This is a genomic window from Paraburkholderia nemoris, from assembly GCF_905221015.1.
GTDB lineage: Bacteria > Pseudomonadota > Gammaproteobacteria > Burkholderiales > Burkholderiaceae > Paraburkholderia > Paraburkholderia nemoris.
The window spans coordinates 57,672-171,099 of sequence record NZ_CAJNBO010000016.1; the positions used below are offsets into that span (position 1 = coordinate 57,672).

General features: G+C 62.0%; 110 protein-coding genes, 1 tRNA gene and 2 pseudogenes (2 of these 113 only partly in view). 50 read left to right on the forward strand and 63 right to left on the reverse strand.

Annotated elements, in window-relative coordinates; translation table 11 throughout:
* From aspS to KHO33_RS24195, 11 genes are all read right to left on the reverse strand, one after another.
* A protein-coding gene (gene aspS / locus KHO33_RS24145) for an aspartate--tRNA ligase (protein ID WP_093646480.1) crosses the window boundary here: on the reverse strand, positions 1-212 show its 5' end (the start). Its footprint begins 1,588 nt before the window's first position; the window shows 212 of its 1,800 coding nt (coding positions 1-212); the start codon lies at positions 210-212; the stop codon falls past the left edge of the window.
* A 63-nt stretch (positions 213-275) separates the two neighbouring features.
* Positions 276-929 carry a DUF502 domain-containing protein gene (locus tag KHO33_RS24150; protein ID WP_054037685.1) on the reverse strand — a complete coding sequence of 218 codons (654 nt, stop codon included), beginning with the start codon at positions 927-929 and terminating at the stop codon, positions 276-278.
* Between the two features lie 75 nt (positions 930-1,004).
* Entirely contained in the window at positions 1,005-1,409 is a 405-nt protein-coding gene (locus tag KHO33_RS24155; protein WP_093646475.1) for an FmdB family zinc ribbon protein, read from the reverse strand.
* 178 nt (positions 1,410-1,587) lie between these two features.
* Positions 1,588-2,211 (reverse strand): methyltransferase domain-containing protein, encoded by a 624-nt coding sequence (locus KHO33_RS24160; RefSeq protein WP_200563883.1) that lies wholly within the window; start codon positions 2,209-2,211, stop codon positions 1,588-1,590.
* A gap of 34 nt (positions 2,212-2,245) precedes the next feature.
* Positions 2,246-3,823, reverse strand: a complete 1,578-nt coding sequence (ubiB, locus tag KHO33_RS24165) for a ubiquinone biosynthesis regulatory protein kinase UbiB (RefSeq protein ID WP_054037682.1) — start codon at positions 3,821-3,823, stop codon at positions 2,246-2,248.
* Positions 3,824-3,838: 15 nt separating this feature from the next.
* Positions 3,839-4,483 carry a ubiquinone biosynthesis accessory factor UbiJ gene (locus KHO33_RS24170; protein ID WP_054037680.1) on the reverse strand — a complete coding sequence of 215 codons (645 nt, stop codon included), beginning with the start codon at positions 4,481-4,483 and terminating at the stop codon, positions 3,839-3,841.
* Positions 4,484-4,614: 131 nt separating this feature from the next.
* Positions 4,615-5,607 (reverse strand): Tim44 domain-containing protein, encoded by a 993-nt coding sequence (locus tag KHO33_RS24175; RefSeq protein ID WP_200563884.1) that lies wholly within the window; start codon positions 5,605-5,607, stop codon positions 4,615-4,617.
* A gap of 38 nt (positions 5,608-5,645) precedes the next feature.
* Complete coding sequence (gene ubiE / locus KHO33_RS24180) at positions 5,646-6,377, reverse strand: bifunctional demethylmenaquinone methyltransferase/2-methoxy-6-polyprenyl-1,4-benzoquinol methylase UbiE (RefSeq protein ID WP_093646467.1); 732 nt, start codon at positions 6,375-6,377, stop codon at positions 5,646-5,648.
* Positions 6,378-6,444: 67 nt separating this feature from the next.
* Positions 6,445-6,858: a gamma-butyrobetaine hydroxylase-like domain-containing protein gene (locus KHO33_RS24185; protein WP_097391278.1), complete on the reverse strand. Its 414-nt coding sequence runs from the start codon at positions 6,856-6,858 to the stop codon at positions 6,445-6,447.
* Between the two features lie 59 nt (positions 6,859-6,917).
* Complete coding sequence (locus KHO33_RS24190; RefSeq protein ID WP_200563886.1) at positions 6,918-7,346, reverse strand: HIT family protein; 429 nt, start codon at positions 7,344-7,346, stop codon at positions 6,918-6,920.
* A 34-nt stretch (positions 7,347-7,380) separates the two neighbouring features.
* On the reverse strand, positions 7,381-11,475 hold the full coding sequence (locus tag KHO33_RS24195; RefSeq protein WP_200563888.1) for a DUF3683 domain-containing protein: 4,095 nt from the start codon (positions 11,473-11,475) through the stop codon (positions 7,381-7,383).
* Positions 11,476-11,948: 473 nt separating this feature from the next.
* Here KHO33_RS24195 and ilvA point away from each other — a divergent pair, with 473 nt between their 5' ends.
* Genes ilvA through queF form a run of 3 tightly spaced genes read left to right on the forward strand, consistent with a single transcriptional unit; the run spans position 11,949 to position 15,261 of the window.
* Positions 11,949-13,514, forward strand: a complete 1,566-nt coding sequence (ilvA, locus tag KHO33_RS24200; RefSeq protein ID WP_268963351.1) for a threonine ammonia-lyase, biosynthetic — start codon at positions 11,949-11,951, stop codon at positions 13,512-13,514.
* 23 nt (positions 13,515-13,537) lie between these two features.
* Positions 13,538-14,440, forward strand: coding sequence for a 5'-nucleotidase (locus KHO33_RS24205; protein WP_200563891.1), 903 nt, complete (start codon positions 13,538-13,540; stop codon positions 14,438-14,440).
* A complete protein-coding gene (gene queF / locus KHO33_RS24210) occupies positions 14,437-15,261 on the forward strand; it encodes an NADPH-dependent 7-cyano-7-deazaguanine reductase QueF (RefSeq protein WP_054037665.1) in 825 nt (274 codons plus the stop codon). Before KHO33_RS24205 ends, queF begins: the two co-directional genes overlap by 4 nt.
* 705 nt (positions 15,262-15,966) lie before the next feature.
* Here queF and KHO33_RS24215 read toward each other — a convergent pair.
* The 3 genes from KHO33_RS24215 to KHO33_RS24225 all read right to left on the reverse strand — a co-directional run bounded on the left by KHO33_RS24215 (position 15,967) and on the right by KHO33_RS24225 (position 18,821).
* A complete protein-coding gene (locus tag KHO33_RS24215) occupies positions 15,967-16,353 on the reverse strand; it encodes a RidA family protein (protein ID WP_028200605.1) in 387 nt (128 codons plus the stop codon).
* A gap of 92 nt (positions 16,354-16,445) precedes the next feature.
* A complete protein-coding gene (locus tag KHO33_RS24220) occupies positions 16,446-17,927 on the reverse strand; it encodes an N-acyl-D-amino-acid deacylase family protein (protein WP_200563893.1) in 1,482 nt (493 codons plus the stop codon).
* Between the two features lie 3 nt (positions 17,928-17,930).
* Complete coding sequence (locus KHO33_RS24225) at positions 17,931-18,821, reverse strand: MurR/RpiR family transcriptional regulator (RefSeq protein ID WP_200563895.1); 891 nt, start codon at positions 18,819-18,821, stop codon at positions 17,931-17,933.
* 146 nt (positions 18,822-18,967) lie between these two features.
* Here KHO33_RS24225 and KHO33_RS24230 point away from each other — a divergent pair, with 146 nt between their 5' ends.
* Positions 18,968-20,245, forward strand: coding sequence for an amino acid deaminase (locus tag KHO33_RS24230; RefSeq protein WP_200563897.1), 1,278 nt, complete (start codon positions 18,968-18,970; stop codon positions 20,243-20,245).
* An 89-nt stretch (positions 20,246-20,334) separates the two neighbouring features.
* Here KHO33_RS24230 and KHO33_RS24235 read toward each other — a convergent pair whose 3' ends face one another.
* Complete coding sequence (locus tag KHO33_RS24235) at positions 20,335-20,820, reverse strand: MarR family winged helix-turn-helix transcriptional regulator (RefSeq protein ID WP_054037662.1); 486 nt, start codon at positions 20,818-20,820, stop codon at positions 20,335-20,337.
* A gap of 31 nt (positions 20,821-20,851) precedes the next feature.
* Positions 20,852-22,447: an MDR family MFS transporter gene (locus tag KHO33_RS24240; protein WP_200563899.1), complete on the reverse strand. Its 1,596-nt coding sequence runs from the start codon at positions 22,445-22,447 to the stop codon at positions 20,852-20,854.
* Positions 22,448-22,587: 140 nt separating this feature from the next.
* On the opposite strand from KHO33_RS24240, the gene KHO33_RS24245 reads away from it, so the two are divergent.
* The gene (locus KHO33_RS24245; RefSeq protein WP_054037790.1) at positions 22,588-23,430 is read left to right on the forward strand and encodes an EcsC family protein; all 843 of its coding nucleotides are present in this window, start codon (positions 22,588-22,590) and stop codon (positions 23,428-23,430) included.
* Here KHO33_RS24245 and KHO33_RS24250 read toward each other — a convergent pair.
* From KHO33_RS24250 to KHO33_RS24270, 5 genes and pseudogenes are all read right to left on the reverse strand, one after another.
* On the reverse strand, positions 23,400-24,377 hold the full coding sequence (locus KHO33_RS24250; protein ID WP_054037660.1) for an alpha/beta hydrolase: 978 nt from the start codon (positions 24,375-24,377) through the stop codon (positions 23,400-23,402). The genes KHO33_RS24245 and KHO33_RS24250 overlap by 31 nt on opposite strands.
* 128 nt (positions 24,378-24,505) lie before the next feature.
* On the reverse strand, positions 24,506-24,940 hold the full coding sequence (locus tag KHO33_RS24255; protein WP_200563901.1) for a CHRD domain-containing protein: 435 nt from the start codon (positions 24,938-24,940) through the stop codon (positions 24,506-24,508).
* Positions 24,941-25,316: 376 nt separating this feature from the next.
* A pseudogene (locus KHO33_RS24260) lies at positions 25,317-26,477 on the reverse strand (response regulator); the annotation flags it as partial.
* A gap of 121 nt (positions 26,478-26,598) precedes the next feature.
* Positions 26,599-27,255, reverse strand: a complete 657-nt coding sequence (locus tag KHO33_RS24265; protein WP_200563903.1) for a response regulator transcription factor — start codon at positions 27,253-27,255, stop codon at positions 26,599-26,601.
* A gap of 358 nt (positions 27,256-27,613) precedes the next feature.
* Entirely contained in the window at positions 27,614-28,942 is a 1,329-nt protein-coding gene (locus KHO33_RS24270; RefSeq protein WP_200563904.1) for an MFS transporter, read from the reverse strand.
* Between the two features lie 98 nt (positions 28,943-29,040).
* Between KHO33_RS24270 and KHO33_RS24275 the strand changes: the two genes are divergently transcribed.
* The 7 genes from KHO33_RS24275 (at position 29,041) to KHO33_RS24305 (ending at position 35,700) form a co-directional block, all read left to right on the forward strand.
* Complete coding sequence (locus tag KHO33_RS24275; protein ID WP_200563905.1) at positions 29,041-29,928, forward strand: LysR family transcriptional regulator; 888 nt, start codon at positions 29,041-29,043, stop codon at positions 29,926-29,928.
* 476 nt (positions 29,929-30,404) lie between these two features.
* Positions 30,405-31,121 (forward strand): c-type cytochrome, encoded by a 717-nt coding sequence (locus KHO33_RS24280; protein WP_200563906.1) that lies wholly within the window; start codon positions 30,405-30,407, stop codon positions 31,119-31,121.
* On the forward strand, positions 31,118-32,500 hold the full coding sequence (locus KHO33_RS24285) for a c-type cytochrome (RefSeq protein ID WP_200563907.1): 1,383 nt from the start codon (positions 31,118-31,120) through the stop codon (positions 32,498-32,500). The genes KHO33_RS24280 and KHO33_RS24285 overlap by 4 nt, the downstream gene beginning before the upstream one ends.
* Positions 32,501-32,530: 30 nt before the next feature.
* The gene (locus KHO33_RS24290) at positions 32,531-32,707 is read left to right on the forward strand and encodes a hypothetical protein (RefSeq protein ID WP_167378501.1); all 177 of its coding nucleotides are present in this window, start codon (positions 32,531-32,533) and stop codon (positions 32,705-32,707) included.
* 2 nt (positions 32,708-32,709) lie between these two features.
* Positions 32,710-33,282 carry a cupredoxin domain-containing protein gene (locus tag KHO33_RS24295; RefSeq protein ID WP_200563908.1) on the forward strand — a complete coding sequence of 191 codons (573 nt, stop codon included), beginning with the start codon at positions 32,710-32,712 and terminating at the stop codon, positions 33,280-33,282.
* Positions 33,269-34,894: a b(o/a)3-type cytochrome-c oxidase subunit 1 gene (locus tag KHO33_RS24300; RefSeq protein WP_200563909.1), complete on the forward strand. Its 1,626-nt coding sequence runs from the start codon at positions 33,269-33,271 to the stop codon at positions 34,892-34,894. Before KHO33_RS24295 ends, KHO33_RS24300 begins: the two co-directional genes overlap by 14 nt.
* Positions 34,891-35,700: a c-type cytochrome gene (locus KHO33_RS24305; RefSeq protein ID WP_200563910.1), complete on the forward strand. Its 810-nt coding sequence runs from the start codon at positions 34,891-34,893 to the stop codon at positions 35,698-35,700. The genes KHO33_RS24300 and KHO33_RS24305 overlap by 4 nt, the downstream gene beginning before the upstream one ends.
* A 147-nt stretch (positions 35,701-35,847) precedes the next feature.
* Here KHO33_RS24305 and KHO33_RS24310 read toward each other — a convergent pair whose 3' ends face one another.
* Complete coding sequence (locus KHO33_RS24310; RefSeq protein ID WP_200563911.1) at positions 35,848-36,318, reverse strand: hypothetical protein; 471 nt, start codon at positions 36,316-36,318, stop codon at positions 35,848-35,850.
* Between the two features lie 399 nt (positions 36,319-36,717).
* Positions 36,718-38,358, reverse strand: a complete 1,641-nt coding sequence (locus KHO33_RS24315) for a methyl-accepting chemotaxis protein (RefSeq protein WP_200563912.1) — start codon at positions 38,356-38,358, stop codon at positions 36,718-36,720.
* A gap of 305 nt (positions 38,359-38,663) precedes the next feature.
* On the opposite strand from KHO33_RS24315, the gene KHO33_RS24320 reads away from it, so the two are divergent.
* Positions 38,664-39,464: a bestrophin-like domain gene (locus tag KHO33_RS24320; protein WP_200563913.1), complete on the forward strand. Its 801-nt coding sequence runs from the start codon at positions 38,664-38,666 to the stop codon at positions 39,462-39,464.
* A 143-nt stretch (positions 39,465-39,607) separates the two neighbouring features.
* On the opposite strand, the gene KHO33_RS24325 is transcribed toward KHO33_RS24320, so the two are convergent.
* Positions 39,608-40,141, reverse strand: coding sequence for a single-stranded DNA-binding protein (locus tag KHO33_RS24325; RefSeq protein ID WP_200563914.1), 534 nt, complete (start codon positions 40,139-40,141; stop codon positions 39,608-39,610).
* A 190-nt stretch (positions 40,142-40,331) separates the two neighbouring features.
* A complete protein-coding gene (locus KHO33_RS24330; protein WP_171925184.1) occupies positions 40,332-41,522 on the reverse strand; it encodes an MFS transporter in 1,191 nt (396 codons plus the stop codon).
* A gap of 283 nt (positions 41,523-41,805) precedes the next feature.
* On the opposite strand from KHO33_RS24330, the gene uvrA reads away from it, so the two are divergent.
* From uvrA to KHO33_RS24345, 3 genes are all read left to right on the forward strand, one after another.
* Positions 41,806-44,679: an excinuclease ABC subunit UvrA gene (gene uvrA / locus KHO33_RS24335; protein ID WP_200563915.1), complete on the forward strand. Its 2,874-nt coding sequence runs from the start codon at positions 41,806-41,808 to the stop codon at positions 44,677-44,679.
* 34 nt (positions 44,680-44,713) lie between these two features.
* On the forward strand, positions 44,714-45,799 hold the full coding sequence (locus KHO33_RS24340) for an AI-2E family transporter (protein ID WP_054035836.1): 1,086 nt from the start codon (positions 44,714-44,716) through the stop codon (positions 45,797-45,799).
* Between the two features lie 228 nt (positions 45,800-46,027).
* A complete protein-coding gene (locus tag KHO33_RS24345; protein WP_200563917.1) occupies positions 46,028-47,263 on the forward strand; it encodes a PepSY-associated TM helix domain-containing protein in 1,236 nt (411 codons plus the stop codon).
* Positions 47,264-47,358: 95 nt separating this feature from the next.
* Here the strand turns inward: KHO33_RS24345 and purU are convergent, their stop codons facing one another.
* The 5 genes from purU to KHO33_RS24370 all read right to left on the reverse strand — a co-directional run bounded on the left by purU (position 47,359) and on the right by KHO33_RS24370 (position 52,638).
* Positions 47,359-48,228: a formyltetrahydrofolate deformylase gene (gene purU / locus KHO33_RS24350; RefSeq protein WP_054035832.1), complete on the reverse strand. Its 870-nt coding sequence runs from the start codon at positions 48,226-48,228 to the stop codon at positions 47,359-47,361.
* Between the two features lie 118 nt (positions 48,229-48,346).
* Positions 48,347-49,195, reverse strand: coding sequence for an NUDIX hydrolase (locus KHO33_RS24355; RefSeq protein ID WP_200563919.1), 849 nt, complete (start codon positions 49,193-49,195; stop codon positions 48,347-48,349).
* Positions 49,196-49,262: 67 nt separating this feature from the next.
* Positions 49,263-49,877, reverse strand: a complete 615-nt coding sequence (locus KHO33_RS24360; RefSeq protein ID WP_200563921.1) for a LysE family translocator — start codon at positions 49,875-49,877, stop codon at positions 49,263-49,265.
* A 46-nt stretch (positions 49,878-49,923) separates the two neighbouring features.
* A complete protein-coding gene (locus KHO33_RS24365; protein ID WP_093643671.1) occupies positions 49,924-50,490 on the reverse strand; it encodes an adenine phosphoribosyltransferase in 567 nt (188 codons plus the stop codon).
* Between the two features lie 144 nt (positions 50,491-50,634).
* The gene (locus tag KHO33_RS24370; RefSeq protein ID WP_054035830.1) at positions 50,635-52,638 is read right to left on the reverse strand and encodes a cation:proton antiporter domain-containing protein; all 2,004 of its coding nucleotides are present in this window, start codon (positions 52,636-52,638) and stop codon (positions 50,635-50,637) included.
* Positions 52,639-52,799: 161 nt separating this feature from the next.
* On the opposite strand from KHO33_RS24370, the gene kdsD reads away from it, so the two are divergent.
* The 11 genes from kdsD (at position 52,800) to KHO33_RS24425 (ending at position 62,266) form a co-directional block, all read left to right on the forward strand.
* A complete protein-coding gene (gene kdsD / locus KHO33_RS24375) occupies positions 52,800-53,783 on the forward strand; it encodes an arabinose 5-phosphate isomerase KdsD (RefSeq protein ID WP_054035827.1) in 984 nt (327 codons plus the stop codon).
* The gene (locus KHO33_RS24380; protein ID WP_200563923.1) at positions 53,783-54,343 is read left to right on the forward strand and encodes a KdsC family phosphatase; all 561 of its coding nucleotides are present in this window, start codon (positions 53,783-53,785) and stop codon (positions 54,341-54,343) included. The genes kdsD and KHO33_RS24380 overlap by 1 nt, the downstream gene beginning before the upstream one ends.
* The gene (gene lptC, locus KHO33_RS24385) at positions 54,340-54,948 is read left to right on the forward strand and encodes an LPS export ABC transporter periplasmic protein LptC (protein WP_054035824.1); all 609 of its coding nucleotides are present in this window, start codon (positions 54,340-54,342) and stop codon (positions 54,946-54,948) included. The genes KHO33_RS24380 and lptC overlap by 4 nt, the downstream gene beginning before the upstream one ends.
* Positions 54,949-54,968: 20 nt before the next feature.
* Entirely contained in the window at positions 54,969-55,640 is a 672-nt protein-coding gene (gene lptA / locus KHO33_RS24390; RefSeq protein WP_093643679.1) for a lipopolysaccharide transport periplasmic protein LptA, read from the forward strand.
* A complete protein-coding gene (lptB, locus tag KHO33_RS24395) occupies positions 55,637-56,422 on the forward strand; it encodes an LPS export ABC transporter ATP-binding protein (protein WP_120344344.1) in 786 nt (261 codons plus the stop codon). The genes lptA and lptB overlap by 4 nt, the downstream gene beginning before the upstream one ends.
* A 185-nt stretch (positions 56,423-56,607) precedes the next feature.
* A complete protein-coding gene (locus KHO33_RS24400; protein ID WP_200563925.1) occupies positions 56,608-58,125 on the forward strand; it encodes an RNA polymerase factor sigma-54 in 1,518 nt (505 codons plus the stop codon).
* Between the two features lie 170 nt (positions 58,126-58,295).
* Complete coding sequence (gene hpf, locus KHO33_RS24405) at positions 58,296-58,652, forward strand: ribosome hibernation-promoting factor, HPF/YfiA family (protein WP_054035819.1); 357 nt, start codon at positions 58,296-58,298, stop codon at positions 58,650-58,652.
* Between the two features lie 316 nt (positions 58,653-58,968).
* Positions 58,969-59,484 carry a PTS sugar transporter subunit IIA gene (locus KHO33_RS24410; RefSeq protein WP_074285509.1) on the forward strand — a complete coding sequence of 172 codons (516 nt, stop codon included), beginning with the start codon at positions 58,969-58,971 and terminating at the stop codon, positions 59,482-59,484.
* A 140-nt stretch (positions 59,485-59,624) separates the two neighbouring features.
* Positions 59,625-60,593, forward strand: a complete 969-nt coding sequence (gene hprK, locus KHO33_RS24415) for an HPr(Ser) kinase/phosphatase (protein WP_012431656.1) — start codon at positions 59,625-59,627, stop codon at positions 60,591-60,593.
* A 107-nt stretch (positions 60,594-60,700) separates the two neighbouring features.
* On the forward strand, positions 60,701-61,594 hold the full coding sequence (rapZ, locus tag KHO33_RS24420) for an RNase adapter RapZ (RefSeq protein ID WP_054035818.1): 894 nt from the start codon (positions 60,701-60,703) through the stop codon (positions 61,592-61,594).
* Between the two features lie 39 nt (positions 61,595-61,633).
* Positions 61,634-62,266, forward strand: a complete 633-nt coding sequence (locus KHO33_RS24425; RefSeq protein WP_054035816.1) for an LON peptidase substrate-binding domain-containing protein — start codon at positions 61,634-61,636, stop codon at positions 62,264-62,266.
* A gap of 27 nt (positions 62,267-62,293) precedes the next feature.
* Here KHO33_RS24425 and mutY read toward each other — a convergent pair whose 3' ends face one another.
* Positions 62,294-63,409 (reverse strand): A/G-specific adenine glycosylase, encoded by a 1,116-nt coding sequence (gene mutY, locus KHO33_RS24430; protein ID WP_200563927.1) that lies wholly within the window; start codon positions 63,407-63,409, stop codon positions 62,294-62,296.
* 7 nt (positions 63,410-63,416) lie between these two features.
* Entirely contained in the window at positions 63,417-64,247 is an 831-nt protein-coding gene (gene mutM, locus KHO33_RS24435; RefSeq protein WP_054035812.1) for a bifunctional DNA-formamidopyrimidine glycosylase/DNA-(apurinic or apyrimidinic site) lyase, read from the reverse strand.
* 87 nt (positions 64,248-64,334) lie between these two features.
* On the opposite strand from mutM, the gene KHO33_RS24440 reads away from it, so the two are divergent.
* The 8 genes from KHO33_RS24440 (at position 64,335) to hisC (ending at position 71,567) form a co-directional block, all read left to right on the forward strand.
* A complete protein-coding gene (locus KHO33_RS24440; protein WP_200563929.1) occupies positions 64,335-66,176 on the forward strand; it encodes a tetratricopeptide repeat protein in 1,842 nt (613 codons plus the stop codon).
* The gene (gene lolB, locus KHO33_RS24445; protein ID WP_200563932.1) at positions 66,176-66,808 is read left to right on the forward strand and encodes a lipoprotein insertase outer membrane protein LolB; all 633 of its coding nucleotides are present in this window, start codon (positions 66,176-66,178) and stop codon (positions 66,806-66,808) included. The genes KHO33_RS24440 and lolB overlap by 1 nt, the downstream gene beginning before the upstream one ends.
* 73 nt (positions 66,809-66,881) lie before the next feature.
* Positions 66,882-67,763, forward strand: coding sequence for a 4-(cytidine 5'-diphospho)-2-C-methyl-D-erythritol kinase (gene ispE, locus KHO33_RS24450; RefSeq protein WP_200563934.1), 882 nt, complete (start codon positions 66,882-66,884; stop codon positions 67,761-67,763).
* A gap of 50 nt (positions 67,764-67,813) precedes the next feature.
* Positions 67,814-67,890 (forward strand) — tRNA-Gln (locus tag KHO33_RS24455).
* Between the two features lie 45 nt (positions 67,891-67,935).
* Complete coding sequence (locus tag KHO33_RS24460; RefSeq protein WP_006048037.1) at positions 67,936-68,892, forward strand: ribose-phosphate pyrophosphokinase; 957 nt, start codon at positions 67,936-67,938, stop codon at positions 68,890-68,892.
* A 164-nt stretch (positions 68,893-69,056) separates the two neighbouring features.
* On the forward strand, positions 69,057-69,680 hold the full coding sequence (locus KHO33_RS24465; protein WP_054035805.1) for a 50S ribosomal protein L25/general stress protein Ctc: 624 nt from the start codon (positions 69,057-69,059) through the stop codon (positions 69,678-69,680).
* A 150-nt stretch (positions 69,681-69,830) separates the two neighbouring features.
* Positions 69,831-70,433: an aminoacyl-tRNA hydrolase gene (gene pth, locus KHO33_RS24470; RefSeq protein ID WP_054035803.1), complete on the forward strand. Its 603-nt coding sequence runs from the start codon at positions 69,831-69,833 to the stop codon at positions 70,431-70,433.
* A 54-nt stretch (positions 70,434-70,487) separates the two neighbouring features.
* Positions 70,488-71,567: a histidinol-phosphate transaminase gene (gene hisC / locus KHO33_RS24475; protein ID WP_200563936.1), complete on the forward strand. Its 1,080-nt coding sequence runs from the start codon at positions 70,488-70,490 to the stop codon at positions 71,565-71,567.
* A gap of 108 nt (positions 71,568-71,675) precedes the next feature.
* Here hisC and KHO33_RS24480 read toward each other — a convergent pair whose 3' ends face one another.
* The 3 genes from KHO33_RS24480 to rsmD form a co-directional block, all read right to left on the reverse strand.
* Positions 71,676-71,933, reverse strand: a complete 258-nt coding sequence (locus KHO33_RS24480) for a YfhL family 4Fe-4S dicluster ferredoxin (RefSeq protein WP_054035799.1) — start codon at positions 71,931-71,933, stop codon at positions 71,676-71,678.
* Between the two features lie 63 nt (positions 71,934-71,996).
* On the reverse strand, positions 71,997-72,512 hold the full coding sequence (gene coaD, locus KHO33_RS24485) for a pantetheine-phosphate adenylyltransferase (RefSeq protein ID WP_054035797.1): 516 nt from the start codon (positions 72,510-72,512) through the stop codon (positions 71,997-71,999).
* A gap of 111 nt (positions 72,513-72,623) precedes the next feature.
* Positions 72,624-73,238 (reverse strand): 16S rRNA (guanine(966)-N(2))-methyltransferase RsmD, encoded by a 615-nt coding sequence (gene rsmD / locus KHO33_RS24490; RefSeq protein ID WP_054035796.1) that lies wholly within the window; start codon positions 73,236-73,238, stop codon positions 72,624-72,626.
* A 240-nt stretch (positions 73,239-73,478) separates the two neighbouring features.
* Here rsmD and ftsY point away from each other — a divergent pair, with 240 nt between their 5' ends.
* A complete protein-coding gene (gene ftsY / locus KHO33_RS24495) occupies positions 73,479-74,645 on the forward strand; it encodes a signal recognition particle-docking protein FtsY (RefSeq protein ID WP_200563939.1) in 1,167 nt (388 codons plus the stop codon).
* 75 nt (positions 74,646-74,720) lie between these two features.
* Here the strand turns inward: ftsY and maiA are convergent, their stop codons facing one another.
* Positions 74,721-75,365 (reverse strand): maleylacetoacetate isomerase, encoded by a 645-nt coding sequence (gene maiA / locus KHO33_RS24500; protein WP_200563942.1) that lies wholly within the window; start codon positions 75,363-75,365, stop codon positions 74,721-74,723.
* A gap of 25 nt (positions 75,366-75,390) precedes the next feature.
* Entirely contained in the window at positions 75,391-76,089 is a 699-nt protein-coding gene (locus tag KHO33_RS24505) for a fumarylacetoacetate hydrolase family protein (protein ID WP_200563945.1), read from the reverse strand.
* Between the two features lie 250 nt (positions 76,090-76,339).
* Between KHO33_RS24505 and ybiB the strand changes: the two genes are divergently transcribed.
* Together ybiB and KHO33_RS24515 are read left to right on the forward strand one after the other, a co-directional pair.
* The gene (gene ybiB / locus KHO33_RS24510) at positions 76,340-77,311 is read left to right on the forward strand and encodes a DNA-binding protein YbiB (protein WP_200563948.1); all 972 of its coding nucleotides are present in this window, start codon (positions 76,340-76,342) and stop codon (positions 77,309-77,311) included.
* Positions 77,312-77,663: 352 nt separating this feature from the next.
* Positions 77,664-78,647: pseudogene (locus tag KHO33_RS24515) on the forward strand (2-isopropylmalate synthase); the annotation flags it as partial.
* 253 nt (positions 78,648-78,900) lie between these two features.
* Here the strand turns inward: KHO33_RS24515 and KHO33_RS24520 are convergent.
* Both KHO33_RS24520 and KHO33_RS24525 read right to left on the reverse strand, forming a co-directional pair.
* Positions 78,901-79,284, reverse strand: a complete 384-nt coding sequence (locus KHO33_RS24520) for a nuclear transport factor 2 family protein (RefSeq protein WP_200563952.1) — start codon at positions 79,282-79,284, stop codon at positions 78,901-78,903.
* Between the two features lie 43 nt (positions 79,285-79,327).
* A complete protein-coding gene (locus KHO33_RS24525; protein ID WP_054035789.1) occupies positions 79,328-79,903 on the reverse strand; it encodes an acyloxyacyl hydrolase in 576 nt (191 codons plus the stop codon).
* A gap of 364 nt (positions 79,904-80,267) precedes the next feature.
* Here KHO33_RS24525 and rpoH point away from each other — a divergent pair, with 364 nt between their 5' ends.
* From rpoH to cydX, 5 genes are all read left to right on the forward strand, one after another.
* The gene (rpoH, locus tag KHO33_RS24530; RefSeq protein WP_093643716.1) at positions 80,268-81,203 is read left to right on the forward strand and encodes an RNA polymerase sigma factor RpoH; all 936 of its coding nucleotides are present in this window, start codon (positions 80,268-80,270) and stop codon (positions 81,201-81,203) included.
* A gap of 363 nt (positions 81,204-81,566) precedes the next feature.
* Positions 81,567-81,827: a cytochrome oxidase putative small subunit CydP gene (gene cydP / locus KHO33_RS24535; protein ID WP_054035787.1), complete on the forward strand. Its 261-nt coding sequence runs from the start codon at positions 81,567-81,569 to the stop codon at positions 81,825-81,827.
* Positions 81,817-83,412, forward strand: coding sequence for a cytochrome ubiquinol oxidase subunit I (locus KHO33_RS24540; RefSeq protein WP_054035785.1), 1,596 nt, complete (start codon positions 81,817-81,819; stop codon positions 83,410-83,412). Before cydP ends, KHO33_RS24540 begins: the two co-directional genes overlap by 11 nt.
* Positions 83,413-83,446: 34 nt before the next feature.
* The gene (gene cydB / locus KHO33_RS24545; RefSeq protein WP_200563955.1) at positions 83,447-84,583 is read left to right on the forward strand and encodes a cytochrome d ubiquinol oxidase subunit II; all 1,137 of its coding nucleotides are present in this window, start codon (positions 83,447-83,449) and stop codon (positions 84,581-84,583) included.
* Positions 84,584-84,611: 28 nt separating this feature from the next.
* A complete protein-coding gene (cydX, locus tag KHO33_RS24550; RefSeq protein ID WP_054035780.1) occupies positions 84,612-84,728 on the forward strand; it encodes a cytochrome bd-I oxidase subunit CydX in 117 nt (38 codons plus the stop codon).
* Positions 84,729-84,886: 158 nt separating this feature from the next.
* On the opposite strand, the gene nagE is transcribed toward cydX, so the two are convergent.
* From nagE to KHO33_RS24575, 5 genes are all read right to left on the reverse strand, one after another.
* On the reverse strand, positions 84,887-86,665 hold the full coding sequence (gene nagE / locus KHO33_RS24555; protein ID WP_054035777.1) for an N-acetylglucosamine-specific PTS transporter subunit IIBC: 1,779 nt from the start codon (positions 86,663-86,665) through the stop codon (positions 84,887-84,889).
* 95 nt (positions 86,666-86,760) lie between these two features.
* The gene (ptsP, locus tag KHO33_RS24560) at positions 86,761-89,325 is read right to left on the reverse strand and encodes a phosphoenolpyruvate--protein phosphotransferase (protein WP_200563958.1); all 2,565 of its coding nucleotides are present in this window, start codon (positions 89,323-89,325) and stop codon (positions 86,761-86,763) included.
* 38 nt (positions 89,326-89,363) lie between these two features.
* Positions 89,364-90,371 carry an SIS domain-containing protein gene (locus tag KHO33_RS24565; protein WP_200564238.1) on the reverse strand — a complete coding sequence of 336 codons (1,008 nt, stop codon included), beginning with the start codon at positions 90,369-90,371 and terminating at the stop codon, positions 89,364-89,366.
* Complete coding sequence (gene nagA / locus KHO33_RS24570; RefSeq protein ID WP_054035775.1) at positions 90,364-91,467, reverse strand: N-acetylglucosamine-6-phosphate deacetylase; 1,104 nt, start codon at positions 91,465-91,467, stop codon at positions 90,364-90,366. Before nagA ends, KHO33_RS24565 begins: the two co-directional genes overlap by 8 nt.
* An 88-nt stretch (positions 91,468-91,555) precedes the next feature.
* Positions 91,556-92,290 carry a GntR family transcriptional regulator gene (locus KHO33_RS24575; protein WP_054035773.1) on the reverse strand — a complete coding sequence of 245 codons (735 nt, stop codon included), beginning with the start codon at positions 92,288-92,290 and terminating at the stop codon, positions 91,556-91,558.
* A gap of 374 nt (positions 92,291-92,664) precedes the next feature.
* On the opposite strand from KHO33_RS24575, the gene KHO33_RS24580 reads away from it, so the two are divergent.
* Positions 92,665-93,591, forward strand: coding sequence for a bifunctional helix-turn-helix transcriptional regulator/GNAT family N-acetyltransferase (locus KHO33_RS24580; protein ID WP_200563961.1), 927 nt, complete (start codon positions 92,665-92,667; stop codon positions 93,589-93,591).
* A 93-nt stretch (positions 93,592-93,684) separates the two neighbouring features.
* Here the strand turns inward: KHO33_RS24580 and KHO33_RS24585 are convergent, their stop codons facing one another.
* On the reverse strand, positions 93,685-94,497 hold the full coding sequence (locus KHO33_RS24585; RefSeq protein ID WP_200563963.1) for a MetQ/NlpA family ABC transporter substrate-binding protein: 813 nt from the start codon (positions 94,495-94,497) through the stop codon (positions 93,685-93,687).
* A 298-nt stretch (positions 94,498-94,795) separates the two neighbouring features.
* On the opposite strand from KHO33_RS24585, the gene KHO33_RS24590 reads away from it, so the two are divergent.
* Positions 94,796-95,086: a YciI family protein gene (locus KHO33_RS24590; protein WP_154564579.1), complete on the forward strand. Its 291-nt coding sequence runs from the start codon at positions 94,796-94,798 to the stop codon at positions 95,084-95,086.
* A gap of 64 nt (positions 95,087-95,150) precedes the next feature.
* Here the strand turns inward: KHO33_RS24590 and KHO33_RS24595 are convergent, their stop codons facing one another.
* The 5 genes from KHO33_RS24595 to KHO33_RS24615 form a co-directional block, all read right to left on the reverse strand.
* Positions 95,151-95,780, reverse strand: a complete 630-nt coding sequence (locus KHO33_RS24595) for an SCO family protein (RefSeq protein ID WP_054035769.1) — start codon at positions 95,778-95,780, stop codon at positions 95,151-95,153.
* A gap of 5 nt (positions 95,781-95,785) precedes the next feature.
* A complete protein-coding gene (gene cyoE, locus KHO33_RS24600; protein ID WP_054035767.1) occupies positions 95,786-96,691 on the reverse strand; it encodes a heme o synthase in 906 nt (301 codons plus the stop codon).
* A gap of 6 nt (positions 96,692-96,697) precedes the next feature.
* Positions 96,698-97,807, reverse strand: coding sequence for a COX15/CtaA family protein (locus tag KHO33_RS24605; RefSeq protein WP_200563966.1), 1,110 nt, complete (start codon positions 97,805-97,807; stop codon positions 96,698-96,700).
* A 22-nt stretch (positions 97,808-97,829) separates the two neighbouring features.
* Positions 97,830-98,492 (reverse strand): SCO family protein, encoded by a 663-nt coding sequence (locus tag KHO33_RS24610; RefSeq protein ID WP_200563969.1) that lies wholly within the window; start codon positions 98,490-98,492, stop codon positions 97,830-97,832.
* A gap of 76 nt (positions 98,493-98,568) precedes the next feature.
* Positions 98,569-99,285 (reverse strand): SURF1 family protein, encoded by a 717-nt coding sequence (locus KHO33_RS24615; protein WP_200563972.1) that lies wholly within the window; start codon positions 99,283-99,285, stop codon positions 98,569-98,571.
* Positions 99,286-99,399: 114 nt separating this feature from the next.
* On the opposite strand from KHO33_RS24615, the gene KHO33_RS24620 reads away from it, so the two are divergent.
* Positions 99,400-99,609, forward strand: a complete 210-nt coding sequence (locus KHO33_RS24620) for a twin transmembrane helix small protein (protein ID WP_007179452.1) — start codon at positions 99,400-99,402, stop codon at positions 99,607-99,609.
* A gap of 185 nt (positions 99,610-99,794) precedes the next feature.
* On the opposite strand, the gene KHO33_RS24625 is transcribed toward KHO33_RS24620, so the two are convergent.
* From KHO33_RS24625 to KHO33_RS24660, 8 genes are all read right to left on the reverse strand, one after another.
* On the reverse strand, positions 99,795-100,652 hold the full coding sequence (locus KHO33_RS24625; protein ID WP_054035761.1) for a cytochrome c oxidase subunit 3: 858 nt from the start codon (positions 100,650-100,652) through the stop codon (positions 99,795-99,797).
* 131 nt (positions 100,653-100,783) lie between these two features.
* Positions 100,784-100,993, reverse strand: a complete 210-nt coding sequence (locus tag KHO33_RS24630) for a DUF2970 domain-containing protein (protein WP_054035759.1) — start codon at positions 100,991-100,993, stop codon at positions 100,784-100,786.
* 34 nt (positions 100,994-101,027) lie between these two features.
* Entirely contained in the window at positions 101,028-101,642 is a 615-nt protein-coding gene (locus KHO33_RS24635; protein ID WP_054035757.1) for a cytochrome c oxidase assembly protein, read from the reverse strand.
* 49 nt (positions 101,643-101,691) lie between these two features.
* Entirely contained in the window at positions 101,692-101,826 is a 135-nt protein-coding gene (locus KHO33_RS24640; RefSeq protein ID WP_211607278.1) for a cytochrome oxidase small assembly protein, read from the reverse strand.
* Between the two features lie 117 nt (positions 101,827-101,943).
* Positions 101,944-103,557 (reverse strand): cytochrome c oxidase subunit I, encoded by a 1,614-nt coding sequence (ctaD, locus tag KHO33_RS24645; protein ID WP_054035755.1) that lies wholly within the window; start codon positions 103,555-103,557, stop codon positions 101,944-101,946.
* Positions 103,558-103,601: 44 nt separating this feature from the next.
* Positions 103,602-105,218 carry a cytochrome c oxidase subunit II gene (coxB, locus tag KHO33_RS24650; protein ID WP_054035753.1) on the reverse strand — a complete coding sequence of 539 codons (1,617 nt, stop codon included), beginning with the start codon at positions 105,216-105,218 and terminating at the stop codon, positions 103,602-103,604.
* A gap of 66 nt (positions 105,219-105,284) precedes the next feature.
* Positions 105,285-105,758, reverse strand: coding sequence for a DUF2244 domain-containing protein (locus tag KHO33_RS24655; protein ID WP_063494650.1), 474 nt, complete (start codon positions 105,756-105,758; stop codon positions 105,285-105,287).
* Between the two features lie 314 nt (positions 105,759-106,072).
* On the reverse strand, positions 106,073-107,038 hold the full coding sequence (locus KHO33_RS24660) for a methyltransferase domain-containing protein (RefSeq protein ID WP_200564240.1): 966 nt from the start codon (positions 107,036-107,038) through the stop codon (positions 106,073-106,075).
* An 84-nt stretch (positions 107,039-107,122) separates the two neighbouring features.
* On the opposite strand from KHO33_RS24660, the gene KHO33_RS24665 reads away from it, so the two are divergent.
* Both KHO33_RS24665 and trmL read left to right on the forward strand, forming a co-directional pair.
* Positions 107,123-107,917, forward strand: a complete 795-nt coding sequence (locus KHO33_RS24665; RefSeq protein WP_407946195.1) for a ComF family protein — start codon at positions 107,123-107,125, stop codon at positions 107,915-107,917.
* 18 nt (positions 107,918-107,935) lie between these two features.
* A complete protein-coding gene (gene trmL / locus KHO33_RS24670) occupies positions 107,936-108,406 on the forward strand; it encodes a tRNA (uridine(34)/cytosine(34)/5-carboxymethylaminomethyluridine(34)-2'-O)-methyltransferase TrmL (RefSeq protein WP_054035748.1) in 471 nt (156 codons plus the stop codon).
* On the opposite strand, the gene KHO33_RS24675 is transcribed toward trmL, so the two are convergent.
* The 5 genes from KHO33_RS24675 to KHO33_RS24695 all read right to left on the reverse strand — a co-directional run bounded on the left by KHO33_RS24675 (position 108,379) and on the right by KHO33_RS24695 (position 111,372).
* A complete protein-coding gene (locus KHO33_RS24675) occupies positions 108,379-108,927 on the reverse strand; it encodes an O-acetyl-ADP-ribose deacetylase (RefSeq protein ID WP_200563975.1) in 549 nt (182 codons plus the stop codon). The two genes, trmL and KHO33_RS24675, sit on opposite strands and share 28 nt — an antisense overlap.
* A 95-nt stretch (positions 108,928-109,022) precedes the next feature.
* Positions 109,023-110,021, reverse strand: coding sequence for an NAD(P)H-dependent glycerol-3-phosphate dehydrogenase (locus tag KHO33_RS24680; RefSeq protein WP_200563977.1), 999 nt, complete (start codon positions 110,019-110,021; stop codon positions 109,023-109,025).
* A gap of 22 nt (positions 110,022-110,043) precedes the next feature.
* Entirely contained in the window at positions 110,044-110,514 is a 471-nt protein-coding gene (gene secB, locus KHO33_RS24685; RefSeq protein WP_054035743.1) for a protein-export chaperone SecB, read from the reverse strand.
* Between the two features lie 175 nt (positions 110,515-110,689).
* Positions 110,690-110,950: a glutaredoxin 3 gene (gene grxC / locus KHO33_RS24690; RefSeq protein ID WP_054035740.1), complete on the reverse strand. Its 261-nt coding sequence runs from the start codon at positions 110,948-110,950 to the stop codon at positions 110,690-110,692.
* Positions 110,947-111,372 carry a rhodanese-like domain-containing protein gene (locus tag KHO33_RS24695; RefSeq protein ID WP_054035864.1) on the reverse strand — a complete coding sequence of 142 codons (426 nt, stop codon included), beginning with the start codon at positions 111,370-111,372 and terminating at the stop codon, positions 110,947-110,949. Before KHO33_RS24695 ends, grxC begins: the two co-directional genes overlap by 4 nt.
* A 137-nt stretch (positions 111,373-111,509) precedes the next feature.
* On the opposite strand from KHO33_RS24695, the gene gpmA reads away from it, so the two are divergent.
* Together gpmA and KHO33_RS24705 are read left to right on the forward strand one after the other, a co-directional pair.
* Entirely contained in the window at positions 111,510-112,256 is a 747-nt protein-coding gene (gene gpmA, locus KHO33_RS24700; RefSeq protein WP_054035739.1) for a 2,3-diphosphoglycerate-dependent phosphoglycerate mutase, read from the forward strand.
* A 313-nt stretch (positions 112,257-112,569) separates the two neighbouring features.
* Positions 112,570-113,428, forward strand: partial view of a S41 family peptidase gene (locus tag KHO33_RS24705; protein ID WP_200563980.1) — the 5' portion only. 722 nt of this gene lie beyond the right edge of the window; 859 of the gene's 1,581 nt are visible here — the first part of the coding sequence; the start codon lies at positions 112,570-112,572; its stop codon lies beyond the right edge, outside the window.

The following is a 113,428-nucleotide window of genomic DNA, read 5'->3' on the forward strand; positions in this document are numbered from 1 at the left end:
AGGCAGAACTCGTTCCGGACGCCTTCGGCAGTCTTGAACATTTCCGCGCGATCCGGATCGCAGACGACCTGAACGAGGCCTTCGCGGTCGCGCAGGTCGATGAAGATAACGCCGCCATGGTCACGGCGGCGGCTTACCCAACCGCACAGCGAGACGGGTTGGCCCAGCAGTTCTTCGGTCACCAGACCGCAGTATTCAGATCTCATCGACATGATGTTTGTCTTTCGTTATGCATTGGTTGGACGGCGCGCGGCGATAAACGCTGCGCACCGGCATTACAGCGGAGGCTCGACTGTCGTGCGGCGCACCGGCGCCGGCGGCGCGGACGGCGCCACGACGCCCATCGAGACGATGTACTTGAGCGCAGCGTCGACCGTCATGTCGAGTTCGATCACTTCGCTCTTGGGCACCATCAGGAAGAAGCCGGACGTTGGGTTCGGCGTAGTCGGCACATACACGCTGACGTAGTCTTCTTTCAGGTGATTGACCACGTCGCCGCCCGGAATGCCGGTCAGAAACGCAATCGTATAGGAACCGCGGCGCGGGTACTCGATCAGGAGCGCCTTGCGAAACGCATTGCCGCTGCTCGACAACAAGGTGTCCGACACCTGCTTGACGCTGGTGTAGATCGGGCCGACCACCGGAATGTGAGCAACCACGACTTCCCACCACTTCACGAGCTTCTGCCCGATGAAGTTTTGCGTCAACAGCCCGACGACAAAGATGAACGCCAGCGTCAGCACCGCGCCGAGGCCCGGCAAACGGAAGCCGAGCGCGCGCTCCGGCTGCCATGAGGTCGGCAGCAGCAACAGCGTCTGGTCCATCGTGCCGATGATCAGGCCGAGCACCCACAGTGTGATAGCCAGAGGCACCAGCACCAGCAGGCCAGTCAGGAACACCGATTTGAGCGTCGTTTTTTTCGTCGTCATGTGTACCGCCAGAAAGCCGCGCGAGCCGATACCCGACGCGCGGCGTGTGCGCCGCCCATAAGGGCGGCCGTGCAACTAGGCGCTGCCGGAGCCGCTCGAATTCGACGATGCGGCGGGTGCGGCAGCAGGCGTGGCAGGCGTTGCGGCGGCGCCCGACGAAGCGGCGGCGGCCGTGCCGTTGGCCGAAGCCGTGTCGGAATTGGCGGCGCCGTTATTCCCGGCTGCAGCGTTTTCGCCCGAATTCGCATTCGAGCCGCCATTCGCGTCGGGCTTGGCCGGCGCGCTTGCGCCGCCATTACCGCCGCGGAAATCGGTCACATACCAGCCGGAGCCCTTCAACTGGAAACCGGCTGCTGTCACCTGCTTGCGAAAGGTGTCTTTCCCGCACTCGGGACACTGCGTCAACTGGGGGTCGCTCATCTTCTGAAGCACGTCCTTCCCGAAGCCGCATGACTCGCAACGATAAGCGTAGATCGGCATGAACTTTTCCCTACTGAAATCTTGTAAACGCTTGCAAAGCCTTGAATTATAGCCGCATATGGCTAGTCACCCGTGAATTTCCGGGACAAACGCCAGGCGCAGCCGCCGTCCCCGTAAATGGGGGCCGCCGCTATCGAATCAAGTGCGGCCCGCGCTGTCGTCAAACGCGGCGGCCCGCTCAGCCACGACGGCGCCACGTCATCCAGCGCTCGCGGCCGGCAAAAACGGCAATCGAGTCGGTCACGGCCTCGTCTTCGATCAGGTCGAAGGACGGCGAGAGCAACGCGTCGAGTTCGGCGCGCTCGATGCCGAACGGCGGCCCTTTCGGCGTCGCGCCGATGAAATAGAAACCCGCCAGCAGTGCGCCCTCCGGCAACAACGCGGCCATTCGTTGCGCGTAGTCTGCACGGCGCGCCAACGGCAGCGCGCACAGAAACGCGCGCTCGTAAATCCAGGCCGGCGTGAACGGCGGCTCGTAAGCGAAGAAGTCAGCCTGCTCGACCAGTTGAGCATGCTGCGCGCCCAATTGCTCGCGCGCTGCCGCTACGGCGGCCGGCGAGAAATCGATCGCCCGGACCGGATTGCCCTGCCCAGCCAGCCAGAGCGCCTCGTAGGCACTGCCGCAGCCGGGAATCAGTACGGCCGCGCCGGCGTGCCGGCTAGCGAACGACTGGAACGCCGACGGCACGCCCGCCTGATCCCACGGCATGAAATGGCGTTCGAAGCGCTCGTCCCAGAACTCGGGCGAGTTGGGATCGCGGGTCGCGAAGTCGGGCGCGGAAGGCTGGGTCGGATCGCTCATGAGATGCCTCGCAGGGTTCAGGATCGGGTCGGGATCACCCGCCGTAGGCGAACGCCAGAAACGCCCGCGCCAGCACCGCGCCGACGCCCACTGCCACGCCGAACAACAGCAGCCCTTGCAGCAGCCGGTTGGTGCGCTTCTGCTCGAGCAGGATCTGGCGAATCATGTCGTCGTTCGCGCCGCGCGTGTGGTCGTGACGCTGAGCCAGCACATGATGGATCAGGCGCGGCAACTGCGGCAGCGTCTTGCTCCACTGCGGCGCTTCGATCTTCAGCCGCTCGTACCAGCCGCGCAGACCAATCTGCTCGTTCATCCAGCGTTCGAGATAGGGCTTGGCGGTCTTCCACAAATCCAGTTCAGGATCGAGCGAACGGCCTAGCCCTTCCACGTTCAGCATGGTTTTTTGCAGCAGCACCAGTTGCGGCTGGATTTCCACGTTGAAGCGGCGCGACGTCGAGAACAGGCGCATCAGCACCTGGCCAAGCGAAATATCCTTCAACGCGCGGTCGAAATAGGGCTCGCAAACCGCGCGGATCGCGCTTTCCAGTTCCTCGACCCGGGTCGTAGGCGGCACCCAGCCGGACTCCAGATGCAGCGTGGCGACGCGGTGGTAGTCGCGCTTGAAGAAAGCGAGGAAGTTCTGCGCGAGGTAGTTCTTATCGAAGTCCGACAGCGCGCCGATGATGCCGAAGTCGAGCGCGATATAGCGGCCGAAGTGCGCCGGATCGAGGCTCACCTGAATGTTGCCCGGATGCATGTCGGCGTGGAAAAAGCCATCGCGGAACACCTGGGTGAAGAAAATTTCGACGCCTTCGCGCGCCAGCTTCGGAATATCGACGCCGGCCGCGCGCAGCGTCTCCACCTGGCTGATCGGCACGCCGACCATGCGCTCCATCACCAGCACGGTGGGCGTGCAGAACTCCCAGTACATCTCCGGCACCAGCAGCAGATCAAGCCCGGCGAAGTTACGGCGCAGCTGGCTGCCGTTCGCCGCTTCGCGCATCAGATCGAGTTCGTCGTGCAGATACTTGTCGAATTCGGCGACCACCTCGCGCGGCTTCAGGCGCTTGCCGTCAGCCCACAGACGCTCGGCCCAGACGGCGATGTCGCGCAGCAAGGCCAGGTCGGAGTCGATCACCGGCAACATGTTCGGCCGCAGCACCTTCACGGCGACTGCCTTGCCCGCGTGCTGCCCTGCTTTCACCTTCGCAAAGTGAACCTGCGCGATCGACGCGCTCGCCACCGGTACCCGCTCGAAATCGTCGAACAGCACGTCGACCGGTGCGCCAAGCGACTTCTCGACCAGCCCGATCGCCACCGCCGAATCGAACGGCGGCACCTGATCCTGCAGCTTGGCCAGTTCATTGGCGATATCAACCGGCAGCAGATCGCGCCGCGTGGACAGCACCTGGCCGAACTTGACGAAGATCGGCCCGAGGCTTTCGAGCGCGAGCCGCAAACGCACACCCGGAGGCGCGTCGAACTTGCGGCCGATGGTGGTGATACGCAGCAGCAGACGCACACGCCGGTCATTGACGCGGCTGAGCATCATCTCATCGAGACCGAAGCGGATGACCGTGAAGAAAATCTTGAGGAAACGCAGAAAACGCATAGTTGTGCCCGATGACTAGCGCGTGCCGCGCGACGTGGCGGCGCCGCCCGGCGCATCTGCGCCGCGGGCTTCGACCTTCTGTTCAAGACGCTCGATGCGCTTTTCTACGCGCGCCAAAGCGTCGCGGGCGCGGGCCAGTTCGACGTTGAAGTCTTCCAGCGCGGCGCGGCGCACCAGTTGCGGGTTTTCGTCGAGCAGATACTCGGCGGCGGTGTCGAGCAGATTGCGCCCGGTACGCCGCGCATGTTCGCCGACCGTGCGCACGACCGAAGCCACCCGCCACGCCGGACCGTCGCCGATCAGCTTCGCCAGATCTTCTTCGGGCTCCCAGCGCAGATGCTCGGCGAGCTTGGCGATCACAGTCGCAAACTCGGCGTCGCCTTCGATCTTCACGTGCTTCATCACGGCGGCCTGGCCGCCTTGCATGAAGGCCGGCAACGCGTCGGACGGCACCGAGATGGTCACATCGAATTGTTGCGCATCGGTTTCGTCGAGCGCGCCGAGGTAGCCGTCGGGTTGCACCAGCAGCATCAGCACGACTGGCGGACAGGACAGTCTGGCGGTCTTGCCCGCGTACGGGGCGAGGCGCTCTCGAGCCCACAATTCGCGGGCGAGCAGATGATTGACAGCAGCAGCGAAGGGCTTGGCGGCGAGGGTCATTGAAAGTGGCAAGAAAAAACCCGCGCGGGCGAGGTGCCCGCGCGGGTTCCTATTGTAACGTCCGTTCGCTTCGCGGCTTGCTATGCCGAACGGCCAATGCTGTGTGCAAAGTCAGGGCAAGCAGCGCTGGCTCAGTGCTGTGACACCTGCTGAATGCCGGCCAGCAGCCAGCCTTCGCCGGGGCGGTTCGCCTTCGTCAGGTTCCAGACTTCGACGAACGGCTCAGCCGCCGCACCCGCCGATTCGCGGATCAAACCGGAGAAGCGCACGCTGGCGAAGTATTCGGACGCACGTTCTTCGACGCCCAGCAGCTCCGCATTCAGTTGCACCACGTCCGTCTGATTGGACTCGGCACCACGCGAGTTCAGATCCACCTTCACTTCCGCGAACATTTCCGGCGTGGTGAATTCGCGGATGTCTTCCGTGTTGCCGACGTCCCATGCAGCTTGCAGGCGCACGAAGTACACCTTCGCGTTGCGCAGGAAGGCTTCCGAATCGAAGCCGGCCGGCACGGCCGGGGCAGCGTTGATGGACGGCGTGGTCAGCGGGTTGCCTTGCGGTTCGAGGTACGAACCGGTGGGCGGAGCGGAGTAACGCGGCTCCTGCGTATAGCCGGTGCCGCCCGCATTCAGCGAAGGTGCGCCGCCCGCGTACGCCGGTTGCGACGTATTGCGCTTACGACCCATGAAGCGGCGGATCAGCCAGATGCCGATCATCGCGATGAGCGCGATCACGATGATGTTGGCCATAGCGCCAGCGAACGCGCCGCCCAGACCGAAGTGCGACAACAACGCCGCGATACCGAGACCGGCGGCAAGACCGGCGATCGGGCCAAGCCAGCGCGAGCGGTTAGGCGCTGCGGCGGGAGTCGGCGCGGGCGCCGGTGCCGGCTGCGCGCGCTGCTGCATGGCCTGATTGCTTTGGGAAGGTTGCGACGGAGCGGACTGTTGCTGAACCGTGTTCGACTGACGGCCAATGCTACGGCCGCCGCCCATGCGGCGGGCTTCCGCATCGAGCGAGGCGAGAGAGCCGGCCATGATCAGACCGACCATCGCGATCAGTCCGATTCTTCTCACCAATGACCTCGTAACCTTACGGGGAGATAACACACCTGAATCGGACATTTTCGTACTTTCCTTTAAAAATCGATGGGTTAGGAACCCTAGTATTTGGTCCCCACATGTAAAGCTACCACGCCAGCTGACAAATTGTAATATTTGACGCCGTCCAGGCCCGCTTGTTCCATCATTGTTTTTAAAGTTTCCTGATCCGGGTGCATCCGGATCGATTCCGCCAGGTAGCGGTAGCTCTCGGCGTCCTTCGCAAAGCGGTCGCCGAGCCACGGCAAGACCTTGAACGAATAGACGTCGTAGACCTTTTTCAGCGGATCCCACACCTTCGAGAACTCCAGCACCAGCAGACGGCCTGCCGGCTTCAGCACGCGGCGCATCTCGGCGAGCGCCACATCCTTGTGCGTCATATTGCGCAAGCCGAATGCCACGGTCACCACATCGAAGTAATTGTCCGGAAAGGGGATCTTTTCGGCGTCGCAGAGCAGCGCCGGGGTGATGACGCCCTTATCCAACAGGCGGTCGCGGCCCACGCGCAGCATCGATTCGTTGATGTCGGTGTGCCAGACTTCGCCGGTGTCGCCCGCCTGTTTGGCGAACGCCTTCGACAGATCGCCCGTGCCGCCCGCGATATCGAGCACCTTGAAGCCCGGCCGGACGTTGGCCTGGGCGATCGTGAACATCTTCCACGCCCGGTGCAACCCGCCCGACATCAGGTCGTTCATCAAGTCGTAGTTGGAGGCGACCGAGTGGAACACGCCCGCCACCTTCTGCGCTTTTTCCTGTTCGTCGACCGATTGAAAGCCGAAGTGGGTTTTGCTCATCGCGCTCGTCCTTTCGCGTATTCTGAAATGTTGCGCCGCATCAGTGCGGCGACCAGGGCGAATCGTATCAGTGACAGTGCCCGTGCGCAGCACCGGCTGGCGCCATGGGAGCATCGCGGTCGACGCCGGCCGCTGCCAGTTTGGCGAGATAGTCGCGCCAGAGTTCATCCTGACGGATAGCCATATCGTGCAGCAGGTCCCAGGAATAGATGCCGGTGGCGTGTCCGTCGGAGAAAGTCGGCTGCAGCGCATAGTTGCCGACGCCCTCGATCATGGTGATCGTGACGTCGCGCTTACCGGTTTGCAAAGTTTCCTGGCCGGGCCCGTGGCCCATCACTTCTGCCGACGGCGAATACACGCGCAGCAGTTCGAACGGCAGGCGATACGTTTCGCCATTTGCGTACTGCAATTCGAGTACGCGCGATTTGGAATGCACGACCACGCCGGTCGGCACCGGGGTATCGCGAGTCAAGCCACTCATATTGACCTCATTAGAAAGCGCCGGGCCGCCTCTGGCGCTGAACGCCAGGTTTGGAGCGTTCAGCCAAACGCCTGTTCGATTTCTTGCCGCACGGCTTCGCGCAGCAGGGTAGCTTGCGCGCGGCGCGACGACAGCATGGCTTCGGACACCGTGCGTTGGCGCGGCGCCCAGATCGGCAGCGGGAAATGAGCGTCGTTCGAAAAACGCGGAATCACATGCCAATGCACGTGCGGCACCTGGTTGCCGAGGCTCGCCAGGTTGACCTTCACCGGCTGGAGAATGCGCCGGATCGCACGCTCGACCGCATACACGGCCCGCATCACGCGATCGCGGTCGGTCTCGGCGAGATCGGAAAACTCAGCGACATGCTTGTTCCAGATCACCCGGCAAAAGCCCGGGTAGTCATGTTCGTCGGCGAGGACGACACGCAGGGTGTCGTCCTGCCACAGCACATCGCCGCCATCTTCACGGCAAAAAACGCATTCCATCGTCGTCCTCAGGCAAAAATCGTCAGTCGTGCCATTAAACCAGCACGCGCTCGATTCCGCCATTGTTCGCCCGCTGGACGTAATCCGCCATCCAGTCTTCGCCCAGCACGTGACGCGCCATTTCGACGACGATGTAGTCCGCCTCGGTGCCCGCGTCCTCGTTATAGCGCGACAGGCCTTGCAGGCAGGACGGGCAGCTCGTGAGGATCTTCACCTCAGTGGCGCCGTTCGGTTGCGGCCCGTCGCCCGCCTTGAGCACAGAACCATCCGGCGCACCCGCCGCGCCGGCCGACGCGTTGGCCGTATTGATCCCATTCGCACCCGCCTCCGCCACCAGCGGAATGCCACGCAGCTTCGCGGCGCCCTTGCGCATTTCCTCTTCCTTGCGGAAACGGACTTGCGTCGAAATGTCCGGGCGCGTCACCGCGAGTGTGCCGGATTCGCCACAGCAGCGATCGTTCTTCTCGATCTTGTAGCCGTCCTTTTCCGATCCCATCAGCTGATTGACGAGCTTGACCGGGTCCATCGTCTTGATCGGGGAGTGGCACGGGTCGTGATACATGTAGCGCACACCGTTGACGCCTTCGAGCTTGATCCCCTTCTCGAGCAGGAACTCGTGGATGTCGATGATCCGGCAGCCCGGGAAAATCTTCTCGAATTCGTAACCGGCGAGCTGGTCGTAACACGTACCGCACGACACCACCACCGTCTTGATGTCGAGATAGTTCAGCGTATTCGCGACGCGGTGGAACAGCACACGGTTATCCGTGACGATCTGCTCGGCCTTGTCAAACTGGCCCGAGCCGCGCTGTGGATAGCCGCAGCACAGGTAGCCCGGCGGCAGCACGGTTTGCACGCCCGCCTCCCACAGCATCGCTTGCGTGGCCAGACCCACTTGCGAGAACAGCCGCTCGGAGCCACAGCCCGGGAAGTAGAACACCGCTTCCGTGTCGGCTGTGGTCGTCTTCGGATTGCGGATGATCGGGACGATCTTGTTGTCCTCGATATCGAGCAACGCGCGCGCGGTTTTCTTCGGCAGGTTGCCCGGCATCTTCTTGTTCATGAAGTGAATCACCTGCTGCGTGACCTTCGGCTTGCCGACGGTTGCCGGCGGGTGCGCCGTCTGCTTCTTCGCGAACTTCTTCAGCACGTCGTTGCCGAGACGCTGCGCCTTGTAGCCGATGCCCATCATCGCGGTACGCGCGAGGTTGATGGTCTGCGGGTTGGTGGCGTTCAGGAAGAACATGCCGGCTGCGTTGCCCGGATTGAACTTCTTCTTGCCCATCTTGCGCAGCAGGTTGCGCATGTTCATCGTCACATCGCCGAAGTCGATCTTCACCGGGCACGGCGTCACGCATTTGTGACAGACGGTGCAGTGATCGGCGACGTCGTTGAACTCGTCCCAGTGTTTGATCGACACGCCGCGGCGGGTCTGCTCTTCATACAGGAACGCCTCGACCAGCAAGGAGGTGGCGAGAATCTTGTTGCGCGGGCTGTACAGCAGGTTCGCGCGCGGCACGTGAGTCGCGCACACCGGCTTGCACTTGCCGCAACGCAAACAATCCTTGATCGACTCGGAAATCGCACCGATGTCGGACTGCTGCATGATCAGCGATTCATAGCCCATCAGGCCGAAGCTCGGCGTGTAGGCGTTGCGCAGGTCAGCGCCTTCGAGCAGCTTGCCCGCGTTGAAGCGGCCATGCGGATCGACGCGCTGCTTGTACGCGCGGAATTCGCCGATCTCTTCCTCGGTCAGGAATTCGAGCTTGGTAATACCGATGCCGTGCTCGCCGGAAATCACGCCGTCGAGCGAACGCGCCAGCTTCATGATGCGCGCAACCGCCGTGTGGGCGTCCTGCAGCATCTCGTAGTTGTCGGAGTTGACCGGCAGGTTCGTGTGGACGTTGCCGTCGCCCGCGTGCATATGCAGCGCGACGAACACACGGCCGCGCAGGACCTGCTTGTGAATCGCCTGAGCTTCTTCGAGGATCGGTTTGAACTCACCGCCGTTGAAGATCTGACGCAATTCAGCCCGGATCTCCGCCTTCCACGACACGCGCACCGTACGGTCTTGCGTGATATGGAACACGGTCGCATCCGGCTGCGCGTCGACGCGATCGGCAAACTTCTCTGCCAGCCCTTCGTAGCCAAGGCCGACCAGATAATGCTGCGCTTCACGCAAGGACAGATCGAGCTTGTCGCGCAGGAATTCCCAGCGCGTACGCACCTTTTTCAGAACGTCGAGCGCCTGTTGCACGCGATCTTCGAGCAACTCCGCGCTCGGGATTTCGTTGGCGTCGTCGCTCTTGCCGAGCGGCAGCTTGCCACCCTTGAAGAACGTTTCGAGCGCGTCGACGAGTTGCAGCTTGTTCTTGATCGACAGTTCGATATTGATGCGTTCGATGCCGTCGGTGTACTCGCCCATCCGGTTGAGCGGGATCACCACGTCTTCGTTGATCTTGAACGCGTTGGTGTGCTTGGCAATCGCGGCGGTGCGGCTGCGGTCAAGCCAGAAACGCTTGCGCGCTTCGGCGTTGACGGCGACAAAACCTTCGCCGCTCTTACCGTTGGCCATACGCACCACTTCCGAGGTCGCTTGCGCGACCGCATCCGCATCGTCGCCGACGATGTCGCCGATCAGCACCATCTTCGGAAACGCGTTGCGCTTGCTCTTGGTCGCATAGCCGACCGCGCGCAGGTAGCGTTCGTCCAGATGCTCGAGGCCGGCGAGAATCGCGCCGCCCTGCTTCGACGTTTCAAACAGATAGTCCTTGATCTCGACGATGCTCGGGATCGCTTCACGGGCCTGACCGAAGAACTCGAGGCAGACCGTGCGCGTATGCGCCGGCATCTTGTGCAGCACCCAGCGCGCGGACGTGATCAAGCCGTCGCAGCCTTCTTTCTGCACGCCTGGCAGACCGGCCAGGAATTTGTCGGTCACGTCCTTGCCGAGACCTTCCTTGCGGAATACGCGGCCCTTGATGTTGAGCGATTCCGTGCGCAGCAGCTTTTCGCCTGGCGCGTGGTTGCCGTCGAACCACTTCAGCTCGAAACGCGCGACTTCGATGTCGTGGATCTTGCCGAGGTTGTGGTCCAGACGCGTGACTTCGAGCCAGTTCCCTTCCGGGTCGACCATGCGCCACCAGGCGAGGTTGTCGAGCGCCGTGCCCCACAACACCGCCTTCTTGCCGCCCGCGTTCATCGCGACGTTGCCGCCGACGCAGGATGCATCCAGCGAAGTCGGGTCGACCGCGAACACGAAGCCGGCCTGCTCGGCCGCTTCGGTCACGCGGCGTGTGACCACGCCCGCGCCGGAGAAAATCGTCGCCACCTTGCGCTCGACGCCCGGCAGTTCGGTCATCTCGACCGCGCCCAGCTGTTCGAGCTTTTCGGTGTTGATGACGGCCGAAAACGGCGTGAGCGGCACCGCGCCACCCGTGTAGCCCGTGCCGCCTCCGCGCGGAATCACGGTCAGACCGAGTTCGAAACACGCCTTGATCATGCCGGCGATCTCAGCCTCGGTATCCGGCGTCAGCACGACGAACGGGTACTCGACGCGCCAGTCGGTCGCGTCCGTCACGTGCGAGACGCGGGACAAGCCGTCGAACTTGATGTTGTCTTTTTCCGTGACCTTGCCCAGCACCTTGTTCGCGCGACGGCGCAAATCGAAGGTCTTCTGGAATTCGCTCTCGAAATCGTCGACGGCGCGGCGAGCAGCCGCCACCAGCGTTTCGACGCGAGCGGCCCGATCGACGCCCGCTTCATCGCCGTGCTCGACCAGATCGGCGCGACGGCGCTTCTCGATCTCGCTCAGACGGTGATGCAGCGCCTCGATCAGCAGCGCGCGGCGCTTCGGATTGTCGAGCAGGTCATCCTGCAGGTAAGGATTGCGGCGCACGACCCAGATATCGCCGAGCACTTCGTACAGCATCCGTGCCGAGCGGCCGGTGCGGCGTTCCGCGCGCAGTTCGGCCAGGGCCGCCCAGGCTTCGTCGCCGAGCAGACGGATAACGATTTCGCGGTCGGAAAACGACGTGTAGTTATAGGGAATTTCGCGCAGACGCGCTTCAGGATCGGCGGCCACCGCAGTGGCGGCCCCGTGCGGATCGAAAACTTGAGGTGCGTTCATGTTCGGACGACTCGGTGGGTCAACCGGGCGCGCTCATCTCTGTGAGGCGTCGGCGGACGGTGCGCGTGGGGCGCAATGCTGGAAATCTTCTAGGGGAGCGAAGCGCAACCGACGGCCTACCCACATCAGTCGCTTCACGGCGCTCAGAGACAGCTACACGATCGCGCGTGGCGGACGTGACGCTCCGCCGCGGGACAAGACTCACGCGGGACGGGCATCAAGTGGGCGATCTGAGGCTGCCAGTGCATCTTCCGATCCTTATTCCAAAATGGAATTCTACCCCATGATCCCGCCACGCGTTGACGCCTCAAATCTGGGTTGTGGCAGTACTTTTGGCGTTTTTGTGCTGAACGGCGCTCGTCAACGCATACGAACGATTCTCCGACCGGACGGTCGGGTTGGACTTTGCTTGCGGTGCGCCGGCATACGCCGAAGGTTCACAGAAGGCCAGCGTGCGCACCGTTGGCGCTATCATTGACCCTTTCCCGTCTCGCAAAGCGCACCGCGCCACCCGCATGGCTTCCCACGACTACCTGAAGAAAACCCTGACCGCGCGCGTCTACGACGTGGCCCGCGAGACCGAACTCGAACGCGCGCCGAATCTGTCGGCACGGCTGCGTAATCCGGTTTATCTGAAGCGCGAGGACAACCAGCCGGTGTTCTCGTTCAAGGTGCGCGGCGCGTACAACAAGATGGCGCATATTCCGGCGGATGCGCTGGAGCGGGGTGTCATTACCGCGTCGGCGGGCAATCACGCGCAGGGCGTGGCGTTGTCGGCGGCCCGGATGGGCGTGAAGGCGATCATCGTGGTGCCCGTGACGACCCCGCAGGTGAAAGTCGATGCGGTGCGCGCGCATGGCGGGGCGACCGTCGAAGTCGTGCAGTTCGGCGAGTCGTACAGCGACGCCTACGGACATGCCGTGAAGCTGCAGGAAGAACGCGGCCTGACGTTTGTTCACCCGTTCGACGATCCGTACGTGATCGCCGGCCAGGGCACGGTCGCGATGGAGATTCTCAGCCAGCATCAGGGCCCGATCCATGCGATCTTCGTGCCGATCGGCGGCGGAGGACTCGCGGCAGGCGTGGCCGCGTACGTGAAATCGGTGCGCCCGGAGATCAGGGTGATCGGGGTACAGACCGACGACTCGTGCGCGATGGCGGCATCCTTGAAAGCAGGCGAACGGGTCACATTGAACGAAGTCGGGCTGTTCTCGGATGGCACGGCAGTGAAGCTGGTCGGTGAAGAAACCTTCCGCCTGTGCCGCGAATATCTCGACGACGTGCTGCTCGTGAACACCGATGCGCTGTGCGCCGCGATCAAGGACGTGTTCCAGGACACCCGCAGTGTGCTGGAGCCGGCCGGCGCACTGGCCGTGGCTGGCGCCAAACAGTATGCCGAGCGTGAAGGCATCGAGGACCAGACGCTGATCGCGATCACGTCCGGCGCGAACATGAACTTCGATCGCATGCGTTTCGTGGCGGAGCGTGCTGAGGTGGGTGAAGCACGTGAAGCGGTGTTCGCCGTGACGATTCCGGAAGAGCGCGGCAGTTTCCGCCGCTTCTGCGAGTTGGTGGGCACACGCAGCGTCACCGAGTTCAACTACCGTATTGCGGACGCGAATTCAGCCCATATCTTCGTCGGCGTGCAGATCCGCAATCGCAGTGAATCCGCGCAGATCGCGGGCGCATTTGAAGCGCACGGCTTCGCCACCGTCGATCTGACTCTCGACGAACTGTCGAAGCAGCACATCCGCTACATGGTCGGCGGCCGCTCGCCGCTGGCGCATGACGAACGTCTGTTCCGTTTCGAGTTTCCGGAGCGTCCGGGCGCGCTGATGAAGTTCTTGTCGTCGATGGCGCCGAACTGGAATATCAGTCTGTTCCACTATCGCAACCAGGGTGCGGACTACAGTTCGATTCTGGTCGGCATTCAGGTGCCGGAAAGCGAGAACAGCGAGTTCGAACGCTTTATCACGACGCTGGGTTACCCGTGCTGGGAAGAGACGCAGAATCCGGTGTACCGATTGTTTCTCGCTTGATCTTATTGGACTAAAACGCGCAGATGGCTCTTTCGCTTGCCGACAAACTGGTGGTGGCAATCTCGTCGCGCGCGCTGTTCGACTTCGAGGAAGAGAACTGCGTGTACGAGAAGGGCAACCTGCAGGCGTATGAAGCGTTGCAGCGCGAGCGGCTGGCCGTGCCCGCCAAACCGGGCGTCGCGTTTCCGCTGATCCGCAAGCTGCTGGCCTTGAATGCCGGTGGCCATCGGGTCGAGGTGGTGATCCTGTCACGCAGCGATCCGATCAGTGGATTGCGCGCATTTCATTCGTGCAGGGAGTATGGGCTGGCGATCGAGCGTGGCGTGTTCACACGTGGGCGCGCGCCATTTGGCTACCTGAAGCCGTTGAACGCCTCGCTGTTTTTGTCCGCGAATCAGGACGACGTGCGCGACGCATTGGCTGCCGGATTTCCGGCCGCGCGCGTCTTGCCCGAATCGGCGAAAATGGCGAGCAAGTACCCGGACGAAATCCGGATTGCCTTCGACGGCGACGCCGTGCTGTTTTCCGACGAAGCCGAGCGCATCTTTCAGAAGGATGGCTTGCGGGCGTTCGTCGGCCATGAGATTCACAACAAGGATTTGCCGCTTGCGGATGGGCCTTTGAAGCCGTTGCTCGAAGCGCTGCACCGCCTGCAGAAACTCGCGGACGAAGCCGCACCGATGCATATTCGTACGGCATTGGTGACGGCGCGCTCGGCGCCGGCGCATGAGCGCGCGATCCGCACATTGATGGCGTGGAACATCGAAATCGACGAAGCGATGTTCCTCGGCGGCCTCGACAAGAGCGCGTTTTTGCGCGAGTTCGAGCCGGACTTTTTCTTCGACGACCAAATTGGCCATTGCGAATCGGCCCGCGTCGTGACGGCGACGGGGCACGTGCTGAGTGGCATCGTGAACGCATCATGACACCCGAACAATCACCGCTGGGTAAGGCATCCACTTACACCGAACAATATGACGCTTCGCTGCTCTTTCCGATTGCCCGGAAGAATGCACGCGAGGCGATTGGGATTGGCGCGCAGTTGCCGTTTTTCGGCACGGACATCTGGAATGCTTACGAGCTTTCCTGGCTGAACGCGCGCGGCAAGCCGCAGATTGCGGTGGCGACTTTCTTTGTGCCGGCTGACTCGCCGAACATTGTCGAGTCGAAGTCGTTCAAGCTTTATCTGGGGTCGTTTGCGCAGACGGCTTTTGAATCAATGGAAGTTGTGCGCGACACGATCAAGCGGGATGTTTCCGCTTCATGCGGCGCGACGGTGTCGGTTCATCTGGCGGCGCCGTATGAGTTCGGCAAGTTGCAGATGGAAGAGTTTGACGGCTTGTCGCTGGATCGGCTCGATCTCGATACCGATGTTTATCACCCTGATGCTTCGTTGCTGAAGGCTGCGTTCGACGAGTCGCCTGTTGAGGAGACGTTGGTTTCCAACTTGCTAAAGTCGAATTGTCCTGTGACGGGGCAGCCTGATTGGGGCAGTGTGCAGATTCACTATGTTGGGCCGCAGATCGATCATGCGGGCTTGCTGAGGTACATCATTTCCTATCGGAATCACACTGGGTTTCATGAGCAGTGCGTCGAGAGGATTTTTATCGATGTGCTTAAGGCCTGCCGGCCGGTGAAGCTAGCTGTTTACGCGCGGTATACCCGCCGCGGGGGGCTGGATATTAATCCGTTCCGGACGAATTTTAATTTACCTATGCCGGATAATTTGCGGCTGGCGCGGCAATAAGGGTAGGTGGTTTTTTTGCCTTTTGCGGCGGCATTGTCAGTGTTCTTAGGGCTTTGGCCTTTCCTTGATTTGTTAGTGGTCTATTAGCGTCGCCCCTGTGCGGGGCAGGCACTTACTTTCTTTGCCACCACCGCAAAGAAAGCGGCTAGAAGCCCCTGCTAAGCGGGTCGCGCAGCTCGCTCATGGTAGTGGTGCATCTGGAATCTGTGTTCGTGCCCCTGCATGCGTCAGTGACAAGGGCGTCATACTTCCGGCGGCGCTTCGCGCGCCAAAGAGTACTTCATAAGACCGATCGCTATGTTTTCGTGTGCGCCGCTCATTCGGCCCGTCGCCGAGGCGAAACCGATGGCCCCGACTTGAACCGAAGCCCCTGGTTTCCCTGGCATACCCGTCCGCGACGCACGTAGTGCGGAGTGGGAGCTGATGACACCTTTGTCACTACCGCGTGAAGGTGCGAGAGCCCGGATTCCACGGAGCCACTACCACTTGCGGGCTACGGTTCCCGCTTAGCAGGGGCTTCTAACGCCGCTTTCTTTGCTTACTTTCTTTGCGACGGCGGCAAAGAAAGTAAGTGCCTGCCCCGCACAGGGGCAACGCTAATAGACCACTAACAAATCAAGGAAAGGCCAAAGCCCTAGGAACACTGACAAACAAGCGCCGAGCAGGCAAAAAAACCTAACCAGCGCCCACGGCGACCAAAAAACCTTAAGCCGAAGGCTTCTTATAAGCGACGCAGTCAACCTCAACCCGACAATCAATCACCATCGAAGAAACCACACACGCCCGCGCCGGTGGATTCTCCCCAAAATACTCCCGAAACACCTTATTAAATGAAGCAAAATCCCGCGGATCATCCAGCCAAACACCGCAGCGGACAACATGCTCCGCCCCATACCCAGCTTCCTTCAGAATAGCGAAAACATTCTGAATCGCCTTGTGCGATTGCTCAACGATCCCACCATTGATCACCTCGCCATTTTCCATCGGCGTCTGCCCGGAAACGAACAACCAGCCATCCGCTTCGACCGCCCGAGCAAAGGGCATATGTTGACCACCCGTACCCTTGCCACCTTCAACGCCATATCGCTTCATCATCCAACTCCTTAAAAAGTCCGGCACGCAGCGCGAGCAATGCCACAACCCCGTGCCACATCAGCCAAATCAGCCACATCAATCAGAAAAAATCAGAACGCGCCGTGCGCATCACCCTTCGACGCCGCACCACGCGCCACAAAGTGCCCTGCCCGTTCGCCAGTCACCGCGCCATCGCGGTAAGCCAACACGCCATTCACCCACACCGCGTCGATTCCATCGGCCGCCTGTTGCGGCTTCTCGAACGTCGCCGCGTCGCGCACTTTCGCCGGATCAAATAACACCAGATCCGCGTGATAACCGATGTGCACCTCGCCGCGCTGCGCCAAGCCAAACCGGCGCGCCGACAAACTGGTCATCTTGCGCACCGCCTCTTCAAGCGGCAGCAAACCGGCGTCACGTACGTAGTGCCCAAGCACGCGCGGAAACGCGCCCCACAACCGCGGATGCGGCAACGGATCGTTCGGCAATCCGTCCGAGCCAACCATCGTCGCGGGATGCGACAGAATGCGCCGCACGTCGTCCTCGGACATGTTGTGATACACCGCGCCCGCCGGCTGCAATCGCTTGCCGGCCTCCTGCTGCGTGACGCCCCACTCGGCGGCAATCTCCCTGATCAGCTTGCCCGCCATCTCGGGATGCGGCTCCGACCATGTAATCGTGATGTCGATGTCGCCCGTCACCTGCTTCACGTCGAGCGTCGACGAACTGCGGTTGTACGGATAGCAATCGCAACCGATCGGCTGCAAACGACGCGCGCCCTCCAGCGACTTAAGCACCTCTTCGCTGCGCCCCCAGTTCGACGGCCCTGCGCACTTCAGATGCGAAATCACCACCGGCACATGCGCGTGACGGCCCACCCGATACGCTTCGTCCATCGCGTCGAGAATCGCGTCGAACTCGGTACGCATGTGCGTGGTGTAAAGCGCGCCTGCGGCGGCGAGCGGCTCGGCGAGCGCCATCACTTCTTCGGTCGGCGCGGAGAAGGCTGAGCCATAGGCGAGCCCGGAGCTCAAACCCAACGCCCCGTTCGACAACGCCTCTTCGAGTTGCGCGCGCATGCCGTCGATTTCCGCCGCAGTCGCCGCACGATCGAGCCGGTCCATCTGATTGCTGCGCAACGCCGTGTGCCCAATCAGCGCGCCGACATTCACTGCCGGGCGCGCGGCGTTTACCGCTTCGACGTACGCAGCGAAAGTCGGGTACTGGAACGCATCGCGCTCGCCAAGCAGATTCATCGGATCGGGCGGATCGCCCTTCAGCGACACCGGCGACGCGCTGATCCCGCAATTGCCGACAATCACCGTCGTCACGCCCTGCGTGATCTTCGGCAGCATTTGCGGCGAACGGATCACGTGCGTGTCGTCATGCGTATGAACGTCGATGAAGCCCGGCGCCAGCGCGCGACCGTTGGCCTCGACCACCTCTTCGGCGAGCCAGTTCGACAGATTGCCGATCGCGGCGATGCGGCCGTCGCGGATCGCAACGTCGCGTTCGACCGGCGGCGCGCCCGTGCCGTCGTACAGTTGCGCGCCGACGATCAGCGTATCGGCGGCTTCGGGATGCGAATGCATGGATCAGTCTCCTAACGGTTGTCGGTCGCCGCCGCCACGGTGCGCGTCGAGCGCGTGCTTCATGCGGCGCAGCAATTCGCGGCTCTCGTCACCCTGACTCACGGCAAGTTCAGTGACGAGTACATCGAGCGCCATCATCATCGAGTAACGCGACGACGACGGTTTGTAAATAAAATCGGTTTCGAAGGCGACGATCGGGATCACCCAATCGGCCAGTTTGGCCAACGGCGAAGCCGGCGCGGTCAGAGCGATCACGGTCGCCCCGTAGCTGCGGGCGATCTTGCAGTTCTCGACCATCTCGGGCACGCGCCCGGTGGTGGACAACGCGATCACCACGCACTCGCGCGACACGGTGCTCGCCACCATGCGCTGCAACAGGCCGTCCTGATAGGTCGCAACCGGCCGGCCGAGGCGCACGAGCCTGAAGCGCATTTCGTCGGCAAGCGCGGTCGAGCCGCCGCCCATGCCGAACACGTAGATCATCCGAGCGGCGCGCAACGCGGCTGCGGCTTCGGCTAAAGGCGCCTGCCGCAACAATTGATGGTTATGGGCAAGCGCAGTCTGCAGTTCGTCGAATACGCGGGTGGCAATCGGCTCGGGCGCGTCGGTGGGTTCGCCCGCCTGCAGGAAGCGCTGCCCGACAGCGGCCGCCTGCGCGAGCCGCAGCTTCAACTCCCGCACGTCGCGACAACCCACCGCCTTGGCAAAGCGCGTCACGGTCGCGACGCTCACCTCTGCCTGCTGGGCGAGCGCGCCTATGCTGGCGCGCGATGCGCCGGTCAGGTCATCGAGAATCAGCGCGGCGACCTTCCGTTCGGCCGAACGCAGTTCCGGCGCGCATTCGGCGATGCGCGCGACGATATCGAAGGCCAGCGGTTCGGTGGTCAGGTTCATTGCAGGCTGTGAGGTGTCTCGCGAACGCTTACAAAGCGCTTCCGGAAAACCGTGGTACTAAATAACATTCCTCCAGGCATCGTACTTTCGGTAACATGGTAAAGTCAACTTTGATTCGATTTAACTGGACGATGGAGCAGGGAGACATGAAAGTTACAAACTATCAGGGCGCAACGATTGATCCTTATAGCAAGGGCTTGGGCATGGTTCCGGGCACCAGCATCCAACTCACGGATGCCGCGCGCCTCGAGTGGAACCTGCTGAACGAAGACGTGAGTCTGCCTGCCGCCGTGCTGTACGCGGATCGTGTGGAACACAACCTGAAGTGGATGCAGGCGTTCGTCGCGGAATACGGCGTCAAGCTCGCGCCGCACGGCAAAACCACCATGGCACCGCAGCTGTTTCGCCGTCAGCTCGAAACCGGCGCATGGGGCATCACGCTCGCCACCGCGCATCAGGTGCGCGCCGCGTATCACGGCGGTGTGTCGCGGATTCTGATGGCCAACCAGCTGGTCGGCCGCCGCAACATGATGATGATCGCCGAGTTGCTGAGCGACCCTGATTTCGAGTTCTTCTGCCTCGTCGATTCGGTCGAAGGCGTCGAGCAACTGGGTCAGTTTTTCACGTCGGTACGCAAGCCGCTGCAGGTGTTGCTCGAGCTCGGCGTGCCGGGCGGCCGCACCGGCGTGCGCGACGAAGCGCAGCGCAATGCGGTGCTCGAGGCAATCGCGCGCTATCCGGATGTGCTGAAGCTGGCGGGCGTCGAATTGTATGAAGGCGTGCTGAAAGAAGAACACGAAGTGCGCGAGTTCCTGCAGAGCGCCGTCGCTGTAACGCGCGCGCTTGTCGACGAAGGGAGTTTTGCCCGCACGCCAGCCGTTCTGTCAGGCGCCGGCTCGGCCTGGTACGACGTGGTCGCGGAAGAATTCGTGAAGGCCTCGGAGACCGGCAAGGTCGAAGTCGTGCTGCGGCCCGGCTGCTATCTGACGCATGACGTCGGCGTCTACCGCAAGGCGCAGACGGACATCTTCGCGCGCAATCCGGTCGCGAAGAAAATGGGCGAAGGCTTGCTGCCGGCGCTGCAATTGTGGGCGTATGTGCAGTCGATTCCGGAACCGGATCGCGCGATCATCGGCCTCGGCAAGCGTGACTCCGCTTTCGACGCAGGCATGCCGGAGCCGTCGCGCCACTATCGTCCGGGCACCGAAGCGCCACGCGATATCGCGGCGAGCGAAGGCTGGGAGATTTTCGGTTTGATGGATCAGCACGCGTATCTGCGGATTCCAGCGGGCGCCGATCTGAAGGTAGGCGACATGATCGCGTTCGACATCTCGCATCCGTGCCTGACGTTCGACAAGTGGCGCCAGGTGTTGGTGGTCGATCCGTCGTATCGCGTCACGGAAGTGATCGAAACGTTCTTCTGATCGTGATAGACCCGGCGCGTTTCACCGCAAGGTGGCGCGCCGTTTGTTGCAGGCTTGCCGCTCAATCGGCAGGTTTGATCCTCGCTGGCTTAGCGAGCCGGGTCGGCCTCCGCCGTGTCGGGCACCTGGCCAGCCGACGCAGTCGCAGCCGCCACTTCGCCAATCCGCACTTCCAGCATCTTCAACGCCCCCGACAACGCGCTCAGCGCTTCGTCCGGCAACGCCGCCATCGTGTCGTGCAAAAAAGCATTGCGACGCGGCAAGCTGGCTTCGGTCGCCGACCGTCCCGCTTCGGTCAAACGCACATTGGTCACGCGGTTATCGCGCGTATCCATGCTGCGAGCAATCCAGCCTAAACCTTCCAGCGTTTTCAACTGCCGCGTCAGCGCGCCCGGATCGACGCGCAAGCGCTCGACCAGCCGCTTCTGCGACGACTCGCCGGCCTGTTCGTGCAGCGCGAGCAGAATGCGCCAGCGCGGCAACGGATGACCCACGTGGGCCTCGAACGCCGACATGAACGCCCGATAAGTGCGGCCGAATTGCTGCATGACGGCGACGCGGTCCTGTTCTTCCATGATCTGTCAGTAAAACGGTAAGGCTAAAAAATCAATCCGCGTGAATCACCGGCTCGAGCTTGCGCTGAAGCTTGACTGGCGGCACACGGCGGCTTTGCCACACGGACACCACGGCGATGATCGCCGCCAGCGCGAGACCCAGATGAATTGCTGAAACGAGCGCCTCGCGTGCACTCTCGAGCAACATCGCACCGTTGTGGCCAGCATGCGTCAGCTGGCCGAGCAAGGTGGTTTGCGCATCGCGATTGATGAGGATTTGCGGGTCGCCGAGATCGGCAAACCACTGCGACGCGTGATCGTTTTCCAGCGCGCTACGCACGCCGCTCGCGTACATATGGCTGATCAGCGTACCGGTCAGCGCCGTGCCGATCATCCCGCCGATCATTCGCAGCGACTGCAGCAGCGCGGTGGCAATACCGAGGTGTTCGCGGCCCGCAGTCTGCTGCGCGAAGATCGTCAGATTCGGCATCACGAAACCGAGACCGAGTCCGCCGAGCACCATGAACGACATCAGCAGCCATTGCGGCATGGCACGCGTCGCAACGACCACGCCGAGGCACGACAGCGCCACCAGCGCGAAGCCGACGTACAGCATCAGATTCGGATTGCGTACACGCGAGACGATGCGGCCGTTGGCGATACTGCCGATCGTGATGAACACGACGAGCGGCGTAATGACGAGCCCCGCCTCCTTCGGCGACATCCCGAAACCGCCCTGAAATAGCAACGGCGCGTAGAACAGCAACGAGAACATCGTGAAGCCGCCCAGCACCGCGAGCGTGAACAGCGCGGCCAGACTGCGATTGCGAAACATATCCACCGGCAGAATCGCCGTCGGGCAGCGTTTTTCCCACTGCCACAAGCCGTATGCCGAGGCGACGCTCAATGCAAGCAGCGCGAAGGCGCCCAAGGTGACGCCGTGCTTCGGCAACAACTCGACGAACAATTGCAGCGAGCCGAGCGCCACCGCGATCAACAACGCACCCGGCCAATCGAGCCGCATCTTGCCTTCGTGCTCGATGTGCCGCAGATGCGGCAGAAAGCGCCAGACGAAAAATAGCGACAGCAAGCCGACCGGCAGATTCACGTAAAACACCGAGCGCCAGCCGTAGTACTGCGTGAGAAAACCGCCGAGCGACGGCCCCACCGCGTTCGCAATCCCGAATGCCGAACTCATCAGCACCTGCCAGCGCAGTCGCACGACCGAGTCGGGAAAGAGATCAGGAATGCACGCGAAGGCGGTGCCGACCAGCATGCCGCCGCCGATGCCCTGCAAGCCGCGCGCAAGCACGAGGAACAGCATGTTGTTGGCAGCGCCGCAGAGCACCGAAGCGGCAGTGAACACGACGATCGATGCGATCACAAATGGCTTGCGCCCGTAGTAATCGCCAAGGCGGCCGAAGATCGGCACGGTGATCACCGAGGTCAGCAAATACAACGTGCCGACCCACGCGTAGAGCTCGAAACCCTTCAGTTCCGCGACGATCGTGGGCAACGCGGTGCCGACCACGGTCTGGTCCAATGCGACCAGCATCGAAACGAAGGAAACGCCGAGCATCGCCAGTAGCGACTCACGGAACGGTAAAACTTGCCCACTCGAGTGGTGGGCCGCGGTATGGACAGCCATTTTTGATGGGGCAAAAGTTGACTCGTCAAACAATTGGGAATCATACCATGAGGTGATGCTCTAAGCTGGAACGCGCCGGTGCCGCTCACCGCATTGGCAATCGACTGAAGAATGGACAATACATGACGCCAGGGAGGCACATGGAGCCGAGTTTGCTCGCAGCACAATCCTTATCGGACGACGACCTGGGCGCGTTGCGACGCGCGAAACACGAACTGGAGAGCCCCGCGCTGGCGATGAAACTGGCAAGCATCGTCGGCGCGCCGCTCGAGAAGCTGCTCGCGCGCATGCCGGCTTTTGCCAACGAAAAGGTCACGGATGCGACGGAACTGGCGTTGCGCAAGTGCCTCTCGATCGCGCTGCGCACGCTGGGGCGGCAGGCCGGCGCCTCGCCCCTAGTGGTGCCCGACAAGCCGAGCAACCTGCTGCACAAGTTCGCCGTGGCCACCACCGGCGCGGCCGGCGGCGCGTTCGGTCTGTTCGCGCTGCCCGTCGAGTTGCCCGTCACGACCACGCTGATGTTTCGCTCGATCTGCGACATCGCGCGCAGCGAGGGCGAGGATCTGTCTTCGATCGACACGCAGCTGCAATGCCTGACGGTGCTCGGCATGGGCGGCACCTCGAAAGCCGACGACGACGCCGACTTCGGCTACTTCATCATGCGCGGCGCGCTGGCGCAGGCGGTATCGAAGGCTTCATCCGAAATCGCGACGAAAGGCTTCACCGCGCATGGTTCGGCGGCCTTGCTACGCCTGCTCAACACCATTGCTGCGCGCTTTTCGGTGCAGGTGAGCGAGCAGATCGCCGCCAAGTCGATTCCGGCGATCGGCGCGGTGCTTGGCGCGATGGTCAATACGGTGTTCATCGACCACTTCCAGCAGGTCGCGCACGGTCACTTCACCGTGCGGCGGCTGGAGCGGCAATACGGCCAGGAAACCGTCGAAGCCGCCTATCAGGCAATCGACGTCACCCTGGACGGCTGAGCGGCCGTGCCGCGCCCGCTCGTTGTCGCACTCGTCACGCGCCGCACGAAGGCCGCGGCGCAGTCGAGCGCGCGACCGCCTTCCGGGATGAACGGCGTGAACAAGGGCCAGACGTGCGGCATTTTCTTCCACACTTCGAGTTCGCAGTCCACGCCCGCCGCGCGCGCCTTGTCGGCAACCCGTTGCGAGTCGTCGAGCAATACCTCGGTGCTGCCCGCCATGATGAAGAGCGGCGGTAGGCCGTGCATGTCGGCATAGACCGGCGAAGCGTAGGGATGCGTGGCAGGCGTGTCGCCGAGATAGACCTGCGCGGCCCGCGCGATCGCGGGACCGCTGAACATCGGATCTAGGCCGTCGTTGGTGCGAATGGTGGCGCCGGCAGCAGCCAGATCGGTCCACGGTGAGAACAGCAGGCAGCCTGCCGGCAGTGGATCGCCGGCGTCGCGCAAGGCGACTACCGTAGCGAGCGCAAGGCCGCCGCCCGCTGAATCCCCCGCGATCACGATCGACTCGGGCGGCGTGCCGTTCGCAATCAGCTGACGGTAGGCCGCGGTTGCATCGTCGAGCGCCGCTGGAAAGCGATGTTCGGGCGCAAGATGGTAGTCGAGGGAAAAGATCGGTGCGTTCGCTCGTGTGGCGAGGCCGAATACGAGCGAGCGATGCGTACGCGGTGAACAGAAGTAGTAGCCACCACCGTGGCAATACAACACGGTCGGGGCATTCCCAGAAGTGGACGCGCCGTCAGCACGCTCGATCCACTCACCCTGCAGCGGCCAATCGTTCGGCCCGTACGACTCACGCAGACGCCAGCCGCCCGGCACGCGCGGCGACCAGGCGCGCTTGGCTGTCAGCGCACGCGCCTTCTCCACGTTGATAGTCGGCTTGAGGGTTTGCGGTCGAAACTGCTTACGCAGATACCAGCACGCGAGTGCACTTTGCCAACTCATCGGGACACGCTCCTTCGATAGTGTCCCAACATGGTACGTGCGTTCGCCGCCGCGCCGGTGGACGGCGGCTTCTAATCCCGAAAAAGCGCCCGCGCCACCAGGCAAGGTTTTTTTCGTATTCCTCTCGCCTAGTTCGCCGGCAAAACCTGCCCGCGAATCTCTCCCGTCGGATTCTGGTCGGTATGGACGTTGAAGTACCACTGCCCCGCCATCAGGTCCGTCACCTGCTGTTCGGTAAGCGCCGCCGATCCTTTGATCGGGCTCGCCAACGCGTCCTTGCCGATCGGCACCTGGACCTTGGCGTTCTGCCCGACGGGCGCCGGACCGTGGAAGTGCGCGGCGGTTGCCGGACCGCTCAGCCCTTCATAGGTGATCGTCCATTGCAGGGATTTGGTCGACGTATCGAATGTGGCGTTCAACATACCGTGCCCGTGACTCACGCGCGGCGGCACTTCGCTCGATGGTTCGAGGTCAGCCTTCAACGCCACCGTATCCGCAAAGGCGACGCCCGACGCCAACGCCCACAACACCACAGCAAGATTCAGTTTTCGAAGCGCAATCATGGTCTTCTCCGGACTTTGATGCACCGCCGCACCGACATTTCGGTCACGCGCAGAGCCACCACATACTAGTGCAAATCCGTTGTGGGTGTTTGCGTCGGGGTCAAATGACATCGCGGCGATCTGCGCGACGCCTTCATCGACATTTACAAACAGTTAATTGCGCAATTCGTACTGAATCTTTTGCGCCATCCCGATTATGCTTCCGACTGCGAGAAGTGACTCCTTCATCGAGGGATGTCTCCAAATCTTTAACGCGGCTTCGGCCGCGTTTTTTTTCGTCCTCTCGATTCACCGCGTGGATTCAGTCACGAGCGCGCGTCAATGCGATCGCCCTAGCGAGCCGCTACGGGCTGTCTCGGTGCGGAGCGAAGCAGCGTCATGCAAGTAACGCAGCCTGCTCCTCGATTCCATCCAGCATCGCATTGCACTTGCGCATCAATGCCAGCCCGTCGCTACGCAAGCGTTCCGGCGTCTTGACGGTGATATCCCGGCGGTAGTCTTCCAACGCGTTGAGCAGCGGCGGGTACTGCAAAACGCTCGCCGCGCCTGCCACGCGATGATGCCACTCGCGCAGACGCTCAACCTCGACGTGTTCGAGTAACGGAGACAATGCCTGCACGTCTTCGCGCACCGATGAAACGAATGAATCGAGCAAGGCCTTAACGGTCGACTCACTCCCCCACAACTGCGTCATATGACTCAGGTCGACCGGGACAAATGGCTCGGCACCACCATGCGCATCCGGCCCGGAAGCCGGTGGTGCGCTGACCGTTTCACCGGGAGCCGCTTGCCATGCGCTGTCAGTGCCGAACCAACGGCTCAGGTACTCGCGTAGCGTCGCAAGCCGCGTCGGCTTGACGAGGCAGTCGTCCATACCAGCGTCACGACATAGCTTCAGGTCTTCCGGCGCGGTGTTCGCGGTAATCCCGAGGATCGGCAAATGATGCATGCCACCCTGCTCCCGCTCCCGAATGCGTCGCGCCAATTCGTCGCCGGACAGGTTCGGCATGTGGCAGTCCGTGATCAGACATCCATAGCTGGTTTGGTCGAGCGCGGCCAGTGCCTCGACGCCGTCGTTCGCCACGTCGCAGGCAAAACCGAGCAAGGCCAGTTGATGACGGATCAGCTCCTGATTGACCGGATGGTCTTCCGCAACCAGGATCAGCCGTCCGCTGGCGATTGCCTGTTCGCGGTCCGGCGGGACCGCGGCGCCTTCGGCCTTGCGCGGCATGCCGGTGGAACGCGGCGCCACGGAAGGCAGTCCCGTCATCGCCGCGGCGCACGCGGCGCCGAGACCGCGCCACGAGATTGGGTTGATACTGACGCGCACGTTGTTGTCGAGGATGCGATAGCCAGTCGGCTTCGGCTTCTCGGTCAGGCAGATGATCCGCGATCCGGACCTGACGCTTTCGGGCAGCACCAAGTCTTCACTCACGAAAATCATCTCCACGCCTTCAAGACAAGCTGGATCGCACAGTTCGGCCGCATGCGGCGACACGCGACTCAACTCGAGTCCGAGCGCCTGGCCAAAATGCATCTGTCGCTCTCTCCGGAGCAACTGGCCGTGCCGCGATCATTAATCATATTCTGGCCGATAGACATAAGATCGCTCTTAAATGATCAATTGTTCCATTCCTACAATTGATTAGATATGCGATCTAACTTCCACAAACTCCATGTGCGCGGATATAAGCAAAAAGGCCCGGATCATTGGCGACGCCGAGTTTAGCCATTGCCTCACGTTTCTGACGACTGATAGTGCGACGATGGCATCCGAGCGCCGCGGCGATCTCGGAGACCGATTGGCCACGCACAAACATTTTTATAACTTCTGCCTGCCTGGAGGACAGTCGCGATACAGAGGGCAGCTCGCTCGCGTCATCTCGAGGCTGAGCAAGCGCTTCAATGATGGAGCGGCCGACGTATACCTGCCCCTTCCTGCCCGCCTCAATCGCTTGCCAAAGCTCGTCGAGTGTTTCCATTTTGCTGAGCACGCTGAATACGCCGTCTGACACGATCGCGCGCAGAATCTCCGTGTTCGTCAGAGCCGTCATCACGACGATGCGCAACAATGGCCACGTGGATCGGACTCGCCTGACAAGATCCAGCCCATCTTCGACCGTACCGGATGCCTCCGGCATCGTCAGGTCGGTAACGAGCACATCGCATGGCGTGCTCTCCAACAGCGTGATCAATGAAGTGGGTGTATTCGCTTCGCCGACAATGGCAACATCGGCGTGCATTTCCAGCGCGGCCCGAACGCCAAGCAGAACGAAAGGATGATCGTCCGCAAGAATGACTCGAAGGTTCGTCATGATTTGTCTCTGTTGTTGTAGGCATACTCAGCGAACGCATAAGGAAATACCGCTCGCTTCATGCGTGCTCTAATGGCCCAGTGGCGTAGGACGCCACACCAAGGGTGGCCATAAAACCACTGCTACAAACCGGAGAAAATCGGAGTGCTCTGAAACCCGCCAACAATTTGATAGTCCATTGCGAAACTATCAAAGCAGGCACGCGCAATTATGCAAATCGAATATGCGAGAGTCTTTCTCTTGCTGTTTGATTCCGTCTGAAAAGCAACACAGCGACGAGAGCGCGCGCCGCCGCTCCCATCGCGTGGAAAACTACGATGTGACCGGCAGCATGCCGCCACCGGCCACCACTACATCCTCATGTGGCATCACAAGCGCGTGCCGCCGTCAGTTTGCTAACGCGAGCCGTGCGCGGAAATACCGGTAGCGCGATCAAGGCGCACACGCTGGCTACCGCCCACACCATCGGCCACGAACCCACCGACAGCAGCAGCGGAATCGCGAGCGGTGTCAGGAACAGCGTGAGAAAGACGCAGGTATTGCCGATCGCGAGTGCGGTGCCTGCACGGCTCGTCCCTGCGAGGGTCGCCAGTTCCGTGAAGGCAACGCCGTGCCAGGCGGATGCACTTATGCCGCCCAACACGATCATCAGCGCGACCACCGCCGTCATCGCTGTATGGTGCATGCCGGCCAGCCCCGTCACCAGGGCGAGCAATGCGAACAGCACCGCGGTCAGAACACTGCAGGCGCGCATGTAAGCGCGTCGATTGCCGCGCCGGTCGGTCCACGCACCGCTCCAGACCCGCGCAATCGCGGCGCCGGTTTGCACGGCCGCCATCGTCAAACTGATCGCCAGCACACCGGCGCGGCCGAAGTCGTGAAGGAAGACGGTCCCGAATGTCACGATGGCAATCTGCGGCACGCACAACGTGCCGGCGCCGAGCGCCACACGCCAGATGCCGATGTCGCGTAACGGCGAAACCTTCGCCGGCGCCGCACCTGCTCCTGCTCCGGCAACCGCAGCGTTGCGAGCCGTACCTGCACCGTTCCCCTCGACGTGCGAAGGCTCATGCAGCCACCACCATGCGAACGCCGCAGTAATCGCACACGCAAGGGCCAGCACGGTGTACGCGCTGGCAAAGCCGAACTTCGAGGCGAGCGCCGGCAAGATCAGCGCACCCAGGCCCCCGCCGGCCGGCACCGCGGTCTGCCGAATGCTCATCGCGAGGCCGCGCTCACCTTCACGAAACCAGGCCATCACCGCACGGCCACTCGACCCGTTGACGCTACCGCCGAGCAGGCCGACGAGCAGCAGGCCGAGCGCGAGCGTCGCCACGCTCGGCACATGCGCACCGGACGGCACCACGAACAATGCCAGCCCGGCTAGCGCCGCGGCAGTCGAAAGAAGTCCGAGCAACAGCACGCGGCGGTCGCCCCAACGGTCGGTCAACAGACCCCACGGCAACTCGCTGACCGCGATGCCCAAACCGAGCATGCCGAGCACCAACCCGAGCCCATCGTTGCCGAGGTGATAACCCGAACGCAAAAACACGGCCGTGGTCGGAATCCCTGAGAAAGCGGCCGAGAAACTCGCGTTCGCCGCAAAGCCGACACCCAGCACCTTCCACCGATGGCTCGCCGTACGCGCTCCAGGTACCGGCACGGCGGCAATCGAATCGTTTCCCATGACAGCCTCTGCAATGAATGAATTGGAGGTATCCTACGGCTGGGCAAACCATCGGAAAAGCCGGAAAATCAGATGACTTTCATCGGATATACCGAATCATGAGCCAACGCGGATTTGACCTGACTCAACTGCGCACCTTCGTCGCCGTCGCGGAATCGGGCAGCGTCTCGGCGGGCGCGGAACGCGTGTTCCTGTCGCAGTCGTCGGTGAGCGAGCAGTTGAAGAAACTCGAGGAGCGCGCCGGCCAGCCGCTCTTCGTGCGCAGCAAGCAGGGTGTGACCGCCACGCCGGCCGGCAGCCGCCTGCTCGATCACGCGCGCCGCATCATCGCCATGAGCGAGGCGGCGTTCGAAGACCTGCAAGGCCGCTCGCTCGACGGCGAACTGCGCATCGCCATCACGGACTACTACCGTCCGCTCGACATCGCGCGCATTCTCAAGACGTTCTCGGAACAGCATCCGCGCCTGAAACTGCACGTTACCGTGCAGCCGAGCGCCGTGATCGATAGCAGCGCCGGCGACGATGCGTCATACGACATCGGCCTCTCGTTGCGGCTCGTCACCGGGAGAACACGCTCCACCAACCGCCGCGACAGCGCGCAAAGCACCGTGGTGCGGCGCGAGAAACTGCTCTGGGTCTGCGCGGCCGATGCCAGTCCGCGACCGGTCACGCCGTATTCATTGGTCTTGCTACCGTCGAGTTGTCAGTTGCAGCGCTTCGTCGTGAAACTCCTCGATGAACACAAGGTGCCATATCTGGTGTCGCATTCCGCCTCCGGGGTGGCCGGCTTGCAACTGGCGCTGAAGGCCGGGCTGGGCATTTCCTGCCTGAACGAATCGTCGATCGGCGGGGGCCTGGTCGCCTGTCCGCCGAGCATCGGGTTGCCCGCATTGCCCGCCGTCGAGTTTCATCTGTTGCCGGGGCGAATCGGCGAAAGCGAACGCGTCAGCAATGCACGCACAGCGTTGATGCATCTCTTCAGTTGACGCGTAGCGCGTCGATGCACGCGCTGAGACTCAAGGAACACGACAGAAACGCAGTGCATCAATCGCATTCGGCGATGCAGTCCGCACTCGAACCAGACAAAGAATAAATATTGAAGGCGCTCTAATCGACGACTATGCTGATCAAATACGCCACCGATTGCCCCCTCAATTGTCATTGACGCATCGGATAAATTCCTGCAACCTGCTACACGTCTGCTAAACGCATCAAGACGTTATTACCGCAGCCCGAAAGCCGCCGCGCGTTGGCGCACCTAGGCAGATCATTGTTTTGTAAAGCAATTGTATTGCCGTATCTCCTCAACACTCTGCCTCCTTAATAAGTCAGTTTCGATTTGCTGTTCATGCAGTCGTTATAAAAGAACAGTTGGCAGGCTTGTCATGCGTCGTTCATCGAATTCGTGAGCGAACGCGTGAAAATAAATGGCGAAAATAACCGTTCCCCGGCGAGGCCAGGCGTGCATCGTAGAACTATCGGATTTTCGGTCCTGTTGGCGTTTTACGTCGTGTGGCGCGGCGTGGCGTTCGCAGCCGCTGATGCCCCCGCAGCGATGCCCTCAGCCATGGACGAGCGCGTGCGCGCCTGCACCTCGTGTCATGGCGTGCAAGGCCAGGGCCTGAACAACGATTACTTCCCGCGCATCGCCGGCAAACCGGCCGACTATCTGTTCAATCAGTTGAGCGCGTTTCGTGACGGCGGTCGTACTTATCCGCCAATGGGCTATCTGCTCGCCTTCCTGCCCGACGATTATCTGCGCAAGATCAGCCAGTACTTCGCGGACCTGCAACCGCCCTACCCGAATGCCGATCACACCGACGTCGCACCGGCCGTGCTCGCAGCCGGACAACGACTCGTCACCCAAGGCGATCCGGCACGCAAGATCCCGGCGTGCATCGCGTGTCATGGAGCACGCATGACGGGCACGCAGCCTGGCATCCCGGGCCTGCTCGGCCTGCATGCGAGCTACATCGCCGGACAGATGGGCACGTGGCGCTCGGGCACACGTCACGCGCTTGCGCCGGACTGCATGCATTCGATCGCCGTCAAGCTGACCGACAAGGACATCACCGCGGTTTCGAGCTGGCTCGCGCGCCAGCCGCGCCCTGCCGATCCACGGCCCGTGCCGGCGTCCGCTGAGCGGTTGCCTCTCGCATGCGGGAGCCAACCGCAATGAAGACGACCTTCCGCTCGATCCGTGCTGTTTCGTACGCCATGATGAAGCGCCGTCGCACCGCTACATTCAGCTTGCTGGTTGCCGGCTTGATCTGCGCTGGCGGCACCGCGCTTTTCAGCGCACCGCGGGCGCTGTTGATCGCTGAAGCGAGCGCGGCTGAAGCCGTGCCTGCCGCTACAACCACAACAACCGCAACGGCCGCTGCCAACAAAGCCGACACCCGTCCCGACATCGTCAAACGCGGCGAGTATCTGGCGCGTGCCGGCGACTGCGTCGCCTGCCATACCGCGCCGCGCGGCAAGCTGTTCGCCGGCGGTCTCGCCATGGATACGCCGTTCGGCACGCTGTATTCGCCGAACATCACACCGGACGCGCAGTACGGCATCGGCGCATGGAGCGAGGACGCATTCTTCAAGATGATGCGCACCGGCCTGGCACCGGACGGCACCATGATCTACCCCGCGATGCCAATCGCTCAGTACACCAAGGTCAAACGTGAAGACTCGGACGCGATCTTCGCCTATCTGAAGTCGGTCACACCGGTACGTGAGCCGAACCACAAGCACGCGCTGAGTTTCCCGTTCAACCAGCGCAAGCTGCTGTACGGCTGGCGCACGCTGTATTTCCGCGAAGGCGAGTTCCAGCCGGACCCGACCAAGTCGGTGGAGTGGAATCGCGGTGCGTATCTGGTCGAAGGACTCGGGCACTGCACCATGTGCCACACCAAGATCAACATGCTCGGCGGCTCGTCGCAAAGCGAGCAGTTCGCGGGCGGCCTGATTCCGGTGCAGAACTGGTACGCGCCCTCACTCACCTCCGATAAAGACGGTGGTCTCGGCGACTGGAGCATCAAGGACATCGTCGATCTGCTGCAAGCGGGCATTTCCAATCGCGGCGCCGTGTACGGGCCGATGGCCGAAGTCACCTATCACAGCCTTCAGTACATGACAGAAGATGACGTCAAGGCGATGGCCGTCTATCTCAAGACCTTACCGGACAATCCCGGCCGCAAGTCAGGCCCGACCGCACCGACCAATACCAACGTGTTCGCGCTCGGCGAAAAGATCTACGCCGACAAATGCGCGCTATGCCACGGCGCGAACGGCGAGGGTCAGTTGCAGCACTACCCGCCGCTCGCACGCAACCAATCGATTGAAATGGACTCCGCGGTGAACCCGATCCGCATCGTGCTCAATGGCGGTTTCCCGCCCGGCACCGCGCGCAATCCCGAGCCGTACGGCATGCCGCCGTTCGGTCAGGAGCTGAACGACACCGACGCCGCCGCCGTCGTCACGTATATCCGCACTGCGTGGGGCAACCACGGCCAGCCGGTGACGTCCCGCGAGGTCAACGAATTGCGCAAAGCGCCGCTGCACTGAACCTGAACCGCTGCACCGGAGAATCTCCAGATGGAAGCGAACGATACCCGCAGCGCGGCCCCACCTACGGATGAAGAAGTGGAACGCGTCGTCGCGGCCGGCCCGCATGGCGCGATCGCCGTGGCCGGCGTTGCCACGCTGATCGTCATGGCGATCTGGTTCGGCTTCTACTTTCTTGTCTTTCTGCCGCGCGGCGTCATCCACTGACTATGTCGACTGATTCCAATCACCAACCGGGCAGCGGTCACGAAGTCGCCTTACGCGCCGAGCGCCGCTGGGCGATTTTCGCCACGGCGCTGATCGTTCTGATGCTCGTCGTCATCGTGTACTCGGGGCTGCATTGGGCGATGATGCCGCCGTCGCGGGTCGAGACGATCGATCCCTCGCGCCTGCAACTGTCGGGCGAATTCGTCGAAAACAACCTCGGCAGCGCCGTCGAGCCGGATGGTTCGGTAGTCGTGCGTTTTGTCGCGCAGCAGTATTCGTTCACGCCTCAGTGTCTGCTGGTGCCTGCCGACACGCCAATCACAATCCGCACCACCAGCGCCGATGTCGTGCACGGCTTGCTCGTGACCGACACCAACATCAACACGATGGTCGTGCCCGGCTACGTCGCTACGCTGAACACGCGCTTCGACAAACCCGCCGATCACACCATGCCGTGCCACGAGTTCTGCGGCTTCGGCCACCAGACCATGTGGGCGCACGTCAAGGTCATCGACAAAGCCACGTTCTTCGAGCAAGCCCGACAATCACGGAGGCTCAGCTGTGTTTCACGCTAAGCGACTCGTTCTCGCGCATTTCTGGCTGGCCTTCGTCGCGTTTCTGATCGCGCTGCTGCTCGGCGCGTGGCAGATGCTGGTACGCAGCCCGCTGCTGCCATGGGTCGGCGACCCCGAGCTCTACTATCGATCGGTGACCGCACATGGCTCGGTGATGGCTTACGTGTTGCCCACGCTGGTTTCGATGGGCTTTGGCTACGCGATTGTCGAACTCGCGCTGGCGCAGCGGCTTGTCGGCCTCAAGTGGGCGTGGGCCGCATTCATCATGCTGGCAGTTGGCGCGGTGATGGCGATGGTGCCAGTCGCGCTCGGCAAAGCTTCAGTGCTCTACACCTTCTATCCGCCGATGATCGGCAGTCCGTTCTATTACCTCGGCGTGGTGCTGGTGGTGGTCGGTTCGTGGATCTGGGTCGCACTGATGCACGTGAATCTGCGCATCTGGAAGCGTGCGAATCCCGGCAAGCCCATTCCGCTCGCGATGTTCGCCAATGTCGCAGGAGCGTATCTTTGGGCCTGGACCGCGATCGGCGCGGCGCTCGAAATCCTGTTCCAGATCTTGCCAGTCGCTTTCGGTCTCACCAACACGATCGATGCCGGCCTCTCGCGTATCCTGTTCTCGTGGACGCTGCATGCAATCGTCTACTTCTGGCTGATCCCGGCTTACATTGCGTACTACACCCTGGTGCCGCGCGCGATCGGCGGGCGGCTCTATAGCGATTCGATGGCGCGCGTGTCGTTCATTCTGTTCCTCGTGTTCGCGATGCCGATCGGCATTCACCACCTGTTCGCCGATCCGCAGGTCGGCTCAGGCTTCAAGTTCCTGCATGCGGTGTTCACCGGCATGGTGTCAGTGCCGACGTTGCTGACGGTGTTCACCATCTGCGCATCGGTGGAAATCGCCGGGAGGCTGCGCGGTGGCAAGGGCGCGTTCGGCTGGTTGACCGCGTTGCCGTGGCAGAACCCGATGATGCTGGTGATCGCGTTTTCGTTCGTGATGCTGGGCCTTGGCGGTGCGGGCGGCCTGATCAACATGAGCTACCAGTTGAACTCGTCGGTGCATAACACGCAGTGGGTGACCGGGCACTTCCACCTGATTTTCGGTGGAGCGATCGTCATCATGTACTTTGCGATCGCGTACGAACTGTGGCCGCAACTGACCGGCCGTGCGATTGCGTCGGTGAAGCTGGTGCGTATGCAACTGTGGCTGTGGTTCATCGGCATGATGGTGGTGACGCTGCCGTGGCACTACGTCGGCTTGCTCGGTGCGCCGCGCCGCATGGCGTATTACGACTACAACATGCCAGGGATGGAATCGCAGGCGTTCTGGGTGGGGATGTCGGCGGTGGGCGGACTGATCCTAGTGGTGTCCGGCGTGCTGTTCATCTACATCCTCGCGAAGTCGCAATTCGGGCCGGAGGTACAGCAACAGAGTTTCCGTTTTGCGAGCGCGGTGCAACCGGTGGAGCATGTGCCTGCCGCGCTCAATAGCTTCGGCTTGTGGGTGGCGTTGATGATCGGGCTGACGGTCGTCAACTACAGTGTGCCGATCCTTCAGTTGCTCAGATTGCCGCAAACGTCGGTGCCGGCAGTTGTTGTTGGAGCGCAGCGATGAGTCAGGAACGCATCTTCAGCTTGCGCAATCCGTGGTTCACGGTGAGCCTGGGCGGCACGATTGCGATTGCCGTGGTGGCGATATTGATCGGCTTCATCTGGTTGCCATCGGCCAATAGCGGATTCAGCAAGCGCGGCTTATGGGCGACGATTTGCAGCGCCGCGGGCGCGCCGTCGAGTTGGTACGGCGGCACCAATATTGCCGGCCCAGCGCCGAGCGAGGTGGTGGTCTTACCGCCTTTGCGACGGGTGCGCGCCGACGCGAATTCGATTGGCCGCGGTGCGACGATTGCGACGCAGAATTGCTCAATGTGTCATGGCGTGCTGGGCACGGTGCAGGTGACTGCGCCCGCGTTGGCTGGGCAGTATGCCGACGTGGTCTACAAAGAATTGCGCGACTATCAGAACGGTGTGCGGCAGAACGCGGTGATGCAGCCGATTATCGCGGCTCGCAGTGATCAGGATCTGCATGATCTGGCGGCTTACTATGCTTCGCTGTCTCGCGCGCCGGCGGCCGAGGTTTTGCCAGCAGGCGTTGGACCGGATGCGAATGCCGTGAAGCTTGCGATGCAAGGTGATCCGCAGCGGAATATTGCGCCTTGTGCGGCCTGTCATGGACAACTGGATCGTAAGGGGGCGGCGCCTTGGCTTGGCGGGCAGTCGTCCATTTATCTCGCTGCGCAGATGCGGGCGTTCGCTTCCGGTGCCCGGCATAACGATATTAACGAGCAGATGCGGAATGTGGCCCGGCAGATGACTTCGGCGGAGATCGATAGCGCCGCTAAGTATTACGCGGCTATGCAGTAATCGTTTGAGTTTGGTTTAGCCTTCGCGGCGCTCAACCGCGAATGACGTGTCAGAAGGCCCGCACTCAGCGGGCCATTTTCTTGCCCAGCGTCTTACGCGCAGCTCGCGCCTTTTTCATCGCTTCTGCGTGGTGGCCGATAGCGCCAGTTAATATGCAGCGCCAGAGACCTGTGCCCCCGCTTCTCCTCGCGACGCGACCTTTGTGCGCACCGGTTTGGGCCGCGCGGTATCCGTGGGTCTCGCGTTCAGCTTGCCATCTGATTTCTTCCGCACTGCCTCGGACAGAAGACTCGCGGCACGTTTCGCGGTGATGCGGCTATGAGGTACGTCCTTCGCATCAAGCGCGATCACCTGGTACAGTTCGCGGTCGCATTCAATCTCGCGCTCGTATCCTTCGCCTGTTTCGACAAGCAGTTCCAGCAACGCCTGTTGGCTTTGTCGTTCTTCTCTTGTCATGCAGGGAGTTCTACGTATTGAGGCCGCAAGCGTAACCAGTCGCCTAAGTTGATCCAACTGCCGGTTGCATAAATCGAAAGCTGAGAGCGCGAGTTTCTCGTACTGGAGCGCATCAACGGGCGCGCGTGAGGGTGCTTGAGGGGTCTTGGTAGATTTGCTCATGGTGCGATTTCCGGTTCGTTCCTGAATCGCCCGACACTCGCTGAAAGATGGGGTGAGCGGGCACATGGCGAGGTTGACAGACTGGGTAACGAAACGAAACCAGCGGGCCTTGCGGCCCCCTCACCACGACCCGCCCATAGAAAAAGCGCGCGTGTTGAAGGGCACTACCCACTTTCGCAGGTAGTGCGTTTCGTTACGACGGACTGTCAAACCCGCGCCGTTTTGTCTAACGGCAGGAACAATCTAACGCACCTATTTTTTAAGACGATCAACCAAACAGGCTAAACGCGCGAATTATAACTAATCTTTACATTTGGCCTGGCGCGTACCCTGTACTGATTTTCATGCAGCGCACGCAAGCGCTCGATCATCCTTCAACACGCTACGCGGTCTGCCGTATCAAGCCGCCACAAACTCACCCGCGTTAACCTTCCGCTGCGTAGCCGCAGCCCCACCTCGCCGATCGGCAAGAGAAGAATCCCCGCTCTCCGTCTGAAACACTGCCACCGCCGAAGTCAACCTCCGAGCCTGGTCCTCCAACGAACTAGCCGCCGCAGCAGCCTGCTCAACCAGCGCGGCATTCTGCTGCGTCACCTCATCCATCTGCGCAACAGCCAGGTTCACCTGATCGATCCCGGTGCTCTGCTCAAGCGCAGCGGCCGCGATCTCACCCATGATCGAACTCACCCGCGAAATCGAATTGACGATCTCGGTCATCGTCGACCCCGAGCGCTCGACCAGTTGCGACCCTGCCTGCACCCGCGCCGTCGAAGCATCGATCAACCCTTTGATCTCCTTCGCCGCCGCCGCGCTTCGCTGTGCCAACGACCGCACTTCGCTCGCCACCACCGCAAACCCACGACCCTGCTCGCCCGCGCGCGCCGCCTCGACCGCCGCGTTCAACGCCAGAATATTGGTCTGGAATGCAATCCCTTCGATCACGCCGACGATGTCGGCAATCCGCCGCGAGTCGTCGACGATGCCATGCATCGTGCCCACCACCTGCTCCGTCAGATCACCACCCTGCGCAGCGAGGCTCGACGCACCCTGCGCCAGCGAACTCGCCTGCTTCGCGTTGTCTGCGGTCTGCTTGACAGTCGAGGTCAGCTCTTCAATGCTCGCCGCCGTTTCTTCAAGCGACGCAGCCTGCTCTTCGGTCCGTTGCGACAGATCGGTATTACCGGCCGCAATCTCGCTCACGCCTGTATCGATCGATTCCGTGCCGTGACGCACGGCGTTCACCGTCTCGATCAGCGAGTCCTGCATCTTGCGCAACGCCGCTGCGAGACGGCCCATTTCGTTATTACTCGTCACGTCGATCTGGCCGGTCAGATCGCCATTGGCAATCCGCTGAAACTGCGCGATGGTCGCGTCGACCGGGCTGACAATAGCCCGCACCATAACCGCCCGTCCGATCAGGGCGCCCAGCAGCGACAGCCCCATACCGATCGCCACCGTAATGCAGATTGCGTAGAACAGATCCTGTGCGTCCTGATAACGCTGCGCACCGTGATCGATTTGCAATTGCTCGAGCGTGAGCATGGCCTTTTCGTACGCGCTATAGAGCGACGGCAGCTTGTGCGCCTGCAACTGCTCGAATGCATTTTTGTCACCCGATTTGAGCGCGGCCAGCGCCGGCGCGACACCCTCGTGCAGGAAGGTGTCGCGCTTGTCCTGCATGTCCTTGATCAGGCGCTGTTCGTCAGCATCCGTGCTCGCACGGCTCACATAATGGGCAAGCCGATCATCCGATGCTTTCTGATACTGATCAAAGCGCTTGAGCACCGCGTTCGCGCCGTCCTGATCGTTCAGGTCGACCAGCGATGCGTAAGTCGCGAGCGCCAGACGCAGGCGCAGCAGTTGTCCAGCGCTGCCTTCGAGGTCGGCGACTGCGGGGGTGTCCACGGTGTACATCTGTTGCAGCGACGCGTTGCTCGAACGCAACGACAACAGCCCGGCTGCGGCGCCGAACAGCAGCACCAGGCCGAAGAACACGATCATCAGGGTAAGGCAGGTTCGAATCGACAGATTTTTCAACATCGGGCTGGTCTCCATTGGGCTGCCTGACCGAATGTTCACAAAACTACCCTCGGCCACGCGTGCTGCGCCCAAGCCCATACGGCCAGGTCCGCAACCTTTGATCAAAATTTAAGCGAACGCCACATAGATGGTCTACGGCGGGATTACAGAAAACTTTATGGTTGATGGCGCATACGTTTGCGATACATCAACATACGAGCGGAAGTCGGCCGCTGTTTGAGCAGGGGCATTTGCGGGACTACCCGGGTGGCCGGTAGGCGGTGGTTGGTAGAAAGTGACGAGGCACGCGTCTTCGGAGCATTTCTATGTCAGAAATAGGCTCGGCCCTGCTGGTTTTCGCTCTATTGCTTGTCGGAACCGGCTTGGGCGTCTGGGTGCGACCGTTGCTGCCAGAAGAGCACAAGGCTCACGAAACCGTGCAACTCATCCAGCTGGTTATCGGCATGCTGGTGACGTTTGCCGCGTTGGTGCTCGGGTTGATGACGGCGTCCGCGAAATCCAGTTTCGATACCGAATCGAATGATTTGCGCACCTATGCGGCCGACCTGATCGAGTTCGACACCACCTTGCGGGAATATGGCAGCGATACCGATGAGGCCCGTAACCTGCTGCGTGCGTACACCGCTGCGGCGATTGCATCGACATGGCCGGGCGAGACGGCTCCAGCCGGTGACTATCCGAGGAACATCGGCACACAGGACAACTCGCAGAAGCTGGAGAACGTGAGGCTCGGCGACATGCTGACTGTGGTGGGAAGGCAGTTGCGGCAACTGCGAGCGCACGACCCGTTGCAACAGCGCGCGCTCAATGATGCCTTGACGCAATATCGGCGAACGGTGGATGCCCGCTGGAAAATCATCGAGGAAGCGCACAGTTCGATTTCCATGCCTTTTTTGATGACGCTGACGTTCTGGTTGTGCGTGATTTTTCTCAGCTTCGGATTGATCGCGCCGCGCAATGCGTTGGCTTTGGTCACGATCTCGCTTGGGGCAGTTTCAATTGCTTCCGCTATCTACGTGATCGTCGATCTGGATACGCCGTTTTCCGGGCCGATTGTCGTTTCCAGTTCGCCGATGAGGGATGCGCTGGAGCATCTCAGGCGGTGATTTTTTGACTTTGTCGGCGGCGTTTCCCGACTGAGTGCGCGGAGCACGCACTTCTTTCCATCTCATTGATGCTGATGCGCAAATAAAAAAACCCCGCCTCTCGAGCGGGGTCTTTTGCATCGGTCAACTCGCGTGCGGGTTGATCAAAACGGAATATCGTCATCCATCTCATCAAACCCGCCGCCAGCCGGCGCGCTCGGACGGCTCGAACCACCGCCGCCACCACCGCTGCCGCCACGCGAAGCGCCGCCGCCCGAAACCGCGCGGCCACCACCGCCACCACTACGCTCCGACGGCTCACCGCGGCTATAACCACCTTCGTCGCCACCGCCCGACGAACCACCACGGCCACCCAGCATTTGCATCTGCTCGGCGACGATTTCGGTCGAGTAACGGTCGGTGCCGTCCTGAGCTTGCCACTTGCGAGTACGGATGCGCCCTTCCAGGTACACCGACGAACCCTTCTTCAGATATTCGTTCACGATTTCAGCAAGCCGGCCGAAGAACACCACACGGTGCCATTCGGTTGCTTCCTTCATTTCGCCGGACGTCTTGTCCTTGTACCGATCCGTTGTCGCAAGGCGGATGTTCGCCAGTGCGTCGCCGCTCGGAAGATAACGGACTTCCGGATCGGCTCCGAGATTGCCGACGAGAATGACCTTGTTCACGGATGCCATGAGTTTCTCCTGTTGATTCTGTTACGGGCGGCGCGGCAACGCGCGGTTCGCGTCTCATGGCCGGCAGGCCGGAGACCAGAACTGCGCCTCTGCCCGCCACCGGGTGAGTTCTGTCAAGAAACGCCGGGCCGTCCCAAGTTTCCTTGCCCCCTCGGGGGGCTTGGCGCAAAGCGCCAGGGTTGGGGCGCTCTTACGCCTTCTTGCGCGGCGGCTGTTTCATATTTGCCGCGATTATAAGCCAGCAAAAGACGAGCCCCGAGCAAGTGAAAAACACCGCGCTCTGACCATCCACTTTCAGCAGCCAGCCGCCGACCACCCCACCCAGCGCAAGACCGATTGACTGCGTCGTGTTGTACACGCCCGCCGCCGCGCCCTTACGAGTTCCAGGCGCCAGTTTCGACACCAGCGAAGGCTGCGACGCCTCAAGAATATTGAAGCCCAAAAAGTAAACAAAGAGGATCGCCGCCACAGTCAGAATCGTATGCGGTGCGACGCCCAACAACAACTGTCCGATCAGGATAAGACCGATCGCGGAAAGCAGCACGATTTTCATTTTTCCGCGCTTTTCCGCGGCGATGATCGCCGGGACCATCATCACGAACGAGAGGCCCATTACCGGCAGATAAACCTTCCAGTGCGACGCGACCGGCAGGCCGCCGGCTTCGAGAATGCGCGGCACGACGAGGAACAACGCGGTTTGCGTGGCATGCAACACGAGTACGCCAAAATTCAGGCGCAGCAGCTCAACGTTATGCAGCACCTCGGCGAACGGCGCGCGCACATGCACGGGCTTGGGCGCATCCGGCACGACCCACAGCACGAGACCAATCGCCAGAATCGAGAAAATGCCGACCAGCGTGAACAGGCCACTCATGCCGACCCACTGGAACACGATCGGCGCACCGACAATCGCCACCGCGAACGAAACGCCAATACTGCCGCCGACCATCGCCATCGCCTTGGTGCGATGCTCTTCGGAGGTCAGGTCGGCGATAAACGCGATCACCGCGGACGACACCGCGCCCATGCCCTGAATCACCCGCCCGACAATGATCCACGTCATGTCGTGCGCGCCGGCGGCGACAAAGCTGCCAAGCGCGAAAATCAGGAGACCGGTCGCAATGACCGGTTTGCGGCCGACCTTGTCGGAGATCCAGCCATAGAAGATGTACAGCATCGACTGCGTCACGCCGTACGCACCAAGCGCGATCCCCACCAGCAGCACGTTATCGCCGCCGGGGATGGTCTTCGCGTAGATCGAGAACACCGGCATGATCATGAAGAGACCGAGCATGCGCAGCGCGAAGATGGCGGCAAGCGACACGGTCGCGCGCATTTCAGGCGCGCTCATGCGTGAGGATGTAGCGGACGGATTGGACATCGGGAACGTTCTTTGAATGAGCGGGGCGGCAAACATACGGCGCGGCATTCGGGCCGGCGGCCTTGCCAGACGCTCGTCCGGCGCCTCGCGGCGCCTTGTACTCGCGAAAAATGGCCCCAGTTAGGCCTCTTTCCCGCGGCGCTGGACCGCAGCCTTACAGCTTGCCTTGCACCTTCTTCGGGCTGTCAGGAAGCCGTAACGGCGGTCTTGAAAAGTCGTTATAGTAGCAGGTTTAGCCTCCTCCTCTTTCCGCCAGGTCACGGGCCAAGTCTTGGAATAACGCGTGGAACAAATCCGTATCCGTGGGGCTCGCACCCACAACCTGAAGAACGTCAATCTCGACCTCCCACGTCACAAGCTCGTCGTGATTACGGGCCTATCCGGCTCGGGTAAATCGTCGCTCGCGTTCGACACGCTCTATGCGGAAGGACAGCGGCGCTACGTCGAAAGTCTCTCCGCTTACGCCCGCCAGTTCCTGCAATTGATGGAAAAGCCGGACGTCGATCTGATCGAAGGCCTGTCGCCGGCGATTTCGATCGAACAGAAGGCGACCTCGCACAATCCGCGTTCCACGGTCGGCACCGTCACCGAAATTCACGACTATCTGCGGCTATTGTTCGCCCGCGTCGGCACGCCGTACTGTCCGGACCACGAAATTCCGCTGGAAGCGCAAAGCGTCTCGCAGATGGTCGATGCGGCGCTCGCGCTGCCGGAAGAGACCAAGCTGATGATCCTCGCGCCGGTGGTGGCGAACCGCAAAGGCGAGCACGTCGAACTGTTCGAAGAGATGCAGGCGCAGGGCTTCATCCGTTTTCGCGTCCGCTCGGGCGGCGGCACGGCCAACGAAGGCGTCGCGAAGATCTATGAAGTCGACTCGCTGCCCAAGCTCAAGAAAAACGACAAGCACACGATCGACGTCGTCGTCGACCGGTTGAAAGTGCGCAGCGATATGAAGCAGCGCCTCGCCGAATCGTTCGAAACGGCACTGCGTCTCGCCGACGGCCGCGCGATCGCGCTGGAAATGGATACGGACAAGGAGCACCTGTTCAGCTCGAAGTTCGCCTGCCCGATCTGCTCGTATTCGCTGCAGGAGCTGGAGCCGCGCCTCTTCTCGTTCAACAACCCGATGGGCGCGTGCCCGGAATGCGACGGCCTCGGCCAGATCACCTTCTTCGATCCGAAGCGGGTTGTCGCGCATCCATCGCTGTCGCTGGCGGCAGGCGCGGTGAAGGGCTGGGACCGGCGCAATCAGTTTTACTTCCAGATGCTGCAGAGTCTCGCGGCGTTCTACGAGTTCGACATCGACACGGCCGTTGAAGACCTGCCGGAGAAAGTCCGCAAGATTCTGCTGTTCGGTTCGGGCAAGCAGGAGATTCCGTTCTCGTACATCAACGAGCGCGGCCGCACTTCCGTGCGCGAGCATGTGTTCGAAGGGATCATCCCGAACCTGGAGCGGCGTTATCGCGAGACCGACTCGGTCGCGGTGCGCGAAGAGCTCGCCAAGTATCAGAACAACCAGCCCTGCCCGGCTTGCGCCGGCACGCGGCTGCGTCGGGAAGCGCGTTTCGTGCGGATCGGCTCGAACAGCGACGCGCGCGGCATCTTCGAAATCAGCGGCTGGCCGTTGCGCGACGCGCTCGGCTATTTCCAGACGCTACGGCTCGAAGGTTCGAAGCGCGAGATCGCCGACAAGGTCGTCAAGGAAATCGTCGCGCGCCTGATGTTCCTGAATAACGTCGGGCTCGACTACCTGTCGCTGGAGCGCAGCGCGGAAACGCTGTCGGGCGGTGAAGCGCAGCGGATTCGCCTCGCCTCGCAGATCGGTTCGGGTTTGACCGGCGTGATGTACGTGCTGGACGAGCCGTCGATCGGTCTGCATCAGCGCGACAACGATCGGCTGATCGCCACGCTCAAGCATCTGCGCGACCTGGGCAACTCGGTGATCGTCGTCGAGCACGATGAAGACATGATTCGCATGGCCGACTATGTGGTCGACATGGGCCCGGGCGCGGGCGAACACGGCGGCATGGTGATCGCCGAAGGCACGCCCAAGCAGGTGGAAGCGAACGCGGCATCGATGACCGGGCAGTACATGTCCGGCGCCCGCAACATCGAATTCCCGGACGAGCGCAAGGAACCGGACGAGCGCCGTCTGCGCATCGTCGAGGCGTACGGCAACAATCTGCAGCACGTGTCGCTGGATCTGCCGGTCGGCCTGCTGACCTGTGTGACCGGCGTATCCGGTTCAGGCAAGTCCACGCTGATCAACGACACGCTGTATCACGCGGTCGCGCATCACCTGTATGGCTCGTCTACCGAGCCGGCGCCGTACGAATCGATCGAAGGCCTGGAGCATTTCGACAAGGTCATCAACGTCGACCAGTCGCCGATCGGCCGCACGCCGCGCTCGAATCCGGCCACCTACACGGGCCTGTTCACGCCGATCCGCGAACTGTTCGCGGGCGTGCCTGCGGCGAAAGAACGCGGCTACGAAGCGGGCCGCTTCTCGTTCAACGTGAAAGGCGGCCGCTGCGAATCCTGCCAGGGCGACGGTGTGCTGAAGGTGGAAATGCACTTTTTGCCGGACGTCTACGTTCCCTGCGACGTCTGCCACGGTAAGCGCTACAACCGCGAAACGCTGGACGTCCAGTACAAAGGCAAGAACATCAGCGAAGTGCTCGACATGACGGTGGAGAACGCCTACGAGTTCTTCAAGCCGGTGCCGGTCGTCGCGCGCAAGCTGAAAACCTTGCTGGACGTGGGTCTCGGCTATATCCGGCTGGGCCAGTCGGCCACCACCCTGTCGGGCGGCGAGGCACAGCGCGTCAAACTTTCGTTGGAACTGAGCAAGCGCGACACGGGTCGCACGCTATACATCCTGGACGAGCCGACCACCGGTCTGCACTTTCACGACATCGCATTGCTGCTGGAAGTCATTCATCGTTTGCGAGACCAGGGTAATACCGTCGTGATCATCGAGCATAATCTCGATGTAATAAAGACCGCCGATTGGGTCATCGATCTCGGCCCCGAAGGCGGAGCCGGCGGCGGTCAAATCATTGCGCAAGGCACGCCGGAGCAGGTTGCCAAGTCTAAGGCAAGTTTTACCGGCAAGTATCTGGCGCCTCTGCTGAAACGCATTGCCAGTAGAAAGTAACGCTGCACAACACGGGTTGGAGACGGAATAAGCCATGGCCAAGCGGAATCAGGCGAGCGACGACGGGCAAGTGCGGGACCTACGCCCACGCCCGGTCAGGCTGACTAGCGACATGAGCCTGCCGAAGCTGTCGGCGGTCGAAATCGGCAGTTACGTGCTGATGCTGCTCGGAATGTGGGCGGTCATCGAACTGAGGCTGCTCGGCGCCTTGCTCGCTGGGCTGCTCGTGTTTCAACTCGTGCACACCATCGCGCCGCGCATCGAGCGGCATATGTCGAGTCAGCGCGCGCGCTGGCTCGCGGTGGTGATCCTCTCGGCGGTGATAGTCGGTGCGCTGACGGGGCTGACGCTCGGCATCATCGAACATTTCGAGAGCGACGTGCCGAGCGTGCAGAAGCTGCTCGACCAGGCGATGCAGCTAATCGACCAGGCGCGCGGCCGGATTCCGCAATTCGTCGCCAACTATCTGCCGGTCGATACCGACCAGATGAAGACCAAGGCGGCCGAGCTGATGCAGACGCACGCGAACATGCTGCAGCAAAGCGGCAAGACCGCGGCGCGCGGCTTCACGCACATTCTGATCGGCATGATCATCGGTGCAATCATCGCGGTCGGCGCGCAGAAGCATATGCAGCGGCTGCCGTTGTCCACGGCGTTTGTCACGCGCGTGACGCGTTTCGCCGACGCCTTCCGCCGCATCGTGTTCGCTCAGGTGAAGATCTCCGCGATCAATGCGGTCTTCACCGGTATCTTCCTGCTGGTGGTCCTGCCGATCTTTCACGACACGCTGCCGCTCTCGAAAACGCTGGTGCTGGTGACGTTTATCGTCGGCTTGCTGCCGGTGATCGGCAATCTGATCTCGAACACGATCATCGTTGCGGTGGCGCTCTCAGTGAGCTTTCCGGCGGCGATCATGTCGTTGGTATTCCTGATCCTGATCCACAAGCTGGAGTACTTCCTGAACGCACGCATCGTCGGTGGCCAGATCGAGGCGCGAGCCTGGGAACTGCTGATCGCGATGCTCGTGATGGAAGCCGCGTTCGGCATCCCCGGCGTGGTTGCGGCGCCGATCTTCTATGCGTATATCAAGCGGGAATTGATTTATCTGCGGCTGGTGTGAGCGTCAACCAGCCTGCGATGCAGGCTTAGCGGACGAGCGAAAAGCGACACTTCGGTGCCGCTTTTTTTACGCCAACGGTCTTCAGGAGGCCAAATCCGTGCGGCGCCAATCACTTACAGAAGACTTGCAAGGGACCACTTGATTCGCATAAGATGCGAACAATTCCCATTTGCATTCTGACACTGTGACCCGCTGTTTCCCTTCGTCTTCCGTTCCGCCGGCTCACTTATGAGGCGGCAACTCGTCCGCCTGCACCGCTGGTTCGGTGTCGCCATTGCGCTGTTTCTGTTCGTCGCCGGCCTGACCGGCGCGATCATCGCGTGGGATCACGAACTCGATGCGGCGCTGAACCCGTCGTTCTTCAAAGCGCGCACCGCCGGTCCGGCGCTGTCGGGACTCGAGTTGGCACGCCGTGTCGAAGCGGCCGACCCGCGCCTGCAGGTGACGTATCTGCCGCTCGACGCCGAACCCGGCCACACGCTGCAGATGATGGTGCTGCCGCGTACCAACCCCGCGACGAAGCAGCCCTACCCGCTCGACTTCAACCAGATTGCCGTCGACCCCGCCACCGGCGACATCCAGGGCCGGCGCGAATGGGGCGCCGTTTCACTCGCGCGGCTCAATCTGATTCCGTTCATCTACAAGCTGCACTACACGTTGCATTTGCCGTTCACCGGCGGTGTCGATATCGGCACGTGGCTGATGGGCATCGTTGGGATCGTGTGGCTGTTCGATAGCGTGGTCGCTCTATGGCTGTCGTTTCCGAGCCTCAAAGCATGGCGCAAGTCGTTCGCATTTCGTCTCGGGCGCGGCGGCTATGCACTCACCTTCGATCTGCATCGCTCGGGCGGCGTGTGGATCTGGGGCCTGCTGGTGATCGTCGCGCTAACGTCGGTATCGATGAATCTCTCTGGGCCCGTGGTTCGGCCAGTCGTGTCGCTAGTCTCGAAGCTCACGCCAGATCCGATCAACAACCCCGAAATTCTGCGTGCGCCGCAACCCGGCGATCAAGTGCTGAGCCGCGAGCGCATCGTGCAGCTAGCCGAGCAAGCCGGTAAGGCGCAGAACCTGAAGGTGCCGCCGGGCGGCGTCTACTACGCGGAATTCCTGCACGCCTACGGCGTCGGCTTCTACGCAACCGGCAACGATCACGGCGATCTCGGCCTCGGCAATCCGTGGATGTATTGGGACGCGGCCACCGGCAAGCAACTCGGCGCGCAGATTCCCGGCAAGGGCACGGCGGGCGACATCTTCATGCAGGTGCAATTCCCCCTGCATTCGGGACGCATCCTCGGTCTCGGCGGACGGATTCTGATTAGCGCGATGGGGATTGCAGTCGCCGTACTGAGCGCAACGGGACTACTGATCTGGCTGAAGAAACTGAATGCGCGCCGCCGTTCCGCACAAAACGCACGGCTCGCGCCGGACGCGCGAAATGCGGGTGGCTCCGCAATGCGGTCCTGATCTGAAGAGGGAAGCGCCGACTCATTCGGCGCAAGCTTGCAGCGGGGTGATGCGGCCACGGTTTGGCCGCCCCGCTGCAAGTGCATCAACTACGCTTAACGGAACACCACCGTCTTGCTGCCGTTCAACACGACACGATGCTCGACGTGCCACTTCACCGCACGCGCAAGCGTCACGCATTCGACGTCGCGGCCGATCGCCGTCAGTTGCTCCGGCGTCATGCTGTGGTCGACCCGCTCCACACCTTGCTCGATGATCGGACCTTCGTCGAGATCTGTCGTTACGTAGTGGGCCGTTGCACCGATCAGCTTCACACCGCGGTCGAATGCCTGGTAATACGGCTTCGCGCCCTTGAAGCTCGGTAGGAACGAGTGGTGAATATTGATCGCGCGGCCAGCGAGCGATTCGCACAGTTGCGGCGACAGAATCTGCATGTAGCGCGCGAGCACTACCAGATCGGCCTGATGCTCGTCGATCACTTCGAGCACGCGCGCTTCCTGCGCGGCCTTTGCGTCCGGCGTGCCGCCCATCAGCGGGAAGTGATGGAACGGAATGTCGTAGCTGGCCGCGAGTTGATAGAACTCCTTGTGGTTCGAGATGATCGCCGGAATCTCGATACCCAATTGACCGGTGCGATAGCGGAACAGCAGGTCGTTCAGGCAATGACCGATCTTCGACACCATGATGACGACGCGCGGCTTCACCGACGCATCGTGCAATTCCCAGCGCATACCGAACTGCTCGGCGAGCGTGGCGAACGACGTACGCAACACGTCCTGGCCCGGGTCGCCGCCGACCTGCTGAAAATGCACGCGCATGAAGAACTCGCCGGTGCGGCTGTCGCCGAACTGCGCGGAGTCGAGAATATTGCTGCCACGCTCGAACAGAAAGCCCGAAACCGCGTGGACGATGCCGGGCCGGTCGGCGCACGACAGTTTGAGGATAAAGCTGTGATCGGTCGACATGACCTGGGTGACTCCCTTCTTCAGTGCGTAGTTTGTTCGGTGTGTCTTATTCGATGCAGCGTGCTACAGCGTGAGATCTGGCTTGCCCGCCAAACCTGCACCCGCGCCTGACTAGCGCTTACGCAAGCACCGGTGGCGCGAACAGCGTCTCGATGCCCGGACACGCGTCTTCGTCGATCCAGCGGCGGCGCAGCAGGCAATCCAGCGTAGCCAGACTCGCATCCACGGTCATTGCGCCTTCTTCGATCCAGCGCGCCACTTCGTCGATGCGCGCGAGCCGGTGTTCACCCACTTCGCCGTCCTGATTGCGCGGCGCGAAATCGGCCGGCAGCGCGAGGTCGTAGATAAAAATCTGTTCGGCCTGCGTGCCTTCCGGCAACGATTGCAGCACATGCGCAGTGCGCCCGGCCGTGGCACGCGCGGCGATCTCCTCGGGAATACCGGCTTCTTCCCAGCACTCCTTGATGATCGTCGCCTCGATGCCGAAGCCCCAGCCAATCCCGCCTGCGACGACATTGTCGAGCATGCCCGGGTCGGTGGCCTTGGTGTCGCTGCGGCGCGCGATCCACAATTGCGGCGCGCCATCCGCGTATTCTACGACGCCGTTCAGATGCACCGCGTAGGTCATCGTGCCGAAGAAGCGCGACGCCGCGCGTTCGATGTAGGCGAGCGGCGGTGCATCGAACGCATTGCGGATCGCGTAAGTCTCGTTGCGCCAGCCGGGAATACGGCCCTCGGCGGCAAGTGCGCCGATCACGGAACCGAGCGCCGCGCTGCGCAGATCGACGGTATTGAACGCGGGCGCGAGCGTGACGCGCGTATTGTCGATTTCAAACACATCGGGCCAGCGCGCGAGCAAGGGCACATCAGTCGAGCGAATCCAGCCGACCTGCTCGGCGTCGATCCAGAACGATAGATGCGCGTGCTTGTCAAAGCGACGCGCGGCGGTGATGCAAGGCAAAGTCATTCACAAACTCCAAACTGGTCTTCTGCTGCGTTCGGTCGGTGTCAGTCGGGCAGCAACGTCAATAACTTCAATCACGCAAGGCGACGCGAATCCCGATTGCGATGAACGTCGCACCAGCCAGCCGATCGAGCCATACGCCCACGCGCGGCCGGCGCTTCAGCCAGCCGCCGATCATCCCCGCGCACACGCCGAACAGCGAAAACACCACCACGGTCTGCAACATGAACAACACGCCGAGTTCGAGCATCTGCACCGTGACGCTTTGCGTGCCGTGCGGCTGTACGAATTGCGGCAGGAACACGACGAAGAAAAGCGTCACCTTCGGGTTCAGCAGATTGCCGAGCACGCTCTGGCGAAACACCGCCGTCAACGGTTGCGGTGCGCGCTCGTGCGCGGTGGCGAGGCCCTGGCTGCGCAGCGCCTTGATGCCGATCCAGATCAGATAAGCGGCGCCGGCCAACTTAATCACTTCAAACGCAACCGGCGACGAACGCAGCAAGGCGGCTACGCCAAGCGCGGCCAACGTGGTGTGGAATGTGATGCCAGCAGCAAAGCCGAGCGCGGCGACGAGTCCCGCCGCGCGGCCTTGCGAGATACCGCGCGCGAGCACTTGCAGGTTGTCGGGGCCGGGCGCCATTGTGATGGCGATCGAGGTTGCGAGGAACAACAGGAAGTTGGGCATCTTTTCTTACCTTCTTTGTGTGCAGGAAGAAGTTGGCATCCAGCGTTCAATGGCCGCCGAATTCAGTCACCGTATAGAGCGGCAGGCCCGCTTTGCGCAGCAAGGCCGAGCCGCCGAGGTCAGGCAGATCGATAATCGCCGCCCCTTCGATCACCACCGCGCCAAGCCGCTCGAGCAGAATCTTGCCGGCCATCATCGTGCCGCCGGTGGCGATCAGATCGTCCATGATCACGACGCGGTCGCCCGGCTTGCAGGCGTCCTCGTGAATCTCGACGGTCGCGGTGCCGTATTCAAGCTCATAGGATTGCGCGACCCGCTTGTACGGCAGCTTGCCCTGCTTGCGGATCGGAATGAAGCCGAGGTTCAGCTCGTAAGCCAGAATCGGCCCGATGATGAAGCCGCGCGCATCCAGCCCGGCGACGTAGTCGAGCTTCGCGTCGATATAGCGCTGGACGAAAAGATCGATCAGCACGCGCAGCGACTTCGGCTCCTGCAGGAGCGGTGTGATGTCGCGAAACTGCACACCCGGCTGCGGCCAGTCGGGCACCGTGCGAATGTGGCTTTTGATGTAGTCGGCCGCATCGAGCGGCGCGCTCGCGAGCGCGTTGGACATGATGTCTCCGGATGGACCTCGGCGGGTCCGATGAAAGGCTAAATCAGATGCGGCCGGCGAAGCGCAAGCGGCTCAGCCGTGGCCGACGACACCGGCCTCGCCGAAACCACACCAGGCAACGCCACGCCGGTCGCACCGTTATTGCTAGGCCGCAGCGGCGCCCGCGCGACGATGCTTCGAAAGCAGTTCTTCAGCTTCGGCCAACTGTTCGGGCAGACCGCGCAACACCACGATGTCGCTCGCGCGCAGCTTGGTGGACGGGTCCGGCTCGACGCCACGGATGCCGTGCCGGCGAATCGCCGTCACCTCGACACCCAGATCGAACAGGCCCAATTCCGCCAGCGTTCGGCCCACCGCGTCCGAGTTTTCGTCGACCGGCACCGATTGTAGCCGCACCTGTTCGTGGCCGTCGTCGTCTTCCATGTCATCCGCGCCGTGGAAATAGCCGCGCAGCAGCGCGTAGCGCTCATCGCGCATTTCCTCGACCCGCCGCACCACGCGCCGCATCGGCACACCCATCAGCACCAGCGTGTGCGAGGCCAGCATCAGACTGCCCTCGACGATTTCCGGAATCACTTCGGTCGCACCCGCGGCCAGCAGCTTTTCCAGATCGGCGTCGTCGACGGTACGAACGATCACCGGCAGCGTGGGTTCCAGTTCGTGAATATTGTGTAACACGCGCAATGCCGACGGCGTATTCGCGTAGGTAATCGCGATCGCCGCGGCGCGATGGATACCGGCGGCAAGCAGCGATTCGCGGCGCCCCGCATCGCCGAACACCACGGACTCACCCGCCGCGGCAGCGGCCTGCACGCGATCGGGGTCCAGGTCCAACGCGACATACGACAGACCTTCATGCTCCAGCATGCGCGCCAGATTCTGCCCGGCCCGGCCGTAGCCGCAAATGATCACGTGACCGCTTTGCTTCAGGCTCTGCGTTGCAATGCGCGTCATCTGCAAGGACTGCATCATCCATTCCGTCGACGACAACCGCAGCACGATTCGATCGGCGTTCTGGATCATGAACGGCGCGGCCAGCATCGACAGCAGCATCGCCGCGAGAATCGCCTGCAACAGGGTGGCATCGACGAGATGCTTGTCGAGAATCAGGTTCAGCAGCACGAAGCCGAACTCGCCGGCTTGCGCGAGGCCGATACCGGTGCGCATCGCGACACCCGGCGACGCACCGAAGAGGCGCGAGAGCCCGGTCACCATCACCGCCTTCAGCAGGATCGGGCCGACCAGGAAGCCGAGCACGATGAACGGGTGCTCCCAGATCACACGCGGATTCAGCAGCATGCCGGTCGTGACGAAGAAAAGGCCCAGCAGCACGTCGCGAAACGGCTTGATGTCCTCTTCCACCTGATGGCGGTAAGGCGTTTCGGCGATCAACATGCCGGCGATGAACGCGCCGAGCGCGAGCGACAGGCCGAACTTGTCCGTGATGAACGCCGCGCCGAGCGTCACCAGCAGCAGGTTGAGGATGAACAGTTCCTGCGAGCGGCGGCGCGCGACCACGTTGAACCAGCGCGTCATGAAGCGCTGCCCCACTATTAACAATAGCGCCAACGCCACGACGATCTTGATCGCGGCCACGCCGAGCGCGCTGACGAGATCTTCCGAATTGCCGCCCAGCGCGGCGATAACGATCAACAGCGGCACCACCGCCAGATCCTGGAACAGCAGCACACCGAAGATATTGCGGCCGTGCTCGGTTTCAATCTCGAGCCGCTCGGCCAGCATCTTGCTGACGATCGCCGTCGACGACATCGCTAACGCGCCGCCTAGCGCCACGCTCGCCTGCCACGTGATGTGCACCCAGCGCTCCAGCACGAAGCCGAGCGTGACAGCCACGGCAATCGTGCCGATCACCTGCAACAGGCCTAAGCCGAACACGAGCCGGCGCATCGAGCGCAGTTTGGAAAGCGAAAACTCCAGCCCGATCGAAAACATCAGGAACACGACGCCGAACTCGGCCAGGTTCTGTGCGCCCACCGAATCGGGAATCAAACCGAACGCGTGCGGCCCGACGACGATGCCGACCGTCAGATAGCCGAGCATCGGTGGAAGATTCAGAAAGCGAAAAGTCACCACTCCGGCCACTGATGCCAGCAGCAGGAATAGCGTCATTTCGAGGGGGGAAATCATCGGCTAAAACGCATCGGTAAAGCGTCCTCGTTCGTCAGCGGAACCGCGCACGAGTAAGGCCGTGCGACAAGGTTGAGGGGCCGGTAAAGGCAGCAATAAAGACAGCGGCTTGGCACAGCAGGCCCGGCGCGGCGAACAAGCGCCTTTGCTATACTCCGCGAATGATAGCGAAAATCAATGGCGACCGGGCACTCGCGCTCGCTCGCGACGTGCTCGACATCGAAGCGGACGCCGTGCGCGCGCTTCGCGATCAACTCGACGATGGTTTCGTCGGGGCGGTCGACTTCATCCTGGGTTGCCGTGGACGCGTTGTCGTTTCCGGCATCGGCAAATCCGGCCACGTGGCCCGCAAGCTCGCGGCCACGCTCGCCAGCACCGGCACACCGGCGTTCTTCGTTCACCCGGCGGAAGCGAGTCATGGCGACCTCGGCATGGTTACGGCAGACGACGTGTTCCTCGCGCTGTCCAATTCCGGTGAAACCGAAGAACTCGTGGCGATCCTGCCGCTCATCAAGCGGCTCGGCGCGAAGCTGATTGCGATGACGGGCCGTCCGTCGTCGAGTCTCGCACAACTGGCCGACGTTCATCTGAATTCTGGCGTGTCAAAAGAAGCCTGTCCGATGAATCTTGCGCCCACCGCCAGCACTACCGCCGCGCTCGCGCTCGGCGATGCGCTCGCGGTCGCGGTGCTGGACGCGCGCGGCTTTGGCCGGGACGACTTCGCCCGCTCGCATCCCGGCGGCGCGCTCGGCCGGCGCCTGCTGACTTATGTGCGCGACGTGATGCGCACCGACGACCAGGTGCCGAAGGTGACGCCTGACGCAACCGTGCGCGACGCGTTGTTCCAGTTGACCGCCAAGCGCATGGGCATGACGGCGATCGTCGATCACAACGATCACGTGACCGGCATCTTCACCGACGGCGACTTGCGCCGCGTGCTCGAACGCGACGGCGATTTCCGCGAACTGTCGATTGCCTCGGTCATGACCGCCGGCCCGCGCACCATCGGTCCGGATCAACTTGCTGTCGAAGCCGTGGAACTGATGGAGCGCCACCGCATCAATCAGATGCTGGTCGTCGACGAAGCAGGCAAGCTGATCGGCGCACTCAACATGCACGACCTGTTCTCGAAGAAGGTGATCTGATGCCCGTCGCCCCCCTTACCGCCACTGAACGCGCAAGCCGCGTCAAGCTGATGATTTTCGACGTCGACGGCGTGCTGACCGACGGCGGCCTGCTGTTTACGGCGGAAGGCGACACGATGAAGGGCTTCAACTCGATGGACGGCCACGGCATGAAGCTGCTGCGCCAGGCCGGCATCGAAACGGCGATCATCACCGGGCGTAAGTCGGGCATCGTCGCGGTGCGGGCGAAGGAAATGAACATCGCCCACGTCTATCAGGGCGTGCAAGACAAACCCCAGGCGTTCGCCGACCTGCTCAAGCAAACCGGGCTGACGGCGGAACAATGCGGCTACATGGGCGACGACTGGGTCGATCTCGGCGTGATGCTGAAGGTCGGTTTCGCGGCGGCGCCGACCAATTCGCATCCTGAAGTGATCGCGCGCGCTCATTGGGTCAGCGAGGCGCGCGGCGGCCACGGCGCGGCGCGTGAAGTCTGCGACACCCTGCTGCGCGCGCAGCACAAATACGACGCGCTGCTCGCGGCAGCCTGTAGCGGCGAACAACGGGGCCTCGTCGGATGAATCGGTTTCGCTGGACCTCACTGATTCCGCTCGTCGCGATGGCCGCGCTCGCCGGCATTACCTGGTGGCTGCTGCAAGCCACGCTACCGCGGCAGAACGAAGGCGTGACGCGCCCCAAGGAGCACACGCCCGACTACTTCGCGGACAACTTCTCGGTTTCCGAACTCGATCAGTCGGGCTCGACGCAATACCGTCTGACCGCCCAGTCCCTGATTCACTACGAGGATGACGAGCTGAGCGACCTGGTCAAGCCGGCGATGCGCGCCTTCCAGCCCGGCAAGCCGATCGTCACCGCGACCGGCGACACCGGCACGGTGAACGGCGACGCCTCAATCGTCAATCTGTACGACAACGCGCGCATCGTGCGGGCCGCCGGTAACGGCGATCCGCAGATGCAAGCAGATTCGCAGCATTTTAGGGTGCTGGTCAACGACGATGTGATCGAGACCGAAAAGCCGGTTAAACTTCAGCGCGGCATGTCTGTGATGACTGCCAGCGGCATGAACTACAACAACGTCACCCGGGTAATGCAGCTGTTCGGCAATGTGAAGGGCGCGATTGCCGCGTCCGAAGGCTCCGTCAGCTCGCCCAAGCAACCCGGGTAATCCATTCCAGGCGTGACTGCATGAACGAATCGTTCCCCCGTTTTGATACCGGCCGCTCGCGCACCCTGTCCGCGTGCCGCGCCGGACTCGCTGCGCTGCTTGTCGCGCTGCCGCTTGCCGGCTTCGCGCCGCTTGCGCACGCCGACCGCGCCGACAAGGACAAGCCGCTGAACGTCGAAGCGGACAACATGACTTACGACGACCTCAAACAGGTCAACATTTTCACCGGCCACGTGGTCGCCACCAAAGGCACGATCGTGATCAGAGCCGATCGGGTCGAAGTGACGCAAGACCCGCAGGGCTATCAGTACGCCACCGGCACCTCGAGCGGCGGCAATCTGTCGTATTTCCGCCAGAAGCGCGAAGGCCTCGATGAATACATCGAAGGCACGGCCATCCGGATCGATTACGACGGCAAGCAGGATCTGACCACGCTCACCACCAACGCCACCGTCAAGCGCCTGCAAGGCCTCTCGACCGTGATGGACCAGGTGCACGGCAGCGTCATTACCTATGACGGCCAGAGCGACTTCTACACCGCGAAGGCGGGTAAGGACGTCGCCGGCCCGGGCAACCCGACCGGCCGCGTGCGCGCCATGCTGGCGCCGCGCAATGGCGGCGCAGCGCCGTTGAACGGCGCGTCGGCCACGCTCGCGCCGTCCACCACGATCCAGGGAGCACCGAACCAGTGAGTTCCTCCGCATCCCTCCCCAATCGCAAACCGGCCGGCACCAGCAGTTCACTGGTGGTCCGCAACCTGAAGAAGCGCTACGGCTCACGCACGGTCGTCAAAGACGTCTCGCTCGACGTGAAAAGCGGCGAAGTGGTCGGCCTGCTCGGCCCCAACGGCGCCGGCAAGACCACCTCGTTCTATATGATCGTCGGCCTCGTGCCGCTCGATGCAGGTGAAATCGACCTGGACGGCAAGTCGATCAGTTTGCTGCCGATTCACAAGCGCGCGTCATTGGGCTTGTCGTATCTGCCGCAGGAAGCCTCGGTATTCCGCAAGCTCACCGTCGAGGAAAACATTCGCGCGGTGCTGGAATTGCAGGTCGAAGACAACGGCAAGCGGCTTAGCAAGGACACCATCACGAACCGCACCGAGGCCTTGCTCGACGAACTGCAGATCGCTCACCTGCGTGAGAATCCGGCGCTGTCGCTGTCGGGCGGCGAGCGTCGGCGGGTTGAAATTGCCCGTGCATTGGCCACCAATCCGAGCTTTATTCTGCTCGACGAACCGTTCGCGGGCGTCGATCCGATCGCGGTGCTGGAAATCCAGAAGATCGTTAAATTTCTGAAGCAGCGCAATATCGGCGTGCTGATCACCGACCACAACGTGCGCGAAACTCTCGGCATCTGTGACCACGCCTACATCATCAGCGACGGCAGCGTGCTGGCCGCCGGTGCGCCGAGCGACATCATCGAGAACGAAAGCGTGCGGCGCGTCTATCTGGGCGAGCACTTCCGCATGTAAGTGCACAAAGGATTGCCGGCGGTGCGAGCGTGCATCCGCCGGATACTTTGCGGCATCCGCACATCAGCATTTTTGACCTGGGCCGTCCCGCGCCCAGCGCCGCCGAAAACGGGCGCACGCGTAATTGCGAATGTCGCAATGTATCGCGGTCGTGGCAAACTCTCTACAATGAATCTCAACTTGCCATGAAAGCCAGCCTCCAACTCCGCCTATCGCAGCATCTTGCGCTGACCCCGCAACTGCAGCAGTCCATCCGGCTGCTTCAGCTGTCCACGCTCGAACTGCAGCAGGAAGTCGCAATGGCGATCTCGCAGAATCCGCTCCTCGAGAATGAGGACGACTGGATCGCGAGTCCCCTGCGCGTGGCGGCCGACGGCTCACTGATCGCCCAGTCGCCCAATTCCTCCCCACCGCCCGACCAGATGGGCGGCAACACGTCGTCTTCGTCCACCAGCAGCAGCGAGCGCGCCGAGAACGGCGAGCCGCAAGGTGTCGACGAATACAACGGCCTCGCGAGCGACAACAACGGCGACGCGTCGCAATGGGACCTCGGCGACTACGGCCGCTCCGGCAATGCCTCAGACGACGACGATCTGCCGCCGCTGCAAATCCACGAATCGAGCACCTCGCTGCGCGATCACCTGATGGCGCAACTTCGCGTCACGCAGGCGAGCCAGCGCGACCGCGCACTGATCACCTTCCTGATCGAATCGCTCGACGACGACGGCTATCTTGCCGCCACGCTCGAGGAAGTGTTGACCGATCTGCCCGAAGAGCTCGAGGTCGATCTAGACGAAATGAACGCCGCGCTTGCGCTGCTGCATAGCTTCGACCCGGCAGGGGTCGGCGCGCGCTCCGCGTCCGAGTGCCTCAAGCTGCAATTGCTGCGGCTCGAACAGTCATCTACGCGCACGCTTGCGCTCGACATCGTCGCCCATCATCTGGAACTGCTCGCGGCGCGCGATTTCACGCGGCTGCGCAAACACCTGAAGGCGAACGACGACGATCTACGCGATGCGCATGTGTTGATCCGCTCGCTCGAGCCGTTTCCCGGCGCCGCTTACGGCAAGGCGGAAGCGGACTACGTCGTACCGGACATCATGGTGCGCAAAACGGCACAGGGTTGGCAGGCGGAGCTGAATCCGGAAGTGGTGCCCAAGCTGCGTATCAACCATCTGTACGCGAATATTCTGCGCAATAACCGGGGTGATCCCGGCAGCGGATCGTTGCGCCAGCAACTGCAGGAAGCACGCTGGCTGATCAAAAATATCCAGCAGCGTTTCGAAACGATCCTCCGGGTCGCCCAAGCCATTGTCGAGCGTCAAAAGAGCTTTTTTGTCCACGGCGAAATTGCCATGCGCCCCTTGGTTTTGCGAGAAATTGCTGATACGCTGGGCCTACACGAGTCAACTGTCTCCCGTGTGACAACCGGTAAATACATGCTGACCCCATTCGGGACGCTTGAATTTAAGTACTTCTTCGGATCACACGTTTCGACTGACACGGGCGGCGCGGCGTCTTCCACGGCGATTCGCGCGCTCATCAAGCAACTGATAGGAGCGGAAAACCCGAAATCTCCTCTTTCAGACAGCCGCATAGCCGAACTGCTGGCGGAACAGGGCTTCGTGGTCGCACGGCGTACCGTTGCGAAGTATCGCGAGGCCCTCAAGATTCCGGCAGTCAACCTGCGCAAGTCTCTGTAGCCCGCCGCCTCCCGCGACGGGCATTTACCGGCCGCTCCGCAGTTGGCGGACAGGCCGGCCGATGCGACCTGCCAGAAGTCAGTCACCGGGGGGCGACTCAGGCAAGCCGACAGATCGACCGGACCTTCGTCATCGTGCGGAACAAGCGGCCTCTAGCTTGGAGAAGCACTATGAATCTGCAGATCAGTGGACACCACCTCGAAGTAACGCCTGCGTTGCGCGAATACGTGATCACCAAACTGGATAGGGTGCTAAGACATTTTGATCAGGTCATCGACGGCAGTGTGGTCCTCTCGGTCGACAACCACAAGGAAAAGGAAAAGCGTCAAAAGGTTGAAATTAACCTGCATCTGAAGGGCAAAGATATATTCGTCGAGAGCTGTGACAGCGATCTCTACGCTGCGATCGATCTGATGATCGACAAGCTCGACCGGCAAGTGATACGCCATAAAGATCGCCTGCAAGGCCATCAGCACGATGCGATCAAGTACCAGCCGGCACCGATACTGGACGTGCCGCCGCAATAAGGAAGATCAGAAGGTCTCTTTACTTTCCTTCGTTTTTCCTCATTCGCCCGCATTTGCTCGCATTTGCGTATCCCAGCCAAACCGCCCGAGACCGGGCGGTTTTTCGTTTCAGGCCGCCTTTTTCAGGCAACCGAGCAGACCGGGGCAATCCTGCGAAGAAACCCATGATGCATGGATGGCGCGCCGCACCATCCGTGGCTACCCTGTTCTATAATGTTCCGGTTACCATCGGGGTCAAGTTAGCTCAAACGGAAATCGGTCGGCCGGAGTCCTGCGCTTTCGGACTCCAACGCACGTCGCCGTGAGCATCAAACGAATGGAACATCACTCAAACGCCCCAGCGAGGAGAACCCAGGCCACGTTTTCGCCTGTCAACATGAATCGTTTAGCCAAATTTCTTCCCCTCGAGAACGTCGTCGTCGGACTATCGGTCACCAGCAAGAAGCGCGTGTTCGAGCAAGCGGGCCTGATCTTCGAGAACCAGAACGGCATCGCCCGTAGCACGGTCACTGACAATCTGTTTGCGCGCGAGCGCCTCGGATCGACGGGGCTTGGTGAAGGCGTCGCGATTCCGCATGGCCGGATCAAAGGCTTGAAGCAGCCGCTCGCCGCATTCGTCCGTCTTGCCGAACCCATCCCCTTCGAATCGCCCGACGGTCAGCCGGTCTCGCTGCTGATCTTCCTGCTCGTGCCCGAGCAGGCCACCCAGCAGCACCTCGAAATTCTCTCGGAAATCGCCCAGTTGCTGTCCGATCGCGAAGCCCGCGAGCGCCTGCACACGGAAGAAGACCGCGAATCGTTGCATCGCCTGCTCACTCAGTGGCAACCTTGATGCATCGGCGGTTATCCGCACGTCGCCTATTCACCCGGCTTCCCGCCTGCAGGCGGGTACAGCCAGGCGAGGTGCGCGGTCCGCGTTAACGAGGCCGCATCCTTTCCCAAGCAAGCGGTCCACACGGGAGTCACCGACTCATGGATACGTCCAGCATCAACGCCCAGAGCATTTTCGACGACAACGCCGCCATGCTGAAGTTGAGCTGGCTGACGGGGCATGAAGGCTGGGAGCGCGGCTTTTCTTCGGAATCGGTCGCCAATGCCACGTCGAGCGCCGACCTTGTCGGCCACTTGAACCTGATCCACCCGAACCGGATCCAGGTGCTCGGCGACGCCGAAATCGACTACTACAAGCGCCAAACCGACGAAGACCGCTCGCGCCACATGGCCGAGCTGATCGCGTTGGAACCGCCGTTTCTGGTGGTGGCGGGCGGCGTCGCCGCTCCGCCGGAACTGGTGCTGCGCTGCACGCGCTCGTCCACGCCGCTGTTCACCACGCCGATGTCCGCCGCCGCGGTGATCGACAGCCTGCGCCTCTACATGTCGCGCATTCTGGCGCCGCGCGCCACGCTGCATGGTGTGTTTCTCGACATTCTCGGCATGGGCGTGCTGCTCACCGGCGATTCCGGCCTCGGCAAGAGCGAACTCGGGCTGGAACTGATCAGCCGCGGCCACGGCCTTGTCGCCGACGACGCGGTGGATTTCGTGCGCCTTGGGCCTGATTTCGTCGAAGGGCGCTGCCCGCCGCTGCTGCAAAACCTGCTTGAAGTGCGCGGCCTGGGCCTGCTCGACATCAAGACGATCTTCGGTGAAACCGCGGTGCGCCGCAAAATGAAGCTGAAACTGATCGTGCAACTGGTACGCCGTCCGGATGGCGAATTCCAGCGGCTGCCGCTGGAAAGCCAAACCGTCGACGTGCTCGGCCTGCCGATCAGCAAAGTGACGATTCAGGTGGCGGCCGGCCGCAACCTCGCGGTTCTGGTCGAAGCGGCCGTGCGCAACACGATCCTGCAACTGCGCGGCATCGATACGCTGCGCGACTTCATGGATCGCCAGCGTCTGGCCATGCAGGACCCGGACAGCCAGTTTCCCGGCAAATTGATCTGAATCCGCGCGCCCCCGGCACCGTGTGACGTCCGCAGCCAACGGCAGGCTGCGACGCCGCGCGCACGGGGACCAGATGCTATGATGAACTGTACGGATTTCACGACTCCATGCGCATAATCCTGATCACCGGTATTTCCGGCTCCGGCAAATCAGTTGCCCTGAACGCGCTTGAAGACGCAGGCTATTACTGCGTCGACAATCTGCCGCCGCGTTTTTTGCCGCAACTGGCCAACTATCTCGCCGACGACGGCCAGGAACGCCTCGCCGTCGCCATCGACGCGCGCTCGAGCGCTTCGCTCGACGAAATGCCCGCGATGATCCGCGACCTGTCGCGCGCCCACGATGTGCGTGTACTCTTCCTGAACGCAAGCACGCAGTCGCTGATTCAACGCTTTTCCGAAACACGCCGCCGCCACCCGCTGTCCGGTTCCACGGCGCATGATGCAGACGTCGGCCTGTTGACGTCGCTCGCCGAAGCGATCGAGCGCGAACGCGAACTCGTGGCGGGCCTAGCCGAATTCGGCCATCAGATCGACACCAGCAATCTGCGCGCGAACGTGCTGCGTGCGTGGGTCAAACGCTTCATCGAGCAGGAAGATGCAGGGCTCGTGCTGATGTTCGAGTCCTTCGGCTTCAAACGCGGTGTGCCGCTCGACGCCGATTATGTTTTCGACGTACGCACGCTGCCGAACCCGTACTACGATCATGAATTGCGGCCGCTCACGGGCCTCGACCAACCGGTGCGGGATTTTCTCGACGCGCTGCCGGTCGTGCATGAAATGATCGACGACATCGAAAGATTTCTCGCCAAATGGTTGCCGCATTTCCGTGACGACAACCGCAGTTATCTGACGGTCGCGATCGGTTGCACGGGCGGCCAGCACCGCTCGGTATTCATTGCTGAGACGCTCGCCGCGCGTCTCGCAACGTCGGCGAATGTCATTGTGCGGCACCGCGATGCGCCGGTTCATGCCGGCGAATCATCGAAGTTAGTGGCTTAACCGGCCGCATCGCGCGGCCTTAACTCGAAGCGTTGCGCCATGTCTTCTTCTACTGTGCTTGCCGATGTGCCGCTGTTTCCGCTGCATACGGTGCTGTTTCCCGATGGACTGCTGCCGCTGAAAATCTTCGAAGCGCGCTACCTCGATATGGCGCGCGAGTGTCTGCGTGAAAAAACGCCGTTCGGTGTGTGTCTGCTGAAAAGCGGCGCGGAAGTGGCGCGCGAAGAAGAGCCTTCGGTACCCGAAGCAATTGGCTGTCTCGCCGAGATCGAAGAGTGCGATGTCGAAGCCTTCGGCATGCTGCTGATTCGCGCACGTGGCACGCGGCGGTTTCGCCTGCTGTCGCATCGCGTGGAAAGCAGCGGCTTGCTGGTCGGCATGGCGGAGCCGCTCGGGGAAGACATCCCGCTCGAGGGCAATGAGCAACTGGCCAAATTCGGTGCGTGCGCGGAAGTGCTCGAACGGATCATCGCGACGATCCGCGAACGCGACCCGGACAGCTTGCCGTTCGCGGAGCCTTTCAGGCTGGAAGACCCGTCATGGGTGTCGAACCGGCTTGCGGAAGTGTTGCCGATCGCCCTTCGTGCAAGGCAAAAATTGATGGAATTGCAGGACGCCGGCGCGCGAATCGACGTGGTTCATCACTATATGCAGCAGCATCAGCTGCTTTGATTCGATGCGCTTTCGGCTCGGGGCTGGCTAGATCAGCGAGCCGTGGAGACTATCCAGTAGTTTGCGCACCGGCGCTGGCACACCGAACGAATCGAGATCGCTTAACGCGACCCATGCGGTGTCCGCGTCGTTAAGCGTAGCCAATGCTCCCACACCGCGATCCAGTTCAGCGAGCCGCGGCTCGATATCCAGCTTGAAATGCGTGAAGACATGCGTGAGCGGCGCGAGCGGTGAGACCGCTCCGTCGCCACCGAAGGCGCGTGCACGCTCGGCAAGCGTGGCTTCATCGGCTGCTTCGGGCAGGCTCCACAAGCCGCCCCAGATGCCCGAAGGCGGGCGCTTTTCCAGCATCACGGCGTCACCGTCGCGCAGCACCAGCATCCATGTGCGGCGCGTCGGCACGGCTTTCTTCGGTCGTGCCGTGGGCAGTTCACGCTGACGTCCGGTCACATTGGCCACGCAATCGGCGGCGAACGGGCAGCGCAGGCAATCCGGCTTGCCGCGCACGCATAACGTTGCACCGAGGTCCATCAGGCCTTGCGTATAGGCGCTGACATCGTCGTCCGATGCGTTGGACGGCAGCAGCGATTCCGCCAGCGTCCACATCGCGTTCTCGACTTTCTTTTCGCCCGGAAAACCTTCCACGCCGAACACCCGCGCCAGCACGCGCTTCACGTTGCCGTCGAGAATCGTGGCGCGCGCGCCAAACGCGAAAGAGGCGATCGCCGCTGCCGTCGAGCGGCCGATGCCCGGCAATTCAGCGAGTTCGTCTGCCGACGCGGGAAACGCACCGCCATGCTGCTCGACGACCACCTGCGCGCAGCGATGCAGATTGCGTGCGCGCGAGTAATAACCGAGGCCGGCCCACAGCGCCATCACATCGTCTGCCGGCGCGGCGGCGAGCGAGGCGACATCCGGACAACGCGCGAGAAACTTGGCGTAGTACGGAATCACCGTCGATACCTGCGTTTGCTGCAGCATGATTTCCGACAGCCAGATGCGATACGGATCGCGCGTGTTCTGCCAGGGCAGGTCATGGCGGCCATGCTGGCGCTGCCACGCAATCAGCCGCGCGGAAAAATCAGACATGACGGGAAAGGCGGGCACAGCGGACGCGGCGGACGGGCTTATACGAGAAGGCATCGAAAATTTAGCGCTGGCAGGTGGGACAGAAATACGTAGAACGCTGCCCCTGCACGATCTGTTTGATCGGCGTTCCACACACGCGGCATGGCAGCCCCGCGCGATCATAGACGAAATAGTCGAGCTGGAAGTAACCGCTTTCGCCATCGCTGCCGACGAAATCACGCAGCGTGCTGCCGCCCTTCTCAATCGCTGCGGCGAGCGTGACGCGCACCGCGTCGGCCAGCAGATCGTAGCGCACGAGCGAGACGCGGCCTGCCGCAGTGGTGGGCCGGATACCGGCGCGAAAGAGACTTTCGGATGCGTAGATATTACCCACGCCGACCACGATCTCCCCTGCCAGCAAGGCCTGCTTCACCGACACCTTGCGCCCGCGCGTGAGCCGGTGCATCAACGCGCCGGAGAACGCCGGCGAAAACGGCTCGACACCGAGGCTCGCGAGCAGCGGATGCTCGAGCACGCCACCGGCTTCGCGCGGGTGCCACAACACCGCGCCGAAGCGCCGCGGATCGCGATAGCGCAAAATGAATTCGTCGAAAATCCAGTCGATGTGATCGTGTTTCGCCGCAGCGGGTGGACGCGGCACATGACGCAGCACACGCAGCGTGCCGGTCATGCCCAGATGCACAATGAACCAGCCGGCGTCGATCTCGAACAGCAGATACTTGCCCCGCCGTTCGACCTTGCGCACCACGCTGCCACGCAAGGTTTTCGCAAGGTCCGCCGGAATCGGCCAACGCAGCGCGGGCGTGCGCACATCGACGCGTTCAACCTTGCGCCCGGACACATACGGTTCGATTCCCCTTCGGGTAACCTCAACTTCTGGCAACTCTGGCATGTCTAACTGGTCTGCAACTTGCGTGAGTGGTTGTGCGCTTATTGTAGCGAGCGCGTTACAATCGTCCGAAACATTGAACGGATTTCCATGAACTTGTCCTTCGTGAAGCTGTTTTCGAAGCGCCCGGCTGGCGCATCCCGCGTGCCGCACGCCGTGTCCGCTCGCCGCCTGCTCGGTGCCGCCGCGCTTGCCGTCTGGGCGCTGGCAGCCGTGCCCGCGCACGCGCAGGACCCGTCGCCAGACTCGGATGACACGTCCGTCACCCTGCCTGACCCGCTCGGCCCGGCAACGGCAGAAGACCAGAAGTCTCTGCCGGGTGTGCCGCTGTCCAGCCAGATCGTATTCCAGGTGCTCGCCGCTGAAGTCGCATTGCAACGTGACCAGCCGGCGCCCGCCTACCAGACCTATCTCGCGCTCGCGCGCGACACGCATGATCCGCGCATGGCGCAACGCGCCACGGAAATCGCGCTGGCCGCGCAAAGCCCGTCAGACGCATTGGCCGCCGCGCAATTGTGGCAGCAGTATGCGCCGGATTCGGAACGCGCCGCGCAACTCGACGCATCGCTGCTCGTGCTGTCCGGCAAGCCGGACGACGCCGCACCGATCCTCGCCCGCGAACTCGCGAGAGTGCCGGCCGACAATCGCGGTAGCGCGATTCTGGCGCTGCAGCTGCTGCTCTCGCGCGGTCCGAACCGGATCGGCGGCTTGCATGTGCTGCAGGATCTGCTGAAGAACGACCTGAACCGGCCCGAGGCGCAGCTTGCCATCGCGCGCCAGCAGCTCGTTTCCGACGACGCACCGGGCGCGCGCAAGTCGCTCGAGCAGGCGCTCACGCTCAAGCCGGACTATTTGCCGGCCGCGCTGATGCTGTCGCAGATGGGCCCGGAGGAGCGCAAGGAAGGCATCGCGTCGCTCGAAAAGTACGTGCAGCAGAATCCGAAATCGCATGACGCGCGTCTCGCGCTCGCGCAGATGTACCTCGCGAGTGACCGTCTGGACGACGCGCAGAAGCAGTTCGAGATCATGCACAAGAACAACGCGACCGACCTCACGCCGCTGATGGCGCTCGCGCTGATCAAGATCCAGCAGAAGAATTTCACCGAGGCGCAGACCTATCTGACCCAGTACGCGCAGCAAGCCGAGAAAACGCCAGGCGCCGATCCGGGCCAGGCGTATATCTATCTTGCGCAACTGTCGCTGGAACAGAAGAACGAAGCGGCAGCGAGCGACTGGCTGAACAAGGTTTCACCAGCCAGCCAGCAATTCGTGCCGGCGCAGATCACGCGGGCGCAATTGCTCGCCAAGCAGGGCAAGACTGAAGATGCGCGCAAGCTGCTGGCCAACCTGCAGGCGCCCGATCCGCGCGACCAGGCGTTGATTGCCCGCACCGACGCAGCCATTCTGTTCGACGCGAAGCGCTATCCGGAGGCGGAAACACGCCTGCAACAAGCCACCGCGAATTTCCCGGACGACCCCGATCTCACCTACGACTACGCCATGGCCGCCGAAAAAACCGGCCGTTACGACGTCATGGAAGCGCAACTGCGCAAGCTGATCCAGACGCAGCCGGACAATCCGCAGGCTTATAACGCGCTCGGCTATTCGCTGGCCGATCGCAATCAGCGCCTCTCGGAAGCGGACAAGCTGGTCGAGAAGGCCTCGGCGCTGGCGCCGAACGACGCGTTCATCATGGACAGCGTCGGCTGGGTCAAGTACCGGATGGGCGATACGTCGGATGCCATCAAGCTGCTGCGCAAAGCGTACGACCTCCAGCCGAACGCCGAAATCGGCGCGCATCTCGGTGAAGTGCTGTGGAAAACCGGCGCGCAGGATCAGGCTCGCGCCGCTTTCCGCGACGCACGCAAGCTCGAACCGGACAACGACACCCTGGTCAAAACGCTTCAACGTCTTCAGGTGAACGATCTTTGATGCGTCTTTCCCGCTTCATCTCCTATCCCCGGGCGCCGCGTGGCGCGGCGCTCGGATTCGTAGCGGCAGCGGTTGTCGCGTTGGCTGGTTGTGCATCGGTTAAGCCGCAGGGGCCGTCCACGTCGAATGCGGCAACGTCCGTCACTGCCCAGACCTCGCGTGCTTATCAAGGCCGTTTCGCGATCCAGTACAACGATCAGAACGGCCAGCAGCGCAATGCCTATGGCAATTTCACCTGGCAGGAAACGGGTGACACAGTCACCCTGCAATTGCGCAATCCGCTTGGGCAGACGCTCGCTATCGTGACTTCGTCGCCGGCCTCGGCCACGCTCGAACTGCCGAATCGCCAACCGCTCACCGCCGACAACGTCTCCACGCTGATGCAGAACGCGCTCGGCTTCGCGCTGCCGGTCGAAGGGCTGCGTTATTGGCTGCAACCGTCGCCTGCACCGACTTCGCGCGCGAAAACCGAGAAGGATCCTGAGCAGCCTTCGCGTCTGAAGCAGATCACGCAGGACGGCTGGACGATCGATTACCTGGCGTATGCCGACGCACCGGCCACCGGCGTGAAGCGCCTGAATCTGAGCCGCTCGGAACCGCCGCTCGACATCAAGCTCGTGCTGGATCAGTAGTTCAGTAGCCGCGCCTGTTCGCGCAACCCTTGCCGCCTCTTCGGCGCCGCTATGGCGCATGTAGCCCTGACTCATGATTAAAACGACCGATTCGCTGCGCGATTGCCTCGCGCCAGCGAAACTGAACCTCTTCCTGCACATCACCGGCCGCCGGCCGGATGGCTATCACACGCTGCAAACCGTCTTCCAGTTGCTCGACTGGGGCGACGTCCTGCACTTCAAGCTGCGTGACGACGGCCTCATCACGCGCAGCACCGAAATCGCCGACGTGCCGCCGGAACACGATCTCACCGTGCGCGCCGCAACGCTCCTGAAGGCGCATACCGGCTCGCCCGCGGGTGTCGATATCGAAATCGACAAGCGTCTGCCGATGGGCGCGGGCCTGGGCGGCGGCAGCTCCGATGCAGCCACCACGCTGCTCGCGCTGAACCGTCTCTGGAAACTCGATTTGCCGCGACTGGAGTTGCAGGCGCTGGCCTTGAAACTCGGTGCGGATGTGCCATTTTTTGTTTTTGGGAAAAATGCGTTCGCACAGGGTGTCGGAGAGGCTTTAGACGTTGTACAATTGCCGCCGCGCCATTTCCTGGTGGTGACACCGAGGGTTCACGTTCCAACTGCAGCGATTTTTTCCGAAAAAGCGTTGACAAGAGATTCGAAACCCCTCATAATTACGGACTTTCCTGCAGAACTTAGCTGCAACACTGACTGGCCAGAAAGTTTTGGCCGCAATGACATGCAGCAGGTTGTCGTGGGAAAATACGCGGAAGTAGCGCAAGTGTTGCGATGGTTTGAAGACATCGCACCAGCGCGGATGTCTGGATCAGGTGCAAGTGTATTTGCAGCGTTCCGTAGCAAAGCTGAAGCAGAAGCGGCGCAAGCCAAACTGCCCGGCGAATGGAACAGCGCAGTAACTGCAAGTCTCGATCAGCATCCACTCTTTACTTTCGCGTCATAAGTTTTGCATCGTCGAACGTTCCCTCGTTCGGTGAAGCTCAAAGTTAGTGTAGGGGAGTCGCCAAGTTGGTTAAGGCACCGGATTTTGATTCCGGCATTCGAAGGTTCGACTCCTTCCTCCCCTGCCAAAAATTCTCGCATTTCCCTCGCCCCCAGCCTGAAGTAGGTGCACGATGAGCAGCCATGACGGCCTGATGGTTTTTACTGGCAACGCAAATCCCGCGCTTGCACAGGAAGTCGTCAAAATCCTCGGTATTCCCCTCGGCAAAGCAATGGTTAGCCGTTTCTCGGACGGTGAAATCCAGGTCGAGATTCAGGAAAACGTGCGTGGCAAGGATGTCTTCGTCCTGCAATCCACGTGCGCGCCGGCGAATGACAATCTGATGGAGCTGATGATCATGGTCGATGCGCTCAAGCGCGCATCCGCAGGCCGGATCACCGCAGCCATCCCTTACTTCGGTTATGCCCGTCAAGATCGACGCCCGCGTTCGGCGCGCGTCGCCATCTCGGCGAAGATCGTGGCGAATATGCTGGAAATCGCCGGCGTCGAGCGGATCATTACGATGGATCTGCACGCCGACCAGATTCAAGGCTTCTTCGACATCCCGGTCGACAATATCTACGCTACGCCCGTGCTGCTCGGCGATCTGCGCAAGCAGAACTACGAGAACCTGCTGGTCGTTTCGCCGGACGTCGGCGGCGTGGTGCGTGCCCGTGCATTGGCCAAGCAACTGAATTGCGATCTCGCGATCATCGACAAACGCCGCCCGAAGGCGAACGTTGCCGAAGTGATGAACATCATCGGTGAAGTCGAAGGCCGCACCTGCGTGATCATGGACGACATGGTCGACACCGCAGGCACGCTCTGCAAGGCAGCTCAGGTTTTGAAGGAACGCGGTGCGAAGCAGGTGTTCGCTTACGCTACCCACCCGGTTCTGTCGGGCGGTGCAGGCGAGCGAATTGCAGCTTCGGCACTCGACGAACTCGTTGTTACCGATACGATCCCGCTCGGCGAAGAAGCCCGCTCGTGCGCCAAGATCCGTTCGCTGACCAGCGCCGGCCTGCTCGCCGAAACGTTCTCGCGGATTCGCCGCGGCGATTCGGTGATGTCGCTGTTCGCTGAAAGTTAAGTATTTGCGAAGGCGCAGCGCGCATAGCAGTACCGCACGCTGCACTTTTGCACAATTGGCATGAACGAACGAAGGTTCGTGCCATCGCTCTGGGGCCTCAGCCGTTATGGCTTGGAGGCCCCGTTTTTACTGCCTGGTCGCGGGCAGTGCATTGGAGATTCAACATGAAAGTAGTCGCTTTCGAGCGTTCCTTGCAAGGTACGGGTGCGAGCCGCCGCCTGCGTATCTCGGGTAAGACCCCGGGCATCGTATATGGCGCTGGTGCTGAAACGCAATTGGTCGAACTGGACCACAACGCACTCTGGCACGCGCTGAAGAAAGAAGTTTTCCACTCGTCGATCCTCGAACTGGAAGTGGCAGGCAAGTCGCAACAGGTTCTGCTGCGCGACGTGCAATACCACCCGTTCCGTCAGCTCGTGCTGCATGTGGACTTCCAACGTGTCGACGCGAAGAAGAAGCTGCACACCAAGGTGCCGCTGCACTTCATGAACCAGGAAACCAACCCGGCAGTGAAGCTGTCGAGCGCGGTGATCTCGCACGTCCTCAACGAAATCGAAATCGAGTGCCTGCCGTCGGCACTGCCGGAATTCCTCGAAGTTGACCTGGCGACGATCGAAGCTGGTCACTCGCTGCACGCCAAGGACATCGTCCTGCCGGCAGGCGTTGCACTGGTTGCTCACGTTGACGCAGAAAACCCGGTCGTCGCATCGGCAACGATCCCGGCTGGCGCAATCGCTGAAGGCGACGCCGCTGCTGCTGCAGGCGAAGGCGAAACGCCGGCTGCCTAAGTGCCTTCCTGGCGCTGAGCAAGCAATCCTCTCGATCCGTTTCAATGAAACGGTCGATGTGACCCGCCGAGGTTCGCCCCGGCGGGTTTTTTTTCGGTTTTTTTCGGCTCGGCCGCGTTTGGTGCCGAGGCCAGATGGACCTATGCAATCATGATCAAGCTGATCGTCGGGCTCGGCAATCCGGGCGCTGAATACACCGCGACGCGCCACAATGCCGGCTTCTGGCTGGTCGATCAACTGGCGCGCGAAGCAGGCACGACACTACGCGACGAGCGGCGCTTTCACGGTTTCTACGCGAAGGCCCGGCTTCATGGCGAAGAAGTGCATCTGCTGCAACCGCAAACGTACATGAACCGCTCCGGGCAGTCGGTTGTTGCACTAGCGCAGTTCTTCAAGATTCTTCCGGACGAAATTCTGGTCGCGCACGACGAGCTCGACATGCCGCCGGGCAGCGTCAAGCTGAAGCTCGGTGGCGGCAGCGGCGGCCATAACGGGCTGAAGGACATCACCGCGCATCTGTCGTCGCAACAGTATTGGCGGCTGCGGATCGGCATTGGCCATCCGCGCGACCTGATTCCCGAAAGCGCGCGAGCCGGCGCCAAACCAGACGTCGCCAATTACGTGCTGAAACCGCCGCGGCGGGAAGAGCAGGACGTGATCGATGCGTCGATCGAACGTGCGTTGGCCGTGATGCCGCAGATCATCAAAGGCGAGCTCGAGCGGGCGATGATGCAGTTGCACCGCAATCCCTGAGCGGGCCCTGCCCGCATCCGTATCGCCCGCATCGCCATCGACAGGAGAAATCGCTTGAGCCGCTACTGGAGTGACATCGTCCACCGTCTGACGCCGTATGTGCCGGGCGAGCAGCCCGTGGTTACGCACCCCGTCAAGCTGAACACCAACGAGAATCCCTATCCGCCGTCGCCGCGCGTACTTGAGGCGATCCAGCAAGAACTGGGCGACGCGGGCGAGTCGCTGCGGCGTTATCCCGACCCGACAGCGCGCAAGTTACGCGAAACGGTAGCCGCTTATCACGGCATTCGGCCGGAACAGGTGTTCGCGGGTAACGGCTCGGACGAAGTGCTCGCGCTCACCTTTCAGGCCTTGCTGAAGCACGACAAACCGCTGCTGTTTCCGGATATCACATACAGCTTCTACCCGACCTACGCGCGGCTCTTTGAAGTCGACTATCGGACCATCGCACTCGACGACAGCTTCGCCATTAATGTCGACGACTACACGGCGCCTAACGGCGGCGTGTTGTTCCCGAACCCGAACGCGCCGACTGGACGACCGTTGCCGCTCGCCGATATCGAGCGTCTGGTGGCGAAAAATACCGAATCGGTCGTGGTGATCGATGAGGCCTATGTCGATTTCGGCGCTGAATCGGCCGTCACGCTGATCGACCGTTATCCCAACCTGCTGGTGATTCAAACGGTATCGAAGTCGCGTTCGCTGGCCGGCATGCGCGTAGGCTTCGCGTTCGGCAATCCGGAACTGATCGACGCACTGAACCGCGTGAAGGACAGCTTCAACTCGTATCCGCTCGACCGCCTGGCGCAAGTCGCGGCCATCGCTGCATACGAAGACGATGCATGGTTCCGCGACACCTGCGCCAAAGTGATTGCGAGCCGTGAGCGGTTGGCGGCAGGCTTGACGGCACTGGGTTTCGAGGTGGTGCCATCGGCAGCGAATCTGCTGTTCGCGCGTCACGAAGGCTACGACGCAGCGACGCTCGTGGCACGGCTAAGGGAAAAGGAAATTTTCGTGCGCCATTTCAAGGCGGCGCGAATCGACCAGCATCTGCGAATCTCGGTCGGCACTGACGCCGAATGCGACATTCTGCTGGACGCGCTGCGCGACATTTTCAGCGCTTACGTCGGGTAACGATGGGATAGCGAGCGATCGGAACAAGCTCGCGCGCGACAAACATAAAGCGTTGTCACCAAAGAAAACGGCGAGGCAGCCGCCTCGCCGTTCACCATCATTCAACGCTCACGCGCCCTTCGCAGCCTGCAGCGCGTGGTACTTCGCCATCAAACCTTCCGCCGTCTCCAGATGCTCGGGGTCGCGCGGAATGCACTCGACCGGACACACCTGAATACACTGGGGTTCGTCGAAATGGCCGACACACTCGGTGCATTTCTTCGGGTCGATCACGTAGATTTCCGGGCCCATCGAAATCGCGTCGTTCGGGCACTCAGGCTCGCACACGTCGCAATTGATGCACTCGTCGGTAATCATCAAGGCCATGCTTCTCTCACTTCGCGCCGGCCGAAGCCAGCTTTGATCCGTCAATCCGACAGTTTACGCCGGTTACGGTTGTCCCGCCGAGAGACCCTCATTCGGATCCAGCGCGGCAACCTTCTCCTTCAGCCATTTTTCGACAGACGGGAACACGAACTTGCTGACGTCGCCGCCCAGTTGCGCGATTTCACGCACGATGGTGCCGGAGATGAACTGGTATTGATCGGACGGCGTCATGAACATGGTTTCGACGTCCGGCAACAGATAGCGGTTCATGCCGGCCATCTGGAACTCATATTCGAAGTCCGAGACGGCACGCAGGCCACGCACGATCACCCGGGCGTTATTGCTGCGGACAAAGTCCTTCAATAGCCCTTTGAAGCTCATCACCTGAACGTTCGGGTAGTGCCCGAGCACTTCATGAGCGATGTCGAGACGCTCTTTCAGCGTGAAGAATGGCTTCTTGTTGCGGCTGTCGGCAACGCCCACCACCAGCGTGTCGAAAATGCTCGACGCGCGCCGAACGAGGTCTTCGTGACCGCGCGTCAGCGGGTCAAATGTGCCCGGGTACACGGCGACTACCATGAGACTTCTCCTCTCTTCAGACAAATGGGCACGTCAAAGCGTCCGCGTGACGCATTTGGCACCGACCGCACGCGTGACGGTAACCGTCCGCGGCTTGTTTTGGAACGCGCATTATTCCTTATTTTCGCGCTGCAGCAAATGAAAGTGGACAGCGCCCGCTTTGCCTTGCCGCACGATTTCCCAACCGGCGAGCGTCCCGTTCCCATCCAGTTCGAGCGCGTCGCCGGCTTCCACGTACAGAAAACCTTCCGGGCTCAGCAACGGCACGGCCAGCGCGAGCGCCTTGTCGAGCAGATCGCCGTCGAACGGCGGATCGAGGAAAACGACGTCGAACGATCCGGGCGCGAGACTCGCCGCGAGGCGCAAACCGTCGGCTTCGGCGATTTCGATCGCACGCGCTGCGAGGCGCTCCTGGTTCGCGCGCAGCTGGCTGGCGGCCCGCGCATTGCGCTCCACCATCAACACCCGCGCCGCGCCGCGCGAGGCCGCTTCGAAGCCGAGTGCGCCGCTACCGGCAAACAGATCGAGGCAGCGTTGGCCGTCCAGCCGTTGGCCGAGCCAGTTGAACAGCGTTTCGCGCACGCGATCCGGCGTGGGGCGCAGGCCGTCGAGGTCAAGCACGGGCAGCGGCGTGCGCTTCCAGTCGCCGCCGATGATACGGATGGCGTGCGGCTTGCCGCCTTTGGACGAAGCGCCGTGGGCGCGTGAAGGAGCAGAACGGGGCATGCAGTTTCGATTACGTTATAAGGGCGCCCGCGACGCCGATGCGTGCAGACTGGAGCGCCAACGTTACCACAGGGGCGCGTGGCGTCCAGCCTGGCCGCTCGGCCAATACGACGGGCGGCGGCGCGCCTGATAAAATGTGCGGCTTCCAGCGCCTTGCATCCCGCATCGCAACGCTGCCTGCCGCTCCCACGGGTCCGTCCCGGCTGCGCGCATCGGCGCGCGCTCTCACCACGCCAGATCATGTTCAGCTTTTTCAAACGATTCAAGGGTTCGAAAGAGTCCGATAACGCGCCAGAAGAATCGCAGACGACGCCGGAAGCCCTGGCGCCCGAACCTGCCGTAGAGGCGCCGCAGGCGCCCGTCGCGCCGGCGGCGCCGCGGCCGGTTGCTCCGATTAGCGCCGATACGCAACCGGCTGCTGCCGCGTCAATCAATGAGCCCGAACCCGAAACACCCGCGCTCGAAACCGTCGAAATCGTCCCGCCGCCTATGCAGGACGCAAGCGCAAAGCGCTCGTGGCTCACTCGCCTCAAGACCGGTCTGTCGAAAACGAGTTCGAGCCTGACCGGTATTTTCGTCGGCGCGAAGATCGACGAAGACTTGTACGAAGAACTCGAAACGGCACTGCTGATGTCGGATGCGGGCGTCGAAGCCACCGAATTCCTGCTCGAATCGTTGCGCGAAAAAGTGCGCACCGAGCGCCTCACCGATCCACAGCAGGTGAAAGCGGCGCTACGCACCCTGCTGATCGACCTGCTCAAGCCGCTGGAAAAATCGCTGATGCTCGGCCGCGCGCAACCGCTGGTCGTGATGATCGCGGGCGTCAACGGTGCAGGCAAAACCACCAGCATCGGCAAGCTCGCCAAGCATCTGCAGAGCTTCGATCAGTCGGTGCTGCTGGCTGCGGGCGACACCTTCCGCGCCGCCGCGCGCGAGCAGCTCGCGATCTGGGGCCAGCGCAACAACGTGACGGTGGTGTCACAGGAAAGCGGCGACCCGGCAGCGGTGATTTACGATGCGGTCGGCGCCGCGCGTGCGCGCAAGATCGACGTCATGATGGCGGACACGGCCGGCCGTCTGCCGACCCAGCTGCATCTGATGGAAGAACTGCGCAAGGTAAAGCGCGTGATCGGCAAGGCGCAAGACGGCGCGCCGCATGAGGTGCTGCTGGTGATCGACGCGAACACCGGCCAGAATGGTCTCGCGCAAGTGAAGGCCTTTGACGACGCGCTCGGCCTCACCGGCCTGATCGTCACCAAACTCGACGGCACGGCGAAGGGCGGCATCCTCGCGGCGATTGCGCGGCAGCGTCCGATTCCGGTGTACTTCATTGGCGTCGGCGAAAAGGTGGAGGACTTGCAGCCGTTCAGCGCGGAAGAGTTTTCGGACGCGTTGCTGGGTGGTTGAACACAGCAGCGTTCGTCGCAGCACAAGCAAAAAGGGCGCTCTTCCGAGCGCCCTTTTCTCATTCAAACCACTACATCATTCCGCGTCGGGCTGAACACCAGGCGCTGCGCGAGCGAACGCGTCGATCTGCATTGCGTGTTCGTAGATGCGCTGAATCGTCGGAAACTTCGCCGTATCTACCTTGAAGCGCTGAGCGTTGAACACCTGGGGAATCAGGCAGGCGTCAGCCAGTGTCGGCGCGTCGCCGAAGCACAGCTTGCCGGTGCGCGAATCGCCCGCCAGATGTGCATCGAGCGTCGCAAAACCCGCTTCGACCCAATGCTTGTACCACGCGTCTTTCGCGTCGTCGTCGAGACACAGCGTGTGTTTCAGGTATTTCAGCACGCGCAGATTGTTCAGCGGATGAATCTCGCACGCCACCTGCAGCGCCACCGAACGCACATAGGCGCGCTCGGCCGGCGTGCCGGGCAAAAGCGGCGGCTCCGGATGCGTTTCCTCCAGATACTCGATGATCGCAAGCGACTGCGGCATCACTTCGTTGCCGTCGACGAACGTGGGCACGATGCCGTCCGCATTCACCTTGCGATACTCGGGCTTCAGCTGTTCGCCGCCGTCGCGCACGAGGTGCACCGGTACATAGTCGTACGGCAGACTCTTCAGGTTCAACGCGATGCGCACGCGATACGACGCCGAACTCCGGAAATAGCTGTAGAGCTTCATGTTATGTGTCTCCTCCCGCCGCGCTTCAGACGACGCGTACGCTGAGCTCGCCGAGCCCGTCCACACCGCCCTTCATAAGATCGCCCTGCACCACCGCGCCGACGCCTTCGGGCGTGCCGGTGAAAATCAGATCGCCCGGTTGCAGTTCGAACAGCGTCGACAGATAGGCAATCGTCTCGGCTACCGACCAGATCAGTTGCGACACGTCCGAATTCTGTTTTTCCTCGCCGTTCACCGATAACCAGATCGCGCCCTTGCTGACATGGCCGACCGTCGTGACCGGATGGATCGGACCGAGCGGCGCCGAGTGATCGAAGCCCTTCGCGGTATCCCATGGACGGCCCAGCTTCTTCGCTTCGGCCTGCAGATCGCGGCGTGTCATGTCGAGACCGAGCGCGTAACCATACACGTGGTCGAGTGCGCTTTCGGCCGGAATGTTCTTGCCGCCTTTGCCGATCGCCGCCACCAGTTCCATCTCGAAGTGGACGTTCTTCGATTGTGAGGGATAGGGGAATTCGCCGGTCGCGCCTGGCGCGACATACAGCACGGCATCGGCCGGCTTGGCGAAGAAGAACGGCGGTTCGCGGTCAGGATCGTGCCCCATCTCGCGCGCGTGCGCCTCGTAGTTGCGGCCCACACAGTAGATGCGACGCACCGCGAACTGCTCGCTGGACCCCACGACCGGCACCGCAACGACCGGTGCGGGTGCAAATACGTAACTCATCCCGTTCTCCGTTTCTGGATTGTGCCGCGCCCGCGCGGCGATAAAAGATCGAGTGTAACGCGCGGCAAAGCGCCGCGCAGCGGATCGGCACCGGCACGCGCGGACTGGCGCTCCCGCCGCATCGTCTCGCGGGATCGCCGGTCCGCCGGACCGCCTCGCCGCTATAGATGCGATACTCACACCAGATAGCGTCCTTTGAATTCCCTGGCCGACCGCCCCAAGGCGGCGCGCCCTCGTCCCACTGCGCCCGATGACCGACTCCGCCGACACCGCCAATCTTTTCCCCTGCGCCCGCTATATCAAGGAAATCGGCCGCGGCCCGAACGGCGCCCGCGCGCTGACTGCCGAAGATACGCGCACGCTTTACACCGCGATGCTCGACGGCCGCGTGGCCGATCTCGAACTCGGCGCCGTGCTGCTCGCGTATCGCGTGAAAGGCGAAACCGCCGACGAACTCGCGGCCATGCTGGCCGGCGCGCAGGCGTCGTTCGAACCGCTTCATCTGCCGCACGCGGCATTCCGGCCCGTGTCCATACCCACCTACAACGGCGCGCGCAAACAGCCCAACCTTGTGCCGCTGCTCGCGCTGCTGCTGGCACGCGAAGGTGTGCCGGTGCTGGTGCATGGCGTGACGGAAGATCCGGGCCGCGTGACGAGCGCTGAAATCTTCACACATCTGCAGATTCCGCACGCGCGATCGCACGCCGACATCGAAGACGGTCTCGCCGAGCGCCGTCTCGCGTTCGCACGGATCGAAGTACTCGCGCCGAAGCTCGCGCATCTTCTCTCGCTGCGGCGGCGGATGGGCGTGCGCAATTCAACGCACACACTCGTGAAAATTCTGCAACCGTTCGCGCCCGCCGGGCTGCGGCTCGTGAACTACACGCATCCGCCGTATCGCGACAGTCTCACGCAACTGTTCAACACGCACCCGGCCGCCGCGGAGGGCGGCGCCCTGCTCGCGCGCGGCACCGAAGGCGAAGCGGTGGCCGACACGCGCCGCCAGGTGCAAGTGGATTGGCTGCACGACGGCATCTGCGAAACGCGCGTGCCGCACGAGCGCTCGTCGCCCGACGCGCCTGAAGTCGACTTGCCCGAAGCGCGCGACGCCTCGACCACAGCCGCCTGGATCGACGCCGTGTTGCGCGGCGAAGCGCCTGTCCCGAGCGCGATCGAACGGCAAGTGGAGCTGATCGTCGACGTCGCGAAAATTCCCGTTTGACGTGCGCGGCGTAAGTGCAACGCGGCGCTTGCGGCATTGCACTCACGCGCCAGGATGGCGGCCGCGGGTTGACACGCCGCTGCGAGCCGTCATACATTAGACCCATGCGTTCCCTTCCGAACACCCTCCGAATTACCTCCGGCCGCCTAGCGCGGCCCCTATCGCTACGTCTAGCGTAAGTCAGACGTAGCGCCGCGCGTTGGCAGCCTGAATCACCCAGATTAGTTGCCCAAAGCGCGGTCCTCAAAGCAGTTCCGCAGTTACTGTCTCACCCCCGACCGTAGTTCTTCACAACCTGTAGTCGTTTGCGTTCGTCCGTTTACCCTTCGGACGAAGCGCGAGGGTCAATTTCATGTTGCGCAATCCCGCTGAAAAATACCGCCCCTTTCCCGCAGTGCGCCTCACCGGGCGCAAATGGCCGAGCCGCACGATCAACCAGGCGCCGATCTGGATGAGCACCGATCTGCGCGACGGCAATCAGGCGCTCATCGAGCCGATGAATGCCGCGCAAAAGCTCGAATTCTTCGAGATGCTGGTGGCGATCGGCTTCAAGGAAATCGAAGTCGGTTTCCCGTCGGCCTCGCAAACCGACTTCGATTTCGTGCGCAAGCTGATCGAAGAAAAGCGCATTCCCGACGACGTGACGATCGAAGTGTTCGTGCCCTCGCGCGCTGAACTGATTGCGCGCACGTTCGAATCGCTGGAGGGCGCGCCGCGCGCCATCGTGCACCTGTACAACGCGATCTGCCCGTCATTTCGCAAGATCGTCTTCAACCAGTCGAAGGTGCAGATCAAGGCACTGGCGGTGGAAGGCACGCGCCTCATCAAGGAACATGCGCAGGCGCGGCCCGAGACGCACTGGACGTTCCAGTATTCGCCCGAGACCTTCAACACGACCGAACTCCCCTACGCGCGCGAAGTATGCGACGCAGTCGCGCAGACCTGGCGGCCCACGCGCGACCACAAGATGATCATCAACCTGCCCGCAAGCGTCGAAGCCGCAACACCGAACGTGTTCGCCGATCAGATCGAATGGATGGACCGCAATCTCAGCTATCGCGACAGCATCGTGCTGTCGGTGCATCCGCATAACGATCGCGGCACCGCCGTGGCCGCTACGGAACTGGCGCTGCTGGCGGGCGCGGATCGCGTCGAAGGATGTCTGTTCGGCAATGGCGAGCGCACCGGCAACATGGACCTCGTTACGCTCGCGATGAACCTTCACGCGCAGGGCGTCGATCCGGGCCTCGACTTTTCAGACATTGATGCGGTGCGGCGCGTGGTCGAGCGATGCAATCAGATTCCGGTGCATCCGCGGCATCCGTATGCGAGTGAAGCTGCAAAGCGGCCGGTGTGGAGCGATGAGGATCTGCAGCGCGTAGCTGCCTGAGTGACTTGAGACGGGGCGGAGCCGCCCTCCCCGTTTGGACCGCATTAGCGGCGGCGCAACTGGATCAAAACCCGCCTGGTCGACCCACCACGAGGCGGCAAATTCAGCATGAGCGGTGCAACCCGCATGCTCGTGCCGTTCGAGCGCTCACAAGGCGCTCACCAACTGCGACTAGCGAAACGGAGTGGGCTCACAAGGCTCACTCGATCGCGCAACGCGTCGCCTGCCAGGCGATCAGACGCCATTGCCCATCTTCCTGTGTGTGAATCGCCGTGTACGCGATCGGAAACAGCAGCGCGCCGTTGTTCGCTTCCATTTCGATCAGCGCGCGCCCGGTGACGACGCAGGTCTCGCGCCCCACCAGCAGCACTTCTTGCGACTGCACTTCGATCTGCCGATAGCGGCGGCGCCCGGCGGTAATACCGTCGATGAACTGTCGCTTCGTTTCACGCTTGCCGTTCGTATGGACATAGCTCACGTTCTCCGCGAGCAGCGTATCGAGCGACTGTCCGTCGCCGTCGACCATCGCACGGAAGCGCTCACGCTCGAGCCCGCGAATCGCTTCGATTGTCTTTGCCGCCATTGCTCAGCCCCTTGCACCGGTAAGCCGAACGTGGCCACGGTCGTCAGAAGTTATATTGCAAATATAGCTGGTGGAAATTTATACCAGGATTCGGCTCTTTGATACCGCCATTGGAAATATGCTGGAAGCGGTAGCCCGCCTGGTACTGCTGGTGACTGCCGAATTGCAGGCCGACTCCCGCCATGGAGGCGAACTGGAACGCGGTCGCGAGCGTGAGGTCAGTGGAGATTCTCGGACTCGTCAGAAGGCGGATACCGGCACCCGCTTCGATGTAAGGGCGAATCGCACCCGCTCCGTCGATGAAGCGAATGATCGGCGTCACACCGATCTCGCCGATGTTCTCGTGCACATTTCCTTCGTCGGTATGCCACCAGGCCACGTGCGCTTCGCCGATCAGCGAAAAGTGCCAATCACCGATCTGCCACCACGTCAGATTCGGATCCCAGACCAGGCCGAGATCGAGTTTTTTAATGTGGTGATCTCCGAGGCCACCGGCTATCTGCACGCCGAACTGGTCGGCTGCCGCCAGTCCCGAAGCGCCAAACAGGATGACCGCCAGGATGGCCGCTGAAGCGCCTTTTAGAACCAGACCACGCAACGAATTTTTTTTGTTCTTCATCGCACACCCGAGCTAGCCGAACGTTGGTCAACGGAACAATGTCCCGTTTATTCTAAAGACAATGTACATCCGGTGGATCGTATGAAGAAAGTGAAATTTTCGCAATTAGTCACTTCTATTTTAGAAAATATCGGTCACTTATAAGAATGAAGGCGTTTTGTCAGGTAAATCCTGCGGCCCGCACACATCTGCCCGTAAAGGTATACCATGACTATCAAAACCAAAATTTCAATAGGAATTTGCGGAACTTGGATGTCCCTACGGCCTCTAAGTATTAGCACTCGATAAATCAGAGTGCTAACATCCAACGCTGGAGTCGTTTTAACTGAATACGCTTTTGTCTGATTCCAAAGGAGTTTCCTACGTGAGCCATGCAATGACCCTTCCGAGTACTTTGAGCCCGTCGTCGGCTAAGGCCGCTTCGGCAGGTGCGCTGGCGCTCTCGCATTCCTCGCTGCTGCCCGGTCAACTGGGCAATATCGACGCCTACATCCAGGCCGTAAATCGGATTCCGATGCTGACGCCGGCGGAAGAACGCCAGTTCGCCACCGAATTTCGCGAGCAGGACAACCTTGGGTCCGCGCGCCGTCTCGTCCTGTCGCACCTGCGGCTGGTCGTATCGATCGCGCGCAATTACCTGGGTTATGGGCTGCCGCATGCCGACCTGATCCAGGAAGGCAATATCGGCCTGATGAAGGCCGTGAAGCGCTTTGACCCCGAGCAAAACGTACGCCTCGTGTCGTACGCCATGCACTGGATCAAGGCTGAGATCCACGAATACATTCTGCGCAACTGGCGGATGGTGAAGGTCGCCACCACCAAGGCGCAGCGCAAGCTGTTCTTCAACCTGCGCAGCCACAAGCAGGGTCTGGGTGCATTCACGCCGGACGAGATCGAAGGTCTCGCCAAAGAGCTGAACGTCAAGCGTGAAGAAGTGGCCGAGATGGAAACGCGCTTGTCCGGCGGCGATATCGCGCTGGAAGGCCAGGTCGAAGACGGCGAAGAGTCGTACGCGCCGATCGCCTACCTCGCCGACTCGCATAGCGAGCCGACTGCCGTGCTGGCTTCGCGCCAACGCGACAAGCTGCAAAGCGACGGTATCGCGAGCGCGCTTGACGCGCTGGACGCCCGCAGCCGCCGCATCATCGAGGCACGCTGGCTGAAGGTGGAAGACGACGGTTCGGGTGGCTCGACGCTGCACGAACTGGCCGACGAGTTCGGCGTGTCGGCCGAACGCATTCGCCAGATCGAGGCGAGCGCAATGAAGAAAATGCGCGGCGCGTTGACTGAATATGCGTAACACTTAAAGCTCGCGTCGTGCCGGCTCGTCCGGCGCGCACTGTTTCGCTGCAAAGCCCTGCCCTCGCAAGAAGGCAGGGCTTTTTTGTGCCCACTCGCCGATACGTGCTCTCAATCGCAAAGCAAACGCGCTCGCACTCGCACTCGCTCACTCAAGAACATGCCAGCCAAACACGTGTTTCTTGACGTATCACAACCCTCATAGCAATACTGTCCGCACGGTGCGACGTTCGCGACCCAATGCCGCAGTGCCGAACTTACGCGCGCAAGGTCATTGCTCCTAGAATCGGGATGAACTCGCCAGGTCCCTGAAACGGCCTGGATCCAGCCGGTTAAACCGGTGTGAAGTTGCCTTCTACCGATCATGACCATAGCCCTGAATCGCAATAGCAACCCTCGCTCGAGCCTGCGCAAGCGGCTCGCTGCCTGGGCGCGCGGTCCGACGCTGGCGCGGGATATCGCCATCGTCCTTGCCATCAAATTCGCACTGCTGATGGCGCTCAAGTACGCATTTTTCAATCATCCGCAGGCGGAGCATATGTCGCTGCCGCCTGAACAAGTCGCGCAGGCGCTGCTGTCCGTGCCTGCCTCGCATCCGTCCCAAGGTGGTCAACATGCCCGTTAGCGAAGTCGTAGAACTGTCGCGCCTCCAGTTCGCCATCACGGCGCTTTATCACTTTCTGTTCGTGCCGCTCACGCTCGGTCTGTCCTGGCTGCTCGTCATCATGGAGTCCGTCTATGTGATGACCGGCAAGCAGATCTACAAGGACATGACCCAGTTCTGGGGCAAGCTGTTCGGCATCAACTTTGCGATGGGCGTCACCACCGGTCTCACGCTGGAGTTCCAGTTCGGCACCAACTGGTCGTACTACTCGCACTATGTCGGCGACATCTTCGGCGTGCCGCTGGCCGTTGAAGGGTTGATGGCGTTCTTCCTCGAGTCGACATTCGTCGGTTTGTTCTTCTTCGGCTGGAACCGGCTCTCGAAAGTGCAGCACGTGAGCGTCACATTCCTCGTTGCGCTCGGTTCGAACCTGTCGGCGCTGTGGATTCTGGTGGCCAACGGCTGGATGAACAATCCGGTCGGCGCCACCTTCAACTACCAGACCATGCGCATGGAGCTCGACAGCATCTTCTCGGTGCTGTTCAATCCGGTCGCGCAGGTGAAGTTCGTGCACACCGTGTCGGCCGGTTACGTCACCGCTTCGATGTTCGTGCTCGGTGTGTCGTCGTGGTATCTGCTGAAGCGCCGCGACACCGAGTTCGCCTTGCGCTCGTTCGCTATCGCCGCCGGCTTCGGTTTGGCCTCGACACTGTGCGTGATCGTGCTCGGCGACGAATCCGGTTACCGCACTGGCGAAGTTCAGCAGGTCAAGCTGGCCGCCATCGAATCCGAATGGGAAACGGCCCCCGCACCTGCACCGTTCACGATCATCGGCATTCCGAATCAGAAGGAAGAACGCACCGACTATGCGATCCGGATTCCATATGCGCTCGGCCTCATCGCCACGCGCTCAATCGACGAACCGGTGGTCGGCCTGAAAGACCTGATGGCGCAGAACGAAGTGCGCATCAAAAACGGCATGCTCGCCTACGCCGCACTGCAAAAGCTGAAGCAAGGCGATGTCACGGACGAAGCCAAAGCCGCTTTCGACGCACACAAGAAAGACCTCGGCTACGGCCTGATGCTCAAGCAGTTCACTCCGAACGTCACCGATGCCACGCCGGATCAGATCGTGCAGGCCGCCAAGAAGACGATTCCGCCTGTGGCGCCCGTGTTCTTCTCGTTCCGCCTGATGGTCGGCCTCGGCATTCTGTTTCTTGCGACCTTCGTGCTGGCGTTCTGGTTTTGCGCTCAGCGCTCCCTGCTCCTGGAGAAACGCCGCTGGTTCCTGCGCTGGGCTGTGTGGGCAATTCCGTTGCCGTGGCTCGCCGCTGAATTCGGCTGGATCGTTGCTGAAGTGGGCCGTCAACCGTGGACCATTGCCGGCATTCTGCCGACCGCATTGTCCGCATCGAGTCTGACACCGGGCGATCTGTACCTGAGCATTGCCGGCTTCGTCGTGTTCTACACGGTGCTGTTCATCATCGAAATCATGCTGATGTTCAAGTACGCGCGGCTCGGGCCTTCGTCGCTGCACACGGGGCGCTATCACCACGAACAACAACAGCCGCTGAATCAGTCGCTGCCGACCAACACGGCCGCATGATTCGCCGCCACTCTGTTCCAAGGGAAAGATCATCATGGATTACGCAACCCTCAAACTGATCTGGTGGGTGTTGATCGGCGTGCTGCTGATCGGCTTCGCGCTCACCGACGGCTTCGACATGGGCGCGGCGATTCTGCTGCCGTTCATCGCCAAAACCGATGCCGAGCGACGCATCGTCGTCAACACGGTCGGCGCAACGTGGGAAGGCAACCAGGTGTGGCTCATCACAGCGGGTGGCGCGATGTTCGCCGCGTGGCCGCTGGTGTACGCCGCGTCGTTCTCCGGCTTCTACTTCGCGATGCTGCTCGTGCTGTTCTCGCTGTTTTTTCGGCCGGTCGGCTTCGACTACCGCAGCAAGCGTGAAGACCCGCGCTGGCGCAGCGCATGGGATTGGGCGTTGTTTGTCGGCGGCTTCGTGCCGGCGTTGGTGTTCGGCGTGGCCTTCGGCAACCTGCTGCAAGGCGTGCCGTTCTCGTTCGACACCGATCTGCGCGTTACGTATCACGGCAGTTTCTTCGCGCTGCTCAACCCGTTCGCCGTACTGTGCGGACTCGTCAGCGTGTCGATGCTGGCCGCGCACGGCGCAGCCTTCGTGAAGATGAAGGCGGACGACGTCGTTGCCGAGCGTGCATCGCTCGCGCTGCGGATCGCTTCGCTCGCGGCCGTGGTGCTGTTCCTGCTTGCCGGCGCACTGATTGCTACGATGATCGGCGGCTATCAGATCGTCGACGCCGCGCCGCTCGATACGGTGGCCAACCCGCTGCTGAAGAACGTGATCGGAGCGCCCGGTTTGTGGCTCACCAACTACGCAAACTATCCGTGGATGGTGATCGCGCCCGTGGCCGGCCTCGTGGGTGGCGTGCTTGCCTTGTTGCTGGCGCGCTCGCGTTTTGAAAAGAGCGCCTTCCTGTCGACCTCGCTGATGATCATCGGCGTGATCCTGACGGCGGGCTTCTCGATGTTCCCGTTCATCATGCCCTCTTCGCTCGACGGCCGCAGCAGTCTGACCGTCTGGGATTCGACCTCGAGCCGCATGACGCTGCAGATCATGCTGATCGCCGTGATCATTTTCCTGCCGATCGTCCTGATCTACACGAGCTGGGTGTATCGCGTGATGCGAGGCAAGATGACCGCCGCGGCGCTCGAAGAAAATCACCATTCAATGTATTGATCAGGAATACGGATAACAGGAGTTTGTGATGTGGTATTTCAGTTGGATTCTCGGCATTGGCGTAGCGTTGGCATTCGGCGTTATCAACGTGATGTGGCTGGAAACGCGCCGGCCTTTGGAAGCGGGTAAGCAGAAAGCACGTTGATGGATCCGTTGCCGGTCGCGCGCCGTTAGGCTCAAGCCGGTAAACGTAAAAGCGGCACCTTGAATCAAGGTGCCGCTTTTTTATTGCTGCTTTTTATGCTGCTTCATCGGAACAGAAGCGTAACAACGGAGCGGCGCAGGTCGCTCCTCAACGTTGCATTACGCCGGCTGCGGCGCCGTACCGGCACCCGTATCGGGCGTCAGACGCGTCGCCAGTTGCGCGGCGTAGCGCTGGGCCGCGTCGCCAACGACGATGTGGAACGTGTCGGCCGAAACCCATGCAGTATCGAGCGTAGCAAGACGTTGACGATCAACCGCCGACGGATCGCGAACCACGATCCGAAGACGCGTTGCCGCCACGGCATCCAGCGACACGACGTTGCCCGCGCCGCCGAACACGGCGAGCCAACGCAACGGATCCGGGTCGAGCGGACCGCCGTGAGCACCGCCTGCAGCCGCCACAGGAGCCGCAGCGACAGCAGGCGCAGCAGCAGCCACCGGCTTCACCGCATCGCCACCGCCTTGTGCGATCACCGTGCGAATTTCATCGGCGATAATGTCCGCTTCCGGTCCGATGATCACCTGCACATTGGTCGAGCCGCGCTTGAGCACACCGCGCGCGCCGATCGTCTTCAGTTCGCTTTCCGAGACCTTGTTGGCATCGACCACCGACAGACGCAGACGCGTCGTGCAGGCATCCACCACCGACAGGTTCGACGCACCACCCAGCGCAGCGATATAACGCTGTGCGCGCGGCACGGCGGCACCCGCCACCGGCGACACAAAACCGCCAGCCGCAAACGACTCGATCTGTTCTTCTTCGGCAGCAGGTTCACGACCCGGCGTTGCCATGTTGAACTTGCGGATGAAGAAGCGGAACAGACCGTAGTACACGACCATGTACACGAGGCCGATCGGAATCGCCCACCAGCCCTTGGTCGACAGGCCGTAGTTCAGCACATAGTCGATAAAGCCAGCCGAGAAGGTGAAGCCGAGATGAATCCCGAGCGCCGAGCAGATTGCCAGCGACAAGCCCGTCAGCACCGCGTGGATCGCATACAGCACCGGCGCGAGGAACATGAAGCTGAATTCGATCGGCTCAGTCACACCCGTCAGGAACGAGGTGAGCGCCATCGACGCCAGCAAGCCGAACACCATCGCGCGACGTTCTTTCGGTGCTTCGTGATACATCGCAAGACACGCGGCCGGCAGGCCGAACATCATGACCGGGAAGAAGCCCGTCATGAACGTGCCCGCAGTCGGGTCGCCCGCGAAGAAGCGATGCAGGTCGCCCGTCACCGGCGCGCCACCCGGCGGCGTGAAGGTGCCGAACACGAACCACGTCAGCGAATTGAGGATGTGATGCAGACCCGTGACGAGCAGCAAACGGTTCAGCACGCCGAACACGAACGCGCCGAGCGCACCCGCGGTGGTCAGCCAATGGCCGGCCGTATCGATGACGCCTTGCACCGGCTGCCATACATAGCCGAACACAATGCCTATCACCAGACAGACCACGCCGGTGACAATCGGCACGAAGCGTTTCCCTCCGAAGAATGCGAGGTAGTCTGGCAGCTTGATGTCCTTGTACTTGTTGTACAGCAAGCCCGCGACGATACCCGCCACGATCCCGGACAACACGCCCATGTTGAGCTTGTCGTTGATATCCTTCATCACCGCGATTTCGACCAGATAACCGATCGCACCCGCGAGACCTGCCACGCCGTTATTGTCTTTCGCAAAGCCGACCGCCACGCCGATTGCGAACAGCAACGGCAGGTTGTCGAAGATCGCGCCGCCGGCGTCGGCGATCATCTTGATGTTGAACACATCGGGTTGGCCCAATCGCAGCAGCAGGCCGGCAACCGGCAGTACTGCTATCGGCAGCATCAGCGCGCGTCCCAGGCGCTGAATCTTCAGAAACGGATTCCCATCCATTGACACCTCCAATCCTTGTCTCGTTGTCGACAGTCGTCGTTGAGTTCTAGCTTTACGTGGTTACTGAGCGAAGCTGGTTGCGGACTGTGTGGGGTTCAGTCCAAAGGCCAGGTTTCGCGGCTTACTGCTCTTACCGCCTGCGCCGATTCGAGCGCCAGGGCATCCTGGGCGCGTTGACGGCACAGCTGATAATCGAGGTTGCGCACACGCGCCTTGATGCCCGGCACCGACACCGGATCCACCGAAAGCTCGGTCACGCCGAGGCCGATGAGCAGCGGCATGGCCAGCGGATCGCCCGCCAGTGCGCCGCATACGCCGACCCATTTGCCATGCTTGTTCGCACCCTGCACGGTCGCCGCGATCAGGCGCAGCACCGCAGGATGCAAGCCGTCTGCTTGCGCCGCGAGATCGGCCTGGCAACGGTCCATGGCGAGCGTGTATTGCGTCAGATCGTTGGTGCCGATCGACAGGAAATCCGCGTGTTGCGACAGTTGATCGGCGAGCAAGGCAGCCGACGGCACTTCGATCATCACGCCGACTTCGATCGGTTCGGTACGGCCCGATTCACGGGCGAATTCGTCGATGCGTTTGCGGATACGGATCAACTCGCCGACATCCGTCACCATCGGCAGCAGGATGCGTACAGCGCCGAGCGGTTGCACCGCGAGCAGGCCGCGCAATTGATCGTCGAGTAGATCCGGGCGCACTTGCGCGAGGCGGATGCCACGCAGGCCGAGGGCCGGATTCGGTTCGGGCGGCAGCGTCAGGTAATCGACTTCCTTGTCCGCGCCGACGTCCAGCGTGCGGATGATCGCGGTGCGGCCGCTCAACGCTTCGACGATGGTCTGGTAGCTCTGGCGATGTTCGTCGATGGTCGGCGCCGAGGCGCGGTGAATGAACAGCAGTTCGGTGCGCAGCAGGCCGACAGAATCGGCGCCGTTGTCGACGGCGGTTTTCGCGTCGTCGAGCGTGGCGATGTTCGCGGCGACTTCGATCGCGCGGCCGTCGGAAGTCACGGCCGCCTGTTGCGACGTGCGGCGGTTCGCTTCGCGCACGCCGGCCAAGCGGCTGCGCTCAAGACGCGCCCGTTCGACGTCGAGCTCGGTCGGCGCGAATTCGAGGCGGCCGGTGGTGGCGTTCACCACCACTTGCGTACCTTCGGGAATCGCGTGCAATGCATCGCCGACTGCCACCAGCGCCGGAATGCCGGCCTGACGCGCAAGGATCGCCGCATGCGAAGTGGCGCCGCCACGCGACATCACCAGCGCGGTGACGCGCGTGCGATCCAGCGAGGACAGATCCGACGGCGTGAACTCTTCAGCTGCCAGCACGGCCTCTTCCGGCAGCGTGCGTGCCGCGGCGTTCGTATAACCGAGCGCACGCAACACGCGTTTTTCGATGTCGCGCAAATCGGCGGCACGTTCCGCGAGCAACGCGTCTTCGATATTGGTCAGGATGGCGATCTGTGCGCGGATCGCTTCGCGCCATGCAAAGCCCGCGCTCTTGCCGAGGCTGATCAGATCGCGCGCGGCGTCGACCAGCGTCGGATCTTCGAGCAGAACGCGGTGCACCGCGAAAATGCCCGCTTCGCCCACCGCACCGCGTTGCGACGCATCGCGCACTGTCGTACCGAGGTCGGCGTCGACGGTGGCAATCGCCTTGTCGAGCAGGCGGCTTTCAGCCGCCGACGTGCCGTTCGCTTTTTCCGGCGGATCGATATCCGCATCGTCCCAACGCACCAGCTTGCCGACCGCGACGCCTGGCGACGCGCACACACCCGCGAGCGTATTCGGCGCGAGCGTTTCGCCCGCAGCTCGTGCGACCGTTTGCGGCGCAGGCGAACTTTGTCGCGCCGGCTTCTCTTCGACTTCGCCGTGCGCTTCACGGGTCAACTCGTGGGCGATCGCTTCGATCGCAGCCTGAGCTTGCGGGCCAACGCCGAGCAACTCCACGGTCGCACCTTCGCCCGCGCCAAGACCGAGCAAACCGACCACGCTCTCGATCGCCGCCTTACGCCCTTCGTAACGCACTTCGACACGCGCATCGAAACCACGCGCCGCTTCACGAGCACGCGCTGCCGGCCGAGCATGCAGACCGCCCGCGTGGACCAGCGTAACTTGCTGACGAGCCTCTTCGGTCACGTTGGTGGCGCTCGCCTGGCGCGATGCGTCCGCCGCTTCGCCGCTGCGAGCGCGCAACATCAGCAACGGCGTTTCGCCTGCCTTCAGCATGCCGCCCTGCGCACGCTCGACGATCTCGAACGCGTCCGAATTGGCAATCGCGATCACCGAGACGAGACTTGGCGCATTCAGCGCGACCTGGTCCTGATCGAATTCGATCAGGATGTCGCCGGTGCGCACATGGGCGCCTTGCGCGACCATCGGCGCAAAGCCCTTGCCATTCAACTCGACCGTATCGATGCCGATGTGCAACAGAATCTCCACGCCTTCGGCCGTCGCAAGCGTGACTGCGTGACCGGTGCGCGCGAGATGGGTGATGGTGCCGTCGCACGGCGCGACGAGTCGCCCCTCGAGCGGATCGATGCCGATGCCGTCGCCGAACATGCCGCCCGAAAACACAGGGTCGGGCACGTTCGCCAGCGGCACGACCGGACCGGTCATCGGCGCGAGCAAAACAATATGGCCTTCAGAATGGCTCATCAAGCGGGACTCCTCGACACGTCGCATCTGATTTCTCGTCAGTGAGTTTCGGTGACTTTGTTGAGATGGCGTGGCGCGTCAGGATTGCGCCCGCGGGCGGCGGCAAGGCCGGCAGCCATCACGTAAAAGGACAGGATTGCGGCGATCGGATCGAGCGCCGCATGAGCGGTGGTGGCGAGCGGCAGGGTCGCTTCCGGCACGTCGGCCGGCGCGGCGAGCAGCACGCGGGCGCCGCGCGCCTGCATGTCGCGCGCGAGTTGCAGCAAGCCGGCCTGCTCGGGGCCACGCGGTGCGAAGACCAGCAGCGGATAGTCGCGGTCGATCAGTTCCATCGGACCGTGCCGCACTTCCGCGCTCGAAAATGCTTCGGCCTGAATGCCGGAGGTTTCCTTCAATTTCAGCGCGGCTTCCTGCGCGATCGCGAGGCCCAGACCGCGGCCGATCACGATCATGCGCTCGACGCCACGCAGTTCGTCCACCGCCTTCGACCAGTCGAGCTTGCCGGCGGCTTGCAACGCGTCGGGCAGCGTGTTCAACGCGCCGAGCAGCGCATCGTCTTTCTGCCAGTGAGCGACCAGTTGTGCGGAGATCGACAGCATGGCGATGTAGCTCTTGGTCGCCGCGACGCTCAGTTCCGGACCGGCCACCAGCGGCAGATGAAATTCGCAAGCGTCGGCCAGCGGCGAGTTCGGCGCATTCACTGCGGCCACCGTCAACGCGCCGGCCTTGCGCAACGCTTCCATCGTGCCGACCAGGTCAGGGCTCTTGCCCGATTGCGAGAACGCCAGCGCGAGCTGGTCGCGCACTTGCAGCGGCGCTTGCTGGAGCGTCGCGACCGACATCGGCAGCGAGGCGACCGGCACACCGAGGCGGCTCATCGTCAGGCTTGCGAAGTAACTTGCTGCGTGATCCGAGCTGCCGCGCGCGACCGTCAGCGCAACGTGGCGCGGTTGCTGGCCGAGCTTCGCCGCCAAAGCTTCCACGCGCGAGGTATCCCTGAGCTGCGCGGCGACCGTTCCAGCGGACGCCAGCGCCTCTTTAAGCATATTCGACAATTGATTCTCCTTCGACGTAAGTCGCGGTCAACGCCAGTTCACGATCGAACACGACCACATCGGCCCACGCACCGCGCGCGATGCGGCCGCGGTCTTCGATGCCGAGGTAGTCGGCGGCGTAGCGCGACAAACGGTTTGAAACATCGGCGATCGGCAAGCCGATCGATACGAGATTACGCAGCGCCTGATCCATCGTCAGTGTGCTGCCGGCGAGCGTGCCGTCGGCGAGACGCACGCCGCCGAGGCACTTCGTCACATGCTGGCTGCCGAGGCGGTATTCGCCATCGGGCATGCCAGTCGCCGAGGTGCTGTCCGTCACGACGTAGAGACGCGGAATCGCGCGCAACGCGGCGCGGATCGCACCCGGATGGACGTGCAGCAAGTCGGGAATGATTTCGGCGAATTCGGCGTGCGCGAGCGCGGCGCCGACGAGGCCGGGATTGCGGTGATGCATCGGCGACATCGCGTTGAACAGATGCGTGAAGCCGCAGGCGCCGTGCTTGAGTGCGGCGACGGCGTCGTCGTAGGTGCCGAGCGAATGGCCGAGCTGAACGCGCACGCCGCGCGCCGCCATCTCGGAGATGATTTCCATGTGGCCGGCGATTTCCGGCGCCAGCGTAACCACGCGAATCGGCGCGATCGACAGATACTTCAGCACTTCATCCATCACCGCGGACACAGCGGCGTCTGGTTGCGCGCCGAGCTTGCCGGGGTTGATGTACGGTCCTTCCAGATGGACGCCGAGCACGCGCGCGCCGCCTGGCGTGCGAATGCGCGCGTTATTGCCAAGCTCCGCGACGACGTTCATCAGCTCGTCGCGCGGCGCGGTCATCGTGGTGGCGAGCAGGCTGGTCGTACCGTGACGCGCATGGGTGCGGCTGATCGTCTCGATCGCGTCGCCGCCTTCCATCACGTCGGAGCCGCCGCCGCCATGCACGTGCAGATCGATGAAGCCGGGCAGGATGTACGGCGCGTCATTCTTCGCCGGATCGACGCGTTCGCCGGTCAGCGCCGTGATGCGGCCGTTTTCGTATTCGAGCGTGCCGTGAATCCACCCATCGGTGGTGAGTATGTTTCCGGTCAGCATGAGTCTCTCTGGTGAGGCGTAATGCGGGGTGTGACTGAATTGCGTTCGGCTATGCCGCACGTGACGGTGGCCCGCTCAGGCGCGCCAATCAGGTGCGCAATTCAGCGACAAAGTCGTAGTAATCGTCGCGGCAATAGGTGTCGGTCAGTTCAATCGCACGCTGGTCCGCGCTATACCCGATACGGGTAATGACCAGCAGCGCCGAACGCGGTTCGATATCCATCAACGAGGCGATTTCGCTCGAAGCATTGACCGCACGAAAGTGCTGCAGGGCGCGCACGACGGCAGCGCCACGTTGTTCGAGATAGCTGTAAAGCGACACGCCGATGGCCAGCGGATCGGGCACGATCGCCGCAGGCAGCGCCGAATGCTCGACCGCCATCACGATGCCGTCCGCGCGCCGCAGCCGCCGCAGGCTCGTCACGGCCGCACCGGGCGACAGGCCGAGGTGCACCAGCTCATCACGGTTGGCGGCGCGGATATCGCGCTCGAGCCACACCGAATCCGGCCGGAACCCGCGTTGCTGCATCTTCTTCGTGAAACCGGTGAGCCGCGACAGCGGATCTTCGACGCGCGGCGTAATGAAGCTGCCTGCGCCCCGCGCCCGCCGGATCAAGCCTTGTTCGACCAGAAGCTCGATCGCCTTACGCGCGGTGATGCGCGACACGCCGATCGCATCCGAAAGCGTGCGCTCCGAAGGCAGCGCTTCACCCGCCGACCACACGCCGCAGTGGATCGCCGTCGCCAGATTGCGCGCGAGCTGCAGATAGAGCGGCGTGACGTTGCGAGCGTCAGGCATCAGTGCGGACCAGCGAGTTTCCATGGGGCTCCGGCGGTCGTCGAGAAGAATGCGGCCTACGAAAATGAGAGCCCATTATATAACCAACATAATACCAGTCAATCAACTGGTCTCATGCTGGCATGGATCGGCGGAAAGCCTTGCTGGATAAGCGTCAGAGGGCGATTTGAGGGCTTCGGAGAGCGGTTTACAGGGATCGGGATTTACCCGTATTCGGGATGCTGGGCGGCATCCTGGTGGTCCATAGTGGTTCTCTTCCCGGCCGGATTGACGCCCTAAAATCCATACCTTTCTGATACCACTTAGGAACACTCCTTGGGCCGCGCGGCTTTTTTAATGGGTTCCGTTCCAATATAGTGATGCGTAGCTAGCCAAAAAAATCCCCCGGGGAGCCGCATTTGACAGATTCCGAGGCGCTGCGGCGCGCTCAGGCCGTCCGCCATTTCAACCGCTTCTATACCCAGCTCATCGGCGCTCTGCACGAGCATCTGGCAAAGAGCGCCTTCTCGCTGACGGAAGTACGCGTTCTACACGAACTGTCCCGCGGACGCGCGCAGACAGCCTCGGTGCTCGGGCGCAACCTCGGTCTCGATAGCGGCTACCTCAGCCGCCTTCTGACCAGTTTCGAACGACGCAACCTGATTACGCGGCGCCCCTCCGACACGGACGCGCGCCAGTCGCTGATCGCCCTCACCGACGACGGCCACGCGGCCTACGCGCCGCTCGATACGGCGGCGATCGACGAAGTAACGGCGCTGCTGAACGGCCTCACCGCGCTTTCCCAGGAACATCTGATCGCCGCGATGAAGGTGATCGAGCGCCTGCTCGACAGCAAGCCGCAGCATGAACTCGTGATCCTTCGGCAGCCGCGCGCCGGCGAGTGCGGCTGGCTCGTGCATCGGCAGGCGCAGTGGTTCGCCGCGCAATACGGCTGGGATCAGTCGTTCGAAGGCTTGCTCGCGCGCGTCGTTGCCGATTACTCGCAGCGCAACGATCCCGTGCGCGAGATGTGCTGGGTTGCCGATCAGGACGGCATGGTGGTCGGCTCGGTGTGCATCGTCGGGATCTCGACGACCGTGGCGGGCGTGCGGCTCTTGTGGGTCGAGCCGGATGTGCAGCGCCTTGGCATCGGCACGCAATTGATGAACGAATGCGTGCGCTTCGCGCGGCGCGCGGGCTACACCAAACTCACGCTGACCACGGCCAGCACGCTCAATGAGCCGCGCCGGCTATGCGAGCGCGCCGGCTTCCAGCTCGTCTGTACGACGGCGGAACGGCGCTTCGGCAGGGATCTGATGATCGAGCGGTGGGAGTTGGAGTTGTAGTCCCGCCAACGAATACGCGACGTGCGGACAAAAAAACGCCACGGTTTATCACCGTGGCGTTTTCGTTTTGCGCAGCAGATTCAAGAGTGTCGCTCAGAACGACGGCACCACCGAACCCTTGAACTGCGTCTTGATGAACTGGCGCACGTCTTCCGACTGGTAAGCCGCGACCAGCTTCTTGACCCACGGCTTGTCCTTGTCCTGCGCGCGCACGGCGATCAGGTTCGCGTACGGGCTGTGGATATCTTCGAGCGCGATCGCGTCTTTGGTCGGCTGCAGACCGGCGGCCAGCGCGAAGTTCGTGTTGATCGCGGCAGCGTCGACGTCCGACAGCGAGCGCGGCAGTTGTGCCGCGTCGAGCTCGACCAGCTTGATCTTCTTCGGATTCTCGGCGACGTCGAGCGCTGTAGCGTTATTGCCGTTCGTGCCCGCGCCGGCCTTCAGCTTGATCACGCCTTGCGCCTGCAACAGCAACAGCGCGCGGTTTTCGTTCGACGGATCATTCGGCACCGCGATCTTCGCGCCTTGCGCCAGATCCTTCAGCGACTTCAGCTTCTTCGAATAGATGCCGAGCGGCGAAATGTACGTCAGGCCCGCATTGACGATCTTGTAGCCACGTTGCTTGACCTGGCTGTCGAGGTACGGCTGGTGCTGGAAGCTGTTCGCATCCAGATCGCCGGCGTCGAGCGCGGCGTTCGGCTGCACGTAGTCGTTGAATTCGACAACCTTCACATTCAGGCCATCGCGCTTCGCCACTTTCGTGACGACTTCCCAGATTTGCGCGTCCGGGCCGCCGATGGTGCCGACCTTGATGACCTTATCGTCAGCGTGTGCGCCGAAGCTGGTGACGATCGCCGCTCCGGCGATTACTGCCGAGAGGGCTTTGAGGATATTTCTGCGCTGCATGTAATTCTCGCTTGTTCTGATCGATGTCAGATTCGGGTGGAAGCCGGCGGCAGGCATCTTGTGGACGCGCCGCCAACTGGACCGTAAATGGTCTCATACGCCCGGCGAGATGGGAAATATCACGATCGCATATGGTTATGCACCTGCAATGGCGCTGTTCGCGTGGAACGCGCTCACCGTAGCCGGAGCGATGCACTAAGCTCCGTAGCTCGCGCGCACCAAATCAACCACTGACAGATAATCGAAGGTCATTGCCCGCAAAACCGTGCGGCCCATTTGTTCGCTTACGAGAACGCTCATGTACGTCATCAACCTCATCTACACCGCATCGCTTGACCGCGTCGACGACGCACTCGAAGCGCACCGCGCTTTTCTGACACAACAGTTCGAAGCAGGCGTATTCGTCGCCGCCGGACCGAAGGTGCCGCGCGACGGCGGCATCATTCTGGCGGTGCGCATCGAGCGCGATAAGCTGGATGAGATTCTCGCCAGCGACCCGTTCGCCGAACAGAAGCTCGCGCGTTACGAGGTGACGGAGTTCAAGGCGACGCGGCTAGCGCCGGGAATGAATTTGCCGATGCCGGCTTGAGGACAACTGCGAAGGAAACTGAATACGGGCGCGCGGCAGACACGCGCCCGTCTGCATCAACGCATTAATCGAGCAGCAGCTTGATATCGTGCACCCACGGCGTAGCGCCCTGACCGTCACGCGCGAATAAACGCAGCTTGCCGTCCGGGTCGAACACATAGCTCGCTGCCGTGTGGTCCATCGTGTAGCTATCGGCTGTCTTGCCCGGCACTTTCGCGTAGTACACGCGGAAGTCTTTTGTGATCTTGGTGAGTTGCGCCTGGTCCGCCGGACGCAAGCCGACGAACGTCGGATTGAACGCCGGCACGTATTGCGCAAGCAGGGGCGGCGTGTCGCGGTCGGGATCGACGGTGACGAACAGCACCTGCACACGCTTCGCGTCTTCCGGGCCCAGTTGCTGCAGCGCTTGCGAAAGCTCGGCCATCGTGGTCGGGCAAACGTCCGGGCAATGCGTATAGCCGAAGAACAGCACCACCACCTTGCCCTTGTAATCCGCCATCGAGCGGACGTGGCCGGTCGTGTCGGGCAGCGAGAAGTCGCTCCCGAATTGCGTGTTGCCGGTGATGTCGAGGTTCTGGAACGCCGGCGGCTGCTTGCCGCAGCCGGCCACCAGCAACGCGCCGCCGAGTGCGCAAGCGATCACGGTGACACGCGCGGCGGCACGCGCCGTGCGCACAATGCGTTGTGTAAGCATGGGTGTTACGCGCCGATCACGACGCGCGCATAGTGGTCGATCAACAGCGCGGCGAAGAGCAGCGACAGATAAACGATCGAGTAACGGAAGGTCTTACGCGCCAGATCGTCGGAATAGTCCCGGTAGATCTTCCACGCATATGCGAGGAACACGGCGCCGAGCAACACGGCTGCCGCGAGGTACACCACGCCGCTCATGCCGGAGATGAATGGCATCATCGTGACCGCGAACAGGATCACCGTGTACAGCAGAATATGCAGGCGAGTGTACTTTTCGCCGTGCGTGTTCGGCAGCATCGGCAGACCGGCGTTTTCGTAGTCTTTGCGGCGATACAGTGCGAGCGCCCAGAAATGCGGCGGCGTCCACACGAAAATGATCAGTACGAGAATCCATGCGTCACCCGGCACGTGACCGGTGACGGCGGCCCAACCGAGCGCCGGCGGCATCGCGCCGGACGCGCCGCCGATCACGATGTTCTGCGGCGTAGCCGGTTTGAGCAGCAACGTATAGATAACCGCATAGCCGACGAAAGTGGCGAGCGTGAGCCACATGGTCAGCGGATTAGCGAACGTGTAGAGCGTCCACATGCCGAGTCCGCCGAGCACGGCCGAAAACAGCAGGATCTGCGGGGTCGTGATTTCACCGCGCGCGGACGGCCGCCACGACGTGCGACGCATCTTCGCGTCGATCTTCTGTTCCATCAGGCAATTGATGGCGAACGCCGCACCGGCCAGCAGCCAGATGCCGACCGTGCCGCCGATCAGGACGGTCCACGGCACCATGCCGGGCGTCGACAGAAACATGCCGATGACTGCGCAGAACACAGCGAGCTGCGTGACGCGCGGCTTCGTCAGGGCGATGTACTGGGAGACCCGGCTACCGGGCGTTTGGGAGAGAGTTGTGCTGTCCATGTGGGGTCACGCTGGCGCGGCATCGCGCGCAGGCAACACGGCGCGGCCGGGACGGCTATAAGCGATCCGAAAGTTTAACATAACGAGCAGAAGCAGCAGGATCGCGGCCCCCCCGTTATGCGCGACCGCAATGGGCAACGGCCATTGCAGGACGATGTTCGACAGACCGGTGATGAACTGGATCAGCACCACCAGCAACACGCCGTTTGCCGGCCGCCGCAGCGACTCGAAACGGCGCAGTTTCAGCGCGAACCACACCAGATAGGCGACCACGACGATCGCGAACGTACGGTGAGTCCAGTGAATCGCGACCAGCGCATCTTGCGTGATCATGTCGCCGTCACCGGTCATGCCGAGCGCGCGCCACAGGTGAAAACCGTGCGTGAAGTCCATCGGCGGGACCCATTGCCCGTTGCAAGTCGGGAAGTCCGTGCACGCGAGCACCGCGTAGTTCGTGCTGACCCAGCCGCCCAAAGCGATCTGCACCACCAGCAGCACGAGACCGGCGATCGCCGCCGCGCGCCAGCGCGCAGCTTCGGGCTCATAAGCCGGCAGCGGTGTCTGGCGCGCGGCCAGCCAGCCGAGCGTGCCGAGCAACGCGAGGCCGAGCAGCAAATGGGTCGTCACGATGATCGGTTGCAACTTCATGGTCACGGTCCACGCGCCGAATGCACCCTGCACGAGAATCAGCAGCAGCAGCGAAGTCGGCCACCACGGCGACACATGCAGCGGACGGCGCTTGATACGAGCCGTCCACGCAATCAACGTCTGCGCGATGATCAGCACGCCGATCGCCATCGCGAAGTAACGGTGAATCATCTCGATCCACGCCTTTGTCATGCTGACCGGTCCGGTCGGCATCAATTGATGCGCGGCGGTAATCGCGGCGTGCGCGATGAACGGCGACGACGTGCCGTAGCAACCAGGCCAGTCCGGGCAGCCGAGACCGGAATCGGTGAGACGCGTAAAGCCGCCGAACATCACCAGGTCCAGCGTCAGGAAAGTGGTGAGCCACACCAGCTTGCGGAATTTGTTGTCGTCCGCCTTGACCCATACATAGGACAGCGGCAACAACGCGATACACAAGCCGATCAGGGCCAGTTGAAGTACGAACATCTTTCTTACCCTTGTTGCAGCATCAGCCGATGCTCGACCATTTGAGCAACTTGGTCACGTCGCCCTTGATCTTGCTGGGGTTTGGATCTTTCGGGAAACGCATCATCAGATTGCCGTTCGGATCGACCATATAGATGTGGTCGGCGAGTTGGGTGCCGGTGTCGGTCGGCAGCCATGCGGACACCTGCGCCGGATTGGCGATCAGCATGTTGGTGTCGGGGTAGGCCTTTTGTATCACGTCGGACACGTTGCCTGCATCGGTGCGCAGCCACACTTCGACGACGCGCTCGCGTTCCGGGCCCTGAGCTGCGCGGATTTGTCGCATGAAGTACAGCTTGGTGACGCAGGCTTTGTCACATGCACTGTTGTCGACGGAGATCATCAGCCAGCGGCCACGCAGCGTCGCGAGCTTGATCGGCTTGCCGTCTTCCCCCGTGACGACGAGCGAATCGGGAATCGGCCGCTGTGGTTCGACCAGCGTGCCGTAGCTCGTGCTGCCGCCGGCCGGCTTGACCACGTAGTAAACGAAATACGATACGACGATCGGCGCGGCACAGATGACCGCCAGCAACAGCAGCATCCAGCGGCCACGCTTCCAAGATCCCTCGCCATTGGGTTGACCGGGCATCGCTTTCGGAGCTACGGGTTTGCCGGCTTGCGGCGAACGGGGAGATTGCGTCGACACTACAGGACCTCTTTCAATGATTGCGCGGCTTCGAGCCCCTTGCTCATGCTCAGGGCACGTAACCGCAAGCGATGCGTTACACGCTCGGGGCGTGCTCTTTCTTCGCGGCGCGCCGCGCGGCGTACAAGCCGAAGACCAGCGCCGCGGCCGCCATGCCCCACCACTGGAACATGTAGCCGTAGTTAGTTTCTACGCCGGTTGTCGGCGCCGGCCAGTCGCGCACCAGCTTATCGCCGTCGTCGCTCAATTGCTGGATCACGAACGATTGCAACGGTAACCCGGTTTCCGCGGCGTAGGCCGCCGTATCGAGATTCTGGCGGATCTTCTGATGCGCCGCCGATCCGCCTTGCCCTAACTCAAAAGCGCGCGAAGCATCGGCACGCGCAATGCCTTCGATTTCGATCTCGCCTTGCGGCGTGACATACGGCGCGATGGTCTCGCGATTGTTCATGTTGCGCGGCAGCCAGCCGCGATTGACCAGCACATACCCGCCGTCGGCCAGTTTAAAAGGCATCACGACGTAAAAGCCCGGCTGATCGTTATACGGGCGATTATCCAGATAGACGACTTTGTCCGCGACGAAACTGCCACGCGCCTTCACGCGATGGAATTCGATGTCCTTGAGTGCAACCGGCGTGGCGCTCACAGGCTGCGCGGGTGCGTCTTCGAACTGCGTGATGTGGGCCTCGAGTGCTTCCTTCTGATGCGCGCGATCGCGCTGCCAGAAGCCAAGCCGCACCGTCACTGCAATCACCAGCAGAATTAGTAGCGCGGGAATGAGGCGGAACTTCATCGATCACACTCCGCCATCACCGCTTGCGCCACCGTCTGTAACCTGCAGCAGACGCTGACACGCGGTGCGATAATAAACGTCTTGCCTCTGCGCTTCCTGGTTTCAGTTGGTTCCATGCACATTCTCGTTCCCATCGCCTTCGTCCTGATCATCGCCAGCATGGTGTCCGCGCTTTACTTCATGATGCATGACAAGGGCAAGACCAAGCGGATGGTCTGGTCGCTCGCCACGCGGGTGGGTCTGTCGATCTCGCTCTTCCTGTTCATCCTGTTCGCTCACTGGATGGGCTGGATTCAGTCGACCGGCATTCCTTACGGGCGTTGAGCTCGGCGAAAAAAGCTTTACGTCACCCAACCCACCAAACAAAACGCCGCCCTGACAGGGTCGAGGGCGGCGCTCCATGACTTGCGTACTGGTCGTGCGCCGCGCCCTTGATGGGCGAAGCGCGAACAGCCTGCACACGTTCCGGAAACCGTTCGGTTTTCAGTACGTATGCAGGCCAGACTGCGTTACAGCCAGTACACGACGACGTACAGCCCAAGCCACACGACGTCCACAAAGTGCCAGTACCAGGCGGCGCCTTCGAATGCGAAGTGATGCTCCGCGGTGAAGTGGCCGCGAATCATCCGCACCAGCACCACGGCCAGCATCGTACCGCCGAGGAACACGTGGAAACCGTGGAAGCCCGTCAGCAGGAAGAACGTCGAACCATACACACCCGAAGCCAGCGTCAGGTTCAGTTCGTTATACGCGTGGAAATACTCGAAGCCTTGCAGGAACAGGAAGCAGACGCCCAGCACCAGCGTAGCCGCCAGCCAGATGATCGCCTTCTTGCGGTGATCTTCACGCAGCGCGTGGTGCGAAACCGTCAGCGTCGCGCCGGAAGACAGCAGCAGCGCCGTGTTGATGGTCGGCACCGGCCACGGCTGCATCGACTTGAAAGTCGAGACCAGCGCTGCTGGACCGTTGTTCGGCCACACCGCCGAGAAATCCGGCCAGATCAGCTTGTAGTCGAGGCTGCCGAGCTGATGCAGCGCGATTTCACGTGCATAGAACAGCGCGCCGAAGAAAGCGCCGAAGAACATCACTTCGGAGAAGATGAACCAGCTCATGCTCCAGCGGTACGACTTGTCGACATTCTTGCCGTACATGCCGCCTTCCGACTCTGCGATCGCGTCGCCGAACCAGTGCCACAAGGTATAGAGCAACCACAGCAACCCGACGACGACGCCGAGCGGCGCCCAGTCGTGGTCGTTGATCCAGGCCGCAAGCGATCCGAGCATGACCAGCAACCCAGCGGCGGCGCTGATCGGATGCCGCGACGGATGCGGTACGAAATAGTACGGGCTCTCGTTTTGACCGCTCATTCTTGATTCTCCACTTCAGTCCAGTTGTTCCGGAATCTCCGGCTGTATCTTCGGCGGCGCGTCGATACCGCACCGCTTCTCTCTAATTCGTGGGCTCTGCTTCGCCCGGTACGACTTGTGTGCCTGCCGGCTCAACCCACTACGGCGTGCACGATCAGGATCAGCACCCCGATCAGGATGGCTACGCTGATCAGCGCTGCTGCAAGCACATGCAGCGGGTTCAACTGCGTTGCGTCCGCTTCCAGATCACGACGCTTGCGCACCCCGAAAAACGACCAGAACACGGCTTTCATCGACTGGCCGAAACTGCTCTTGCGTGGGCTGCCGCGGTTATCGCTCATTAACGTCTTCTTCCTTCGCCTGTGGCCAGTGCCGTCAGGCGGGGTTGGCGGTGGTTGCCGCCGTGTTGGCCGTGGGTGCTGCGCTCCCGGCCGTCGCCGCTGCCGGCGTATTCAACTCAAAGAACGTGTACGACAACGTGATCGTTTTCACATCCTTCGGCAACTTCGGGTCGACGACGAACACCACCGGCAACCGCTTCGTCTGGTTCGCAGTCAACGTCTGCTGCGTAAAGCAAAAACACTCGATCTTCTTGAAGTACTCGGTTGCCTGCTTCGGCGCATAGCTCGGAATGGCTTGCGCCTGTATCGTGCGCGCCTGTTCGTTGCTGACCTCGTACATCACTGTCGTCACTTCGCCCGGATGCACGTCGAGACTACGTTGCTCCGGCTTGAAACCCAGCGGGCCGCGCGCGTTCGCATCGAATTCGATCGAAATCGTGCGGCTCATGTCGACCTGCGTATTCTTCGCCTCACGCACCGTGGCGTCACGCTGCACGAGGTTGTTGATGCCGGTGATCTGGCAGATCGCGCGGTACATCGGCACCAGCGCAAAACCAAAACCGAACATCATCAACGCGACGATGAACAGCTTGATCAACATCGAACGGTTAAAAGAGCGATCGGCGTGAGCCGGCGGTTGCGTCGACATCTCAATCCTCAACAATCCTGCACACAGACTCGAACACCCGCGTACCGCGTCAGGTGAACCACTTCTGATGAATGATGACGCTCGCAAAAAAAGCCGCGGCGATGACAAACATCACGATACCGATCCGCCGGTTGCCCGCGCGAACCTGCTCGGGCGTACGTCTTTCTTGAGGATTGCGCGTCATGCTCGACTTTCTGAATACTTTCGTCACTACAGGGTGCCACCACTGCTCGCATGGCTGCCCGGTTCGGGCGGCGACTGACACCACGCCGCCAGAACCGGCAAGCTCGCTGAACGCCGATTACTCGACCGTCGGCGGGTTTTCGAACGTGTGGAACGGAGCCGGGCTCGGCACGGTCCATTCGAGGCCCGTTGCGCCGTCCCACGGCTTGTCGCCAGCCTTTTCGAGTTCGCCGCCGCCACGGTAGGCCGGCAGTGCAACCGCGAACAGGAAGTAGACCTGTGCCAGACCGAAGCCAAAGGCGCCGATCGAGATGACCTGGTTCCAGTCCGTGAACTGTGCCGGGTAGTCAGCATAACGACGCGGCATACCTGCGAGACCGACGAAGTGCATCGGCAGGAACGCGAGGTTGAAGAAGAACATCGACGCCCAGAAGTGGATCTTGCCGCGCGTTTCGTTGTACATCCAGCCGGTCCACTTCGGCGCCCAGTAGTACCACCCGGAGAACAGCGCGAAGAGCGAACCCGCCACTAGAACGTAGTGGAAGTGGGCCACAACAAAATAGGTACCGTGATACTGGATGTCGAGCGGCGCCATAGCGAGCATCAGACCCGACAGACCGCCAAACGTGAACACCAGCAGGAAGCCGACCGCGAACAGCATAGGCGTTTCGAAGGACAGCGAACCGCGCCACATCGTCGCGACCCAATTGAACACTTTCACACCCGTCGGCACGGCGATCAGCATCGTCGCGTACATGAAGAACAGCTGGCCCGTCACCGGCATGCCCGTTGCGAACATGTGGTGCGCCCAGACCATGAACGACAGAATCGCGATCGACGAGGTTGCGTACACCATCGAGCTATAGCCGAACAGCGGCTTGCGCGAGAAGGCCGGGATCACCTGCGACACGATCCCGAACGCCGGCAAGATCATGATGTACACCTCGGGGTGCCCGAAGAACCAGAAGATGTGCTGGTACATCACCGGGTCGCCGCCGCCTGCCGCGTTGAAGAACGACGTGCCGAAGTGGCGATCGAACAGCACCATGGTGATCGCGCCTGCCAGAACCGGCATCACGGCGATCAGCAGGTACGCGGTGATCAGCCACGTCCAGACGAACATCGGCATCTTCATCAGCGTGAGGCCAGGTGCGCGCATGTTCAGGATCGTCACAACGATGTTGATCCCGCCCATGATCGACGAAGCACCCATCAAGTGGACCGCGAAAATTGCGAAGTCCATGCCCGGGCCCATCTGCGTCGACAACGGTGCGTACAGCGTCCAGCCCGCGGCAGTCGCGCCGCCCGGTGCGAAGAACGAACCGACCAGCAACACTGCAGCCACCGGCAGCAGCCAGAAGCTGAAGTTGTTCATCCGTGCGAAAGCCATGTCCGATGCGCCGATCTGCAGCGGCACCATCCAGTTCGCGAAGCCGACGAAGGCCGGCATGATCGCGCCGAACACCATGATCAGGCCGTGCATGGTGGTCAACTGGTTGAAGAACTCGGGGCGCATGATCTGCAGACCCGGCTCGAACAGTTCGGCACGGATCATCAGCGCCATCACGCCCCCGGAGAGGAACATGGTGAACGAGAAGATCAGGTACAGCGTACCGATGTCCTTGTGATTGGTTGCGAACAGCCAACGACGCCAGCCATGCGGCGTTTCGTGGGCATGGTCGCCGTGCACGTGCTCGTGGCCCGCGGTTACATCGTGTCCGATGCTAGACATGACAATCTCCTAATGCGAATACTGCGGTGCTGACCATGAACACGTCAGGCAGCCGGGCTGATCTGGACACGCCGGGCTTCTTTCGCGTCGCCGCCGCCCGTGATCGTTTCCGGCTTCTTCAAAATAATGTGGTCTTCGGCAATGCCGGCTGCTTTCAGCGCGTCGCGCACGGCTTCGGCACGGGTCTTCGCGAGCTTCGCGTTGACTTCGGCAGAGCCGGTGGCGTCGGTGAAGCCCGACAGCGTGAACTTGGCGTCCGGGTGCGCTTTCGCGTAGGCCGCGGCCGCGTCGACCGCTGCTTTCGCGTCGGCCGGCAGCGTGCTCTTGCCGGTGTCGAAGTAGATGCTTGCCGGGAGTGCAGCCGTGGTGTCCGAGGCGGCCGAAGCGGCTTCTGCACCAGAGGCAGACGTTGCGCCCGAAGCTGCTTCTGCGCCGCTGGCTGCTGCGCCTGCGCTGGCCAGATGATCGCCACCTTCCGGCAGCTTGCCGTTACGGGCGTCCAGAATCTGCTTCGGCTGGAGAATGTCGCCGGTGTGGTTGCCCCACGAATTACGTTCGTACGTGATGACCGAAGCGATTTCGACGTCGTTCAGCGTCGGCGCCCACGACGGCATCGCGTTCTTGCCCTTCAGCACCAGGCTCACGTGCTCGGCGATCGGGCCGTTGGCGATCTTGCTGCCGTCCAGCGCCGGGAATGCACCTGCACCCTTGCCGGTCGGCTGATGGCAGACCGCGCAGTTCGCCGCGTACACCTTGCCGCCGCGCTCCATCAGCTCAGCCATGGTGTAGGTCTTGTTCGGATCGTCCTGGCCGGCGGCCATTTTCTTCTTCTGCGTATCGACCCACTTCGCGTAGTCGTCTGCGGACAGCACTTCGACCACCACCGGCATGAACGCGTGTTCTTTGCCGCACAGTTCCGTACAGAAGCCGCGGAAGGTGCCAGTCTTGTCAGCCTTGAACCACGTGTCGCGCACAAAGCCCGGAATCGCATCCTGCTTCACGCCGAAAGCCGGCACGTACCAGGAGTGGACCACGTCGTTCGCGGTAGTGATGATGCGGATTTTCTTGTCGACCGGGACGACGAGCGGATTGTCGACTTCCTGCAGGTACGTGGTGGAAATCGGTTCGCGGCCATCGGTTTGCGCACGCGGCGTGGCCAGCGTGGACAGGAAGCTGATGCCCTCACCCGGACCCTTCACGTAGTCGTAGCCCCACTTCCACTGATAGCCCGTGACCTTGATGGTGACGTCGGCGTTCGTGGTGTCTTTCATCGCGACGACGGTCTTGGTGGCGGGGAGCGCCATCAGCACGACGATCACGAACGGCACGATCGTCCAGATGATTTCGACGGTAGTGCTTTCGTGGAAATGGGAAGCCTTATGGCCCTTCGATTTGCGGTGCGCAAACATCGAATAGAACATCACTGCGAACACGCCGATGAAGATCACCGTGCACAGGATCAGCATGAACGTGTGGAGGCTGTAGAGCTCCTCAGCGATTTTCGTCGCCGGCGGCTGGAGATTGATCTCGTTGACGGCAGGGCCGCCCGGAACATCGCCCACTGCCAGGGCCGCACCGGCGAAAAGCAGTCCGCTCATCGCCAGCACGCCCATGAGGGCTCGCTTGATTGTTTTCATAGCTTCCTTACCCAAAATTTCCATTCAAACCCTCGACCCCGCTGGCAGGCTGTCTCGCGCTCCCCGTGAACGCCGCGCGTCTCAACACGTCTAACAACGCGTGAGCCACATGCGCAATTCGCCTGCGAACTGCGCGCGCCGATACTGCGCGAGATGTTGCCCGATCATGATCGTCTGTCCGCGCGAGACCAGTTTGATCTGGTCACGCGGCGTTGCGCCCGGTTCGATCCGCACCCAGCGCGGATTGAATTCGAACTGCGTGAGCCGCTCGGCGCTGACCTGCTCGATCACGAGCCGGTTCTGAAACAGCCGGACGCGCTCGTAATCGACAGCATGACGCGCATATATGGCAAACGCGATGCCCACCGCCAGCAATTCAATACCGGTGAACGGCAACACCAGCCAGGCGCCGACCAGAACCAGCATGAAAGCAATTGCCAACGAGAACAACGCAAGCGACACGTAGAAACATACAAACTGCCGCGGTGATATCGAACAGTTGCGCTTCATCGTCCAGTCTTTGAGAACTGGTTCTGAATCCGCCAGCAGATCTGATGCTTCCACCGCTGCCTCCCGCCGACCGTCACCGATCACCGCCTGCGGCCATTGCTTGCGACCGCAGAATCCAGCCACTTGATTACTGCCGCGTCACTTCATGTTGCAGCCCTATGCCTCGGGCCTGCCGCCCCAAATGTGGGAACTCCGGGCGACAAACTGACGCATTATAGGCGCGATCCATGGCATCCACAAGCAAGCCTCAATCGGCTCACAAGCCCGGTGCGACAAGCCTCCGCGCCGTTTTGACGCAGCTTTCGCGCGTCTTTTGAAGCGGTAATTTCAGACATAACAGATGTCCTCTTTACCGCTTCGTTGATTCCTCACCGATTCCTCGACGAACCCCGTCCGATATCCTCGAGCCGCACGATCCCATGCCCTTCGGCCGTGGTGCGCGGCACGGCTTTCCAGGCGTGGCCGTAGATCACTTCGAAGGTCAGCGCGATCGTGCCGTCGGCGCGCCGGCGGGCCTCGAGCGCTGCCAGCAAAGCCTTGTGCAGCCTACGCGCGACGGCATTCGAGGTGGCCTCGCGCTCGAACGGATAGGCGCCCCAGCGGCGCACATCCGCGAGCAGCGACTCGGGCGACTTATACGTAATAGTGAGTGTTTCCTGGTCCATCACCGGAATCTCGAAGCCGCTCTCGACCAGCATGTCCCCGAGGTCATGCATGTCGACAAAGTCGATCACATGCTTGCGCGACGGGACGCCATGCGCAGCCTCGACCTCGGCGTAAGCGCCGCGCAATTCCTTCAGCGAATCGGGACCGAGCGTGCTGAACATCAGCAGGCCGTTCACCTTCAGCACGCGTTGCCACTCGGGAAACACGAGATCGGGCCGCGAGTGCCAGTGGAGAGCGAGATTGGACCAGATGAATTCGAAGGCGCCGGCTGCGAACGGCAGCGCCGAGAAGTCGGCCTGCGCGAAACGCGGACCGCGGGCGCCGAGCGCCTTACCGAGCGTGGCCGGCAGAAAGCGCCGCCAGCTCGTGTCGCCGGAATCGTGATGCAGCGCGCGGCTAAGCATTCCGTGCGACAGATCGGTGCCGAACACCGGCGCCTCGGGGAAGCGTTCGCGCAATCCCGGGATGTCTTCGCCCGCACCGCAACCGGCGTCGAGCACGCTCGAAGGCGCAACCTTGATGTAGTCGAGCCGTTCGCGCATGCGCTGCGCGATTTCGCGCGGCAGGAACGCGACCTGGTCGAAGGTCGCCGCACGGCGGTCGAAAATCTGCCGGAGGCGCCGGGAATCATAGGCCGGACGGCCAGATTGAGACGTAGTTGGGGGCATGGGTGTCGTACTGGCGTAGAGCACGAAGTATACTCGTTCGCTTCCGTCCATTCAGCGTGAAAGGCCTTTGCGGGCGGTCCAATCATGTCACTCCGAGAAAATTCCTCGTCTCCCGGCAGCTCGAACGCACTTTTTGCACGCTTCACGCGCGGCTTATATTCGGCGTGGCCGCATGTGATGCACGCTGCGTTGCCGAACCTGTGCGCACTGTGCGGCAATTTGTCGCATAAAACGCTGTGTGCTGGTTGTGACGAGGCGTACTGGAACGAAGCCAGATTGCGCTGCACGATGTGCGCGGTCCCTTTGTCCGGAACGCGCTGGGCGAGCCACGCGCGATATCGCTGTGCGGATTGCATCGGCGAGCCGCCGCCGTTCGAGGCAACCTTCGCTCTTGCCGATTACCGCCAGCCGCTCGACGCCTTGGCGCTCGGGCTGAAATTCCGCGCCCGGCTAATGCTGGCGCGCGAGTTTGCGCGGCGCCTTGCGCGCCTCGCGGGGGACTCATGGGTGGACGCGGCTGAAAAACCCGATGTGCTCGCGCCCGTGCCGCTGGCCAACAAACGTCTTACTGAGCGCGGCTACAACCAGGCCTGGCAGATTGCGAGGCCCTTGGCCCGCGCGCTGAATGTGCGCAGCGACGCCACCTTGCTGCATCGCGTGATTCACACCGCGCCGCAATCGCGGCTCGACCTGGACGCGCGCCGCCTGAACGTGGGCCGCGCCTTCAAAGTCGCCAAACCGGTGCAAGGTCTGCATGTCGGCATCGTCGACGATGTCATGACGACCGGCGCGACACTCGAAGCGCTGGCGCGTACGCTCAAAGCTGCCGGTGCGCGGCGCGTCACCAACTTCGTCGCGCTGCGTACACCGAAAAACTAGTCTCTATCAGAAGCCATCATGTTCAATGTCGTTCTCGTCGAACCCGAAATCCCGCCGAACACCGGCAACGTCATCCGCCTGTGCGCCAACACCGGCGCACGGCTGCATCTGATCGAGCCGCTCGGCTTTCCGCTCGACGACGCCAAGTTGCGCCGCGCCGGTCTCGACTATCACGAGTACGCGCAGATGAACGTGCATGCCGATTGGGCAGCATTCGTCGCCAAGGAAACGCCCGATCCGGCGCGGATGTTCGCCTTCACCACCCGTGGCTCGGGCCGGTTTCACGAGCATGCGTTTCAATCCGGCGACTGGTTCGTGTTCGGCGCCGAAACGCGCGGCCTGCCTGACACCGTGCTCGATCAATTCGCCAATGAACAACGCGTGCGTCTGCCGATGCGGCCGGGCAATCGGAGTCTGAATCTCTCGAATACGGTCGCTGTGGTCGTGTTCGAAGCGTGGCGTCAGACCGGCTTCGACGGCGGCGCCTGACGGCGCTTCAATTCGGCTTCGTAACGCGCGAGCATGCCTTCGTCGAAACAGGCGAACACCACGTGCTCGATTGTCAGGGTGCGTGGCAAAGTTTCAAGCACAGCGCCCACGGCGATCTGCACGGCTTCGTTGGCAGGAAAATGGTAGATACCGCAACTAATCGCGGGAAATGCAATGCTCGTGCAGCGCGCTTGATGCGCGACTTCGAGCGAGCGTTGATAACAGGAGGCAAGCAGGTCCGCCTCGCCGCGCGCACCGCCCTGCCAGACCGGGCCGACCGCATGGATCACGTGTTTGGCCGGTAACTGGTGGCCACGGGTGATTTTCGCGTCACCCGTGGCGCAGCCGCCGAGCGTTTCGCACTCACGCAGCAATTCCTTGCCGGCCGCGCGGTGAATCGCGCCATCCACACCGCCTCCGCCTAGCAACGAAGTATTCGCAGCATTGACGATCGCATCCACGGCGAGTGTCGTGATGTCGACCACGCGCGCTTCTAGCGTGCAATTGTTAAAACTGGGCATGAGAACCTCGCTGGTCCGAAGCGTCGATAAAACGTGGACAGCGATGGTGGGCAGCCGTTCAGCGCTTTTCGCACCAAACGGCTGAAAGACAAGACTTATTCTGCTTTCGAATCGCGCCGCAGCAAGGCGCTGACGGCGTCGCGGGGCGCTACGCCGTCGAACAGCACGGCACAGACCGCCTGCGTGATCGGCATCTCGATCGCATGAGCGCGAGCGATTGCCAACACAGCTTGCGCACAACGCACGCCTTCGGCCACGTGACCGAGCCCGCCGAGGATGTCGTCGAGCGTACGGCCTGCGGCCAGCTGCACGCCGACCGTGCGATTGCGCGAAAGATCGCCCGTGGCGGTCAGGATCAGATCGCCCAGCCCGGTCAAACCGGTGAACGTCTCCGCCCGCCCGCCGAGCGTCACGCCGAGGCGCGACATTTCAGCGAGACCACGTGTAATCAACGCCGCGCGTGCGTTGAGACCGAGGCCAAGGCCATCGGCGATACCCGTGGCAATCGCCAGCACGTTCTTCACCGCGCCGCCCACTTCCACGCCGACGATATCGTCGCCGGTATAGATGCGCATGGCGCCATGATGGAACGCGGCAACCGTGCGCTCCCGGCATGTCGGCGACGTGCTCGCGATCGTCAACGCGACCGGCAAGCCCTGCCCGACTTCACGAGCGAAACTCGGACCCGACAGCACGCCGTTACTGCCATGCCCCGGCAATTCAGCCGCGACCACCTGATGCGGCAACAACTGCGAGTCGGCTTCGAAACCTTTGCACAACCACACCACATGCGCCGGCACTTTGCCCGCGTCGTGCATCGCCCGGAACAAACCCCGCAGCCCGGCGACGGGCGTCGCCACGACGCATAACGCATCGTCGGCGAGCGCGTGGTCGAGCGCTGCGTTCAGATCGGCTTCATAGCGAAGGGACGCCGGCAACGCAACGCCCGCCAGATAACGGGCGTTTTCGTGCGAGGCGAACAGATCGGCGATGAGCGCGGGTTCACGCGCCCACAGCACCGTGTCGTGCCGTGCGGCCAGATGGCCGGCGAGGGCTGTGCCCCATGCGCCGGCGCCGAGGACAGCAACCTTCATAGCCGGCACCGAACGGACGCGTTTAATGCGTGACGCCGTTTTGCGCCGCGCCTTCCTGGCCGCCCATTTGCGCGAGACGTTGCTCGTACAGCGCCTGGAAGTTGATCTCGGCGAGGTGGATCGGCGGGAAGCCCGCGCGGGTGATCGCGTCAGCGATGTTCGAGCGCAGGTACGGGAACAGGATCGTCGGGCAGGCAATGCCGACCAGCGGATCGATCTGTTCAGCCGGAATGTTGCGGATGTCGAAAATGCCGGCTTGCTTGGCTTCGATCAGGAACGCAACCTTGTCCGACACCTTGGCCGTGACCGTGCCCGTCACGAGGATTTCGAACACGGTGTCGGCGAGGCGCTCGGCCTTCACGTCGACTTCCACTTCGACCGACGGCATTTCCTGCTCGAGGAAGATGCCCGGCGAATTCGGCTGCTCGAGCGACATGTCCTTCAGGTAGATGCGCTGGATGTTGAAGAACGGCTGGTTATTCTCGTCGGACATGATTGAGTGATTCCCTGATAGGTATGCATGGCGGCGGCCCATGACTCACGGGCCGCCAGATCGTTGCGGCGCATCGCCGGCCCTCGAGGTTGTCCTTGAAGGGCCCGCACGCGCCGACTTGTATTTCACCTGCCCCACTCACGCGCCGGCCGGCGCACAAGTCAGGCAGCTTCGTTCAGGCAGGTTCGAGCAGAGGCATCAAACCGCCCGCGCGATCGAGCGCGGACAGATCATCGTACCCACCGACATGCGTCTCGCCGATGAACACCTGCGGCACTGTGCGGCGACCGGTCCGGGTCATCATTTCTTCACGACGGGCCGGGTCCTTGTCGATCAGTACCTTTTCAACGTGCTCGACGCCGCGCGACTTTAAAAGACGTTCGGCCATCTGGCAATACGGGCACACCTGGGTGCTGTACATGATGACTTTGTTCACTTGGCTGCTCCTTGTTTCACAACCGGCATGCCGGCTTTCTGCCAGGCGTCGACACCGCCTTCGAGAACATGGACTTCGGCGTAACCCGCATCCTGCACGATACGCGCTGCCTTGTTCGACTGCTGGCCGGTCTGGCATACCAGCAGTACCGGGTTGCTCTTGTTCTTCACGAGTTGCGCGACTTTCGCCTGCAGCTCTGCAAATTCAAGGTGCCGTGCCGCGGGCAGATGGCCCTTGGCAAAGTCAGCGGACGGACGCAGATCGATGACCGCCGCATTGCGCCGGTTGATCAGTTGGGTGGCTTCAGCGGCCGACAGGCCCCCGCGGCCGCGCCGGCTGATCGTCGGCCACAGCAGCAACCCACCGGAGATGAGGACGATTGCGATCAGTACAAGGTTTGTGTAATCAGTGAAAAACTTCACGGAAAATCCGCCGAAAAAGAGAGAAATCGAAAAGGGCAATCCACCCATTATAAAATAACCGTCTGACGCGATGGCGGCGCTCCTCTAGAGGACCCTCGCAGCGCTTTACCGCTTCCTTACTACCGACCGGCAATCTCATGTACAAACTCGTTCTCATCCGCCACGGCGAATCGACGTGGAACAAGGAAAACCGCTTCACGGGCTGGGTCGACGTCGACCTCACCGAACAGGGCAATCGTGAAGCGCAGCAAGCCGGCGTGCTGCTGAAGGAATCGGGCTATTCGTTCGATATCGCCTACACGTCGGTGCTCAAGCGCGCGATCCGCACCCTGTGGCACGTGCAGGACCAGATGGATCTGATGTACCTGCCGGTCGTGCATTCGTGGCGCCTGAACGAGCGCCACTACGGCGCACTGTCGGGTCTGAACAAGGCGGAAACCGCCGCCAAGTTCGGCGACGAACAGGTGCTGGTCTGGCGCCGCAGCTACGACACGCCGCCGCCGGCGCTCGATCCGTCGGACGAACGCGCGCCCTACAACGATCCGCGCTACGCCAAGGTGCCGCGCGAGCAATTGCCGCTCACCGAGTGCCTGAAAGACACCGTCGCGCGCGTTTTGCCGCTGTGGAACGAGTCGATTGCGCCGGCCATCAAGTCGGGCCGCAAGGTCGTGATCGCCGCGCACGGCAACTCGATCCGCGCCATGGTGAAGTACCTCGACAACATTTCGGACGACGACATCGTCGGCCTGAATATCCCGAACGGCGTGCCGCTCGTCTATGAACTCGACGAAAACCTGAAGCCGATCAAGCACTACTATCTGGGCGACCAGGACGCGATTGCGAAGGCCCAGGCCGCTGTGGCCAAGCAGGGCAAGGCGGGCTAACCGGGGCCACCCGCCGCCGCGGCCCCCGTCTGTAGTGGAAATTTGCAGCGGGGCCCCGGCAAACGGCCCGTCCCATCAGCAAGACCTACCGGCATACGCTGCCTGCCGGCTGTCAATTGCGCCATCCCACTGCCATCTTGCGGTTACTGCACATTACTTCGGCGTCGCGAGCGCCGAGTCACGAACCAGGGCCCGCCGGCGCTGTCGAATCACGATTGCCTGCGCTGCGCACTGACTGGACGGGTGTGCAGTTATACTTGTCCGTCCCCATCTCTATCGACGCTGCCACGCGCTCCCGACCGCAACAGACTCTATGCGAAAGAACCTGAAAAATATCGGCCTGATTGCCGCGGGCCTTGCTACCGGCGCATTTGCCACCCTGCAACTCTCCGCCTCGGCCCAGCAACCCGCCAGCGCCGCCTCGAGCGCCGTCGCACCGTTGCCGCTGGACCAACTCCGGCTCTTTGCCGAAGTTTTCGGGCAAATCAAGCATGAGTACGTCGAACCGGTGGACGATAAAAAACTCCTCACCGCCGCGATCAAGGGCATGGTGTCGAGCCTCGACCCGCACTCGTCGTATCTCGACAAGACCGATTACGAAGAGCTGCAGGAGCAGACCAAGGGTCGCTTCGCGGGTCTCGGCATCGAAATTTCGTCGGAAGACGGCCTGATCAAGGTGATCTCGCCGATTGAAGACACGCCCGCATTCCGCGCCGGCATCCGTCCGGGCGACCTGATCACCCGCATTAATGACAAGCCGGTGCGCGGCATGACGCTCGACCAGGCCGTCAAGCAGATGCGCGGCGACCCGGGCACCAAGGTCACACTGACCATCTTCCGCAAGACCGACGACCGTACGTTCCCGCTCACGGTGACGCGCGCAATCATCAAGGTCCAGTCGGTCAAGATGAAGATCCTGGCGCCGGGCTACGCGTATGTCCGCATCACCAGCTTCCAGGAACGCACCACGCCTGATCTGGCTGCGAAGCTGCAAGACATCGCCCGTCAACAGACGAACCTGAAGGGTCTCGTGCTCGACCTGCGCAATAACGGCGGCGGTCTGCTGCAAAGCGCGGTCGGCGTGGCCGGCGCGTTCCTGCCGCCGAATTCGGTTGTCGTGTCCACCAACGGCCAGATTCCGGATTCGAAGCAGGTCTATCGCGACACGTACG

Excerpts from the sequence above, each read along its gene's own strand:
- KHO33_RS24150 (WP_054037685.1), bottom strand. The coding sequence starts at position 929 with ATGACGACGAAAAAAACGACGCTCAAATCGGTGTTCCTGACTGGCCTG.
- KHO33_RS24155 (WP_093646475.1), bottom strand. The coding sequence starts at position 1,409 with ATGCCGATCTACGCTTATCGTTGCGAGTCATGCGGCTTCGGGAAGGAC.
- KHO33_RS24160 (WP_200563883.1), bottom strand. The coding sequence starts at position 2,211 with ATGAGCGATCCGACCCAGCCTTCCGCGCCCGACTTCGCGACCCGCGAT.
- ubiB (WP_054037682.1), bottom strand. The coding sequence starts at position 3,823 with ATGCGTTTTCTGCGTTTCCTCAAGATTTTCTTCACGGTCATCCGCTTC.
- KHO33_RS24170 (WP_054037680.1), bottom strand. The coding sequence starts at position 4,483 with ATGACCCTCGCCGCCAAGCCCTTCGCTGCTGCTGTCAATCATCTGCTC.
- KHO33_RS24175 (WP_200563884.1), bottom strand. The coding sequence starts at position 5,607 with ATGTCCGATTCAGGTGTGTTATCTCCCCGTAAGGTTACGAGGTCATTG.
- ubiE (WP_093646467.1), bottom strand. The coding sequence starts at position 6,377 with ATGAGCAAAACCCACTTCGGCTTTCAATCGGTCGACGAACAGGAAAAA.
- KHO33_RS24185 (WP_097391278.1), bottom strand. The coding sequence starts at position 6,858 with ATGAGTGGCTTGACTCGCGATACCCCGGTGCCGACCGGCGTGGTCGTG.
- KHO33_RS24190 (WP_200563886.1), bottom strand. The coding sequence starts at position 7,346 with ATGGAATGCGTTTTTTGCCGTGAAGATGGCGGCGATGTGCTGTGGCAG.
- KHO33_RS24195 (WP_200563888.1), bottom strand. The coding sequence starts at position 11,475 with ATGAACGCACCTCAAGTTTTCGATCCGCACGGGGCCGCCACTGCGGTG.
- KHO33_RS24205 (WP_200563891.1), top strand. The coding sequence starts at position 13,538 with ATGGCTCTTTCGCTTGCCGACAAACTGGTGGTGGCAATCTCGTCGCGC.
- queF (WP_054037665.1), top strand. The coding sequence starts at position 14,437 with ATGACACCCGAACAATCACCGCTGGGTAAGGCATCCACTTACACCGAA.
- KHO33_RS24215 (WP_028200605.1), bottom strand. The coding sequence starts at position 16,353 with ATGAAGCGATATGGCGTTGAAGGTGGCAAGGGTACGGGTGGTCAACAT.
- KHO33_RS24220 (WP_200563893.1), bottom strand. The coding sequence starts at position 17,927 with ATGCATTCGCATCCCGAAGCCGCCGATACGCTGATCGTCGGCGCGCAA.
- KHO33_RS24225 (WP_200563895.1), bottom strand. The coding sequence starts at position 18,821 with ATGAACCTGACCACCGAACCGCTGGCCTTCGATATCGTCGCGCGCATC.
- KHO33_RS24230 (WP_200563897.1), top strand. The coding sequence starts at position 18,968 with ATGAAAGTTACAAACTATCAGGGCGCAACGATTGATCCTTATAGCAAG.
- KHO33_RS24235 (WP_054037662.1), bottom strand. The coding sequence starts at position 20,820 with ATGGAAGAACAGGACCGCGTCGCCGTCATGCAGCAATTCGGCCGCACT.
- KHO33_RS24240 (WP_200563899.1), bottom strand. The coding sequence starts at position 22,447 with ATGGCTGTCCATACCGCGGCCCACCACTCGAGTGGGCAAGTTTTACCG.
- KHO33_RS24245 (WP_054037790.1), top strand. The coding sequence starts at position 22,588 with ATGGAGCCGAGTTTGCTCGCAGCACAATCCTTATCGGACGACGACCTG.
- KHO33_RS24250 (WP_054037660.1), bottom strand. The coding sequence starts at position 24,377 with ATGAGTTGGCAAAGTGCACTCGCGTGCTGGTATCTGCGTAAGCAGTTT.
- KHO33_RS24255 (WP_200563901.1), bottom strand. The coding sequence starts at position 24,940 with ATGATTGCGCTTCGAAAACTGAATCTTGCTGTGGTGTTGTGGGCGTTG.
- KHO33_RS24265 (WP_200563903.1), bottom strand. The coding sequence starts at position 27,255 with ATGACGAACCTTCGAGTCATTCTTGCGGACGATCATCCTTTCGTTCTG.
- KHO33_RS24270 (WP_200563904.1), bottom strand. The coding sequence starts at position 28,942 with ATGGGAAACGATTCGATTGCCGCCGTGCCGGTACCTGGAGCGCGTACG.
- KHO33_RS24275 (WP_200563905.1), top strand. The coding sequence starts at position 29,041 with ATGAGCCAACGCGGATTTGACCTGACTCAACTGCGCACCTTCGTCGCC.
- KHO33_RS24285 (WP_200563907.1), top strand. The coding sequence starts at position 31,118 with ATGAAGACGACCTTCCGCTCGATCCGTGCTGTTTCGTACGCCATGATG.
- KHO33_RS24290 (WP_167378501.1), top strand. The coding sequence starts at position 32,531 with ATGGAAGCGAACGATACCCGCAGCGCGGCCCCACCTACGGATGAAGAA.
- KHO33_RS24295 (WP_200563908.1), top strand. The coding sequence starts at position 32,710 with ATGTCGACTGATTCCAATCACCAACCGGGCAGCGGTCACGAAGTCGCC.
- KHO33_RS24305 (WP_200563910.1), top strand. The coding sequence starts at position 34,891 with ATGAGTCAGGAACGCATCTTCAGCTTGCGCAATCCGTGGTTCACGGTG.
- KHO33_RS24310 (WP_200563911.1), bottom strand. The coding sequence starts at position 36,318 with ATGAGCAAATCTACCAAGACCCCTCAAGCACCCTCACGCGCGCCCGTT.
- KHO33_RS24315 (WP_200563912.1), bottom strand. The coding sequence starts at position 38,358 with ATGTTGAAAAATCTGTCGATTCGAACCTGCCTTACCCTGATGATCGTG.
- KHO33_RS24320 (WP_200563913.1), top strand. The coding sequence starts at position 38,664 with ATGTCAGAAATAGGCTCGGCCCTGCTGGTTTTCGCTCTATTGCTTGTC.
- KHO33_RS24325 (WP_200563914.1), bottom strand. The coding sequence starts at position 40,141 with ATGGCATCCGTGAACAAGGTCATTCTCGTCGGCAATCTCGGAGCCGAT.
- KHO33_RS24330 (WP_171925184.1), bottom strand. The coding sequence starts at position 41,522 with ATGTCCAATCCGTCCGCTACATCCTCACGCATGAGCGCGCCTGAAATG.
- KHO33_RS24340 (WP_054035836.1), top strand. The coding sequence starts at position 44,714 with ATGGCCAAGCGGAATCAGGCGAGCGACGACGGGCAAGTGCGGGACCTA.
- KHO33_RS24345 (WP_200563917.1), top strand. The coding sequence starts at position 46,028 with ATGAGGCGGCAACTCGTCCGCCTGCACCGCTGGTTCGGTGTCGCCATT.
- purU (WP_054035832.1), bottom strand. The coding sequence starts at position 48,228 with ATGTCGACCGATCACAGCTTTATCCTCAAACTGTCGTGCGCCGACCGG.
- KHO33_RS24355 (WP_200563919.1), bottom strand. The coding sequence starts at position 49,195 with ATGACTTTGCCTTGCATCACCGCCGCGCGTCGCTTTGACAAGCACGCG.
- KHO33_RS24360 (WP_200563921.1), bottom strand. The coding sequence starts at position 49,877 with ATGCCCAACTTCCTGTTGTTCCTCGCAACCTCGATCGCCATCACAATG.
- KHO33_RS24365 (WP_093643671.1), bottom strand. The coding sequence starts at position 50,490 with ATGTCCAACGCGCTCGCGAGCGCGCCGCTCGATGCGGCCGACTACATC.
- KHO33_RS24370 (WP_054035830.1), bottom strand. The coding sequence starts at position 52,638 with ATGATTTCCCCCCTCGAAATGACGCTATTCCTGCTGCTGGCATCAGTG.
- kdsD (WP_054035827.1), top strand. The coding sequence starts at position 52,800 with ATGATAGCGAAAATCAATGGCGACCGGGCACTCGCGCTCGCTCGCGAC.
- KHO33_RS24380 (WP_200563923.1), top strand. The coding sequence starts at position 53,783 with ATGCCCGTCGCCCCCCTTACCGCCACTGAACGCGCAAGCCGCGTCAAG.
- lptC (WP_054035824.1), top strand. The coding sequence starts at position 54,340 with ATGAATCGGTTTCGCTGGACCTCACTGATTCCGCTCGTCGCGATGGCC.
- lptA (WP_093643679.1), top strand. The coding sequence starts at position 54,969 with ATGAACGAATCGTTCCCCCGTTTTGATACCGGCCGCTCGCGCACCCTG.
- KHO33_RS24400 (WP_200563925.1), top strand. The coding sequence starts at position 56,608 with ATGAAAGCCAGCCTCCAACTCCGCCTATCGCAGCATCTTGCGCTGACC.
- hpf (WP_054035819.1), top strand. The coding sequence starts at position 58,296 with ATGAATCTGCAGATCAGTGGACACCACCTCGAAGTAACGCCTGCGTTG.
- KHO33_RS24410 (WP_074285509.1), top strand. The coding sequence starts at position 58,969 with ATGGAACATCACTCAAACGCCCCAGCGAGGAGAACCCAGGCCACGTTT.
- hprK (WP_012431656.1), top strand. The coding sequence starts at position 59,625 with ATGGATACGTCCAGCATCAACGCCCAGAGCATTTTCGACGACAACGCC.
- rapZ (WP_054035818.1), top strand. The coding sequence starts at position 60,701 with ATGCGCATAATCCTGATCACCGGTATTTCCGGCTCCGGCAAATCAGTT.
- KHO33_RS24425 (WP_054035816.1), top strand. The coding sequence starts at position 61,634 with ATGTCTTCTTCTACTGTGCTTGCCGATGTGCCGCTGTTTCCGCTGCAT.
- mutY (WP_200563927.1), bottom strand. The coding sequence starts at position 63,409 with ATGCCTTCTCGTATAAGCCCGTCCGCCGCGTCCGCTGTGCCCGCCTTT.
- mutM (WP_054035812.1), bottom strand. The coding sequence starts at position 64,247 with ATGCCAGAGTTGCCAGAAGTTGAGGTTACCCGAAGGGGAATCGAACCG.
- KHO33_RS24440 (WP_200563929.1), top strand. The coding sequence starts at position 64,335 with ATGAACTTGTCCTTCGTGAAGCTGTTTTCGAAGCGCCCGGCTGGCGCA.
- lolB (WP_200563932.1), top strand. The coding sequence starts at position 66,176 with ATGCGTCTTTCCCGCTTCATCTCCTATCCCCGGGCGCCGCGTGGCGCG.
- ispE (WP_200563934.1), top strand. The coding sequence starts at position 66,882 with ATGATTAAAACGACCGATTCGCTGCGCGATTGCCTCGCGCCAGCGAAA.
- KHO33_RS24460 (WP_006048037.1), top strand. The coding sequence starts at position 67,936 with ATGAGCAGCCATGACGGCCTGATGGTTTTTACTGGCAACGCAAATCCC.
- KHO33_RS24465 (WP_054035805.1), top strand. The coding sequence starts at position 69,057 with ATGAAAGTAGTCGCTTTCGAGCGTTCCTTGCAAGGTACGGGTGCGAGC.
- pth (WP_054035803.1), top strand. The coding sequence starts at position 69,831 with ATGATCAAGCTGATCGTCGGGCTCGGCAATCCGGGCGCTGAATACACC.
- KHO33_RS24480 (WP_054035799.1), bottom strand. The coding sequence starts at position 71,933 with ATGGCCTTGATGATTACCGACGAGTGCATCAATTGCGACGTGTGCGAG.
- coaD (WP_054035797.1), bottom strand. The coding sequence starts at position 72,512 with ATGGTAGTCGCCGTGTACCCGGGCACATTTGACCCGCTGACGCGCGGT.
- rsmD (WP_054035796.1), bottom strand. The coding sequence starts at position 73,238 with ATGCCCCGTTCTGCTCCTTCACGCGCCCACGGCGCTTCGTCCAAAGGC.
- ftsY (WP_200563939.1), top strand. The coding sequence starts at position 73,479 with ATGTTCAGCTTTTTCAAACGATTCAAGGGTTCGAAAGAGTCCGATAAC.
- maiA (WP_200563942.1), bottom strand. The coding sequence starts at position 75,365 with ATGAAGCTCTACAGCTATTTCCGGAGTTCGGCGTCGTATCGCGTGCGC.
- KHO33_RS24505 (WP_200563945.1), bottom strand. The coding sequence starts at position 76,089 with ATGAGTTACGTATTTGCACCCGCACCGGTCGTTGCGGTGCCGGTCGTG.
- ybiB (WP_200563948.1), top strand. The coding sequence starts at position 76,340 with ATGACCGACTCCGCCGACACCGCCAATCTTTTCCCCTGCGCCCGCTAT.
- KHO33_RS24520 (WP_200563952.1), bottom strand. The coding sequence starts at position 79,284 with ATGGCGGCAAAGACAATCGAAGCGATTCGCGGGCTCGAGCGTGAGCGC.
- KHO33_RS24525 (WP_054035789.1), bottom strand. The coding sequence starts at position 79,903 with ATGAAGAACAAAAAAAATTCGTTGCGTGGTCTGGTTCTAAAAGGCGCT.
- cydP (WP_054035787.1), top strand. The coding sequence starts at position 81,567 with ATGACCATAGCCCTGAATCGCAATAGCAACCCTCGCTCGAGCCTGCGC.
- KHO33_RS24540 (WP_054035785.1), top strand. The coding sequence starts at position 81,817 with ATGCCCGTTAGCGAAGTCGTAGAACTGTCGCGCCTCCAGTTCGCCATC.
- cydB (WP_200563955.1), top strand. The coding sequence starts at position 83,447 with ATGGATTACGCAACCCTCAAACTGATCTGGTGGGTGTTGATCGGCGTG.
- cydX (WP_054035780.1), top strand. The coding sequence starts at position 84,612 with ATGTGGTATTTCAGTTGGATTCTCGGCATTGGCGTAGCGTTGGCATTC.
- nagE (WP_054035777.1), bottom strand. The coding sequence starts at position 86,665 with ATGGATGGGAATCCGTTTCTGAAGATTCAGCGCCTGGGACGCGCGCTG.
- ptsP (WP_200563958.1), bottom strand. The coding sequence starts at position 89,325 with ATGAGCCATTCTGAAGGCCATATTGTTTTGCTCGCGCCGATGACCGGT.
- KHO33_RS24565 (WP_200564238.1), bottom strand. The coding sequence starts at position 90,371 with ATGCTTAAAGAGGCGCTGGCGTCCGCTGGAACGGTCGCCGCGCAGCTC.
- nagA (WP_054035775.1), bottom strand. The coding sequence starts at position 91,467 with ATGCTGACCGGAAACATACTCACCACCGATGGGTGGATTCACGGCACG.
- KHO33_RS24575 (WP_054035773.1), bottom strand. The coding sequence starts at position 92,290 with ATGGAAACTCGCTGGTCCGCACTGATGCCTGACGCTCGCAACGTCACG.
- KHO33_RS24585 (WP_200563963.1), bottom strand. The coding sequence starts at position 94,497 with ATGCAGCGCAGAAATATCCTCAAAGCCCTCTCGGCAGTAATCGCCGGA.
- KHO33_RS24590 (WP_154564579.1), top strand. The coding sequence starts at position 94,796 with ATGTACGTCATCAACCTCATCTACACCGCATCGCTTGACCGCGTCGAC.
- KHO33_RS24595 (WP_054035769.1), bottom strand. The coding sequence starts at position 95,780 with ATGCTTACACAACGCATTGTGCGCACGGCGCGTGCCGCCGCGCGTGTC.
- cyoE (WP_054035767.1), bottom strand. The coding sequence starts at position 96,691 with ATGGACAGCACAACTCTCTCCCAAACGCCCGGTAGCCGGGTCTCCCAG.
- KHO33_RS24605 (WP_200563966.1), bottom strand. The coding sequence starts at position 97,807 with ATGTTCGTACTTCAACTGGCCCTGATCGGCTTGTGTATCGCGTTGTTG.
- KHO33_RS24615 (WP_200563972.1), bottom strand. The coding sequence starts at position 99,285 with ATGAAGTTCCGCCTCATTCCCGCGCTACTAATTCTGCTGGTGATTGCA.
- KHO33_RS24620 (WP_007179452.1), top strand. The coding sequence starts at position 99,400 with ATGCACATTCTCGTTCCCATCGCCTTCGTCCTGATCATCGCCAGCATG.
- KHO33_RS24625 (WP_054035761.1), bottom strand. The coding sequence starts at position 100,652 with ATGAGCGGTCAAAACGAGAGCCCGTACTATTTCGTACCGCATCCGTCG.
- KHO33_RS24630 (WP_054035759.1), bottom strand. The coding sequence starts at position 100,993 with ATGAGCGATAACCGCGGCAGCCCACGCAAGAGCAGTTTCGGCCAGTCG.
- KHO33_RS24635 (WP_054035757.1), bottom strand. The coding sequence starts at position 101,642 with ATGTCGACGCAACCGCCGGCTCACGCCGATCGCTCTTTTAACCGTTCG.
- KHO33_RS24640 (WP_211607278.1), bottom strand. The coding sequence starts at position 101,826 with ATGACGCGCAATCCTCAAGAAAGACGTACGCCCGAGCAGGTTCGCGCG.
- ctaD (WP_054035755.1), bottom strand. The coding sequence starts at position 103,557 with ATGTCTAGCATCGGACACGATGTAACCGCGGGCCACGAGCACGTGCAC.
- coxB (WP_054035753.1), bottom strand. The coding sequence starts at position 105,218 with ATGGAAATTTTGGGTAAGGAAGCTATGAAAACAATCAAGCGAGCCCTC.
- KHO33_RS24660 (WP_200564240.1), bottom strand. The coding sequence starts at position 107,038 with ATGCCCCCAACTACGTCTCAATCTGGCCGTCCGGCCTATGATTCCCGG.
- KHO33_RS24665 (WP_407946195.1), top strand. The coding sequence starts at position 107,123 with ATGTCACTCCGAGAAAATTCCTCGTCTCCCGGCAGCTCGAACGCACTT.
- trmL (WP_054035748.1), top strand. The coding sequence starts at position 107,936 with ATGTTCAATGTCGTTCTCGTCGAACCCGAAATCCCGCCGAACACCGGC.
- KHO33_RS24675 (WP_200563975.1), bottom strand. The coding sequence starts at position 108,927 with ATGCCCAGTTTTAACAATTGCACGCTAGAAGCGCGCGTGGTCGACATC.
- KHO33_RS24680 (WP_200563977.1), bottom strand. The coding sequence starts at position 110,021 with ATGAAGGTTGCTGTCCTCGGCGCCGGCGCATGGGGCACAGCCCTCGCC.
- secB (WP_054035743.1), bottom strand. The coding sequence starts at position 110,514 with ATGTCCGACGAGAATAACCAGCCGTTCTTCAACATCCAGCGCATCTAC.
- gpmA (WP_054035739.1), top strand. The coding sequence starts at position 111,510 with ATGTACAAACTCGTTCTCATCCGCCACGGCGAATCGACGTGGAACAAG.